We start from the raw sequence: 115343 nt of genomic DNA on the forward strand, positions 1-115343 counted from the left end.
CGACTTCGGTGCCGACTTCCTCCGGCAAGCCCCGGTGGGCACGCCCGCCATTGCCGGAATATTCACCTTCGGAGTTTTCCCGGACGATCACCCAGTCGAGGTCCCCCACCCCGACATCGCGCAAGGGAGATGTGACGCCCGGAATGATCTTGGTGGGCCGCACATTGGCATATTGATCGAACCCTTGGCAGATTGGCAGCCGCAATCCCCAAAGTGTGATGTGGTCGGGCACGTCCGGCGCACCAACGGCCCCGAAATAAATCGCATCGAACGGCTTCAACTGGTCAAGCCCGTCAGCTGGCATCATCTCGCCATGCTTCTTGTAACGGTCAGAGCCCCAGTCGAAAAAGGTCAGGTCAAAGCTCACATCTCCGGACCGCTGACCGAGCGCAGCGAGGACTTCCGATCCTGCTTCAATCACTTCCGGACCAATGCCATCCGCCGGGATGGCCGCAATCTGATAGCTGCGCATTGCAAATTCCTGCTTGTTCGGGCTGGCGGGAGAGCATGACCATCCCTGGCCACCGCTGTGTCGGCCCTAGACTTGCAATCTCCTGTCATTCCGGCAATGCTGGATAGATCATATAAAAAAATGATATAATCGAAGAGATCCATGGAACTTCGTCAACTGAAGTGTTTTATCGCTGTCGCAGATACGCTGCATTTCGGCCGCGCCGCGCAGAAACTCGATATCCTGCCCGCGTCACTGGGGCGGCAGATCAAATTGCTGGAGGACAGTCTCGGCAGCCGTTTGCTGACGCGCACGACACGGAGCGTTGCGCTGACCCAGGCCGGAAGCGACCTGCTGGAGGCGGCCCGCGACATCGTGGACCGCGCTGACCGCCTCGAAGCCGAATTCAGGGAAAGCCAGAGGGACAACGCGTCAGTTTTGCGCATTGGGGCAATTGACAGCGCGGCGGTCGGTCTTGTTCCCAGGTTGATCCCGCTCTTCAGGGAAGCGCATCCGGAGGTCGACATTCAGCTTCTTGAACAAAAGACAATCCGCTTGCTGCCAAGATTGCTGACGGGACGGCTCGATGTCGCGGTCGTCCGGCCACCCGAGGTTCTCGACCCTCGCCTTTTGCTGAAATCGTTGTTTTTCGAAACGGCGGTCGTTGCGGTTCCCGAGACCCACCCGCTTGCACAGAGGAACCGTATTTCGGTCGAAGACATGGCCGATGAACCGTTGATCATTCCGGACAAGGGGTCGCGGCCGCACAGCCACGACTTGACGATGAAACTGTTCCTGGAGGCAGGGTTGCCCGCCCGGGTCGCGCAGATTGCCGAGGAAAAACAGACCATCGTCAATCTGGTGAGCACGGGTGTCGGGATCGCCATCGTTCCCCGTTGGATCTCCAGACTTACCGTCAAAGGTGTGGTGTTCGTCTCGCTGGATCTGCCGGCTGGGCCAGCAAAAAACAAACTGGCCTTGTCTGTCGCCTGGGTTCGCGATACGCGGGACCCTTCACGTGACGCTTTTCTGCAGACGCTTGAACAGCATGTGGACCAGATTGCGACGACGGCATAGCTTTCTATTATTCCATTTTTTTATATAAACCTTCTGCGCTGTGCAGCGACAATATGCAGGTTTAGCCTGCATATCTGGTGAAGGGCCGGTGTTTGCTGTCCACAGGAGGATGTGGGCTCGGGCGACAGACCCTTTATGAAAAGTGGAGGAACTCATGAATTTCAGCATGATGACCGGCGTCTTTGTGATCGCCGGGTTGACCGCAACCGCAGCGGTCGCAGACACAGTTGACAAGACTGGCTGGCCGGACAGCTTTACCGTGGGAACGGGATCGCAGGGTGGAACCTATTTCGGATATGGCACAGGTTGGGCCAACATTGCCGGTGAAGAGCTTGGTGTGTCAGGCGCTGCCGAGGTCACCGGCGGACCGATGCAGAACATGGCGCTTGTGCATTCCGGCGACCTGCCATTTGGCATGACCACCATGGGTCCGGCGGCAGAATCGATTGCCGGTTCCAATCCCATTGCGCCAGGATTGCAGATGGACAAGGCCTGCGCCATGTTCCCGATGTACCAGACCCCGTTCTCGATCACGACCTTGAGTTCTTCAGGCATCACCTCCGTTGCTGACATTCCGGAAGGAGCGCGTATTGGCTTCGGTCCGGCAGGGTCGACATCCGACACCTATTTCCCGCGTATGATGGAAGAGCTCGGCGTCAAGTTCGAGCGCCGTAATGGTGGCTGGTCCGACCTGGGCAGCCAGTTGCAGGACGGCCTTCTGGACGTGATTGCGTTTGCCGCAGGCGTTCCGGTTCCGGCCGTCAGCCAGCTGGAAGTACAGACCGACATCAACATCATCGAATTCACGGAAGAAGAACAGGCCACGATCACGAAGGCGTTCCCAGTGGCGAATTTCGATATTGCAGCAGACAGCTACACGACGCTGGAAGCACCGGTGCGCTCCGTCTCCATGTGGAACTTCGCGATCGCCAATTGCGATCTGCCTGAAACCTTCGTGTATGGCGTCGTAAAGGCGGTCATGTCCGACAACGATCGCATGGTCGCCACCCACAAAGCCGCCCGTTCGACACTTCCGGAATTCTGGGACCGCAACCAGGTCATGAAGTGGCACCCAGGTGCAGCGCGCTGGTTCCAGGAAACCCAAGGCGCTGACATTCCTGCGGATATGATCTACGGCAATTGACCGCCTAGCGCACCCGCGCGCGGACGTCCTCGCGCGGGTGCCCGATCAAGTCCGCACCGCCTGGCCTTCAGGCAGTGACATCCCCCGACCAAACAGGACAGAGCCGTTCGGATCGGCCGCAGCAGGACCCCATGACAGACAAGACCGACCAGGCAGCCGAGAACGCCGGCAAAAAAGTTCTGGCTGACGGTGTGGATGAAGATCCAATCGAGAGCAATCGGCGTCTCTTCGACGGGCGCGCTTATCTCGTCATGGCAGGCTTGTCTGCAACCTATGCTGCCTTTCACATGGTTGCGCTCAATGGCGTATCCATTTCCGCATGGACCGGAATAACCATTCCGCTCCTGCCTCAGTTTCCGATGGAGACCTGGAACTTCCGCATCGCCCATATTGCCGGCGCTCTGGCTCTCGGCTTTCTGCTTTTTTCTGCACATATCTTTCATGCAACCGGTGCCCCGCATCGCAATACGCGGCTCGTCAGCATTTTAGCCCTGCTGCTCCTTGCCCCTGCACTCGTTTCAGGGGCTACGGTGATCGGTTTTGTTCATACCATCCATTCCGGCACCCTGCCTCAGATGGGCGGACTGACGACCTGGGCGGCATTTCCGGGCACCGAGATCTACGAAAACGAAGTGTGGTGGTTCGGTTTTCCGCTGCTCATCGCAACGTTCGGAGCGATCCTCACCGGTTGGCTAGAGCGCCGCGGACGCGAGCGCTTTGCCGCGTCCGATATCGTGCTCGCCGTCTGCGCTGTTGTTGTGGCAACCTATTTCATCGCGATCTATGACACGGCGGCCAGGAACTCCGTCGGCACCACATTCGTTCCAATCGGGGTCGCCTTCGCCGCGACGGCTGGATCTGCATTGATCCTGGAACTGACCCGCCGGGTCGCGGGCCTCGCCCTGGTCATTATCACGGCCGTGTTCCTGATCTACACTTTCACAGCCCATCTGCTTCCCGGCATTCTGGCGGTGCAAAGTGCCTACACCTGGCAGCGTTTCTTCGGACATGTCTATTCTGATGCCGGTATTCTGGGGCCAACCACAGCTGTATCGTCCACCTATATCATCCTCTTTATCATCTTCGCCGCCTTCTTGCAGGCCTCCAAGGTGGGCGACTATTTCGTGAATTTTGCCTTTGCCGCCGCAGGGCGCGCGCGGGGGGGACCGGCGAAAGTGGCGATTTTTGCATCCGGACTGATGGGCATGATCAACGGGACTTCCGCCGGAAACGTCGTCGCCACCGGCTCCCTCACCATTCCGCTGATGAAACGGGTCGGATACGAAAAGAAGACAGCTGGGGCCGTGGAAGCTGCCGCATCGACAGGCGGCCAGATCATGCCCCCGATCATGGGGGCCGGGGCCTTCATCATGGCCGAGATCACCGGCATTCCCTATCAGGACATCGCGATCGCCGCCATCATTCCTGCCGTACTCTATTTTGCCTCGATCTACTTCATGGTCGATTTCGAGGCGGCGAAGCTCGGCATGCGGGGCATGCGCGACGATGAACTGCCGAAGTTCCGGGAGATGGTGGCGCGGGTCTATCTCTTTGTGCCGATCGTCATTCTGATCGCTGCTCTTTTCATGGGCTATTCGGTAATCCGTGCGGGAACGCTTGCGACTGTCTCGGCCGCCGTAGTCTCCTGGTTCACTCCGCATCGCATGGGCCTGCGCTCAATCATCAAGGCGTTTGAACTGGCCGGTGTCATGTCGATCCAGATCATTGCGGTCTGCGCCTGTGCCGGTATCATCGTTGGCGTGATCAGCCTGACGGGTGTAGGCGCGCGGTTTTCCAGCCTGCTTCTCGACCTCGCTGCAGCCAGTCAGCTTCTCGCCTTGTTCTTCGCCATGTGTATCGCGATCCTGCTGGGCATGGGCATGCCGACAACCGCTGCCTATGCGGTCGCGGCCTCCGTGGTTGCGCCAGGCCTGGTGCAGCTTGGCATTCCAACGCTGACTGCACATTTCTTTGTTTTCTACTTCGCGGTCCTTTCAGCGATCACACCTCCGGTGGCGCTCGCAAGCTACGCGGCGGCCGGCATCTCTGGCGCAAATCCCATGGCAACCTCCGTCACCTCTTTCAAGTTCGGACTGGCCGCGTTCATTGTTCCGTTCATGTTTTTCTACAATTCGGCAATCCTCATGGACGGCACTGTCATAGACATCCTGCGCGCCGGCGGAACGGCAATCATTGGGGTGTTTCTGCTGAGTTCGGGTGTCCAGGGCTGGTTCCTCGGAAAAGTCGCCGCCTCATATCTGCGCCTGGGCCTCATCGCTTCTGCTCTCCTGATGATAGAAGGCGGTCTGTGGTCCGATCTGGCGGGCCTGTCCATTGCAGCCATGGTGTTTGCTGCGCAGCGCCTCGTCTCCCCAAAAACCCGGGAGAGCATTCCCGTGCGCGGTGCTGATTGAAATCAACCTCAGCCTCTGTGGTCTTTAACGACGGCCCGCGGGTTGCACACAGGAGTGCGGCGAACATTTTCCCCGCTCTCATGGCGCAATCAAACGCTCCAAAACCGCCAGTCCGCCCATTGACCGTCTGACCGCCCCCTCCAAAGCACCCGTCAAATCTCCGTGCGCATCCGGTAGCCGGGGGCGAAGATCAGGCGGACATGGGTGATCGGCTGGTTACCGGACCAGGTGATACGCTCCATGGCAAACAGGGCCGTGCCGGGCACCGCGTCCAGCTTTTCGCACAGGGCCTCATCCGCATTCAGGGCGAAGAAGGACAGGTCCCCGTGGCTGTAGGGCGCATTGTGCACCAGCCATTCATTGGCGCTGACATCCTGAAATCGCAATTTTTCCGCCTCCGGCGCTGCTTTCAGGTTGATATAGCGTTCTTCAAACGCGTAGGGCCGCTCATCGGCAAAATGCAGGGTCTTCAGAAACAGAACATCCTCGCCCAAAGACACCTGAAACGCTCCGTGTAGCATCGGCGGCAGGGGCTTCAGCTCCCGGGCCAGAATACTGTGCCGGTAGCTCCGTCCCAGGCTTTCCACTTCCTCGCGCAGGATCGGGATCGTCAGCGTGGCCCGCTGGGGCGGGTTGACGGCCACTCGTGTGCCCGCCTTGCGCTTGCGCACCACAAGCCCGCTCTCAGCCAAGTCCCGCAGCGCCCGGTTGACGGTGGTTCGGGCACAGCCGAATTCCGCTGCCAGATCGGCTTCATGAGGGATCAGTTCCCCCGGCTGCCAGATCCGCTCATGTATCCGCCGCAAAAGCACGGCGCGGATTCCGGTCCAGGAATTCGTGTCTGTCAGCGTCACGTCACCGTCCTACAGTCGGGCACGCAAGGAGGCCATCGTGGCCCGGTAGCGTGCGCGGATGAGATCGCCTTTTACATGGTTTCCGCCCCGCACAACATGCCGTCCCGCCGACCAGACCTCCTGCACCATGCGGTCGTCTCCGGCAAAGACAAAACTGTCAAGCAGATCATCCCCTGCCTTGCCCTCCAGATCGATGGCGGAAGCATCCAGTGCCACAAGATCTGCCAGGGCACCTTCGGCGATCCGTCCGGACGGACGGCCAAGAGCCTGCGCTCCGCCCGCCACCGCGCCATCAAACAGAACCCGGCCGGTTGATTTCTCCCGGGTCGCCACCGACGCCCGGCACCGGTCCCTGAGCCGCTGGGAATATTCCAGTGTGCGCAGCTCCTCCGGCAGGGAAATGCGGATGTTGGAATCCGAGCCGATTCCAAACCGGCCGCCGCTCTCCAGATAGCGGACCCCATCAAAAATACCGTCTCCGAGGCTTGATTCGGTGATCGGGCACAGCCCGGCCACCGCGCCGGTTGCCGCCAGGCCATGCGTTTCCTGCTCCGTCATCTGCGTGCAATGGATCAAGCACCAGTCTTCTGACACGCCATGGTGGTCCAGAAGCCATTCGACCGGGCGCAAGCCCTTGGCCGCCTGAACCTCCTCCACTTCGGCCACCTGCTCGGCCAGATGCATGTGCAACGGCCGCCCCCGGGCCAGCGCCACCGCCAGGGCCAGGCCATCTTCATCCACCGCACGCAAGGAATGGGGCGCCACCCCCAGCCTTGCATCGGCAGGCAGGGCCTTGAGCGCTTCCGCAGCCAGGGCATGCAGCGCTGCAAACCGGTCCGTGTCATTGCCAAACCGGATCTGCCCTTGCGCCAGCGGGCGCCGGTCGCAGCCGCCAAACTGATAGAAAACGGGAAGATGGGTCAGGCCAATACCGGTCTCGGACGCCGCCACCATGATCCGCTCTGACAGTTCAGCCAGGTTCTGATAAGGCACTCCGCCCGGCTGGTGGTGCAGGTAATGGAATTCCCCGACCGCCGCATATCCGGCTTCCAGCATTTCCATCTGCACAAAGGCAGCAATCGCCTCCACATCCTCCGGCCGCAAGACATCCAGAAACCGGAACATGATCTGGCGCCAGGTCCAGAAACTATCCCGGCCACCTGCCCCGCGCCGCTCGCTGAGCCCGGCCATGGCCCGCTGAAACGCATGGCTGTGCAGATTGGCCGGGGCGGGCAGCAAAATGCCGACGCGTTCATGCCCATCAAGCGGGCCGTCAACATCGACGGATGCGATGGTCCCGTTCCGGGACACCGTGATAGCGACATTGTCCGCCCACCCCTGCGGCAGCAAGGCCTTTTGAGCAAAAAGGCGTGTTTCAGCGTGCACCGGCATGCCTGATTTCCTTCGTTGACACATTAATATGTGCATGCATATTATCTTATACCGCGATCTATTCAAGCCGGAGATGGCTCTTGTCCCAACGCCTCCTGACCAATGCCTGTCTGGCCACATGCACCAGTTCAGACACGCCCTACGGTTTGATCGAGACCGGGGCACTGGTTATTGACAACGGCCGGATTGCCTGGGTTGGCCCGGCCATCAACCTGCCGCACGCCTTCCGCGCCCTTCCGGCACAAGACATGCACGGTCGGCTCATCACGCCCGGCCTAATTGACTGCCACACCCACGTTGTTTTTGGCGGCAATCGGGCGAAGGAATTTGAAATGCGGCTGGAAGGGGCAAGCTATGAGCAGGTCGCCCGGGCGGGCGGCGGCATTGTTGCCACCGTGAGGGCAACCCGCGCAGCCAGCGAAGACGCTCTGCTGGACCAGGCTTTGCCCCGGGTCGATGCCCTGCTGCGCGAAGGCGTGACCACGCTGGAAATCAAGTCCGGCTATGGCCTCGATCTCGAGACGGAGCTGCGCATGTTGCGCACCGCCCGCAAAATAGCCGCCCTCAGGCCGGTCACGGTCCGCACCACCTTTCTGGGGGCCCATGCGGTCCCGGAAGACTATCAGGGCCGACCGGATGCCTATCTGGACGAGGTCTGCCTGCCCGCGCTGGAAGCGGCCCATGCCGAAGGACTGGTGGATGCGGTGGACGGCTTTTGCGAAGGCATCGCTTTTTCACCTGAGCAGATGGCCCGGGTATTTGACGCGGCCCAAAAGCTTGGCCTGCCGGTAAAGCTTCACGCAGAACAATTGTCCAATCTGGGCGGCGCGGCCCTTGCTGCCCGCTATGGGGCCCTCTCGGCCGACCATCTGGAATATCTGGACGAAACAGGCGTGAAAGCGTTGAAAGACAGCGGCAGCGTTGCCGTGTTATTGCCCGGTGCGTTTTACACCTTGCGCGAGACCCAACAGCCGCCTCTGGACCTTCTTCGCGCCCATAACGTGCCCATTGCCCTGGCGACCGACTGCAATCCCGGCTCCTCGCCGCTCGCCTCTCTGCTTCTGACCATGAATATGGGCTGCACGCTGTTCCGCATGACCCCGGAAGAGGCGCTGACCGGTGTCACCTGCCATGCCGCAAGGGCCCTTGGCCTTGACGACCGCGGCACGCTGGAAGCCGGGAAACGCGCGGATCTCGCCATTTGGTCCGCCACTCATCCGGCAGAACTCAGCTACCGGATCGGTTTCAACGCCCTTGACACCCGCCTGTTTGGAGATTCCGCATGAGCCCGCTCACCCTTACCCCGGGCAGCGTAACCCTGGCGGATCTGGAGCGGATCTACCGGGATGCCCTACCCGTGCGCATCGACCGCAGCGCGGAAGCCGCCATTGTGGCAGCTGCCGAGCGGGTCGCTGCCGCCGCCCAGGGAACCATGGCCGTTTACGGGGTCAATACCGGCTTTGGCAAATTGGCCAGCCTCAAGATCGCCCCGGACGACACCGCCACCTTGCAGCGCAACCTGATCCTCTCCCATTGCTGCGGTGTTGGCGAACTCCTGGAGCGGACCACCACCCGGCTGATGATGGCGCTGAAACTTCTGTCTTTGGGGCGCGGAGCCTCCGGCGTGCGCTTTGAGGTGCTGCGCCTGATTGAAGACTGCCTTGACCGCGATGTGACCCCGGTCGTGCCCGCCAAGGGCTCCGTTGGCGCCTCCGGCGATCTGGCCCCGCTGGCCCATATGACCGCCGTCCTGATCGGCGAAGGCGAAGCGGTCGTCAACGGCACCCGCATGCCGGGGGGCGACGCCCTTGCAAAAGCCGGGCTGGAACCGGTCACGCTCGGCCCCAAGGAGGGGCTGGGGCTGATCAACGGCACCCAGTTCTCCACCGCCTGCGCCCTCACGGGCCTGTTCGACGCCTGGCGCCTGGGTGAAGCCACCCTTGTCACCGCCTCCCTGTCCACCGATGCCATCATGGGCTCGACCGCGCCGCTGCTGCCGGAAATTCACGCCCTGCGCGGGCATCGGGGCCAGATCGAGGTCGCCCGGGCCATGCGCACCCTCATGGAAGGCTCTGAGATCCGCGAAAGCCATCGGGTTGGAGACACCCGGGTGCAGGACCCCTATTGCATCCGCTGCCAGCCCCAGGTGGCCGGGGCCTGTGTCGACCTCTTGCGCATGGCGGCCACCACGCTGGAAATCGAGGCCAATGCGGCGACCGATAATCCGCTGGTGCTGAACGAAGCAGACCGGATCGTGTCGGGCGGCAATTTCCACGCCGAACCGGTGGCGTTTGCCGCCGACCAGATTGCCCTTGCGGTGGCGGAACTGGGGGCCATTGCCCAGCGGCGGGTGGCCCTGATGGTCGACCCGGCGCTGTCTTGCGACCTGCCGCCCTTTCTCGCCCGCGATCCCGGCCTCAATTCCGGCATGATGATTGCGGAAGTCACCACCGCCGCCCTGATGAGCGAAAACAAACATCTGGCCAATCCCTGTTCCACCGACAGCACGCCGACCAGCGCCAATCAGGAAGACCATGTCTCCATGGCGGCCCATGGCGCCCGGCGCCTGGCCCAAATGACCCGCAATCTGTCGCATATTCTGGGGGTTGAGCTGCTCTGCGCCGTGGAGGGGATTGAACACCGCAGACCGCTCAAGACAAGCCCGGCCCTGCAGAGCGTCATCACCCGGCTGCGCCAGGATGTACCGCCGCTGGATGCAGACCGGTATCTGGCCAACGATCTGGAGACGGCGGCCTGCCTGGTCCGCTCACGCGGGCTGGCTTCCGTCCTGTCCGACGCGCACCTGATCGATCTGGGAGCCCGCCATGCAGCCGGTTGAGGTCACCCGCGGCGATAGCCCCATCGTTCTCGGCCTGCCCCATTCGGGAACCTTCATTCCCGGCACAATCTGGCACCGGCTGAACGAAACGGGCCGCAAACGGGCGGACACCGACTGGCATGTGGACAGGCTCTATGAGGGCCTTCTGCCCGGCGTGACCCGGGTTGAGGCCACGTTCCACCGCTATGTGATCGATGCCAACCGGGACCCGGCCGGAACCAGCCTCTATCCCGGCCAGAACACCACCGGCCTTTGCCCGCTCACGGATTTTGACGGCGCGCCGATCTACCTTAACGGCTGCGAACCGGACAGCGGCGAGATCGAGGCCCGGCGCCGGTCCTGGCACGCGCCCTATCATGCAGCGCTGGAAGCAGAACTGAACCGGGTCAGGGACCTGCACGGCATCGCGGTTCTTTATGACTGTCATTCGATCCGCTCGCGCATCCCGTTTCTGTTTGACGGCCTCCTGCCCGATTTCAACACCGGCACCAACAATGGCACCACCTGCGCCCCGGAAATCGAGGCGGTCGTCTATGAAACCACACAGGCCGCAGAGGGCTACAGCGCCGTTCTCAACGGCCGTTTCAAGGGCGGCTGGACGACACGGCACTATGGCCGCCCGAAAGACGGCCTGCACGCCATCCAGATGGAACTGGCCCAAAAGACCCATCTGGCGGGTGAAGACGCGCCCTTTGCCTATGATGAGACAAAAGCCGGACTGCTGCGGCCCCACCTTGCGCAAATCCTGAAACGGCTGGACGCACTGGCCCCATCGCTTAGTCCGGTCCACACCCATAACGAAAACCAGTAACAGGAAACGCCCGATGACTGACCGCCGCCACAATGCCCGCGATGTCTATCCGCCGACCGGAGCGGAGCTGACCACCAAGTCCTGGCTGACCGAAGCACCCTTGCGCATGCTGATGAACAATCTGCACCCGGATGTGGCGGAAAACCCGCATGAGCTGGTGGTCTATGGCGGCATCGGCCGGGCGGCCCGCACCTGGGAGGATTTCGACCGGATCGTTGCCAGCCTGAAACAGCTCGAAGAAGACGAGACCCTGCTGGTTCAGTCCGGCAAACCGGTCGGGGTGTTCAAGACCCACAAGAACGCCCCACGTGTACTGATTGCCAATTCGAACCTGGTGCCGAACTGGGCCAACTGGGACCATTTCCACGACCTCGACAAGAAGGGACTGGCCATGTACGGCCAGATGACTGCAGGGTCCTGGATCTATATCGGCACCCAGGGCATCGTGCAGGGCACCTATGAAACCTTCATGGAAGCAGGCCGCCAGCATTATGGCGGCGACCTGAAGGGCCGCTGGATCCTGACCGGCGGCCTCGGCGGCATGGGCGGCGCCCAACCTCTGGCCGCCGTCATGGCAGGCGCCTGCTGCCTGGCGGTCGAGTGCGACGAAAAAAGCGCCGATTTCCGCCTGCGCACCCGCTATGTGGACGAAAAGACACACTCCCTCGACAAGGCCCTGGAGCTGATCGGCCAGTGGACCAAGGCTGGCGAGGCAAAATCCGTCGCCCTGATCGGCAATGCGGCCGATGTGTTTCCTGAACTGGTCAAGCGCGGCATCAAACCCGATATCGTCACCGACCAGACCTCCGCCCATGATCCCGTGAACGGCTATCTGCCCCAGGGCTGGACCGTCGCCGAATGGCGCTCAAAGGCCGAAACGGACCCGAAAGCCGTGGAACGGGCCGCCCGCGCGTCCATGAAAGTCCATGTGGCCGCCATGGTCGAGTTCTGGAACCAGGGGGTTCCGACCCTCGACTATGGCAACAACATCCGCCAGGTCGCGCTGGAGGAAGGGCTGGAAAACGCCTTCGCCTTCCCCGGATTCGTGCCCGCCTATATCCGCCCGCTGTTCTGCCGGGGCATCGGCCCGTTCCGCTGGTGTGCGCTCTCCGGCGACCCTGAGGACATTTACCGTACTGATGCCAAGGTCAAGGAACTGATCCCTGACGATCCGCACCTGCACAACTGGCTCGACATGGCCCGGGACCGGATTGCCTTTCAGGGCCTGCCCGCGCGCATTTGCTGGGTGGGTCTCGGCCAGCGCCACAGGCTGGGCCTTGCCTTCAATGAAATGGTGCGCAGAGGCGAACTCAAAGCGCCGGTCGTGATCGGGCGCGACCATCTGGACAGCGGCTCCGTTGCCTCCCCAAACCGGGAGACAGAGGCCATGCAGGACGGCTCGGACGCCGTCTCCGACTGGCCGCTTCTGAATGCCCTGCTCAACACCGCCTCCGGCGCGACCTGGGTGTCGCTGCACCATGGCGGCGGGGTCGGCATGGGCTTTTCGCAACATTCCGGCATGGTGATCTGCTGCGACGGCACGCAAGAGGCTGACGAACGGATCGGCCGTGTGCTTTGGAATGACCCGGCCACCGGCGTGATGCGCCATGCCGATGCCGGTTACCAGATCGCGCTGGACTGCGCGAAAGAACAGGGGCTCAACCTGCCGGCCATACTGGACCGATAAACACGGCAGGAGACCCTCTTAACCAGAACCGAAACGAGGGGACTGACATGAAAAGACGTGATTTCCTGAAAGCCGGGGCCACCGGATCGGCAGCCGTCGCCGCAACCGCCCTGGCCGCTCCGGCCATCGCACAGGACGTGCGCCAGTGGCGCATGGTCACCGCCTGGCCGAAAAACCTGCCCGGCCCCGGGGTGGCCGCCCAGATGCTGGCGGACCGCATCACCGCACTTTCCAACGGCCGCATTGAGGTCAAGCTCTTTGCCGCTGGCGAGATTGTGCCCGGCAATGGTGTCTTTGACGCGGTCGGCGAAGGCACCGCCGAACTCTACCATGCGGTTCCGGCCTATTGGGGCTCCAAATCCAAGGGCATCCTGTTGTTCGGCTCCCAGCCGTTCGGCCTGACGGCGCCCGAACAGACCGGCTGGATGAGCCAGGGCGGCGGCCAGGCGCTCTATGACGAGATCTATGCCCGCTTCAATCTGAAACCGTTTTTGTGCGGCAATTCCGGTCCGCAATGGGCCGGCTGGTTCCGCAACGAGATCAACAGCGTCGATGACCTGAAGGGCCTGAAATTCCGCTCCACTGGCCTCGCCTCGGAAATGTGCTCCAAGCTGGGCATGGCGGTCCAGGCCATGAGCGGCCCGGCCATGTTCCAGGCCTTGCAATCAGGAGCCCTCGATGCGGGCGAATTCATCGGCCCCTGGAGCGATAGCGCCCTTGGCTACTACCAGATCGCCAAGAACTATTATTGGCCCGGTGTCGGCGAACCGTCGTCAGCAGAAGAATGCGCCGTCAATCTGGAAGCCTATAACGGCCTGCCGGACGACCTGAAAGCCGCCGTCACCTATGCCTGCTCCAGTCTTTATGACGATGTCCTGAGCGAATACACCGCCAAACACGCCCAGGCTCTGACCCAGCTGGTCGAAGACCATGATGTCAAAGTCCGCAAGCTGCCGGATGAGGTGATCATTGCCATGGGCAATGCGGCCGGGGAGGTGATTGCCGAGCTGAAAGACAGCGATGACGAGCTGGTCCGGCGCATTACGGAAAGCTTCCTTGCCTACCGCAAGCTGATGCATGAATACATGCCATATGCTGACAACGGCCAGATGAACGCCCGGCTACTGGACTATCAGTACGGCTAAACTCCCCCGACGGCTCCGGGGTGGTCTCAAGACGGACCGGCCCCGGAGCCATTCTGTTGCCAAAAGCTGACACGGCCGTGGATCAGGCAGACGCAAGATAGACAGGCAGGACTCTCCCGATGGACCGGTTCGCGGGCGCGCTGGAGCGCGTCAATTCCCTAATAGGTGCCACCTTGTGCTGGGCGGCCCTGCTGATGCTGCTGCTGCAATTCGTGATCGTTCTGCTGCGCTATGTCTTCGGCTACAGCTTCATCTTTCTGGATGAGGGCGTGCTCTATTTCCATGCCAGCCTTTTCATGCTTGGTGCGGGTTACACCTTTCTCATGAACGGCCATGTGCGCGTTGATATTTTCTACGCCAAACTGACCGGCCGCCGCAAAGCCTGGATCGATCTCTTCGGCCATCTGTTTCTGCTCACGCCAGCCCTGCTGCTGCTGATCTGGTTTTCCTGGCCGACCGTGCGCGGCAGCTGGGCTATTCTGGAAGGGCCGATTTCCGTTGGCGGCATTCCGGCCTCGTTTCTCTTGAAATCCCTTATTCCCGCCTATTGCCTGCTGCTGCTGATCCAGGGTGCGGCGGCCTTTTTGCGCGACCTTGCCAGAGTGCGGAGCGCGGACACATGAGCCTGCCGCTTGATCTGATCATGTTCGCTGCCCTGATCGCCTTCATTTTGCTCGGCTATCCGGTGGCCTTCACCATTGCCGGTGTCGCCACCGGCTTTGCGCTTCTGGGCTGGGCGCTTGGGGAGTTCAACATCCAGCTCATGGGCGCCATGGGCCAGCGCTTTTTCGGCGTGCTGACCAATCCGGTTCTGACAGCCATTCCCCTGTTCGTGCTGATGGGGGTCATTCTGGAAAAGTCCCGGATTGCCGAAGAGCTTCTGGAGACGATGGGCCGCCTGTTCGGCAGGATGCATGGCGGCCTTGGGGTGTCTGTCATGCTGGTCGGCGCGCTTCTGGCCGCCTCCACCGGCATTGTCGGCGCAACGGTTGTTGCCATGGGCCTGATTGCCCTGCCGACCATGCTGCGCAATGGCTATGATCCGAAACTCGCCTCCGGCATGGTCTGCACCGCCGGAACCCTGGGCCAGATCATTCCCCCCTCCACATTGCTGATCATTCTGGCCGACGTCATGTCGAATGCCTTCCAGCAGGCCCAGTATGCGCAGGGCAAGTTCACCATCGAGACCATTTCCGTCGGCCAGACCTTCGCCGCTGCCATGGTGCCCGGTATTCTGCTTGTGGCCGTCTATTGCGCCTATATTCTGATCCGCGCCAAATGGCGGCCCGGTGATGCCCCGGCCATGAGCGGCCGTGTTGACCAGCCGTCCTTCCGGGAAATTGCGGCAGCCATCGTCCCCCCGGTGCTTCTGATCATCGCCGTTCTCGGCTCCATCCTTGGCGGCATTGCCTCCCCCAATGAGGCCGCCTCCGTGGGCGCCATCGGCGCCATTTTGCTGGCCGGGCGCCGGCTGGGGGTGCCGTCCCGGATGATTGTGGCTGCAACCCTCGCCCTGGTCACACTGGCCCTGGCCGCGACCTTGCTGCCGGTGCGCCTGCAGCGCTCCGACGTCACCCCGGGCGGCTATCTGCTCGCAGCGCTCTATGCGGCTCTGGCGCTGTTTGCCCTTGCCGTCGTACTGCACATTCTCTGGCGCGCCTTCCGGGACGGCCTGCTGAAAGCGTCTTTGCTGTCCACGCTCACCGTCACATCGATGATCTTCGCCACCATCTTGATGGCCAGTTTCTTTTCACTGGTCTTTGTTGGCCTGGGCGGAGAAGACCGGGTGCATGCGCTGCTGGACGGCATGCCCGGTGGACCCACCGGCGCGCTGCTGTTTGCCATGCTGTTTGTCTTCGTGCTCGGTTTCTTCCTCGACTTTGTCGAGATCTCGGTGATCCTGCTCCCCGTGCTGATCCCGCCGCTTCTGATCATGGGAATCGATCCCATCTGGCTGACGGTCCTGATCGCCATCAACCTGCAGACCTCGTTCCTGACGCCGCCCTTCGGCTTTTCCCTATTCTATCTGCGCGGCGCCGCGCCGAAGGAAATCACCACCGGCCAGATCTATCGCGGTGTTGTGCCTTTCATCCTGCTGCAGGGCGTGGCAGTCGCAATCCTCTGGGCACTGCCGGGCCTGGCCACCTGGCTGCCCCGCTGGCTCTACTGAGACAAGCAAGCCTCTGCCGCAGATCCGGTAGACGGAGCCACTGGCTTTGCATCTGGAAGTGCATGACGGCTAAGCATGCGCGCGTTCTCCCCTCGGGCTCTGCCGTCTCGCCTTGCTTGACAGCCCACCATCCCGACGGTCAGGCGGTATCCGTCAAGCTGGTCCCCCTCTGAAGCTGAAAACCGGGACAGCCGATCGATTTTCTTTCCGGCTCCCCCCGCAGGCCAATCGCTTTAAAAAATTTCAGACGCCCGGTACAATTCTTTTTGGATTCTTGTGCATTTTACGTTATTTTTTCCCGAAAGAGGGAGAAAATCCATTCATGGACAGTTTCTGGAGCGCGTTCAGCGGCGCTTTTGCGCTGGTTTTTGCGCTTGATCCGGATCTTATGGAGATCATCCGCCTGTCCCTGCGGGTCACCTTGACCGCAGTCGTGCTGGCCTGCCTGATCGGCCTGCCCCTCGGCGCTGCTGCAGGTGCGCTCACCTTTCCGGGCCGCACGGTTCTTGCCGTCACGCTCAATGCCCTGATGGGCCTGCCGCCGGTCGTGGTCGGGCTCGTGGTCTATCTGCTCCTGTCCGCGTCCGGACCGCTCGGGCCTTTGCGGCTTCTCTATACGCCCACCGCCATGATCATCGCACAAATGGTGCTGGTCACACCGATCATCGCCGCCCTGACGCGGCAGGTGATCGAGGATCTGAACCGGGAATATGCCGACCAGTTTGCCTCTCTTGGAGTTCACACCCTGGACCGCCTGTCCGCGCTGTTATGGGATGCCCGCTACAGCCTCTTGACCGTGGCCCTGGCCGGCTTCGGCCGGGCGGTCGCGGAAGTGGGCGCGGTGATCATTGTCGGCGGCAATATCAATCACGTGACCCGCGTCATGACCACGACCATTGCCCTTGAAACCTCCAAGGGCAATCTCCAGCTTGCGCTGGCTCTGGGCGTTATCCTGCTGCTGATCGCCTTTACGGTGAATGCCGCTGTCATGGCCCTGAGAGCCTCCGCCGTGAGGTCCGCCTATGCTTGAGGCATCCGGCCTGCACGACGGCCCCCCCAATCTCCCGGACACCGGATCAGCCGAAACGCTGCTCGAGGCACGCGGCCTGTCTTTTGAGGCAGGCGGTGACATGCTGTTGACCTCGGTCGACGCCCGTATCCGGCGCGGCAGCCGGACGCTGGTGATGGGGCCGAACGGGGCTGGCAAAAGCCTGCTCCTGCGCCTGCTGCACGGGCTCCTGACGCCAAAGACCGGAGACGTGCTCTGGCAAGGAGCGCCCCTGACGCGGGACGCCATGCGCGCCCAGGCCATGGTCTTTCAGCGCCCTGTCCTGCTGCGCCGCTCCGTTGCCGCCAACCTGTCCTTCGCCCTTTCGGTCAAGGGCCTGAAGGGACGCACACGGGCCCGCATGATCGAGGCGGCGCTTGCCAGCGCTGGGCTTTCCCATCTGGCCAGACGCCCGGCCCGGGTCCTGTCCGGCGGCGAACAGCAACGCCTTGCCGTGGTCCGCGCACTGGCCTGTGAGCCGGATCTTCTTTTTCTGGACGAGCCGACAGCCAATCTCGACCCGGCCTCAACAGCCGCCATTGAAAGCCTTATTCTGGACGCCAATGCCAGCGGGGTCACCATTGTTCTGATCACCCATGATGCCGGACAGGCCAGACGGCTCGGCGAGGATGTAATCTTTCTGCAGGACGGTCAGGTGGCTGAAACCGGCTCAGTTGACCAGGTTCTGACCAAACCCAAAAGCGAGCCTGTGCGCGCCTGGCGCGACGGCCGTCTTTATCTCGGTCCCAACACCCAATCCATCACAGATCATTCAGGGAGAAAAAAGTGATCCGGCGTTTATTCCTGGCGGGACTGGCCGCCTTGACCCTCACGGCGGCCGTAACCGGCGCCTCAGCAGCAGACGACAAGTTCATTGTTGTCCAGTCTACCACCTCCACCCAGAATTCCGGGTTGTTCGACGATCTCCTGCCGAAATTCACCCAGAAGACCGGCATTGAGGTCCACGTCGTGGCTGTCGGCACTGGCCAGGCGATCAAGAATGCGGCCAATGGCGACGGCGACGTGCTGTTTGTTCATGCCAAGCCGGCCGAGGAAAAATTCGTCGCCGAGGGACAGGGCGTTTCGCGGTCCGACGTGATGTATAATGACTTTGTCATTGTCGGCCCGCCCTCCGATCCGGCCGGCATTGCCGGATCCTCCGACGTTGTCGCAGCTCTGAAAAAGATTGCCGAAGCCAAGGCCCCCTTTGCCTCGCGCGGCGATGACAGCGGCACCAACAAGGCCGAACTGCGCCTTTGGAAGGCGGCGGATCTTGATGCAGCCCAAGCCTCCGGCGACTGGTACCGTGAAACCGGCTCGGGCATGGGCGCAACCTTGAACACCGGCACCGGCATGGGGGCCTATATCATGACCGACCGCGCCACCTGGATCGCCTTTGGCAACAAGGGGGATTACAAGATCGCGGTGCAGGGCGACCCGAAACTGTTCAATCAGTACGGCGTCATCCTGGTGAACCCCAAGGCGCATCCCCACGTGAAGGCCAAGCTAGGACAGACCTTCATTGACTGGCTGCTGTCCAAAGACGGCCAGCAGGCGATTGCCGACTACAAGGTCGACGGCCAGCAGCTGTTCTTCCCCAATGCCGACAAAGGCTCAAGCTGACGTCTGAGCCCTGGGCAAGCCCAAAATCGCATTACTCCGGCCGGGGGGATTATTCTCCCAGCCGGACCGAAGGGCTGCTGCGTTGTTCCGCGCTGGAAAAACCGGCATGTTCCAGGATCTGATGGGCGCCGAAAGAAATCACGGCAATGGCGGCAAAAGCGGCAAGCATCGCTTTCATCGTGGGTCTCCCTTGGTGTTTGGCGTGGCCTGCGCGCGCGTGGCCGCTTTCAGATAGTCGACCAGATCGCGCCGGTCCTGCGGCTTCACGATCCGCTGCATGGGCATTTTCGAGCCCGGAATATAATGATCCGGCCCGTCAAGGAACAACTGATCAATCGTCTCTTCGCTCCAGACAATATCAGATCCGGTCAAGGTTGTTGAATAGGGATAGCCCGGCACAGTGCCCGCGCGGCGGCCGAAAACCTCATAAAGGGTCGGCCCGGCCTTGCGCCCGCCATCAACGCCGAGCGCATGGCAAATGGAGCATTTGCGGGCAAATTGCCGCTCACCATTGGACATGTCTTCCGGCCGGCGCAAGAAACTCGGGGTCGATTGCGCCATCGGATCAAAGGAGCCAAGCCCGGCCACTGGCCAGGAATAGACAATCTCCTCAATGCCGCCCGCATGCAGCACCTCACCATCGCGGGAGAAGGCCAGTGCCCAGATAGGCCCCTTCAGAGCAGCCCGGAAGTCGGATTCGATCTCCCAGCTCAACGTGTTGAAGACGGTGATGAAACCATGGCCATCGCCGGTCGCAAGCCGAAGGCCATCCGGGCTCAGCGCCATTGCCAGGATCGGGCGGCGCTCCAGCGTAAACTCGTGGAGCCGTGCACCGGTCCGGGTGTCCACGATGCGGGTGACACCATCCTGTGAGCCATAGGCCAGCCAGCTGTCATTTCCGCCCGTAACCATAACGTTGATGCCGAACCCGTTGCGGTCCAGCACGCGCATTTCCGTACGCTTGTTCACGTCCCACAGCTTGATGGAGCCGTCAACAGAAGCGGAAAAAAGGTACTGGCCATCTTCAGAAAACGCAATCTTGTTGACCCCTGCCGTGTGGCCGCTCAGAAACTCCGGCGCACCGCCCGCAACCGGCCACAGGCCAATCCGCGCATCCCAGCTGGCGCTTGCGATCAAGCTGCGATCCGGTGACACGGCCAGCCCCATGACCTTCGCCGTGTGCCCTTCAAGGCGTGTCTGCCCGCCATCTTCAAGGTCCCACAGGATCAGGTCATTGTCGTCCCCGGCCGAGACGACCTGGCTGCCGGTGACAAACCGGACCACCTTGACCGCCGCCCCGTGCCCCTCAAGCCAGCGCGGAACTCCACCGGTCCAGATGCCAACCGAATTGTCGAAACTTGCCGTTGCCACAAGACCCTTGTCCGGTGAAACCGCGATATCCATCACCGGCCCGCCATGGCCTTTCAACGTTTCGAAATCGGCAGCGGACGCGCGAGCGGCACTGACAGACAGCAGCGTGGCGCTCATCAATGTGGCGGTCAGCACCGATGGCAACCGGCCGGCAAAAGCCTGCGCCCGCTGCAAAAGGCCGAGGCAGCCTCCGGATGCTCCTTTGAGGTTCGGTCTTTTGGGGTCCTGAAGCGCCATGCCGCCCTACTCGGCAGGAACCGCCTTGCCGCCGCTTGAGGTCTTGGCTGCGCGCCCGGCCTCCTCGACCTCCTCCACCCACAGGCCGTGGTGCTCCCGCGCCCATTGCAGTTCGACCTCACCGGAGCCCATTGCGTCATAGGCGCCTTCCATACCGACAGAGCCGATATAGATATGGGCGAGGATCATGGCGATCATCACAAAGGCCACGATGGAGTGCCAAAGCTGTGCATATTGCATCTCCTCGTGGGGCGCAAGCTGGGTCGGCAAGGGGCCAAGGCCCACAAGCTGAGGCAAGCCAAGGGCGTTCAGCTTTTCAAACGTGACCGCAAACATCGGGAATTCGAACGGGAACAGCAGCGAAAGACCGGACGCGGAAATGGAAGCACCGAGCGCAATCACGCCCCAGAATACCATTTTCTGCCCGAAATTGAATTTCTTTGCCGGCGGATGAACGCCCTTCTTCAGCAGGCCGCCCCCTACAGCGATCCATTTCAGGTCGGTCTTGTTCGGGATGTTGTGAACCACCCACATGACAAACACCATCACAAGGCCCAGCATGAACGCCCAGGCGACATTGTTATGCACCCATTTGGAAGCCAGAGCCATGGGGGCAAAAGCCTCCTTGCCAATAAGCGGGATCAGGGCAAAGCGGCCGAACAGGGTGATCAGGCCGGTCAGGGCCAGGAGCACGAAGCTGCCCGCCAGGATCCAGTGGCCGAAGCGCTCAATCGCCTTGAAGCGGGTGATGGTCTGGCCTGTCTTTTCGCCGTCAATGCGGATGCGCCCGCGCAGCAGGTAAAACAGCGCCAGAAAACCGATGGTTCCGGCAAGCAGATAGGCCCCATAAGTGGCCAGCGGCCCCTTGCGCCAGGCCAGCCAGCGCATGCCGCCATCCTGAATCAGAACCGTAGCTTCCCGGCCGCCGGACGAGACCCTTGTTTCCGCCGAGCCATAGCGCAGGGCACGCCAGAGTTCGGGATCGGACACACCGCCCAGGGTGCCAAGCTGCGACGACATGCCTGCCGCGTGCGAAGGGTCGCCGGTGGCATTGCGGCGGAAGCCGGAATCGACCGTTTCGCCGCGCTGGCGCCGCATGATGTCTTCCAGGGTCTGGGCCCCGCCGGTCGCAGCCCGGTCGGCCTGAGCCGCGCCGGTGTGGGCGTCCGGCGCCAGGTCCTGTGCCGGCTCCTGTGCAAATCCCGGAGCCAGAAACGCCAAAAGAAGGAGGACGGCGGCAGCCAAGCGTATCATGAGAGCACCCTTTACCAAATGTCACGAAAGACGAACGGGGCGGCCTCTGGACCAGTCACCTGGCCCGGGCCGCCCGGCTCTGCGCTTTTCAAAAACGAACATTGCCCGGCAGCAGGCCTAAGCCCGCTGCCGCACAGGCTGGCGTCAGCCGCCTTTCTGGCCGTAGGCAGAGCCCCAGCCCCAGGCACCGGAGCCAAATCCGCGGGCGACGACGCGCTCGCGGTAGATGGCCGAGACGACATCGCCGTCCCCAGCAAGCAGGGCCTTGGTGGAGCACATTTCCGCACAAAGCGGCAACTTGCCTTCCGCGATCCGGTTGGAGCCGTATTTCGCGCGCTCGGCCGTGGAATTGTTCTCTTCCGGACCGCCCGCACAGAAGGTGCATTTGTCCATCTTGCCGCGGGACCCGAAATTCCCGGCCTGCGGGAACTGCGGCGCGCCAAAGGGACAGGCGTAGAAGCAGTAGCCGCAGCCAATGCAAAGGTCCTTGGAGTGCAGAACCACGCCTTCTTCGGTCTGATAGAAACAATCGACCGGGCACACCGCCATACAGGGCGCGTCCGAACAATGCATGCAAGCCACGGAAATCGACCGTTCACCGGGCTTGCCATCATTGATGGTCACGACGCGGCGGCGGTTGATCCCCCAGGGCACTTCATTTTCGTTTTTACAAGCCGTCACGCAGGCATTGCATTCAATGCAGCGTTCGGCGTCACAAAGGAACTTTGATCTTGCCATTGTGTCTCCTCCTTACGCTGCAGAGATCTTGCAGAGCGTTGCTTTGGTCTCTTGCATCTGGGTCACTGAATCGTAGCCATAGGTCTGCGCGGTGTTACAGCTTTCACCAAGGACATAAGGGTCCGAGCCTTTCGGGTATTTGGACCTGAGATCGTCGCCCTGGTAATGGCCGCCGAAGTGGAACGGCATGAAGGCAACACCTTCCCCGACCCGTTCGGTCACCATCGCCATGACCTTGACCTTGCCGCCTTCCGGGCCTTCGACCCAGACCTGGGCCCCGTCGCGGACACCCAGATTGTTGGCATCCCGCGGATTGATCTCCACGAACATGTCCTGCTGCAATTCGGCCAGCCACGGGTTGGACCGGGTCTCGTCACCGCCGCCCTCATATTCCACCAGGCGCCCGGACGTCAGGACAATCGGATAGTCCTTGGAGAAGTCCTGCTTCTGGATGGAGGCATAGAGCGTCGGCAGGCGGTAGAATTTCCGGTCCTCATAGGTCGGATAATCTGCCACCAGATCCCGCCGGTTGGTGTAGAGGGGTTCGCGGTGCAGCGGCACCGGATCCGGGAAGGTCCACACAACCGCCCGCGCCTTGGCATTGCCGAAGGGCGCACAACCATGTTTGATTGCCACCCGCTGGATACCGCCGGACAGATCCGTCTTCCAGTTGGTCTTGGGACCGGCAACGGCTTCAATGGATGCCCGTTCCGCGTCAGTAAGATCCCCGTCCCAACCCAGATCCATCAGCATTTGCATGGTGAATTCCGGATAGCCGTCCTGAATTTCTGCACCGGGGTTGGACACCCCGTCGGCAAGGAGGTTCTCCCCGTCCCGCTCGACACCGAACCGGGCCCGGAAACACAGACCGCCTTCGGCGACCGGCCTGGACATGTCATAAAGGTTCGGGGTGCCGGGATGCTTCATCTCCGCAGTGCCCCAGCACGGCCACGGCATGCCGTAATATTCACCGTCATTCGGCCCGCCGACCGCCTGAAGAGTCGTCCGGTCGAACGTGTGCTGGTTGGCCATATGCGACTTGATCCGCTCCGGCGACTGCCCGGTATAGCCGATCGTCCACAGGCCCTTGTTGAACTCGCGGGTGATGCTTTCAATGTTCGGCGTTTCCGCATCATCCATGTCGATGTTGCGGAACAGCCGGTCGGCCCAGCCGAACTTGTTCGCAAACTTGGCCATGATCACATGATCCGGAAGGCTTTCGAACAAAGGCTCGACCACCTGATCGCGCCATTGCAGCGAGCGGTTGGACGCGGTCACAGACCCGTGGGTTTCGAATTGCGTGCAGGCCGGCAGCAGATAGACACCATCGGTGCGGTCATGAAGCACGGCGGAAACAGTCGGATAGGGATCGATCACGACCAGCATATCCAGCTTTTCCATTGCGGTTTTCATTTCCGTCATGCGGGTCTGCGAATTCGGCGCATGCCCCCACAGAACCATGGCCCGCACGGCATTCGGCTGATCCGTGTTGTCCGGATCTTCCAGAACCCCGTCGATCCAGCGGCTCACCGGGATACCGGTCAGGTTCATCAGGTTCTTGTCTTTGCCGTCCGCACCCTTGACCGTCGCGAACTGCCCCTTCAGCCAGTCGAGATCCTCGTCCCAGACGCGGGACCAGTGGCCCCAGGCGCCGGCGCTCAGGCCATAATAGCCCGGCAGGGTGTGGCTGAGAACGCCAAGGTCAGTCGCGCCCTGCACGTTGTCATGGCCGCGGAAAATGTTGGTGCCGCCGCCGGACGTGCCCATGTTGCCGAGGGCCAGCTGCAGCACACAATAGGCGCGGGTGTTGTTGTTGCCGTTGGTGTGCTGGGTGCCGCCCATGCACCAGATCACCGTGCCCGGCCGGTTGTTGGCCAGGGTCCGCGCCACGCGCTTCAGCTGGCTTTCCGGGGTGCCGGTGACACGCTCGACCTCGTCGGGCGTCCATTTGGCGACTTCTTCGCGGATCTGGTCCATGCCCCACACGCGGGTGCGGATGAACTCCTTGTCCTCCCAGCCATTTTCAAAAATGTGCCAGAGAATGCCCCAGACCAGGGCGACATCCGAGCCCGGACGGAAGCGCACATATTCATCCGCATGGGCGGCCGTGCGGGTGAAGCGCGGGTCACAGACAATGACCGGCGCGTTGTTCTGTTCCTTGGCGCGCAGCAGATGCAGCAGGGAGACCGGATGGGCCTCGGCCGGATTGCCGCCGATGATGAAGATCGCCTTGGAATTGTGGATGTCGTTGTAGCTGTTGGTCATGGCGCCGTAGCCCCATGTGTTGGCAACACCGGCCACCGTGGTCGAATGGCAGATCCGCGCCTGGTGGTCGACGTTGTTCGTCCCCCAATAGGCGGCGAATTTGCGGAACAGATAAGCCTGCTCGTTATTGTGCTTGGCCGATCCGAGCCAGTAGACGCTGTCCGGGCCGCTTTCCTCGCGGATCGACATCATCTTGTCACCGATCTCGTTGATGGCCTCGTCCCAGGTCATCTTGGTCCACTCGCCATTGACCTTTTTCATCGGGTACTTCAGGCGGCGTTCACCATGGGCGTGTTCGCGCACCGAAGCACCCTTGGCGCAATGGGCTCCCAAATTGAACGGGCTGTCCCATCCCGGTTCCTGACCGGTCCAGACCCCGTTCTTGACTTCGGCAATAACCGTGCAGCCTACGGAGCAATGGGTACAAACGGATTTGACGAGATTGACGGCTTCGTCGGCTGACTGGGCCTTGGCCTGGGTAACGGTTCCACCCGTGGCGGTGATTGCGGCCAGGCCACCTGCGGCAAGTCCGGAACCTTTCAGAAAGGTTCTGCGGTCTACCGATTTATGTGCAGCGTCTCGAAGGATACTTGCACCCTGGGGGCATCGCGCAACCCCATTGGTCTTTTTCCTAAGCATAGTTCCCTACCTTGCTTGTACCGGAATCGGTATGGCTGGGTTGGTTTTCAGCGGACCGGCCAGCGGGCGTCACGCAACCATAGGCCGGAAGTGAATGTCTGGGTCAGGGTCCGGTCAGAACCGGGCGCTGTCAAAATAGGCGCGCGTATGCGCGGTGTCCTGCATCCGTGTGGAAGCGGGATCAGCTTCCGCCGCCTCAGCAGGCGCCGAAACGGCAGTTGCCGCAACGGCCACGGGTGCCGAAAGGGCTGCCAGTTTCAGGAACTCCCGCCGTCCGGCCCCTGCATCAGGCGCCTTGTGATCGGGTTTTGTCATTGTTTCGGTCTCCTCTCCATAGAGCTGTTGCAGCGTATCGCCGCCAGTATTGTTGCGCGGCAGCCCGGGCCGCCGCAGCTTGGATCCTTGGGTCGATCTGGCACACCGCCGAAGGCATTTCAGTTCGCCAGCATACCGAAGGCTTCGGTCTCAATCTCAATGAACGCCCGCCCGAGCGCCCCAATGGCGCCGTAAAACACCGAGCTTTTCGTTCCGGCGAGATCCGAGAAAAAGTGAATGGCCCACGGCTCAACATGGGCTTGAAAGAACTGTTTCTGATCGGCCACGGAGGTGACCGTGCCGAACCGGCCGACAATCATGCCCCCCATCATTTCCATGAGAGACCCGATATGGTCTTCCGGCTCATGAGTGCCATCAGAGCGGCCAATGCCCCGCTTCGCCATATCGGCGCGCAGATTGGCCAGCGGCTTTTCATTGAGGAAACCTGTCAGATAGTGACTGGCATAGGGAAGAAGTTCACCACGCCCAAGGCCGATGAAAAGGGCGTTGTAATCGCGTTCCGCCGTTTCAGGGCTGGTGACTGAAGCCACTTTTGCCAGAACCCCCAGCGCCTGACCGAGAGGGGTATTATCCCCATCAAGGCCCGCAAGCTGTCCAAGAAGGGCGGCATCCGCCGGCCTGACCAGCAGCAGTCCCAAAAAGTCATAAAGTTCTGATCGGGCCCGGTCTTCCGGGTCGATAACATATTCCGTCATCACTGCGGACATCCGCGGTGTTCCTCCCTCAAGCGCGGGGATCAGTCTTACCCCTTGCCAGCGCGGCAGATATTAGATTTTGGTATCATTCATAGTCAATCCGCAAGCGCCGCCTCACATTTGGAGGCGTATTTTCTTCCATTTCTGCGACTATTTCGAGTCGTTCTGACAGGTTAACGTGCTTGACGGCAGGTTGCCCTATGTTTTTACCTTGCGTCAATTGATAATATGACACCTCAGTTTTGACAATTTCATTGTGCACTGCAGTATCTTCTTCAACGTGAAGGCTATCTTTCTCGGAAACTCCATCTTCAATTGCAACTTCAGCAGGCAAACCTTCCGGCACGACTTTCGTGTCTTCGAGCTCCGCAAACCGGTCGAACATGCCTTTTCCGACCTGGTAAACCGTTTGCAGATCGTCGATTACTGTCGCGGCATCAGTATAGTCTTCGCCATATTCCAGAAGACCATCCAGATTGGCAAGAACCGGGTTCACGCTCCATAGCCGGCGCAGGGCGCGGCGGCGGAGCCGCTCCGGCACGGCTTTGGAGAGAAAACCGGAAAAGTCATCCTCTCCGGTCAGGCTGTCCGGATCCGGCAGCCCCAGTTCGTCCAGAATTTCCGGGTCGGTTTTCTCTTCCAGACCAGCGCGGACCGACGCGGCTTCCGCCGCTGCGCGCTCGGCCTTCTCCGCGTCCTCGGCCTTTTGCACCGCAGCCTTGCGCCGGGACCAGAAATCACTTCCCCTTGTGCCGCTGCCACTCATTGCAATCTGTCCTTCGCTTTGCTGCCGGGGGCCCGGTAGACATCCGCCGTCTGCCGGATCCTTGCATCTCCGATCCCGTCTTCCTTCAGATCGATTCGAGTCTTGTCGCGCCGGCGCTTGATAAAGATTTCTTCCTCATGGTGTTGGTCGACAAAGTCCCGGATCCAGGCAATCAGGCCCGGTGGCATGGGCACTTTTTCCACCTGAACATCGCTGGCATCCGCATAATCCTGGCCCTCATAGGCTGACGCGGTCAGCAGCAGCACCTCCATGGGCACATCCCGCTCCGCTTCTTCAGCCGGGCGCATGACGACGTAAAGGGACGGAACCTTGTCGGACAGGGCGGTCAGATAGGCCTCCGTATCGGCCCGGTGCAGGTCAAGGCTCAAGGTCGCAGCGTGATATTCCACCGCTTCGCCTTCCTGACGCAGCATGATCCAGTCGGCCTCTCCAGCCCCGGGCAAAAGGGAAACGGGGCGCCAGCTCCATTTTTGCCATCGTGTCACCCCCGGCAAACGCCGGACGACAACGCCCACCGGCATGGTGCGTATGCGTTCGCTTGTCACTGCGCCTGTCCCCTCCCCTTGTTCCTTCAGCCTGCCTGTCTAGGGATGTATTTATGCTGTCGCAAGCACGATAAAATGCAAGCCCTAGCAGAAGTTGAACTTGACCTGAAAGCGCTTACGCCATTGTTATGGGCTGCGGACTGCTTTGAGCTTGAGCACAAAATCCTGCTCAGGCGGTCCCGGGGAGAGGACGCGAAAAACATGAAAGACAGCAAGATACTGCTGTGCGATTGCCGGAACAGCCAGGCAATCGATGCCCTTGAATTTGAAAACGCTACCGGACTTTCCTGTTCGAAAATCCACACGGATCTGTGCCGCAGCGAGGCCGCCGTGGCTGAAGAAGCGATTCGCTCCGGCTCCCTGGTCCTTGCCTGCGGTCAGGAGCAGGCGCTGTTTGAGGAAATCGCCGAAGAACTGGAAACTGACCCGCCACTGTTCCTGGACCTGCGCGACCGGGCCGGCTGGACGGACGACACGGCCCCCGCAACGCCCAAAATGGCCGCCCTTGCCGCAGACGCGCTTCTGCCCCAGCCGGGGGAGAAGGTTATGGATGTTACCTCCGACGGCACCTGCCTCATACTGGGCGATCCCGAGGATGCCTTGAGCGCCGCGGCCCATCTGTGTGAGCTTCTGAGCGTCACGGTCCTGCTTGCACCGGAGGCGGATCTCCCTCTGTCAGATGACCGGCGCTTTGACATTGTGCGCGGCCGGCTGAAATCTGCGACAGGTGCACTCGGGCAATTCCATCTCTCTTTCGACGCCCTTCAGGAACGCATTCCCGGCGGCAGGGGCGCGTTCAACTGGACCGAGCCGCGCAGCGGTGGCCGCACCCAATGCGCCATCGTCCTTGACCTGCGCCGGGGCGCTGCGCCACTTTTTCCAGCCTCCGGCAAGCGCGAAGGCTATTTGCGCGCCGATCCCGGATATGCGGACGCCCGGCTTTCCGTCCTGCTGGAAGCCTCCCAACTAACCGGCACGTTTGAAAAGCCTCTCTATGTCAAGCTGGACGCGCAGCTCTGCGCCCATTCCCGCGCCCGGAAAAGCGGCTGCAGCCGCTGCCTTGACCTGTGCCCAACCGGGGCCATCACTCCTGACGGCGACCATGTAGCCGTGGAGCCGATGATCTGCGCGGGCTGCGGCAGCTGCTCCGCCGTGTGCCCGTCCGGGGCGATCTCCTATGACGCCCCGCCAGTGGAACATATCTTCAAACGCCTCCAGACCCTCGCCTCCACATGGCGCAAGCTGGAGGCAAAACAGCCGCAGCTACTGGTGCATGACGCCAGCCATGGCCGCGACCTGATCCGCCTGAGTGCCCGCTATGGCAAGGGCTTGCCAACCGATGTGATTCCGTTAGAGGTCCAGTCGCTTGCCGGGTTCGGCCATGCAGAAATGCTGGCGGCCCTCGCCTGCGGCTTCCGCTCTGTCACCTTGTTGCTGTCGCCTGCAACCGAACGGGACGGTCTGCCGTTTCAGGCAGAACTTGCCAATGTCCTTGCCGGGTCTCAAAACGGGGAACGATCCCGCATCCGCCTGATCGAGCCGGTAGACCCGGACCAGCTGGACGAAGAGCTTTATGGCCCCTCGCCCGATCCGCAGGACGTGCAACCGATCCTGCCCCTTGGCTCACGCAGGCAGATTACCCGCCTTGCCGCCAAGGCTCTGAACAGCGTCGCCCCCCCTGAGCCGGTCGTCCTGCCCGCCGGGGCGCCCTATGGCGCCGTCACGCTTGATAAGGACAAATGCACGCTGTGCCTCTCCTGTGTATCTCTTTGCCCCTCCGGCGCCTTGAAGGAAAATCCGGACCAGCCGCAACTGCGCTTTCAGGAAGATGCCTGCCTGCAATGCGGCCTGTGCACCAATCTGTGCCCGGAAAGCGCCCTGAGCCTCGATCCGCGCTTCAACCTGGCGGACACGGCCCTGACACCGGTTGTCCTGAAAGAAGAAGAACCCTTCCACTGCATTGAATGCGGCAAAGCCTTCGGTGTGCGTTCCACCGTGGAGCGGATGACGGAAAAACTGGCCGGAAAACACTCCATGTTTCAGGACAACAAGGCCATAAAGCTGATCCAGATGTGTGACGACTGCCGGGTGAATGCAGTCTACCATTCAGAAAACAATCCCTTCGCCATGGGCGAGAGGCCACGCGTGCGCACCACTGACGACTATATCAGCAAGCGGCGGGACCATTGAGCCGGCAGCAGCCCTTTCACTGGTACTGGATCGGCGCGCCCAGATCCGCCGGCGCAATTTGCGAGACGAAAGCCAGGATGGCGTCCAGCTCGTCCAGGGTCATTTCGATCGGAACGATGGGCGATGGCCGGCTGACATCGAACGGCTCGGTCACCCCGTCAACCTGGGTGAAGGCCGGATGGGGGTTGAGGGCAAAAAACGCCTCGAATCGGTACCGCCAGTCGGAAAAGCCACGCATGACCGAGAAGGATGGCGACGAGCCGATGGTCGAAAACCGGGTCGCCTCATTGACCACATGGCAGCGGCCACAATGGAAGACCGCCAGCTTTTCCCCGGAGAGCACATCCCCTGGCAGCGCTTCTGAAACCGCCTGCCCCGGTCCGGCCTGTGCAGCTGCAAACAGCGCCCCGCCCTCCGGTTTGAAGCTCTCGATGGTCTTTCTGCCAACATCGCCAGTCAGCCATTCCCCGAAGCGGGCGACATCCTTGTTGCCCACGTCAAACACCTGGAAATACCAGTCCCGGCCGAGGCCCGAAAACACCGGAATGCCTTGCGAAGCACTTGAAAACCCGGCGGCAGCATCGTTATGTGCCGGAACGATTTCAATCCGGATGCCGGTTTTCAGAGAAAAGCGGGGCAGAAGATGTTTCAAGAGCCCGGAAGCAACCAGCTCCTCCGGTGCTCTTAGGGTGAACGGTCCGGCCGCAGCCTTTCCGGCCGGCAGCCAGACCCCCAGAACCAGTCCAAGCAGGACGGTCAGTTTCAAACGGCAGCACACGCGCTCCTCCCTCACGTTGCCGGCGGACGCCGTAAGGGTAGGGGGCAAATCCGGGAGCCGTCAATGCATGCCCCAGCACACAGGAGCCAAAAATGAGCGACACTTTTAACATGTCCATGCGCAAATTTCTGAAACAGGTCGGGGTCACATCCCAGCAGGCCATTGAAGACGCTGTCAGAAAAGCCGGTCCGGCGGAGGGAAAAACTTTCAAGGTGAAAGCCGTCATCACCATTGAGGACATCGGCCTGACCCATGAGGTCACAGGCGAAATCGAGGGGTAAGCCGGCCGTGTCCCTGACGCGCGAAACCGTTCTCAACATGCTGAACACACTTGAGGACCCGGCAACGGGAGAGACCCTGGCCGCTTCCGGCATGGTGCGGGCCCTCCAGGTGGCTGAGGGCAGCGTGCGCTTTGTCCTCGACATCGACCCTGCCCGTAAGGACGAGATGGAAGCCCTGAAGGCAAGGGCCGAAACGGCCCTTGCCGCCCTGGAGGGATGCCGGACCGTGCAGATTGTTCTGACGGCCCATTCCGAGACCCCGTCTTCTGGCGCCCCGGCCGCAGAACCGCCTGCAGGGAAGATGCCGCCTTCCGGGCCACAACCGATCAAGCCGCGCCCGGCGCCCCCGGGCACGTCCGGACCGCAGAAAGTGCCCGGCATCGCCCGTATACTGGCAATTGCCTCGGGCAAGGGTGGAGTCGGCAAGTCGACCGTCGCGGCCAATCTTGCTTGTGCCCTCGCCGCCGAAGGCCGGAAGGTCGGCCTGCTGGATGCGGATGTCTATGGCCCGTCCCAGCCGAAAATGCTGGGCGTTTCGGGACGGCCCACCTCGCCGGACGGCCAAATGATCCTGCCTTTGCGCAATCACGGCGTCACCATGATCTCCATCGGCCTGATGACCTCCGGCGATCAGGCAGTGGTCTGGCGCGGCCCCATGCTTATGGGCGCCCTGCAACAGATGATGAGCCAGGTCCAATGGGGTGCGCTGGATGTTCTGATCGTCGATCTGCCGCCGGGCACCGGCGATGTCCAGATGACCCTGTCCCAGAAATTCCTGGTCGACGGCGCGATCATTGTATCGACACCGCAGGATGTGGCCCTGCTGGATGCGCGCAAGGGCATCGACATGTTCAACCAGATGCAGGTGCCGATCCTGGGCATGATTGAAAACATGTCCACCCATATCTGCTCAAAATGCGGCCATGAGGAACATGTCTTCGGCCATGGCGGTGTTGCCGCCGAGGCCCGGAAACTGGGTGTACCCCTCCTCGCCGAAGTGCCACTGCATTTGAACATCCGCCTGGCAGGAGATGGCGGCACGCCGATCGCCGTTGCCGACCCCGATGCGCCGGAGGCAGCTGTTTTCAGAACACTTGCCAAAACCCTGGTGGCGGAGGACAAGGCATGAGTGAACTGCACTTGCCGCCCCTGTTTCAGGGCGAAACGCTGACCGGGCCTGCCGATCCGTTCGAGCGCGCAACAGCGCTGGCGGTGGCCGGAACCGACCCCGGCACGGTGGTGCACAACCTGTCCGGTGCAGTGCTTAAGGCCAGCATCATCTTTTCCCCTGAAGTGCAGCTGGAAGAGGCCATGACCATTCTGCCGGTCTGCGGTCTTGGCCTGCAGGCCGCCCTTGGCGCGCTCGCCCCGCCGGAAGTGGCGGTCCATCTGGACTGGACCGGCGGCATCCGCATCAATGGCGCCCACTGCGGGCGCATGCGCGTCAAGACGTCCACTGCCATCCCGGAAGCCGTGCCGGACTGGCTGGTCCTCGGGCTGGAACTGAACCGGACCAGTCCGGACAAGGACCCGGGGGCGCAAGCCGGAACAACCTGGCTATCTGAGGAAGGTTGCGTGGACATTACACCACAGGCCCTTGTGGAAGCCTGGGTGCGCCACAGTCTTTACTGGATCAACCGCTGGCTGGAAGATGGCCCGCGCGCCGTTCACGGAGACTGGCGCGGTCTGGTGCCCGCCCTTGGCGAAAAGATTGAAATCGACGGAAAAAGCGGCACCTTTGTTGGTGTCGACGACCAGTTCGGCATGTTGCTCCGGCAGGGTGAGGCGACCATCGTGATCCCCCTGTCGAGCCGCTTGGAAAGGTAAGCGCATGAAACTCGCCCGTGCCATTCATATGGATGACAGCGACCGCAACGTCTTTTTCGCTCCCGCCCGCACCGGGGAATGGTGCCTGTCGGGCGGTTTCGAGTTTTCCGACTGGACCGAAGCCGACCTTGTCGGCAAGGCACGGCAGGCATTCTCCAACGGTTGGCTGGGTCTGGAAACGTTCGGCCGCGTGACTTTTGTTGCCATCACGCCAATCGCGGAAACGGAATTCTCGGACCTCGTCGACCGGCTCGCCCAACATTTCGTCGACATCTACGGCGCTCCCTCTGTCGAGGCGGCACGTGGGGTTGCGGAAGACGAATTGCGTTACATGGCGGATCTGTGCTCCGAGCACGACGAAAACATGCTGCTTGCCGTCCACCGGGAACTGGCGGAGGAGGGTGTCAAGGAAAGCTACAGCGCCATCGAGGCCCCGGCAGCGGAACTGGATCTGGTGGCGATGCACGGGGATTTGACCTGATACCCATCTCAACGGAGAAAACCGTTCCGAGGACCCGCAACACTCAGCCCTTGTCCGGCACAGCGTTCAGATCCGGTTCCACACGGATGCCCAGGGCGATTTCCATCGATCCGATGCACATCTCGCTGGCAAAGGTCTCCATCACCTCGCGCACGAAGCCATCGAGACCGGTCTTGCCTGCCCGCAGCTCTGCACCGCAGTGATGCAGCCTCGCAGCAAAGGTCCCCAGAAGGTTGGCGAAGGCAGCGGCGATCAGATGGTTCTTCGTTGGAAAGTGGTGAAACAGCGCCACCCGGGACACACCGGCCTTGTCCAGGATCGGCTTGATCGACAGGTCCGAAAAGCGCTGCGCGATCAATTGCTCTGTGGCTGCTGCCTTGAGTTCGGCAACCGTCAGATCCCAGTTGCACCACCTGGGCCTGCGCGGCAGAGCCGCCATGGAAAAGTCAATTTCGCTCATGCAAAAACGGACAAACCAATCGGCCGGTTTGTCAAATGCATAAATTTCCCGTGTCTTTTCAATACGTTTACCTGAGAGAATGGCTGCCTCACCCACAGGACGCTGAGGGAAATCCGCCTCTTTCCGGGCAGCCCTGGTCCGCGTCTTGCCTTGCAGCAACCAGCCATCTAGGCTTTGCCGGGCCCTCTTCAAAGTGCTCCAGCCAGATCCCGGCGCCTCCTGTCTGAAAGGTCAAAACGTGTGACAATGTCCTCCCGAACGCCACCCCATCTGGTGACGCTCATTCTGCTGACCGCATTCTCGCCGCTGTCGCTGAACATGTTCCTGCCCTCGCTCGGGCACATGGCGCAGGAGTTTGAGACCGACTATGCCCTGATGAGCATTGCCGTGGCCGGGTATCTGGCGGTGACGGCGGCGATCCAGCTGATTGCCGGGCCGCTGGCTGACCGCTATGGCCGCCGCCCGGTCCTCCTGGTCACGCTCAGCCTGTTTTGCCTGGCTTCGGTGGTGTGTGCTATTGCACAGTCCATCTGGGTGTTTCTGGCATTCCGGATGCTTCAAGGCGGCATCACCGCAGGCTACACGCTGTCGCTCGCCATTGTCCGAGACATCCATCCGCCCAGAAAAGCCGCCGGTCTGATCGGCTATATCGGCATGTGCATGGCTGTCGCGCCCATGCTGGGTCCTGTCTTTGGCGGGCTTCTGGACACGGCGTTCGGCTGGCGGTCAAATTTCTATCTTTATGCGGCCTTCGGTTTGCTGCTGCTTGCGCTGTGCTGGTTTGACCTTGGCGAAACCAGACCGGAGCGCCAGGACGGCAAAGTCCCATCCGCCGCCTCCCTGCTGGAGCTCTTGAGAACCCCGCTCTTTTGTGCCTATGGACTGTGTTCCCTGTTCACGGTCGGCTCCTTCTATATCTTCCTGGCCGGAGCGCCGCTGGTGGCCACCCAAAGCTTCGGGGTCTCAACCGCAGAGCTTGGCCTTCTGATCGGCAGCATCACGGTCGGCTTTTCCGCCGGAGGCTTTATCTCCGGCCGGTTTTCCGCCCGCCTGTCCCTACCGGCCATGATGTTGATCGGGCGTGTGACGGCCTGCGCGGGCCTTGCCATCGGGCTGACCGTCTTTGCCGCCGTGACCCTGTCCCCAACGGTCTTTTTCACCAGCACGATCCTGGTTGGCCTTGGCAACGGGCTGACAGTGCCCGGCGCCAATGCGGGCGCCATGTCGGTCCGTCCCGATCTTGCAGGGACCGCGGCCGGGCTTGTAGGCGCCCTCGTGCTGGCTGGCGGTTCAGCCCTTACCAGCCTGACCGGCCTTGCCGTCGGCACCGGCGATCATCCTGCCACTGTCCTCGCCCTCATGCTGGCCAGCTCCCTCCTCGCCCTTCTTCTGGCCCTTGCAGCGCAGGTGCTGGAGCGGACCAACAGCACCCCCCTGCCAATGGAAAAAGAAGCCGGTTAGACATCCTGCCTGACTGCGGCAAGGCAGATTACCGCCTTGCCCCTTTTTTCTTTTTCCAGAACGGTTCGATATCGCCGGCCATGATGCAGCCGAACGGATCGATATAGTCCTCGATCTCGGCCAGACCGTATTTCTTGATCTGGGCGACGACCGCATCCGCCTTCTTGTAGCCGGACGGCAGTTCGGAGACGTCGATCTTCTGCTCGAAGAACCGGATGTCGAGACCTTCCGTCTCTTCCCTGAGCATTGCTTCCGGCGTCTTGCCGAGCGAGCGGCGCTTGTGCTCGGAACGCGAGAAGTTGCGGCCCGCACCGTGCGGCGAGAACCCGAGAGCATGACCGGCATCCTGGCCGCGCACGACAAGAACCGGCTCCGCCATGTTCAGCGGGATCAGGGTCAGGCCCGTCGCGTCGGACGCATACCCGTCCCAGGCAGGCGTTGCCCCCTTGCCGTGATAGAACAGGCCATCGCGTTCAAACACGAAGTTATGCTCGTTCCAGAAACGGTCCGAGTAGCTTGCTCCGCTCACCTCGACTGTCGCCTGATGCAGTGCGTTGTGGTTGGCCTTGGTCCACTTGCGGATCAGCTGCAGCGCGTCCCAATAGGCTTTTCCCTCCTCGCTCTCGGACGGGATCCAGGCATTCTGCTTCAGCGTTTTCGGCGACAGCTTTCTGCGGTATTTTTCCGCAACATTCATGCCGATCTTGTAAAGCAGCGCACCCGGTCCGCGCGATCCGTGATGGGTTACCATCGCGGTCTTGCCGGTTTTCCTGGAGACGCCGACAAACAGGAAATGGTTGCCGTCGCCCTGGGTCCCCAGATGTTCCTGCGCAGAACGCAGGATCTTCGGGTTGTTCAGGAACTGGTTCTCGCGGAACTGGTCGTAAAGGCTCATGGACATCGTGAAGCGCTTGCCGTTGGCCCGCCCGCCGCCACCGAAATGCGTCACCGAATGCGCCGCATCCAGAACCGCCTTCGGGTCAGCATCCTCGAACTCGGTCATCATCACCGAGCAGCAGATATCGGCGCTGTGCATTCCCGGGTGGATTGCACCGCGCGCCGCCACCACGCCGCCGACCGGAATGGTCCCGAGTGGACCGGCCGGACAGGCATCCGGCATGATCGCCCCCGCCTCAACGGTCGGCGTGCGCATCAGCTCCGTCATGTGATGCTTGACGGCCTTCAGGTTCGCCTCTTCGTCCTCCCCCTCCGCGTCCAGGTTGACGTGAAACGGCTTTGCTCCAGAGGCGGCCAGCGGCAGCACCGGGTCCGGCTTGTAGCTCTCCAGCATCTGGCGCACGGCTTCCAGCGACGTGCCTTCATCCAGCGCCGCCTGGCCGTCCCTCAGGGCCGCACCGAAGGCCTTGCCTTCTTCGTGGCCCCATGCGGTCAGCATCCCGCTCGTCAGTTTCACCGTTTCCGTTTCAATCGTCATCGTCTTCTTCCTTCACACTCGCCTGGCGGCAAACATCGGGCGCAGAACCTCTCCGCGAAAACCGCGGGCCGGAGTTGCACCGGCGACGCTCACTGTAGTCCTGCCGGCATCCGCCAGGCTACGCGGGGCAAGGTCTGACAAGATCTTCATTCCGCCACCGGATTGCTCCGGGCCAGACTTGAACTGGCACGGGAGGCGCGACCGCGCCTCCCCTCCCGACCGTGCCGGAAGGCGTCTACCTGTAATCCTGCCGGCATCCCCGATATCGCGGCGGAGCCGCAATCAAGTTTACCGTTTCAATTCCAAGATCCGGTCAGGGCGACAAGATGGATACAAACCACGTTTGTGTTCCGCGTCGCAAAACCTGCTAAACTACTCAGCTACGCTTCCACTTGTTGGAAACGGCGGGAGTCGAACCCGCGTACAATGTAGTTCTGCGGGCATTCGCCCTGACCGTATCTTTCGGGTGCGGCGGCAAGGAATGGCAAGACACTCATGGTCAAGAATGTAGTCCTGCCGGCATCCGCCGCGATTGATTTTCAATTCTTCTTCTCGTGTTTGAGCCGGTCCGTGTCCGGCTGAAAAGTCGGCCCGGTCAGGGCGACAAGGTGGGTGCAAAACACTCCTGCTCTATCCGTTGAGCTACGCTGCATCAATTGGTTGCAGCGGCGGGATTCGAACCCGCAACCTGGCGATTAAGAGTCGATGTAGTTCTGCAGGCATTCGCCCTGACCGGTTTAATTCCTTGTGGCGGCAAGTCGGTGATGAAATCCACCCCGTTGTCTTTCCTCGTTAGACGACATCGCGGTGTCGCGAAGGCGTGGCTCGACCCACGCATTTCCGGGGCTGACGGTGTAATTTCATCGGCATCCGCCAGATCTCTCGGCAAGCGCGGCAGGCGGTCGCCCGCCGCGCTTTCAAGTCTTAATCGAGATCGATGGCATCGATCTCCCCGACCCACTGGCCGACATTCATGGTGCCCTTGGCAAAGGCCGCAACCTGATCGAACACCGCATCGGAGAAGCCCCCGATGTTAAGGATATCCGGCCGCGACTTGGCCTGGGTCGAACCGTAAGGCGCGATATCGATGCACACCATCTTCGCGTCCGGGTTACGCCTTTTCAGCGTTTCCCATTCACGCATCACGCCGGTCTGATGGCCCGCCTGGATCCCGGCCCAGGACTGGTTATCCGAAACCAGAATGACCAGATCCGGGGCACGGCGCTTGGCGTTCAGCCACGCCAGAGGCGCTGCACAGTTCGTCCCGCCGCCCCACTGCTCGGTGAGCTTTCGGGCGTTGGTCATCACCGTGTCTCGCCCGGTCAGCTCGACCGGCCGCACCTTGACCTCGAACGGCAGAACCGTGGCCTCGCGATTTCGGCGCAGCACCGCCGCGGCGACAAGGGCAGCGACATCAACGCAGCGCGTTGCCGTCGTCGCCCCCTTTCGGTAACCGGTCACCGGCGAAGCCATGGAACCGGAGACGTCCGGGCACACAACCACCTGGCCCCTCAGGGCCGGGACATTGGCGACCGAGATCTCCATCGCGTCATGCATCGCCTCGCGGATCTCCGTCGGCATTTCGTCCGACAGGGCCTGAAAACCCGTCAGGAGCTGGTACGGAAAGGCACGCGCCTTCCTGATCCGCTTCGGATCCTTCAGGATATCCGCCACCAGACGCACGGCCGGTGTCTTCTCGAACCGCGCACCTTCGAAAACGCCATGGCGCAGGAAGGTGTTCAGGTTCATACGCACCATGTTCCATGTCCCGCGCTCCGCCAGTTTCGTCCAGTCTTCCCTGGAAAGGGGCAGATGTGTCAGCATCTGGAACGGGACATCCGGCAGCGCCTGTCCTTTCGGATTCTCCTTGAACGCCACATAGGCACGAACCAGTTCCGGCAGCTTTTCAACGTCACACGGCTTTCCGATCAGCCAGGCGAACAGGACGTCTCGCTCTGCATCGCGCGGCTTCGGGTGCACCATCTTGATGACGTCCGCCAGCGACGGATCGTTGCCGATCGACGCTTGCAGCAGCTGATATTCGGTTGCCGCGTTCAGCCATCCGCGAACGAGCGCCTTCGGCCGTGTTCCGAGCGACTTACGCCCGGTCTGCCCCGAACGCATGATCTGCACGAAGTTGCGCAGCATCCTGCCGTCGGTGACCACTTTCGGAAACGCCTTGGCAAGCAGAACCGCATCACGCGATGCCAGAACCGCCAGCAAGAGTGCCGGCAGATCCTTCATCCTGCCTTTCTGGCGGGCGTAGACTGCCGTCTTTGCCAGAAAAGTGTCCGGAACCTTTTCAGCAGCTTTCAAAACCGCCTCCAGTTCCAGCTCGGCAGACTGGTAGAACGTGTTGCCGATGGATCCGGTCGCCGCCAGCTGCGCCAGCTTGTGACGGTCCTCGTAGGTATAGGCCTTGCCACCCGCTAGGTCTCTGGCGTCGGCTTTGCCGGAAAAACGTCCACGCTGGGATGCAAACAGGTTTTTGTTCGCCATTTTCTCTCTCCACAAATCCGCGCCCTTGAAGGCGTTCGGGTTGATGTCTGTGTTGAGAAGGAGAATGCCTGCACCCGCCGGACCGCAAAACAAAAAAACAAAATCAAGATAAGTATATGTAATATATATGTTTTTTGCATTATTGACATTTCTGCGGGGAAAATATTTTATAGAAAAAAATAGCATCTTATAAATTTGGATAGACGCATTGAAAAAGAACATCGTCATCGGCTTTCTCGGCACCCAACTGGACGCGGGCAAGAAGCGCCGGTGGCGACCGTCGATTGCCGTGACCCAGCATGGCCGCTTTCCGGTTCACCGTCTCGAACTGCTCTACGACAGAGCCCATCATCACCTGGCTCAGAACGTGAAACGCGAAATCGAGGACGCCAGCCCAGCGACAGAAGTGCTGTTGCAACAGGTTGATCTCCGAGATCCCTGGGACTTTCAGGAAGTCTATGGCGCTCTCTTCGACTTCGCGCGCAACTATGGGTTCGACGAGGATCGCGAGGACTATTTCGTCCACCTGACGACGGGGACGCATGTCGCCCAGATTTGCTGGTTCCTCCTGACCGAGTCCCGCCACGTTCCGGCCAAGCTTGTACAGACCTCGCCGCCGCGCGGCGAGGACGGAGATCTCAGCGGCCAATACAACATCGTCGATCTCGACCTTTCCCGCTACGACGCCCTTCAGCAGCGCTTCGATCTCATCGCAGAGGAATACAACGCGCTGCTGAAGGCGGGCATCGAAACCCGGAACGCCGCCTTCAACAGCCTTATCGAGCGGATCGAGCTGGTCGCCACCAACACAGATGCCCCTCTTCTGCTGCTCGGCGATACGGGGACGGGAAAGAGCGAGCTGGCTGAACGCATTTACGAGCTGAAACTCCAGCGGCGCAGGGTCAAGGGCCGGCTAGTTCACGTGAATTGCGCCACCCTGAAGGGCGAGCGGGCCATGTCCAGCCTTTTCGGTCATCGACGCGGGTCGATGGGCACAGGCAGCCCGGATCGGCGAGGGCTGTTGCGCGAAGCGGATGGCGGCGTGCTGTTCCTGGACGAGATCAACGAACTCGGCCTCGACGAGCAGGCGATGATCCTGCACGCCGTCGAGACCGGACGCTTTCTGCCGGTCGGCTCCGACCACGAGATCACCAGCCGCTTCCAGCTGATCGCGGGCACCAACCACGACCTCGGGCAGCTCGTCTCGGAAGGACGGTTCCGGCCGGATCTCTATGCAAGGCTGAATCTCTGGACCTTCCGGCTGCCGTCACTCACCGAACGGCGCGAGGATATTGAACCCAATATCGAGTTTGAACTCGACAGGTCCGAAAAGCTCCTCGGCAACCGGGTCGGCTTCAACATTGACGCCAGGGCGCGCTATCTGGACTTCGCAGCATCCCCCGCCACCCTGTGGCCGGGCAATTTCCGGGATCTCGGCGCGTCCGTCCAGCGCTTGTGCACCCTTGCGCCGCGCGGCCGCATCACGCTCGCTCAGGTCGACCAGGAAATCGAGGCGCTGGAGCGTCAATGGGCCAGCGCGGCGTCCGATCCCGACGACACCTTGCTGCGGGACCTGCTGGGAGACAAAACCGATGCCCTTGACGCCTTTGACAAGGTACAACTGGCCTTTGTCATCCGCATGTGCCGGAAAAGCCCGTCTTTGAGCGCGGCCGGCAGAACTCTTTTTGCAGCTTCCCGCGCAACAAGAACCAGCCGCAACGATGCAGACCGCCTCAAGAAATATCTCGACCGGTTCGACTTGAGCTGGGCGGAGGTCACTGCGGACGTTTAGATCATCATTCGTAACCTGGCGCCGATGCTCACCGCCGGATCGCGGCTGCGTGATTTTGGCCCTCGCGCCCGTGAGAGAGATGTCAGAATTCAAGCCGTGAAGTTGAATGCACGTGATGAAATACCGTCCTACATCAGGAGGACACCATTCGTGTTCTCTGGAAGGGCTAGACGCATGACAGATCTTGCAACGGAAAACCGGCGGGCCACCGCCCTGCCCGCACGAACCTTCAACACGCTCGGGATGATGTTCATCTCAGGGTTCTTTGCCACCCTGGCATTTGATTTCTGGGGCCAGATCCTCAGCCCGGTGCTCGGCTTTGCCACGCTTTCTCCCCATGGGCTGGCACAAAGCCTGCTGGGCAGCCTGGGTTTGCCCAGCAATGCCTTTGCCGGCTATTTCGTTCATTTTTATGTGGTCGGACTGATCGGCTACCCGGTTGGCTGGCTGTTTATCTTCGCCCCCCTCTGGCAACGCGCCCTTGGCAGCTCATCCGGCCCGGTACACTGGCTGCTGCCCGCCGCCCTTTACGGGTTTGGCCTTTGGGTGTTTGCAATTGGCGGCATCACATCACTTGCCGGTCTGCCGTTCTTCCTGAACTTCACCGGCATCGTCTGGGCCGCCCTGATCGGCCATGTTCTTTATGGCATCGTTCTGGTCGCCCTTATGACACTCATCGTGCGAGCGCGCTCCACCGGCCCCTCCTGATGGGATAGACCGGACCAGTCCCAGCCGAAACAGCGCGCCGCCCCCACCACGGCGCGCAATCCGCCTCCTCAGCAGACAAAGCGGATCCGGTCGAATCGTGCAGACTTGCCGCACGCGGCTCTAATGGCCAAAGAAAGCCCTACTGGCAGCCGCCTTCGGCCCAGACCTTCAAAAGCTCCTTGAAGACGCCGCCAAAGGGATGATCTTTCGACAGCGCCCGGGTCTTGTCGGACACATAGGTCTGCGCCTGGGTACACAGGTTGGCCTGTTCCCAGTTGTGGCAGGACGCACAGGTCTTGTCTTTCCAGGCCGCCTCCGGCAAGCCTTCAATGGGCGGAAAGGCGGGGCTGGCAGTGATCAGGTCCGCAATGCTGCGTGTCGCCAGATCCGGCCCACCTGCCCCAAGCGGCTGGTTGAAGGCCACCACATCCGGCAGACCGGTTGCAGACGGGGCCTCTGGCTCAGCCAGCTCCTTCGGCGTGCCTTCGTACGAGGCTGCCGGGTCCGTGCGCCGCTCTTTCTGCTCCAGGGTTTGAAGCTCCAGCCGCGCCAATTCGGCAAAATGGCCATCCGGGTAAGCCTCAAGATAGTTCTGATAGGCGGCAACCGTGCCCGCCTGACGCGCGGCTTCAATCAGATCCCGCTCGGCTTTTTCCGGGTCCGCCGGCTCTGGCGCCGGGGCGGGCTCCTGTGGCGCAGCCTTTGCAGTTTCCTGCACTTCCGCAGAGACAAGGTCCCGCAGCAGCCTGCGCGCTTCGCCGGCGTAGACGCTGTCCGGATTGGCTCGCAGATACAGCATGACCTGGATCGGATCCTTGCTGAGCTTCACCGTTTCCCAAAGCTGGCGGGCCTGAATTTCCTGGGGCGACGGCAATACGGCAGACACGAATTCAAAATCCACCGTCAGGGACGAGGTGTCCCAGGGGGTCTGAAGGCCGTTTGTGGCCTGCAGCACATCCCGGCGCACTTGCTTGAACAGTGTCTCAATCGGCACGCCCGGCTCCGGCAGGCGGCGCGCCAATGCACCAGTAAAGGGGCTGTTGTTGTCGGCCCCGTCCACGGCCACTTCGCCCGGCGCCGTGGAATAGGCCAGAAACGTGCCCCGGGGCGCCTTCATTTCCGCAAGGCCATTGTCATTGAGATCCGGCAGCGTGGCAAAGGGATTGTCCCGGCAGGCATCCAGAATGACGATATTGGTCTGGTTGCTGGCAGAAAACATCTGCCGGAGGAGCGCCTGAGCAGGCACGCCGACCAAACTCAGATCAGCCGCGTCCTGAAGTTCAATGTCAACGGGCAGAAGAAAGTTCGCCCCGAAAGACTGGACCCCATGCCCGGCATAATAGAACAGGCCGGTCGCCTCATCATCGGCTTCGCGCAACTTGCGTCCGAAGTCGGAAATGGCCCGGATCAGCTCCCCCCGTGTCGTATTGGTCACCAGCATGACCTCAAACCCGACCGCTTCCAGGGAGGCTGCCATCAACTGCGCGTCATTGACCGGATTGTCCAGCGGCGTGACATGGGTATAGGCGCCATTGCCGACGACCAGCGCCAGACGGGCACCGTCTTCGTCACCGGTGGACTGCGCGTGCGCGTCCCGCTGCCCGGCCGCGACAGGCAGGATCAGCATCAAGAACCAGCAAAAAAGAGCCTTAGTTGACAACGATAAACTCGATACGGCGGTTGCGGCGTTTGCCGTCAGGTGTGTCATTGGAAGCGACGGGACGGCTTTCGCCATAACCGACACTTGTCATTCTCGTGTTAGGTACGCTCTTTGCGTTAAGATAGTTTACAACGGCCGCCGCGCGGCGCTCCGACAGGCGCTGATTGGCATCGGTGCTGCCGTCGCTGTCCGTATGGCCACCGACTTCAATCTTCAGGCCCGGACAGCGCATGATGATGTCCACAAGGCTGTCAAGCAGCGGTGCGCTGCGCGGATCCAGCGCCGTGCTGCCGCTGGCAAAATAGATATTGTCCGTTCGTGACAGGATTTCGAACCGGCCCTTGCAGGCGGCCTCATCCAGGTTGCCTTCCGGCTCCAGGGCTGTTGCCGCCGCACCGGTCTCTTGCACCGGTTCTGCCTTGGCCACCTGCTGCCCGTCCACATTTTTGGAGAACAGAAAGTCGAATGTGACCGTGGCAGAAGGCACGATTGCGACACTGGCGGCCTCTTCCAGCTTCTTCACCCCGCCATCCAGATTGAAATCGGCAGCTGCCACGGAGACCGGCGCCGTGGAAGACACCGCCACCATGGCCTCATCTATCATCGTGACCGCCACTTCGGTTTCAAGGCTCCTGGTGACCCCGTGCAATTGCAGGTCAAAGGTCAACGGCATGACTTTTCTGCGCCGCGTGGGCAGATCCGCAAAAACCGCCGGGTCCAGGCGGGTTGTGATCACCGCCTCGGGAAATTCAAAGGTTTCGAAAAAGAGGAACCGCATGCGCACATTGCGCAAGTCGATCTTGGTATCGACGCTGTCGAGAAAGATGCGGACTTCCGCTTCTCCCGAAGCGTCAATCTGGCCGTTGAACTGAACAAAGCCACTTGATTCGACAATTGTGAGGTTCTTGACCGACTGGAACCGCAAGGTGGAGGCATCCGGCTGCAGCGTCCACCCGGGCGAAAAGACCGTGTCCTGAGCGGCCGAAACCTGCGGCATTGCCAAGACGCACATGAAACACAGGATAGAAAAAAGAACCCGCGCAACCGTCATCCTGCCACCCCTCCCTAGGGTCAAATTTCAATCAATCCAGATTTAGTTCCCTGAGGGCGCGAGTGTTACAGCGTTCGAATGTTATTGCAATATTGCGCTCACGCCGCCTCAACGGCGTGAGCCTTGCCGCCCGCGCAAAAACGGGAAGGCGACTGAACAAGATCGCTGGCCTGTCTCTGGCGGTCAGAGCGTGCCGCTCTGGGCCTTGTCAAAGATTTCCAGAGCCCCGTCCCTGGTCAATTCAACCGGATTGCCTCCGGCCGTCGGATCGACAATGGCCATTTCGGCGATGAGGTCCCGCTTGGCATCATCCACGTTCAGGCCGGACAGCGTGTGCGGCACGTCCAGGTCCTGCCGCAGCTTCAAGACCGTGTCGAGCACACCCTGATAACCGCCGGAAATCCCCAGGAACCCGGCCAGGCGTTCGAATTTCTGTTCAATCGCCGGTTTGTTGAATTGCAGCACATAGGGCATGAAGACCGCGTTGGTCATCCCATGGTGGGTATCATACAGCGCGCCCACCGGGTGGGACAGGGAATGAATAGCCCCGAGCCCTTTCTGGAAGGCGACCGCGCCCATGGCGGCCGCACTCATAAGGTGGCCCCGGGCTTCCAGATCTGCACCATCAGCGGCCACTTTGGGCAGGTTCTCCAGAACCAGCCGGATGCCCTCCAGCGCGATCCCTTCCGACATGGGATGGTACATCGGCGCCGAATAGGCTTCCAGGCAATGGGCGAGCGCGTCCATGCCCGTGCCGATGGTGATGAACCGGGGCATGCCGACGGTCAGTTCCGGATCGCAGATCACGGTTTCCGGCAGCATCTTGGGATGGAAGATCACTTTCTTGGTATGCGTCGCCTCATTGGTGACCACACCGGCCCGGCCGACTTCAGAGCCGGTTCCAGCGGTCGTCGGAACGGCCACAATCGGGGCAATTCCGGCCGGATCGGCCCGGGTCCACCAGTCACCAATATCCTCAAAATCCCAGATCGGCCGGGTCTGGCCGGACATGAAGGCAATCAGCTTGCCCGCATCAAGGCCGGAGCCGCCGCCAAAGGCGATGACACCGTCATGGCCGCCAGCCTGATAGGCAGCAACACCTGCGGTGATGTTGCTGTCGACCGGGTTGGGTTTGACATCGCAAAAAACCGCCGCCGACAGGCCCGCAGCCTGAAGGCTGGCAATGGCATTGGCGACCATCGGCAGACCGGCCAGACCGGGATCGGTCACCAGCAGCGGGTTTTTCATGCCAGACGCCTTCACGGCATCGGGCAGCTCCTTGATACGCCCGGCACCGAAACGGACGGCAGTCGGGTAGGACCAATTGACGGATGGAAGTGCGCTCATGGGTGTCTCGTGTTTTATCAGATCATGTCATCTTCAAAAGGCAAGCAAACGGACATCAGGTCAGCCGCATGCCGTTCTGTTTGGCTCCGCTGCACGCGCCGTCTTAAGCTCAAGCGCCTGCAGGGGGGTATCGTCTGTCAGTCCAGTTCGGTCCGGGACGCCCTCTTGGCGCCACAGGGCACCGGATCCTTTCAAAGACCCACGCCCCTTGCGACCTTACCCGGCTGATCTCAATGCTCCAGGCGGAAGTGGAAGGATTTCGGGCGGGTCAGGTTGTGGAAGCCGATTTCCGACAGCGCCGCCCCCTTGCCCGTGTCCTTCACGCCGGTCCAGACCAGCGCCGGGTCCAGATAATCGCACCGGTTCATGAACACCGTGCCGGTCTCGATCCGGTCGCCGATCCGGGCAGCCGCTTCCACATCTTCCGACCAGATGGAGGCAGTCAGACCATAGGGGCTGTCATTCATGAATTGCAGGGCTTCCTCGTCATCGCGAACCTTCATGATGCCGACCACAGGACCAAAGCTCTCTTCGCGCATCACCGACATCTGGTGATTGACTTCGGTGAGCACCTGCGGCGCCAGATAGGGGGTGCCCTCCTTGTTTTCGGCAAAGGTGGCCATATCGATATGGGCCTTGGCCCCCTTGCGCAGGGCTTCGTCTGTCTGCTCACGGATCCAGGTGGCAAAGCGCGCCTGGGCCATCGGGCCGAGGGTCGTTGTCTCATCCAGCGGATTGCCGAGCGTGTACTGCTTGGTCAGATCAACAAAACCGTCGACAAACCGGTCGAACAGGCTTTCATGCACATAGACCCGTTCAATGCCGCAACAGCACTGGCCGGAATTGAAGAAGGCGCCATCCACCAGATTGCCGATTGCATAGTCCAGATCCGCATCGGCGCGCACATAGGCCGGGTCCTTGCCGCCCAGCTCCAGCCCGAGCGTTGCGAAGGTTCCGGCCAGCGCCTTTTCAATGGCCCGGCCGCCACCCACGGAGCCGGTGAAATTGACATGATCGATCAGGCCGGACCCGAGCAGCTTTTCGGTGCCCCCATGGGTCAGAACGATGTTCTGGAACACACCGGAGGGCAGCCCGGCGCTTTCAAAAGCTCTGGCCAGGCGCTCGCCCACCAGCAGCGTCTGGGCCGCATGTTTGAGCAGGATCACGTTGCCGGCCATCAGCGCCGGCATGATCGTGTTGACCGCGGTCATGAAAGGATAGTTCCAGGGCGCGATCACCATGACGATGCCAAGCGGCACCCGGCGCAGATAACGCTTGAAGCCCGGTTTGTCGGTGCGCTCGATATCGGCCAGCGCCTCTTCGGCAATGGCGGCGCAATATTCGGTGCGCTCCACAGTGCCCCCCAACTCACCGCCATAGCGGACCGGACGGCCCATCTGCCAGGCAAGTTCCGGCACAACTTCGTCATTCATGGCCTTCAGCGCCTCCAGCGCTTTCAGGCAATAGGCGACCCGCTCGGCAATGGGCGTTGCCGCCCAGCCCGCCTGGGCCTGCCGCGCCGCCGACACGGCCTTGCCAGCCGCCACCTCATCGAGCGCGGGCCGTTCGGCATGAACCGAGCCGTCAATAGGGGAGATAAGTTTGATGACGTCAGACATGGGCTTGCCTCACAATTCCTCTTGGCGAGGGTTCTGTTAAACTATGGTTCCTCAACTCACCCCTCATCCCGAGGAAGCGCACGAGCGCTGTCTCGCAGGATGGGCCGCATAATCCGTTCACGTGACCCATCCCTCGAGACGGGACCAATGGCCGTCCGCAGGATGAGGAAGCGGTTGAAGCAACCGGAATTGGTGTGTGGACCACCAGAGGGGCACCCTTCACTTGGCGCCTCTGCAGGATTGATCCGTTTCAGGCTGTCAGGGTCCTCAATACCGGGTCCCTGAACAGCAAAGGTCCTAGGCCCGTTCAAATCCCCGGGCGATTTCATAGTCGGTCACCGCCCGGTCGAATTCCTCGATCTCCCATTCCGCCGCGCGGGCATAGTGGTCGATCACCGTGTCGGAAAACGCCTCGCGCAGCAGTCTGGACGTGCGCATGGTCTCGTGGGCGTCGCGCAGCGTATGCGGAATTTCCTTTGCCTTGCGGCTTTCATACACATCGCCGGTGGCAGGCGGGTCAAGCGGCAGCTTGTCTTCCAGTCCCTTGATGCCCGCAGCAATCAGGACGGCCAGAGCCAGATAGGGATTCAGATCGGAGCCGCCGATCCGGCACTCGACCCGCAGCGCCTTTGTGCCCTCCCCGCACAGGCGGAACCCGGCCGTGCGATTGTCGACCGACCAGACGGTCTTGGTCGGGGCGAAGGACCCCTTCTGGAACCGCTTGTAGCTGTTGATATAGGGCGCCAGGAAATAGGTGTAGTCGGGTGCGTATTTGATCATGCCAGCCAGATAGTGCCGCATGGTGTCCGACATGCCGTATTCAGCGTTTGAGTCGCAAAAGACGTTGTTGCCGTCCTGATCAAACAGGGAATGATGGACATGGGCAGACGAGCCGACCTTGTCGCTGCGCCACTTGGCCAGGAAGGACACCGCCCGCCCCCTGGCCCAGGCAATCTCCTTGACCGCATGTTTGGCGATGGTGTGGTATTCGGCCGTGTCCATCGCGGGCGCATATTTGATGTTCAGTTCTTCCTGGCCGGTTTCCGCTTCGCCCTTGGTGTTTTCCACCGGAATGCCGGCCCCGAAGAGACCATTGCGCACCGGGCGCAGAATATCCTCTTCCTTGGTGGTCTGCAGGATGTGGTAATCCTCGTTATAGGCGGAGATCGGCTCCAGATCGCGGAAGCCTTCCTTGCGGATCGCGTCGAAACTCTTTTCAAACAGGAAAAATTCCAGTTCGGTCGCCATGATCGGCGTCAGGCCCATTGCCGCCAGCCGGGCCACCTGGGCCTTCAGCATCGCCCGCGGCGAATGGGGCACTTCCTTGTGGGTGTGATGGTCCAGAACATCGCACAGCACCAGAGCGGTGCCCTCCAGCCACGGCACTTTGCGCAGGCTCATGAGGTCCGGCTTCATCACATAGTCGCCATAACCGCCCGACCAGCTGGTCGCCGCATAGCCCTCGACCGTATACATTTCCAGGTCGGTGGCCAGCAGATAGTTGCAGCAATGGGTTTCATCATAGGCGGTGTCGACAAAGTGCTGGGCGTGGAACCGCTTGCCCATCAGCCGCCCTTGCATGTCGACGATACAGGCAAGCACAGTATCGATCTCGCCGGAGGCGACGAGGGTTTTGAGGGCATCAAAGGTCAGGTTCCCAGACATGGTGTGTCTTCCGCAGGTCTAATTCTTGTGAGGGGCAATCGGCAAAAAGGGCTCCGGGAAGAGATCTCTCCCCGAAGCCCATCAGTCAGGTCTTAGCCGAAGTTGTAAGGAGGTCCGGCCTGGTTGATAACCTCATTATAGTCTTCGAAGATCGAGATGATCTTGGCCTGCAATTCGCCTTCGGACGCAATCTCTTTCCAGAAGTCCTTGGCAGCGTTTTCCACTTCCGCCCATTCAGCGGCCGGAACCGTGCGCAGCTGCAGCTTGTCGCCCCGGGCCCGAAGACGTGCTTCCCCGCCCCAGTACCACTGGTTCCGGTAGGTGTGGCTGGCCTCGGTCGCCGCCAGAACAAGCTGCTTCAGGTGGTCGGGAAGATCCGCCCAGCGTTTCTGGTTGACGAACCAGGAGCCGATCCAGGCCCCGGAGATGTTGTTGGTCAGGAAGTAGTCGGTCACGTCCGCCCAGCCGACTGTGTAATCTTCGGTAATACCGGACCAGGCCATGCCGTCCAATTCGCCGGTCTGTACAGCCACTTCCGCATCCTCGTAAGGAATGGAAACCGGCACAACGCCGAATTTGGACAGGAACCGGCCGGCAGTCGGGAAGGTGTAGAGCTTCAGGCCTTCCAGGTCGGCAACAGACTTGATTTCCTTCTTGGTGTTGAAGTTGCACGGGTCCTGCCCGGCAGAGGAAATCCAGGCAACGCCGACTTTCTCATATTCGGAGCGCCAGATATCGGCGAGGCCATACTGGTTGAAGAGAACCGGAACATCCAGAATATGCTTGGTGGCAAACGGGAAATAGCCACCGAACTGGCGCAGCGGGGTCGGCGAAGCCATGGAATCATCGTCTGAATGCACCGCATCGATGGTGCCGCGCTGCAAAGCCTGGAACAATTCGCCCGTCGGCACGATCTGATCGGCATAGTAGAGCTCGATCTGCAGCTCACCATTGGAGGCATTGTTGACGTAGTCCACCATGGGCTTCGTCACATGCTCGCCAAGGGCGCCGCCGGCATAGGTCTGCAGGCGCCACTTGATCGGCTCCTGGGCCAGAACGGCCGGTGCGGCCAGCGTGGTGGCACCAGCGGCAGCGGCCGTGCCCAAACCGGCTTTTTTCAGAAAATCACGTCTATTGGTCATCATAGTTCCCCTATGTCAGTGTACGGTCCATGCGGCAGGCCCGTTGTCCGGTTCTGTGTCCTGCCGCGTGTCTGTGACTGTGTCTGTTTCCTCCAGACTTTTCATTATTGTCCCGGCTCCCACCCCATCTGCGGCTGCTATTTGGCATAAACCAGATTGGGCAGCCAGAGGGCGATTTCCGGGAAAACCATCACGATTGCCAGTGCCAGGATCATCACCATGACAAACGGCAGGATCGAGCCGTAAATGTCGCGCATGGAAATGTCCTTGGGCGCCATGGCGCGCATCAGGAACAGGTTGTAGCCGAAGGGCGGTGTCATATAGGCGATCTGGGTGGTGATCGTATACAGAACGCCGTACCAGATCAGGATATCGCCGCGCGGCATGCCCAGATCCAGCGATCCGACCAGCGGAACATAAAGCGGAGCGACAATCACCAGCATGGCTGTGTCGTCCAGAAAGGTGCCCATCACCAGGAAGGACAGCTGCATCAGGATCAGGATCATCCAGGGCGACAGGCCGAGCTGCTCGGTGAAAAGGCTTTCAATCGCCTTCACTGCGCCAAGACCGTCAAAGACGGCACCAAAGCCAAGGGCTGCGAGAATGATCCACATGAACATGCAGGAAATGCCGAGCGTGTTCTTCAGGCACAGGATCAGAATGTCCAGGGTCAGGCGGCGGCGCAAAATAGAGGCGATCAAGGCTGTCAGCGCGCCAACGGCCGAGGCCTCCACAAGGCTGGTCTTGCCCATCACGAAGGGCACCATCATGGTCGCAAAGATGATCACCGGCAAAAGACCGGCCAGCAGCAAGCGGTACTTCTCCGCCTTCGGCACGTCCCGCTCGTCTTCCGGCAGGGCCGGGCCGAGCGACGGCTGCAACCGGCAGCGGATGGCAATATAGACAATGAACAGGGTTGCCATCATCAGTCCGGGAACCGCTCCGGCAAGCCAGAGCTGGCCAACCGGCGCCCGGGCGATCATGGCATAGAGCACCAGCACCACAGAGGGCGGCACCAGAATGCCAAGTGAGGAACCGGCCTGGATCACCCCTGTGACCATGCGCTTGTCGTATTTGCGTTTCAAAAGCTCCGGCAGGGCAATGGTGGCGCCGATGGCCATTCCGGCAACCGACAGACCATTCATGGCCGAGATCAGCACCATGAGCAGGATCGTGCCGATGGCCAGCCCGCCATTGATGGGCCCCATCCAGACATGGAACATCTTGTAAAGATCATCGGCGATCTTGGTTTCCGACAGGATGTAACCCATGAAGATAAACATCGGCAGGGTCAGAAGCGGATACCATTTCATCAACTTCATGGCCGCCGAAAACGGAATATCGCCGCCGCCGGTGCCCCACAGCGCCAGGGAGGCGATCGCGGCGATCGCGCCAATGGCGCCGAAGACCCGCTGCCCCGTCAGCAGCATCAGCATCATCGACGAGAACATGAGAAGAGCGATCATCTCATAGGACATCAGATCGTCTCTCCCTTGATCCGGGCGATATCTTTCAGGAACTCGGCAAAGACCTGCAGCAGCATCAGGAAAAATCCAATGATCATGATCAGTTTGACCGGCCACAGATAGGGCCGCCAGCTGGTGGGGCTGCGCTCAATGAAGCCCATCTTTTCCCGAGCAGCCTCCGGACCGCCGGTCACGAACGCGACAATCAGATCCTTGTAGAAAGTGAAAGGCTCCTGCTGGAAATGGCCCAGCGAATAGGCAAAGGAATTGAGCGCCCCATAAAGCAGGACCCCCAGATAGAAGATCAGCAGCAACACCGTGAAGGCGTCGAACCAGGCCTTCTTCTTCACGCTCCACTCCGCATAAAACAAATCCATGCGCACATTGGAGCCAAGCTGGATGGAATAGGGCCCACCCAGAACGTAGTAGGCAACCATAGCAAATTGGGCCGTTTCCAGGGTCCACATGGACGGACTGAAGAACGTCTTGGAGATGGATGACCACAGCAGAATGCCTGCCATGACAAAGAGGCTCCACATGACGGCCTTGCCAAGCCGGCGGTTGAAGCTGTCGATGGCCCGGACATAGATACGCGCGGCCTTAAGCATTGCGCTCTCCTTTGACCGCAGCTTCCAGAAGCGGCGCCAGCAGCCCGGCCCAGCGGGCTTCCTCTGCCACCGTCGTCAGCTCGTCATTGCGGATTTCAATCATCAGACAGGGCAGGTCCCGGTTCTCTCCGTGGCGGCGGATCGTATAGTAGACACCGTCGGAGGGGGAATAGGGCTCATTGTCGCCAACCGTCAGGCCGTCCGTTTCCTGCAGCGCTTTGAGAACCGGCTCGGCCAGCCGGCGGTCCCGGTCATAGATCAGACCGATCTCCCAGGGCCGGCTGCGGCCCTTATAGACCGGTGTGAAGGAATGGACCGAGACAAGCGCCGTCGGCAGCCCACGGCTCAAACGCTCTTCCAGCACCGCATCAATGGCTGCATGAAACGGCCGGTGCACCAAGTCGAGACGGGCCGTGCGTTCACAGTCCGTAAGTTCCCGGTTGCCCGAAATCTCCGTCAGCTCGCTCATGCTTGGGATCAGGTCGGGCCGGTCCTCTTCCCGGTTGCAGTCAATCACAAGGCGCGACACCTTGGTATAGACAAGTGGGGCGTCCAGCGTTTCCGCCAGCCCGCGCGCCACACCAAGCGCGCCGGGATCCCACGAGATATGTGCCGCCTTGTCCGCCTGCGACACACCCAGGCTGTGATCATATGGGGCCGGAAAGAAGTTCGAGGCATGGTCGCAGACAAACACGAAACCGCCGCGTCCTGCGGCGTTCTCAACCGCAACGGTGTCCATCCTGCCACCTGTTTGAAGGCTTGCGCCCATTCCCCGATCCCCTTGCTATTTCAGCTTGGCTGCCTGTAATGTTTGTTACAGATTTTTTGTAGCAGCCGATATCTGTAATATTTGATACGCAGATTGAGACCGCTGTCAAATAAAAAGGCATTGCCAGAAACACCGATAGGCCAGCCATGGAACGCCCGCTTCTGGAAGACATCCGCGACCGTCTGGACGAGTTCACCGCTACGGAAAAAAAGGCGGCCCATGCACTGATGGCGAATTACCCCATGCAGGGCCTTGGGACAGTTGCCCAATTTGCCGAAGCAGCCGGTGTCAGCTCACCGACGATCCTGCGCTTCATCAGCCGCCTGGGCATTCCCGGCTTTGCCGAGTTCCAGAAGAAGCTGCGCAGCGAGCTGGAAAGCCAGCTGAACTCGCCGCTGGCCCGCAGCGCGGCCATGGCGGAGGAAACCAGCGGCGATCCCCATGTGAGCCAGCTTCTGGATAATCTGCGCGAAACATTCGAGCATCTGCCCAAGGGCGAACTGGACGGACTGGCGAAGCTTCTGGCTGACGAAAAGAAGACGGTCCATCTGATCGGCGGCCGCTTCACCGACGGCTTGGCACGCTATATGGCCGCCCACCTGCGCATCGTGCGCTCCGGCGTCAACCATGTGGCCGGGCAACAGGGCAACTGGATCGACCAGCTTCTGGGCATGGGGCCGAAGGATGTGGTGCTCATTTTCGATATCCGCCGCTACCAGACCGAGATCATCCAGTTTGCCGAAGGCGCCGCCAAACAGGGCGCTACCGTGGCCCTGATCACGGACAGCTGGATGTCCCCGGTCGGCCGGATCGCCAGTTTTGTCCTGCCTGCCCGGGTTGCCGTGCCCTCCCCCTGGGATTCTTCGCTTGCGCTGATGGCCATCGCCGAACTCCTGATTGCCGGGGTCACACGCGCCAATCCGGACCGGGCGCAGGCCCGCATGCGCTCACTGGAGGCCCTGCGCAACAAGGTCGATCCATCCAGTGACAGCCGGACTGTGGAACTGGATATTTAAGGGTTAAACTCGATCAAGCCTCCGGACCTGGTGGCTTTCCAGGCGTTTCGTGATATGATCACACATGAAATCAAGGACTTAAATCGCATCACGTTCAGCCGGTTTCAAACTGCTTTCTCTGTTGCGTTGACTTCTGTGATGTCAGGCCACGACAGGCAAATCCGGAGAAACATGACGTCATCTATAGGTTAGAGCCTCGTGCACTAAGTTTGCATCATTTGATGCTGGAAAGCAGATCCTTCGGCAAGGCGCTTCGCGCAGCGCGATGCGGCGTATAGGGCAAGCGACGCAACGCTGCCGATGGGCTGCTTTCCAGCACCCGAGGAGCCGGTCTGCTTTGCCCGCTGACATCGTTGGATCGCACTTGTGGTGGGAAACACCAAGGCGCGCGATCCGCCTCCTCAGCAGACAAAGCAGATCCGGTCAAATGGTGCAGACTGATCGCACGAAGCTCTAGCCTCACGAAGCGACTCATTTAACATGCGCCCTTGACAGGGACAGGGACGGGCCTGTTTGGAGCTGAACGTCCGGCTTTCCTGAAAGCGTCCTTTCACGCCAATGTATCTTGGGGGACAGCGCGGCATGTCACACAGCACGGAACAGTCGAATCACCGGGTGTTCAGACCGGTCATCCGCTCCACACCAAGAGCGTTTATCCTGAGTGGGCAAAGTTTATTGGTTCAGGAAAAACAGCATCCTGCCAAAGGCCGCTACTATACGCTGCCCGGCGGCAAACAGGAGCCCGGCGAGAGCCTGGAAGACACACTCAAACGGGAGTGCAGGGAAGAGATCGGTGCGGAGGTCTCTGTTGGCCCACTGCTTCATGTTGCTGAAATCTATCGCGAAAAACCTCAGAGCGAGGACTGGCAGCATCAGCTGGATCTGGTCTTTGCCTGTTCGGTGCCCGACAGCTATGCCCCCACACTGGGGCCTCAACCCGACCCCCATCAGACCGGCACCGTATGGATCGGCACGGAAAACGCTCAACAGCTGCGTCCCGCCTATGTCACAAAACTGTTTTCACTTGGCTGTAGGCGGGTCCTCGAAGTCTATCTCGGATCATGCAATGACTAGTTTGCCAAAATCCATCCGGGAAAACCTCCACTTTCTGTGCGCTGAAATCGACGGACAGATGCTGCAGCTGGAGGCTTTCTTCCAGGAGCCGACAACGGTCCGTGCCCGGCGAATCATGGACAGGGCAGGCTATGCGCATAATCTGAAGACGCGTATTCACGGCGCCTGCCTGCGTCAGCTGGCCTCCACAAGGAAGAACAACCGCAAGCACCTGACGTTGCGCAGCCTGGAATTTATCGCAACGGATCTGCAGCGGCTGGCCAATCAGGCCCGCCAGTCCCTGCGCCATGTGGAACGCATCGACACATTTGGGACCCTGTTGCCTGAGCGCTATCCCGCCCTGGTCCGCTCCGTGCGCAAAGGTGTTGGCAAGATCGAGACGGCGTTCTTCGGCAATGACAGCGAAGAAGCCATCGAAATCGGCGAGTTGCAGAAAAAGATCGAGGCCGACTACCGCAAGCTGTTCAAGGCCTACACCAAGGAAATGCGCAACGCGGCGCTTCAACCCTCCGACATCGCCAACAGCCTGCTTGTGGCTAGCGAATTCCAGCGCATGGGCGATTGCCTGAAATCGATCAGCGAAGCGCTGATTTCCGCCAATATCGGCCAACCCGTCAATCTGGAGCGCTATTTCGCCCTGCAAAGCCTGATGTCGGAGCTGGACGGCGCAGGCGGTGATCTCAAGGTGGAGACAATCGCCGAAACCCGGTCGGGCAGCTCGATCTCCGCAATCAAGGACAAGAAGACCCAAGCGGTCGCCGCCGTCTTCAAAGACGGGGAGAAAAGCAAGGTCAAGGAAGAACGCGAGGGCGTGGAAAGCTGGCATGCGATCTATCCCGGGCTGGCGCCGAAAATCCTCTCATATGAAAAGCGCAACCAATCGGCTGCGCTGCTCATTGAGCATCTTCCCGGCCTGACATTTGAACATATCGTACTGAACGAATCCGAAGAACTGTGCGGCAAGGCCCTCACGTGTCTTTCCGGCACGCTGAAGGATGTCTGGAAACAGACCAAGACCAAAAAGCCGGCCGAGCTTGGCAGCATGCAGCAACTGGCCAAACGGCTTGGCGAAGTGCGCCGGGTGCATCCGGAGTTCAAGGACACGGCCATCCGGTTTTCCGGCGAAAAGCTGCCGTCCCTCGATGCCCTGATCGGACGGGCGTCCGAGCGCGAAGCAGCAGTGTCAGCACCTTTCTCGGTCTATATTCACGGCGATTTCAACGTCGACAACATCATCTATGACCCAGGCGAAAACCGGGTTCATTTCATCGACCTTCACCGCTCCCGCTATATGGATTATGTGCAGGATGTTTCGGTGTTCATGGTCTCCAACTACCGGCTGCAGGTGCTGGACCGGGAGACCCGGCACCGCATCATGCTGGTGTCCCAGGCTTTTTACAAATCCGCCAAGGCCTTTGCGCGCAAACAGGAGGATGCCACATTCGAATACCGGCTGGCCCTCGGACTTGCCCGCTCCTTTGCCACCTCCACCCGTTTCATTTTCGACAAACTGCACGCCCGGCGAATGTGGCTGCGGGCCCGTTACCTGATCGAACGGGCCGTCGCCTGCCCGCCCGGACACGAGGCCGCTTTCCGTCTGCACATGAAGGAGATCTTCGTTGACTGACCTGAAAATCGGCGTCATTGGCATTCCCGGCAAATGGTCCACCGAAGTTCTTGCCGACGCGTTGGAAAGCCGCACCGGCTTCCGCTGCGTGGTCGACATGGCCGACGCGGCCCTGCACCTAGACCGGCGCACCCTTATGGCAGGCGGCCAGGACCTGTTCGCGCTGGATGGGCTGGTGGTGAAGAAAATCAGCCAGGAATACAGCCCGGCAACGCTGGACCGGCTGGAACTGCTGCGGGTGGCTGAAGGGGCGGGCGTCCGGGTGTTTTCCAGAACTGCGTCCATTCTCGGCCTCGTCAACCGGCTCAGCTGCACCGTGACCCTTGCCAATGCGGGCATTCCCATGCCGGCCACCTGTGTCACGGAGCATGAAGGGGAAGCGCTTGCCGCCGTCAAACGGTTTGGCGGCGCCGTCTTCAAACCCCTGTTCTCGACCAAGGCCCGGGGCATGACGCTGATGGATGCGGAAATGGGCGACGCTCTCTTAAAGGAGAAGATTGCCGCGTTCAAGGCGGACAATCCGGTGATGTATCTGCAGAAGAAGGTCAACCTGTCCGGCCGGGATCTGGGCATGGTGTTTCTGGGCGGCAAGTATCTTGGCACCTATGCCCGGGTGGCCCAGACCGACAGCTGGAACACCACCATCCTGCATGGGGGCAAATATGAGCCATTCGCGCCGGATCAGGATCTGATCGATCTGGCCACCCGGGCGCAAGCCCCGTTTCAGCTGGATTTCACCACGGTTGATGTCGGCCTGACTGATGACGGGCCGATTGTCTTTGAAGTGTCCGCGTTTGGCGGGTTCAAGGGCGCCCTGGAGGGGGCCTCCATCGATGCAGCCAGCCTTTACGCGGACCATGTGATTGCGGGGGTCAGCACATGAGCGGAATAGACGTTCAGGACATTGCCGATGCTCTGGCACCGGTCAGGGCCACCAGAGCCTCCGATCCGGTCTGTCTGGCCGTCGGCGGCTACATTCTGGAAATCCGCTGCACGTCGGACAAGCTTCTGGCCGAATTGCTGCGCTATTTCCAACATGTGATCACCGAACCGGCACGGCCCGACATGACCGTCTATGCGCTGGGGCCGGCCGAACTCCCCTTTACGGTCGACTATCGGGACTGGGCCCGAGAGCCGGGCAAGACAGGACGCAAGGACGCGATCTGCGATCTCGCTCATGGACGCCTGGTTCTCAAAGTCCGCACAGGAATGCAGTTCCTGCAGTCCCCTGACTGGACCATCGCCTTCGGCCCGTCGGAAGACTATCCGAACCAGGTCATCAATTTCGTCAACACCCAGATCCTGAACCGGTTTCAGCGGGATGGCTGGGTGGCCTGCCACGCTGCCGCCGTACGGACGCCGGACAAGGGCCTCGCGATTTCCGGCCTGTCGGGCGGTGGCAAATCCACCACCATGCTGCGCCTGATGGAACTGGCTGGAACCCAATATGTGACCAATGACCGCCTGCTGGTGCGCAAGGGCCTCGACGGGACCGACGCGCTTGGCATTCCCAAACTGCCGCGCATCAATCCGGGCACGATCGTCACCAATGCCCGCCTTGCCGGTCTTCTGGATGAAGAACGGGAAGAGGAACTGCGCAACATGGAGCCGGATGACCTCTGGCACCTGGAAGAGAAATACGACCTCTTCATTGAGGACATTTATGGTCCCGGCCGCATTTCCCATGACGCGCAGCTCACTGATTTCTGGGTGCTGAACTGGTCCCGGGACAGTCTTGCCCCCACACAGTTGACCGCCGTTTCCCTGAGCGGGCGCCCCGACCTTCTCGCCGCGATCATGAAAAGCCCCGGCCCATTCTTCCAGACCCCTGACGGCACTTTCTGGACGGACAGCTCACCGCTGGATGAGGCCGCGTATCTTTCAGCCCTTGACGGCATCAAGGTCTGGGAAGTGACCGGACAGATCGATTTCGATGCCCTTTTCGATGCGGGCGCAAGCCTTCTGGGAGCGGCTTGACCGATGACGGGGCCCATGACGGACCGCTTCGCTATCCTGCTGCGCCATGGAGCGTACCGGCAAAAGCCGGACACCCCGAGCGCGCTGCAGCCTTATGGGCTGACCGAGGCCGGCCGCCATCAGGCCGAAAGCGCCGGGCGGGAGCTGGCGGATCTTGCCAAGGCCCATGGCTGGCAACTCTCCGCTGAGATTATCTGCTCCCGGCAGCTCAGGGCTTGGGAAACCGCCACCCTGGTGGCAAGGACCCTTGGGGAGGCCACCGGAACAGCGTTTCAGGTGAGCGAAGACGAAACCCTGGCGGAACGCAGCGTTGGCGCAATGGCCAATCTGAGCCTGCAGGACATTGTCCAGATCCTCGACGACGACCCGCGTTATCCGCCGCCGCCGGGCAACTGGAAATCCGACAGCCATTACAGGCTGCCCGTTCAGGGGGCGGAAAGCCTGATGGAGGCAGGCGAACGAGTGGCATCCCTTCTTGACAAGAACCTGTCCGCCCTCCCGGACGGCGCGGCAAGCGGCGCAACGGCCCAGATCTTTGTGGGCCATGGTGCGTCCCTGCGCCATGCGGCCCACCATCTCGGAGTGCTCGCCTTTGACGACATTGCCCGACTGAGCATGCACCACGCCCGGCCCGTGGTGCTGAAACGCAGCCCTGGCCCCATCTGGCACCACCATGCCGGCGCGTGGAAAGACCGCCGCCCGCTGGACCCCGCCCTCGACTGACGAAGACGGATGGAAACACCCATGACCCAAAGGCCCCTGACCCCTTTCCTCCCTCCCATTGCCCCCGGTGTGGCAGACGGGCTCGGCATTCCCGAAAGCCTGGTCCCCTGGCCACTGAAGGCAGAGGCCGGGCGAACGGCCTCAGACGGAGTGCCCGCGCCGGATCTGCTGTCCAGCCTGGCCCGGGTCAACGCGCTTGGCCCCTGGGACTGGCCGGACAAACCGGTCATCTTCATTTCCGACCTTCATGCGGATGCCGAAAGCCTGCTCCGCTCCCTTGTGGCGGCACGGGCGATCATGCGTACCGGGCCGGAACTGGACACCTTCGCGCTGACCGCCTTTGGCAGACGCTGCCAGATCATCATTGGCGGCGATTGCCTGGACAAGGGCCCCAGCAACCTGGATCTGCTCGACTGTGTCGCAGCACTCATGAAACAGGGAGCGGACACGGTGCTTCTGGCCGGGAACCATGACCTGCGCCTTTTTCTCGGCCTGGAATCCCTTACCGTGAAACGCAGCTCCCTCAACGCTCATATGTTCGTGCGCATGGGCAAGAAGGTCATGCCGCTCCTGCGTGAGGTCTTTGACCGGCATGTGGGCCGGGACGCGGATCTGAGTGCCCTGCCGGATGAGAACGCCTGTCTTGCCCTGATGGTACCCGGCAAAAAATGGACAAAGGAGTTTCCCAAGGCCGCAGAGCGCTACCTAAACGAGGCAGCCGTCCGCAAGGAAATGAAGCGGCTGAAGAAAAAGACAGCGGGCTTTGCAGAGCATGCCCGGGAGGTTGGCCTCACGATCCGCGAACTCTATGCGGCCGCCCTTGCCTGCAGGACCCTCTTCATCGAGCCCGGCGGCCGCTATGCCTGGTTTTTCCAGAGCATGAAGGCCGTGCACCAGAGCGGCTCCCTGCTGTTTGTCCATGCCGGCATTGACGACAGCATGGCCGGGCAGATCTCCGCCAAGGGCATTGCCAATGTGAACCGGCGCTTTCGGAAGGAAAGCCGCGAGGACCCGTTTGTGTTCTATTCCGGCACCATGGCCAATCTGGTGCGCACAAAATACCGGGACGTCGATCATCCCCTGACGGACCGGGGCGTGGAAGAGCTGCATCTGGCCGGGATCAAGATGCTGGTTCAGGGCCATGTGAACCGCCATGCAGGCCAGGAACTGACAGCAAAACAAGGGCTTTTGCATTTGGAAGCGGATGTTACTCTTGACCGGCACTCCAGGAGATCGGAAGGTCTGGACGGCATCGGAACGGGAGCAACGATCATTCATCCGGACGGCAACATCATCGGCATCAGCCGGGACTACCCCCATGCCAAGCTGTTCAACCCGGCAGAGATCCTGAACCAGCACGGGCTGACACGATGATGGAACGCAAGGGCCGGTTCCGGCATCAATCCATGCAGGACAAAAAATCGATCCAGAAAATGCTGGATGCGGTCAAGCGCGGCATCGCCAAGGGCGAGCTGCAATTCGGCGATGACACGGGCGAGATCACCCTGGAACCCAACGGGCTCATGAACCTGCGTGTGACAGCCACGATGGAAGACGGCCAGTCCCGCCTGGACCTGCGCATCACCTGGACCAATGACAGCCAGGACAAAAAAGACAGCGGCAAGCTCAAGGTCAAATAGGCAGGCACAACACGCACGCTGCCCGCACCCGGCCTCAAGGCGGAGCGCATCTTGTACGGGTCTTCGCAGCCAGCTGTTACCGCAGCGGGCGTTGTCCGAAGGAATTGATCGTCTGCAGCCGTTCCAGATTGACGATGGTCGACAGCATGATCCGGTCCTGGCTCCAGTCCGCCGGTTTCTGGATCGACAGGGCCGCCACAAACACCAGGGCGGTCATGGGCAGCACGGCAAGGCCGACCAGGCTCCAATGGGGCCGCAACCGGTCCGTTTCCAGAAGCGCCTCCAGACGCCGGCGCAACTTGTGCGCAGGCGAGCGCCGCAGCAGCCGGTCCTGCACTTCCAGAAGCGCCACGGCGGCCATAGAGCCGGCTCGCTCCGGGACAAGCTGGTTCTGGCGCCGCCTCAGGCCCGCCTGTGCCGCATGCAGCAGGCACAGGCAATAGGCGCGCAGATCCACCTGAACGTCTTCAGTCACCTTCTGGTCACAGGCCAGCTCCCGCAGGCGCTCAACTTCCGACTTCCAGAAGAAGAAGAACGGATTCCAGAAAAAGAATGGGCGCAGCAGTTCCAGCCCGATCTCCCAGGTCACATCCCCCTGACGCACATGCTGAAATTCGTGTTTCAGCACCAGCTTCAAGTCCTCCGGGCGGCCCAGCAGGTCGGATGGGATCACCACATAGTGGCGGACAAGTCCGCGCGCGGAAAACGGCACAAGCGCCCGGTCGGACAGCAGCAGATGCAGCCGTCCGGCCCGGTGCCAGGCATGACAGCTGGACAGAACCCGGCACAAACGCCGGAAACTGATGGAAAACCGGAGTGCAAAGAACGCAAAGCCCACCGCCAGAAACAGGGCAATAGCCTGCCCGGCGCCCGGCGCAAAGCCCACAATCTGGTCTGTCAGGCGGCTGCGCACGCCGAGCATAGCCTGGAAGTCTTCCGCAGGAAGAGCGATGCCACCGCGCAAATATTGCGAAACGGCATAGTCGGCCAGATTGACCGACAGGGCAGCCGGCGCAATCTGCGCCGCCTGCAGGAACTGACAGAGCGCCACGGCGGCCGGTGACAGAACCACAATGGCAAACAGCCCGTTCAAAAGACCGAGCTGATAGGTAAAGGCGAGCCGTCTCCCGAAGCGCGCCAGACCCAGTTTTGCGGTCAGCCATACCAGGGCCGCGATGGCCAGGGTAATATTCAGGTCGAGATAGATTTCAAAAATCGGGTCAAGTAGCGTCATCTGTCCTCCTCCTGTCCAGCAACGCTCTCATTTCGTCCAGATCGGCCTCTGACAATTGGTATTCATCGACAAGCCGGGCCACGAGGGATGCAGGCGTGCCATCGAACAATTTGTCAGACAGATTTCTCAAAGACCGGGACTGGTACGTATCCTTGGTCAGCCGGGGGCTATAGATGAATGTTTTGCCTTCCTTGCGGCTGTCCACGAAGCCTTTTTCATCCAGAATCCGCATGATGGTGGCGCAGGACGTGTAGGCAAGCTGTCTGTCCTGGGGCAGCGCGGCAAGAATATCCCGTACGGAGCCTTCGCCAAGCTTCCAGAGTTCGGTCATGAACTCCAGTTCGACTTCCGTCAGAAACTCGTTGCTTTTACGCTTTCTCATTACAGCCCTGTGCCGCTTGCAGTTTGGATGTGGCAAGAGCCCTCACCGGTTTTTTCAAACGGATCAAACCAGTGCGCGCCCTTCAGTCTATTCATGCATGACCGTTTTGAAATTACCAGCGACTTTCCGTTTCCTGCAGCGCCTGACGGATCGCCATCACTTGTGAAAACACCGGCGGCTTGACAGTCAGGAAGACATCCCCGCGCATCCTGTCAGACTTTCCAGAAGCAGAAGGTGCCCCAGCCGATGCTGAGCGCCAGGGGCCACCAAAGCGGATTGCCCACCAGCCCCAGCCAGGCCAGAAAGATATAGGCGGTGCCAAGCAGCGTGATGAACAGCCGGTCCCCCCGTGTTGTGGTCAACCCCAGGACCCCGCGGCGAGCGGCCCCGCCCGGATAGCAAATTTCCAGAAACGTAAGCAGACCGATTGCAGAAAAGATTCCGGCAAACAAAAGTGCCGTCGGCAAGGTCCAGGCCATCCATCCCAGCATCACACCCTCCCCAGGGCAAAGCCCTTAGCAATATAATTACGGACAAAATAGATGACGATGGCCCCGGGAATGATGGTCAAGGTCCCGGCGGCCGCCAGTAGCCCGAGTTCATAGCCCGCGGAGGACGCGGTCCGGGTCATGACGGCGGCAATGGGTTTGGCTTCGACAGCGGTCAGCGTCTTGGCAAGAAGAAGTTCCACCCAGGAGAACATGAAGCAGAAGAAGGCCGCGACTCCGACGCCGGACTTGATCGCGGGCAGGAAGATGGTCATGAAGAAGCGCGGGAAGGAATAGCCGTCCACATAGGCGGTCTCGTCCAGTTCCTTGGGCACGCCCGACATGAAACCTTCCAGGATCCACACCGCCAGCGGAACGTTGAAGAGGCAATGAGCCAGAGCGACGGCGATATGGGTATCGAACAGGCCCACCGCCGAATAGAGCTGGAAGAACGGCAGCGCAAAGACGGCAGCCGGGGCCATCCGGTTGGTCAAAAGCCAAAAGAAAAGATGCTTGTCGCCCACAAAGGTGTAGCGGGAGAAGGCATAGGCTGCTGGCAGCGCCACCAGAACGGAGATCACCGTGTTCAAGGTCACATAGAAGATGGAGTTGATATAACCCCAATACCAGGTCGGGTCGGTGAAGATCTCGATATAGTTGGCCAGGGTCCAGGTCTGCGGAGACAGGGAGAACCCGGCCAGGATCTCGTTGGTGGTCTTGAAACTCATCGCGACGAGCCAGTAGATCGGCAGCATCAGGAAGAGAATATAGAGCGCGGGAACCAGGCTTTTCAGTCGCATGACGGTTCTCCTCAGGACTTGTTATCGTTTTTCGTCATCAGCGTGTAGAACAGCCAGGAGGCCAGAAGCGTGATGGCGAAATAGATGAGTGACATGGCAGCTGCCGGGCCGAGGTCGAACTGACCGAGAGCAATTTTCACCAGATCGATGGACAGCAATGTGGTGGAATTGCCCGGTCCGCCACCGGTCAGAACGAACGGCTCGGTATAGATGTTGAAGCTGTCCATGAAGCGCAGCAGAATGGCGATGGTCAGCACCGTTTTCATTTTCGGCAGCTGAATGAAGCGGAAGATGGCCCAGTTGGACGCTCCGTCAATTTCCGCCGCCTGATAATAGGCATTGGGAATGGACACCAGCCCAGCATAGGCCAGAAGCACCACCAGCGACGTCCAGTGCCAGACATCCATGACAATGATCGTCACCCAGGCAGCCACCGGATCCTGGGTCATGTCATAGGAAATGCCCAGCGTATGGTTCATGAAATAGCCAAGCAGGCCGATATCCGGCAGGGTGAAGATGTTCCACATGGCACCGACCACGTTCCACGGGATCAGCATCGGCAGGGCCATGGTCACCAGGCAGAAGGGCACGAACGGCCCCTTGCGCGGCATGGCCAGCGCGATGGCGATGCCGAGCGGCACCTCGATGATCAGGATCAGGAAGGTGAACAGGAACTGGCGCCCCAGCGCATTGTGAAAGCGTTCGGACCGCAGCACCTGCTCGAACCAGTCGAGTCCCTGCCAGAAAAACAGGTTGTCGCCAAAGGTTTCCTGAACGGAGTAATTCACCACGGTCATCATCGGGATGAGCGCGTTGAAGGCGACCAGAAGAAGCACTGGTGTGACGAACAGCCAGGCGCGTTGATTTTGGGTTTTCACTGAACGCCCTCCCCTGGCGTTGTGGCCAACCAGCCGTCTTTGTAGAGCCGGGTCTGGGATGGCTTGAAGGCCAGATGCACTGCATCGCCCTGATTGGGTGCCTCCCCTTCCAGGATCGCGTGGATGCGGTTGTCCCCTGCCATGGCCTCAACAACCTTGTGCCGGCCGACATCGGCGACCTTGCGCACCCTTGCCTCCAGACCTGTACCATCCGCCGACACGGTGACGAATTCCGGCCGGATGCCGATTTCCGGCAAGCCGGTACTGCCGGGCTGGACCGGTCCTTCCAGGAGGACCTGGCTGCCGGCAAAAAATGCGCTGTGCCCGCGGACCTCACAGGGCAGCACATTCATGCCCGGCGAGCCGATGAAATGGCCGACAAACGTATGGGCGGGCCGCTCAAACAGATCAATCGGCGTGCCGATCTGGACGATCTCGCCGTCCTGCATCACCACCACCTGATCCGCAAAGGTCAGCGCCTCGGTCTGGTCGTGAGTCACATAGATCATGGTGGCCTTGACCCGCTGGTGCAGCTCTTTCAGCTTGGAGCGCAGTTTCCATTTCAGATGCGGATCAATCACCGTCAGCGGCTCATCGAACATGACAACATTCACGTCCTGGCGCACCAGGCCCCGGCCCATGGAGATCTTCTGCTTGTTGTCAGGCGACAGGTTCGACGCACGCGTGGTCAGCATCTCGGTGACTTCCAGCATCTCGGCAATGGCGGTCACCCGCTCCTTGACCGTTGCCTCGTCCCGGCCCCGATTCCGCAAGGGAAAAGCGAGATTGTCATAGACCGTCATCGTGTCGTAAATGACCGGGAACTGGAACACCTGTGCAATGTTGCGCCAGGCGGGCGGCAGCGCCGTCACTTCCTCACCGTCAAACAGAATGCTGCCCTCAGAGGGCACCAGCAACCCGGAAATGATGTTGAGCAAGGTGGATTTGCCGCAGCCGGACGGGCCGAGCAGCGCATAGGCGCCGCCATCTTCCCAGGTCAGGTCGATTTGCTTCAGCGCGTAGTCTGCCGCCCCCCGGGGATCGGGACGATAGCTGTGACGCAAGCCGGACAGGGTGATTTGAGCCATGACAGTCTTCCTCAGGCAGCCAGTTCGCCGTCAGGCGCAAAAAAGAAACAATGGCTCGGGTCCAGATAGAAGGAATGGACTTCACCAACGGAATAGGGATGCACACCGGCCGACAAAGACACCCAGGACTGGCCGTCCATGTCGAAATGGGCGCTGCTTTCCGAGCCGCTCAGCTCGGTCACCTGAACATGCCCGTCCAAGCGCACGCTATGGGCCGGGGTTTCCACCGGCATGACGTGGTTGGGCCGGATGGCCAGCGTATAGGGGCCATCGGACAGACCTGCCGCCGCCCCTTGCGCGTTCCAGCTGACGGTATCGCCCAAATGAACCTTACCGCCTTGAAGCCGCACGGCAGCGGTGTTGATGGGCGGATTTGAAAACACTTTGGCCGCCTCCAGATCTTTCGGCTGGCGGTAGATCTCCGCTGTCGGACCGAACTGGACCACGTGACCGCCACTCATCAGCGCGGTCTGGCCGCCCAACAGCAGGGCTTCTTCGGGCTCTGAAGTCGCATAGACCACCACCGCACCGCGCCCGGCGAACAGGTCCGGCAGCTGGTCGCGCAGCTCCTCGCGCAGCTTGTAGTCAAGATTGGCCAGCGGCTCGTCGAGGAACACCGCATCGCTTTCCTTCACGATCGCCCGGGCCAGTGCCGTGCGCTGCTGCTGACCGCCGGACAGTTCATGGGGCTTGCGGCCGAGATACGGCTTCAGCTTCATCAGCGCGGCGGCTTCTTCGACCCGGCCCTCGATTTCCGACCTGGCCACGCCGGCAACTTTTAGCGGCGAGGCAATATTGTCGAACACCGACATATGCGGGTAGTTGACAAAAAACTGGTGCACCAGGCTGATGTTGCGCTTTTGCGCCGAAAGCTTCGAGACATCCTTGCCGTTCAACAGGATCTGTCCGGAGGCCAGGCTGTCGAGGCCAGCCATCAGCTTGATCAGCGAAGTCTTGCCCGCACCTGTTTCTCCAAGCAGAACGTTGAAGTGGCCGGGGTGCAGCGTCAGGCTGGTGGGCTTGACATGGGTGATGCCCTGCACGCGCTTGCTGACGTTATTCAGTTGAAGAGACATGGGTTTTAACAGCCCTTTGGCACACCACCAGAGTCTGTCGCGATCCGCCGGATCCGCTCCAAAGACTCTAATCTTTTGTTTTCACGTGCTTCTTCGCCTATTAACCGGAATCTCGCTCAGGAAAGCGGCCTGAAAGACAGATAGCCGGTTTGAAGGCCCTGCCAGGCCGGGGAAAGCCCCCGGCCCGGTTTCGGATCTGGTGTTGCCAGCCTCAGTTCTGGGACCAGCGGGCCACGAGATCGTCGTAGTTCACGGTCTCACCCTGCGGCTTCTCATTGGCCAGCTTGGCCTTCGGCGCGCCCGGCTTGGACAGCCACACTTCCGGATCCTGCGGCTCGTTGAGACGCGGTCCGCAGCCGCCATAGACATTTGCCCGTTCATCAGCCTGCTGCATACGGGCCATGACAATGTCCATTTCCTCGGCCAGACGGTCCATGGCTTCCTGCGGGGTGAAGGCCCCGGAGTTCACGTCACCGATCTGCTGCCACCAGATCTGGGCCAGCTTCGGATAATCCGGCACGTTGACACCGGTCGGAGACCAGGCCACCCGGTCGGGCGAGCGGTAGAATTCGACCAGACCACCAAGTTTCGGTGCCCGCTCGCTGAAGGACTCATGATTGACGGTGCTGTCCCGGATAAAGGTCAGACCCACATGGCTCTTCTTGGTATCGACGGTTTTGGAGACAACGAACTGGGCATACAGCCAGGCTGCCTTCGCCCGGTCTTCCGGAGTAGACTTCAGGATCGTCCAGGAGCCCACATCCTGGTACCCGACCTTCTGGCCCTCTTCCCAGTAGGGACCATGAGGGCTCGGTGCCATCCGCCAAAGCGGAGTGCCCTCATCATCCACGGTGTTGTTGCCTTCCGACTTCGGCTTCACCATATCGGCGGTGAAAGCGGTGTACCAGAAGATCTGCTGGGCGACATTGCCCTGGCTGAGCGCTGGCAGGGACTGGTAGAAGTCAAAGCTGGCCGCACCCGGAGGCGCATAGTTGCGCAGCCATTCGTCCCATTTGCGGATCGCATAGACAGCCGCCGGACCATTGGCCGCCCCGCCGCGGGAGACGGATGCGCCCACCGGGTTGCAGGTGCCTTTCTCCATACGGATGCCCCACTCGTCGACCGGAACGCCGTTCGGCTCACCCTTGTCGCCGGCACCGGCCATAGACAGCCAGGCATCGGTCATGCGCCAGCCGAGATCCGGTGCGCGCTTGCCGTAATCCATGTGCCCGTAGATCGTGACGCCGTCAACTTCCTTCACATCGTTGCTGAAGAACTCGGCAATGTCCTCATAGGCGGACCAGTTGACCGGCACACCGAGATCATAGCCGTATTTGTCCTTGAAGGCCTTCTTCAGGTCTTCCCGGTCGAACCAGTCCTTGCGGAACCAGTAAAGGTTGGCAAATTGCTGGTCGGGAAGCTGGTAGAGATCTCCGTCCGGACCGGTGGTGAACTGGGTGCCCATAAAGTCATCCAGATCCAGGCCCGGATTGGTCACATCCTTGCCGTTGCCTGCCATCCAGTCAGTTAGGTTATAGGCCAGCTGCAGGCGGGAATGGGTGCCGATCAGGTCACTGTCATTGACATAGGCATCATAGAGATTGCGCCCGGTCTGCATTTGGGTCTGAACGGCCTGAACGACCTCTCCTTCGCCGAGGATCTGATGGTTCACCTTGATGCCGGTGATTTCCTCAAACGCCTTGGCCAGAACTTCCGACTCGTAGGAATGGGTCGGAATACCTTCCGACAGCACATTGATTTCCATGCCGTTGAACGGTTCAGCCGCCTTGATGAACCACTGCATCTCGGCAAGCTGTTCATCCTTACTCAGGACAGAGGGCTGAAATTCCTGGTCGATCCACTTTTTCGCCGCTGCTTCGTCGGCAAAAGCAGATCCTGCTCCCGCAAGTACAGCACCGGCTGCAACTGCGGAGAGTAGATACTTACGCATCTGTTTCTCCTCCCATGAGAATATCTAGGCCATTTTAACGGGCCGCGTTTACTTGGACACAGCCCTGCCACGAAGTCAAACTAATTTTTTAGTAGATAGATCAGGGTGTCAAAATGAAAAGTAAGTTATTGATTTTTATAAATTTATGAAACCAAAGCCGTTCATTCACCAGCGCAAAATACCTGCCATGAACGCCCTCCAATATATTTAGTGTGGCACAAATTTGACAATATCCCTAGCGCGAAATTCAGTTTCGGTTCTTTCAAATCGTTTTAATTTTTTTACCGATATGGTTTCGTTTGCAGTGCAAAACGAAAATATTGCACCTGCAAATACGCCCCGGCCTTCCGGGCAAATCGCGTTTGAGTGGATTGCCTCCCGCAGGCTGACCTCAAAACCTAAAACGCAAAAGACAAATCAGCTTGAATCCGGATGAATGCAGCACGCTCCAGAAACAAAATGCCCCGCGCGAACCGCGCGGGGCAGCCGAGAACCGGGTCCGGCATCGCTCACATCAAACAGCCAGATCAACCGGCAAGAACCGCCTACATCTTGCACTCGGCCGCATAGGCATCAGCATGCTCTGTCAGCGCCGTGCCGATGATCTTGTTGGTGTAGACATCACCTTCCTTGATCACCTCACGCACATAAATATCCTGCACCGGATGGTGGTTCGGGCCGAATTTGAACGCCCCCCGGGTCGATGGGAAATCCGCCGCTTCCAGCGCAGCACGGAAGGCATCGTCATCTTTAACATCCGCCTTGGCCATGGCCGACAAGAGCAGATTGGCCGTGTCATAGCCCTGGGAAGCGTAGAGCGACGGCAGCCGGCCATATTCTTTCTGGAACGCCGCCACGAAGGCCTTGTTCGCCGGATTGTCCAGGTCCTTGTTCCACTGGCTGGTGTTTTTCACACCCAGCGCCGCATCCCCAACCGCCTGCAGGATGCCCTGGTCAAAGGAGAAGGCTGGCCCGACCACCGGCAGATCAATGCCGCTATCCGCATATTGCTTCAGAAAGGAGATCCCCATGCCGCCCGGCAGGAAAAAGAACACGCTGTCCGCATCCGAGGCCCGGATCTGCGCCAACTCAGCGGCATAATCGGTCTGCCCCAGCTTGGTGTAGATCTCGCCTGCCAGGGCGCCGTCATAGGTGCGTTTGTAGCCGGTCAGAGCGTCCTTGCCAGCCGGGTAGTTGGGCGCCAGAAGGAAGCTTTTCTTGAAGCCCGCCTCCTTGGCATAGGCCCCGGCGGCCTCGTGCAGGTTGTCATTTTGCCATGCCACATTGAAATAGTTCGGATGGCAGCCTTTGCCTGCCAGCGCGGACGGGCCTGCATTCGGCGACAGATAGAATTTGCCCTGGGCGGTCACCGACGGCACCACGGCCATGGCCAGGTTCGACCAGATGATTCCGGTCAGCACATCCACCTTTTCCGACTGGATCATCTTGTCAGCCAGCTGCACGGCAATATCGGGCTTGCGCTGGTCATCTTCCACGATGACCTCAAGTTCCTTGTTTCCAGCCTGTTTCACTGCCAGCAGAAAACCGTCACGCACATCGATCCCGAGCCCGGCGCCACCGCCGGACAGCGTCGTGATCATTCCCACCTTCAAAGGTTCGGCCAGAGCCGCGCCGGACAGCAAGGCAAGCACACCTGCTGTTGCAGCAAGTCTGTTCAACATTGAAAATTCCCCTCTTCAAAACGAACCGGAGCCTTTCTGACGAAGACTTCCGCCGATTACCTTAGCGGCACTGGCTGAGTTGGGAAACCGTCAATTGAAGAGAAAGGCCGGTGCAGTTTCAAGGGAGTAATACCAACCGCAACGAACAGGAACCCATCTGACGGCACGTTCCGGTTTGCCGGCAAGACGTGTTACGCCGGACGGCCTGTTTGGCCGGTCAAGCAGCACAACGCCGTCCGGCGGGCCGGTACGAGCCACCAGAGGCCGCTCTAAAGCTCGGTCCTGACATGCCAGAGTTCGGGAAACAGCTCCACCTCCAGCATGCGCTTGAGATAGGAAACCCCGCCCGTGCCGCCGGTGCCGCGCTTGAAGCCGATCACCCGCTCCACCGTGGTCACGTGATTGAAGCGCCAGCGCCGGAAATAATCCTCCAGATCGACCAGTTTTTCGCCGACCTCGTAAAGGGCCCAGTAGCGGCCAGGCTCCTGGTAGACAGTCTGCCAAAGCTCCCGGATTTCCGGCACATCCGTATGCGGCGCCGACGCCGGAGCGGCTGTCACGCCGTCTGGCACGGGCAGTCCCTGACGGCGGGCAAAGGCGAGCACCACCTGATAGAGGCTCAAGGTGTTCAGCTCCTTGTCCAGCATGGCCGCGCTCTGCGCATCATGTTCATGCGGTCTGGTCATGGCCAGATTGCGGTTGCCAAGCGCATATTCGATCAGGCGGTATTGCAGCGACTGAAAGCCAGAGGACTGGCCCAGCGCATCGCGGAACTGTGTATAGTCGCTTGGCGTCATAGTGCGCAGAACATCCCACGCGGAATTGAGCTGTTCCATGATGCGGCTGACCCGGGCCAGAAGCTTCATCGCTTCGGGCATATGATCCTGCTGGATCGACGTTCTGGCGCCATCCAGCTCATGCAGCATCAGCTTCATCCAAAGCTCTGATGTCTGATGCTGAATAATGAACAGCAGCTCGTCAGGTGCCTCCGACAAGGTGTTTTGCGCACTCAAAATCTGCGGCAGGCCAAGATAGTCGCCATAAGACATCTTGTCCGCAAAGGCCATTTGCGCCCCTTCATCAGCCGGATTATAGGCACCACCCGCATTAGACTTGCTGCTCATGTCCGCTCAACCTCTCTCTGGAATCTTCCGGCCCGAGGACCGCATCCTATCCTATACAGCGGCAGAGAAGGAGTTGAACAGATTGAATTTCAGCTACTTATGATCGCAGATCCACGCCAGCGCGCTCCGCAGGGCTTCAACAGGCAATTCAGTTCGGCCAATCAGTTAATTGACGCAGCATTCAAAATAGCTTCTGCAGAAAAATCGTAGTTGCTGCGGCCTGTCAGTGTTTTGCTAAAGCTGCGGTAGTCAAGCTTGCTCCAGTCCCCGTCCCCGAGCCGGTCCAGATAGAGCGCAACATTGTCAGGCGTGATCGGCTGCATCTTGAAGCGCACATTCACATAGATTTCGCTGTCATAAGGCCGGAAAAAATGATCACGCAGCAGCACAATGGCCCAGGCCCCGGCAAAGAAATGCCCGCCATGAGACATGGTCATCTCACCGCGCTTCACGGCGTCCATCCCCCGCTTTGACCAATTGAGACCGGCAAAGAAAATATCCTTTCCCACAGCAAGACCCATTTCGGCCGCTGCCCGGCTCGCGCCAAGGGCAACCGCGTCGCTCGCCGCCCAGACCGCATCGACCTTCCGCTTTTTGAGAATCGCGCGGGTGCGCGCATAGGCCACCTGTTCGCTCCAGTTCACGGGGATCGAATGCATCAGGGTCACGTCCGGACTGTCAGCAACGGCCCGCTGCATGCCCGTCGACCGGAACAGGCCGGCCGGCGTTTGCGTGTCGCCGGTCAGAGCCAAGAGGTGAATATCCGCCCCTTCGGGGTGCAGAAGCCGCTCCTGCTTAAAAAGAGACATCGCCATTTCATAACCGGCGGTCTCATTGTCAGGATCGATTGCAGCGATGATCCGGCGCAGATCCACCTTCCGCCTGTCCAGAATGACCCTCTGTTTCGGGCTCAGTTTGTTGAGCAGAAACAGAACCTTGCTCGGCGTACCCTCCAGTTGCTGGAGAAGCCTTGCCCCGACTTCATACTCATTCACCAGAATAAAATAGTCGGGAGGATTGCCCTGCTTCAGCCGCTGCGACAGTAGGGTTTCCATGCCGTAGGTCCGGCGATCAGCATTCAGAATTTCCAGATCCACGTTCAGATCGTCCGCAGCTGCAGCCATTGTGGCAGAGACATCGCCCCAAAAGCCGCTGGTGCCCCCCGGATTGATGAACGTCACCCGAAAGTCACCAGCTTGGGCCATGCTGGCGCAGCTCCAGGCAATCCAGAAGATGAGAAAACGAACGAACATGTCCTACCTTGTGACCAGCATCAGTGTCTTATTCAGAGGCCTAGCGCCCGGCTCGGCCGACGTTCAAATATTTGACATTTCCAAGACACAGCAAACACCTTAAATACAGATTTACACAGGAATGACATTTCTCTCTTTTTTGCATAACAATATGAGAAATAGACAAATTTTTTATAGAGAAAGAAAAAATAAGATCTATCTTTCTCCAAGTTAAAGACAGGGACTGACGGCCCCCTTGCCTGGCCTGACTGCCCTGCAAAAATGCCCATTGCCTAGAGAATGACGTGGTGCGCACGCCCTATTTGTGGAACCTTGAGCGAACCGTTATCCGCATTCAGGGACCCGGAATGTCCATCAGAGCAAGCATTTACCACCTGACCCACTACCGCTATGACCGGCCGGTGACCTTGAGCCCGCAGATCATCCGGCTGCGCCCCGCCCCCCATAGCCGCACACGGGTGCTGTCCCATTCGCTCAAAGTGTCCCCGGGCAACCACTTCGTCAATCACCAGCAGGACCCTTACGGCAACTGGCTGGCCCGGTTCGTTTTTCCCGAGCCCGTGCGCGAGTTCAAGATCGAGGTCGACCTGGCTGCGGACATGACGGTCTACAATCCGTTTGACTTCTTCGTTGAGGAAAGCGCCGAGGAATGGCCGTTCGACTATCCGCAAGAGCTGCGCGAGGATCTGAAGATCTACAAACGCACCGAGCCCCTGGGGCCCCGGCTGAAGGCGTTTCTGGCCTCCATTCCGAAAGAGCCGCAGCGCACGGTCGACTTCATCGTTGCGCTGAATGCGCTCGTGTCCAAGGAAGTCGGCTATGTCATCCGCATGGAACCCGGGGTCCAGACCCCGGAAGAAACCTTTGACCGGGGCACCGGCTCGTGCCGGGATTCCAGCTGGCTCCTGGTGCAAACCCTCCGTCATCTCGGCTTTGCCTCCCGGTTCGTTTCCGGCTACCTGATCCAGTTGAAACCGGATCTGGAGGCGCTGGACGGCCCCTCCGGCACCGACCATGATTTCACCGATCTGCATGCCTGGGCGGAAGTCTATCTGCCCGGCGCCGGATGGATCGGCCTTGATCCAACATCAGGCCTGCTGACCGGCGAAAGCCATATCCCGCTGGCCGCCACCCCCCACTATACAAATGCGGCTCCGATTGCCGGGCTGGCCAGCGATGCCAAGGTTGATTTCTCCTTCGACATGAAAGTGGCCCGAATCGCCGAGCATCCGCGCATCACCAAGCCGTTTTCCGACGAGGCCTGGACGGCGCTGAACGATCTGGGGGAAGAGGTTGACCGGATTCTAGCCCAGGAAGATGTCCGCCTGACCATGGGCGGCGAACCCACATTTGTGTCGATTGACGATTTTGAATCGGCCGAGTGGAACACGGATGCGGTCGGACCGGTCAAGCGCGAACGGGCCGACACGCTCATCCGCCGCTTGCGCGACCGGTTCGCCCCCGGTGGTTTCCTGCACTATGGGCAGGGTAAATGGTATCCGGGAGAAACCCTGCCCCGCTGGACTTTCTCGCTCTTTTGGCGCCGCGATGAGAAGCCGATCTGGCGCAACCCATCGCTGATTGCCCAAGAGGGCGCCAAAACACAGGCAGATCCGGCCAGCGCCGAGGCCCTGCTGCACCAGATTGCCGGCCGGCTCGATCTTGATCCAGACTATGTGGTTCCAGCCTATGAGGACCCGGCGGTGTGGCTGGTGCGCGAGGCGAACCTCCCGGACAACGTCACCCCGCAAAATTCCGAACTGGAAGATGCCGAAGCGCGGCATCGGATTGCCCGTGTCTTCGACCGGGGCCTCAGCACCCCGGCGGGTTACGTGCTGCCCGTGCAGCGCTGGCAGTCAAAATCATCCGGGCACCGCTGGCGCTCGGAACGCTGGAAGCTGCGCCGCGATGCCCTCTTTCTTGTTCCCGGCGACAGCCCGGCCGGCTACCGGCTGCCGCTGGAGTCCCTGCCCCATGTGCCCCCGGCCCAGTATCCCTACACCAATGTGGCCGACCCGACGGTACCGCGCGATCCGCTGCCCGAGTTTCCTCTGGAGCCAAACGCGAGCCGCAGGCAGGACATTGCCCGGTTCACGGCGGGCACCCCGCAACAGGACCGGCAGGAACAGTCAACGTCCAATGCCGAATTGGACGGCGCCTCCGTGCGCACCGCGCTCTCCGTGGAGCCCCGAGACGGGCGTTTGTGCGTGTTCATGCCCCCGGTGGAGCGTCTGGAAGATTATCTGGAATTGATCGCCGTTGCCGAAGCTGCGGCCGAAGATCTGGAACTGCCCGTTCACATTGAAGGCTATCCGCCGCCGCCCGACCCGCGCATGAATGTCATCCGGGTCGCGCCAGACCCTGGCGTGATCGAAGTGAATATTCACCCGGCCGCGAGCTGGAAGGACTGCACAGCGATTACCGAAGGCGTTTATGAAGACGCGCGCCAGTCCCGGCTCGGGGCGGACAAGTTCATGATTGATGGCAAACACACAGGCACCGGCGGCGGCAACCATGTGGTGGTGGGCGGTGCCACACCGCTCGACAGCCCCTTCCTGCGGCGGCCGGATCTCCTGCGCAGCCTGATCCTGCACTGGCAGCGGCACCCGAGCCTCTCCTACCTGTTTTCCGGACTCTTCATCGGCCCGACCTCCCAGGCTCCCCGCGTCGATGAGGCCCGCCACGACGGGCTTTATGAACTGGAAGTCGCGCTCTCCCAGATCCACCGGCCCGGGGAAGCGCCCGCGCCGTTCCCCTGGCTGGTAGACCGGTTGCTGCGCAATCTTCTGGTGGACGTGACCGGCAACACCCACCGGGCGGAGATCTGCATCGACAAGCTCTATTCTCCGGACGGCCCGACCGGACGCCTGGGACTGGTTGAATTCAGGGGCTTTGAAATGCCGCCGGACCCGCGCATGAGCCTTGCCCAGCAGCTGCTCCTGCGCGCCCTGATCGCCCGGTTATGGCAGCATCCACTCTCCGGCAACCTGACCCGCTGGGGCACCGCGCTCCATGACCGGTTCATGCTGCCCCATTTTGTCTGGACCGATTTCCTGGACGTTCTTCAAGACCTTAATCAGCATGGGTTTCCCATGCGCCGGGACTGGTTCGAGGCCCAGGCCGAGTTCCGCTTTCCCTTTTGCGGCGAGATCGAGGTGGAGGGCGTGCATCTGGAACTGAGGCAGGCCCTGGAGCCCTGGCATGTTCTGGGCGAGACCGGCGCCATTGGCGGCACGGTGCGCTATACGGACAGTTCCACCGAACGCCTTCAGGTCAAACTCACCACGGCCGATCCGGACCGCTACACCGTCACCTGCAACCGCCGTCCGCTGCCGCTCAAGCCGACGGAGACAAACGGCACTTCGGTGGCCGGTGTGCGCTACAAGGCCTGGCAACCGGCCATGGCCCTGCATCCGGTGCATCCCATTGACGCGCCTCTAACCTTCGATATTTTCGACCGGTGGAGCGGACATGCCCTGGGCGGCTGCGTCTATCACGTCGCCCATCCGGGCGGGCGCAGTTACGACACCTTCCCGGTCAATGGCAACGAGGCAGAGGCCAGGCGCCTGGCCCGGTTTGAGCCCCACGGGCACACGCCCGGTCTCTACGCCCCGCCGCCTGAACATCCTCATCCGGAGTTTCCGTTGACCTTGGACCTCAGACGGCCCCACAATATATAGAGGAACCGGCGGAGAGGCAGGCCGGGTTGGGATGTATGTGAATGCGTTTGAATGAAACGTCGGAAACCGGTGACACAGGCTATGAGCTACTGAAGGCCTACCGGCCCTTTCCGGGCGTCTCCGATGAGCTGCTGGCCCCGGACGGGACCGTCCGGCCCGTCTGGAAACCTTTTCTCGACCACCTGTCCGCCCTGAGCGAAGAGGATATCAACAGCCGCTTTGCCCGGGGTAACCAGTATCTCAATGATGCCGGGGTCTATTTCCGCCAATATGGCCAGGATGACACCCCCGAACGGGAATGGCCGCTAAGTCATATCCCGGTCATTATCAGCGAACAGGACTGGCAGGTCATCGCCGACGGCCTCATCCAGCGTGCCGAGCTTCTGGAACAGGTGACCCGCGATCTTTACGGCGCCAACACGCTGGTGGCCGGCGGTCATCTGCCCGCCAGCCTGATTGCCCAGAGCCCGGAATGGCAGCGCCCGCTGGTCGGCATCTCTCCGGCTTCCGGCCATTTCCTGCATTTCCTCGCCTTTGAAATCGGCCGGGGCCCGGACGGCACCTGGTGGGTGCTGTCCGACCGCAGCCAGGCGCCCTCCGGCGCGGGCTTTGCCCTGGAAAACCGGGTCGCCACGGGCCGGGTGTTCAACGAGTTTTTTGCCAAGGCCAATGTGCACCGGCTGGCCGGATTCTTCCGCCGCTTCCGCGACCATCTCCTGGACCTGCGCGGCGAGCCGGACAGCCGGGTGTCGATCCTGACCCCGGGCCCCTTGAACGACACCTATTTCGAACATGCCTATATCGCCCGCTATCTCGGTTTCATGCTGCTGGAAGGAGAGGACCTGACCGTTGAAAACGGCCGGTTGATGGTGCGCACGGTTGCAGGGCTCAAACCGGTCAGCGTGCTGTGGCGCCGTCTGGATTCCGCCTGGACAGATCCGGTGGAACTCAACGAAATCTCCCAGATCGGCACGCCCGGCATGGTCGAGGCGGTGCGCCAGAGCTCCGTCACCATGATCAATGCCCTTGGCTCCGGCATTCTGGAAACCAGGGCTTTGCTCGCCTTTCTGCCCAAAATGTGCGAGCACCTTTTGGGCGAAAGCCTGAAACTGCCCAATGTGGCCACCTGGTGGTGCGGAGACGCCGCGAACCGGGCTTATGTGAAAGACCATGCTGAGTCCATGATGTTCAGCCCGGCCCTGTCCACGGCGCTGCCTTTCACCTCCTCGAAAACCGATTTTCTCGGCCGGGAATCGGACAAGTTCCGCAAAGGGGTTCTGGAAAGCTGGATCGAAACGGAACAGGGCCAGCTTGTCGCACAGGAAGCCGTTACCCTGTCCACTACCCCGGCCTATAGCGGCGGGCAGCTGGTGCCCCGTCCCATGAGCCTACGCGTCTTTCTGGCCCGTACCCAGAAAGGCTGGGAAGTCATGTCCGGCGGCTTCGCCCGGATCGGCGAGGCGGATAGTGCCAGCGCCATCGCCATGCAGTCTGGCGGCTCAGCGGCCGATGTCTGGATCGTTGGCGGCCACCAGCCTGCCCGCGACACGCTGCTGCACCAGATTGAATCCCCGTTTTTCAAATCCCAGTCCGGTGCCCTGCCATCACGGGCCGCCGACAATCTCTTCTGGCTTGGCCGCTATGTGGAACGGGCTGAAGGGGCAGTCCGGCTGCTGCGGGCCTATCACGCCCGGCTGATGGAAACCGTTGATCCCGACGCCCCGCTGGTGGCAGGAACGGCGGAGCATCTGGAGGCGATCGGCGTCGCCCCGGACGCACCGGTGCCCGAGGGGCTTCTTGCCATTTTGCAATCGGCCGTCTACAGCGCCAGCAAGGTGCGGGACCGGTTTTCGGTCGATGGATGGCTGGCGCTGAACGACCTGAACCAGAGTGCGGTCAACGCCAAACGGGACAAATTGACAAGTGTGGATGTTCCTGCCGCCATGGGCCTTCTTCTACGCAAGATCACCGGCTTCTCAGGCCTTGTGCATGAAAACATGTACCGGTTCACGGGCTGGCGGTTCCTCAGCATCGGCCGGGCTCTGGAACGGGCCCATCGCATGGCAGATCTTCTGGCCGTCTTCACCGGTCCAGATGCCCCGGACGGGGCGCTGGAACTGCTTTTGGAAGTGGGTGACAGCGCCATGTCCATGAGCCGGCGCTATGCGGTGTCCCTCAGCCATGCAACGGTGCTCGATCTTCTGGCGATGGACCCGAAGAACCCGCGCTCCGTCATGTATCAGCTGACGGAGATGAAGGAGCATATCGACGAGTTGCCCAAAACCGCCGACCAGGGTTATCTGTCGGATCTGGCCCGCTCGGTGCTGCAGATCCATACGCGGCTGGCGGTTGCCACCCCTGAAACCCTGACCCCGGAGGTATTGGAAGAGCTGCGGGACCAGATTGGCTTTTTGTCGGTGGAGCTGTCAGATGCCTATATCCGCTAGCACCGTTCGTTTAAAAGCAGAGACGGGAAAACGCTCTGACCTGGTGTCTTCACTCAGCTGCGGACACATACCTGGGAACGTCATCTCCCGGACAAGCGCCGGGACAGGTCTTTTGGGGACCGGACCAGCCGTTGTGAGGATGCCGTGCTCTATGATCTGAGTCTTGAGATCAGCTACGACTATGCCAGCCCGGCCAATTCGGGCCGCCATGCGCTGCGGCTGATGCCCGCCTCCCTTCCCGGGGCCCAGCGTCTGATTTCATCCAGCATCAAACTGTCGCCGCGGCCTTCTGAGCGACGGGACCGGACCGATTTTTTCGGCAACGCTGTGACAGATGTGGTCTACCGCACCTCCCACAGCGACCTTGTGTTTGAACTCTCGGCCCGGGTGGAGCGGACCGCTACATCGGAAGAACTAGATATCTCACCGCCGTTGAGAGCCCTGCCCCGGGAGCTGGCCGCCCTGCAAACATTGGCCGCAGACGAGCCGGTGCATTTTCTGGCCGCCTCTCCGCGCCTGCCGCTGTCCCCTGCCTTTGCGGTCTATGCCCAGGAGCATCTGGCCCCGGAGATGAGCGCGGTTGCGGCCGTTGAAGCCGTCGGCAAGGCGCTGCATGTGGATCTGGAATTCGATGCGGAGGCCACCACCGTGGACACCCCCGCCCTGGAGGCCTTCGAGCGCCGGCACGGGGTCTGCCAGGATTTTTCCCACATCATGATTGCCTGCCTGAGGAGCATCGGCATTCCGGCGGGCTATGTCAGCGGCTTTTTAAGAACGCTGCCGCCGGACGGCCAGCCCCGTCTGGAAGGGGCTGATGCCATGCATGCCTGGGTCCGCGCCTGGTGCGGTGTGGAAGTGGGCTGGATTGAATATGACCCGACCAATGCGCTCCGGGTCGGCCAGGATCACATCGTCGTGGCCCGTGGCCGGGATTATGGCGACGCGGCCCCGGTCAAGGGCGTCCTGCGCACCGCCGGGGAACAGACCACCGGCCACAAGGTCGATGTCATTCCGCTTTAGGACCGCTTTGGGTATTGTTCAGGACCGGACCGCCTGATCCTGCGCATCAAAGAAATGCAACCGGCTTTCGTCAAACTGCAGGCCGATCCGGGCGCCTTCCTCGACAGTCTCGCTGCCGCTAATGCGCACCAGGATCGTTTCCAGACCATCCAGCGCCACGTAAAGGAACGTGTCAGCCCCCAGATATTCGGCAACCTCCACCGTCCCGCTGCAATGGCCCGCACCGTCAGCAACCAGGCTCATATGCTCGGGCCGGATGCCAATCTTGACCGGCTGCTGCGGCTGACCTGCGTGCAGATAGGGGCCGCCGCCATGGCCCTGCAGCGAAAACCGCTCCCCCTCGATGGAACAGGGCAGCACGTTCATTTTCGGCGACCCGATGAATTGCGCCACGAACAGATTGTCCGGCCGCTCGTAAAGATCCCGCGGCGAGCCAACCTGCTCGATCCGCCCGGCCTGCAAAACCACGATCTTGTCGGCCAGGGTCATGGCTTCGACCTGATCATGGGTCACATAGATCATGGTGGTGCCCAGGCTCTTGTGCAGCCGGGCCACCTCAAAGCGCATTTCCACCCGCAGCGCCGCATCAAGGTTCGACAAGGGCTCGTCAAACAGGAACGCGCTGGGTTCGCGCACAATGGCCCGGCCAATGGCCACCCGCTGGCGCTGACCGCCCGACAAGGCCTTTGGCCGCCGGTCCAGATAGGCATCCAGCTTGAGCACATCGGCCGCCGCCGTCACCTTGCGGTCGATCTCCGCCTTGGGCATCCCGGCAGTTTTCAGGCCGAAGCCCACATTCTCGCGCACGGACATATGCGGATAAAGCGCATAGGACTGAAACACCATGGACAGGCCCCGGCCCGACGGCGGCAGCGCCGTCACATCCTTGCCGTCTATGTCGATCGTGCCCCGGCTGGTTTCCTCCAATCCGGAAATAAGCCTCAGCAAGGTCGACTTTCCACAGCCGGAGGGACCGACAAAGATGACGAATTCCCCGTCCGCGATCTCCAGATCAATGCCCTTGATCACCTGCAGATCGCCGAACCATTTCTCGACACCGTTGAGCTGAATAGCGCCCATGTTCTTTTCTCTCCGGTCGTTAAGCAGCTTGTTCGATACGCGTTGGCGACGCCCAGGTCAGCCAGATTGCAGCGGTCCAGGAGAAGGTGCCCCCGCCCGCGCCCATGCCCGTTTCCGGGCTGAAATATTCCGCAAATCCGCTCGCGCTGATCAGAGCAGCCGTATCGGCGCGCAGCTTTTCCGCGCGCGTCCCGTCGCCCGCCTCCGCAAAGCCCCGGGCGATCATATAATTGATCATCGCCCAGACCGGCCCGCGCCAGTATCTGAGCGGCTCGTAGCTGCGATGGTCCGGATCATAGGACGGCATCAGATAGCGGACCCTTGCCGAGATCCGATCGAAATGCGCCTGAAGCGCGCTCAGGACCGTCTCGTCGGCAAGGCCCGCATAAAGCGCCAGGAAAGATGCGCTGGACAGGCCGTCCGTGCGTTTGCCAGTTCTGCGATCAAAGGCAACATGGGCTTTCAGATCCTCATGCCACAGGCGCTGTGATCCGGTTTCCAGACGGGCCACCCAGTCTGAGATCTCCGCGCTTTCCACGTCCTTGCCAAGCCTGTCCGCCAGCGCTTTCAGGTCCCGGCAAGCCCGCAGGAAAATGAAGGTCACCCCCGGATCCGCCACAAAGAAGGGGCAAGTACTGGCCACTTCAGCCGGGTCCCAGCCCACCTTCCGGCAGGCGGCCATGATGCTCAAATACCGGTCGTAATCTTCCTTGTGGGGCCGCATGGCCGGGTCCACATGGGAAGTGTCCTTGCGCTCATAAGGCGCGATATCGCGTATCTCGACGGCCCGCAGGGCTTCGTCCCAGTCAGGCAGGTTATCCCGCCCAGATTCCCATGGGTGAATGACTGCCAGAACGCCCTCCCCTTGAGGGTCCCGGTAGGCCAGGAACCAGCGGTGCCAGGCCATCAGCTTTTCAAACAAAGCCTCCGCCCGGCCAAGGGCGGCACCTGCGGGGTCCTGCTCTACCAGATCGCGGATCACGGTTGCGGCCACCGGCGGCTGGGAATGACCGGAGCTGGGCAGCGGCCCGCCATCCGTGCCCCAGACAGACGGGCCGGGGAAATAGCTTGGATCATCCTTGCGGAACAGGATATGCGGCACCATGCCATCGCGCCACTGGCCCTCGAACAGCATCTCGATCTCGCGCCAGGCCCGGTCTGGATCAAAGGTCGCAAATCCGAGCGCAACAAAGACCGAATCCCAGTTCCACTGATAGGGATAGAGCCCCTTGGTCGGCACCGTGTAGCCGCCCTGATCATTTTCGATCAGGATCGATTTTGCTTTCATGTCCAGGTCTGTGTAGCTCACAGATTTCTCCTTGGGCCTTTGCGGCCTCTTCCAAAAAAGATCGGGTCCTGAAGCGTTGCCTTCGCAACCAAATGCCGGAAACGCTCCAACTGGATGTGTCGCTGCACGTCCGGCACAAACCGGCACGCGTGCCGGGTGCCGCGCTAGCCTTTCACGCTGCCGGCCGTCAGCCCCTGTACCAGGAAGCGTTCGAACCAGAGGAAAATGACAAGAACGGGCACGGTCGCAATGACCGCGCCCGCCATGAGATGCTGACGGGGCACCTCGGAGGAATTCAGGGACACAACCCCGCGCGACAGGGTGAAAATGTCCGGATCGTCCAGGAACATGAAGGCGAACAGGAACTCGTTCCAGGCGATCATGAAGACATAGAGAGAAACGGAGGCAAGCGCGGGCAATGACAACGGCAAGGTGATTTTCAGGATCACCCCTACCCGGGAAAGCCCGTCCATCAGACCGGCTTCTTCCAGCTCTGACGGCAGCCCCCGGAAATAGCCCTGCAGCATGTAGAGCGCGACCGGAATGGTCGTGGCCGGATAGACGATCAGAAGCCCGGTCAAGGTGTTGCGCAGACCCAGCTGGGAGAAGACCGCATAAAGCGGGATCACCAGAACGATGGCCGGCACCATGTAGATCAGCAGCACCGAGCGGGCCAGCAGCGCCTGACCGGGAAAGCGCAGCCTGGAGACCGCATAGGCACCGGGCACGGAGAAAAGCAGGGTCAGCACCACGGTGGCGACGGAGACAAACGCGGAGACCAGAAGATAGCGGCCGAAATTGAACTGGGTGAACAGCTCCACATAGGAGCGGAACAGGCCGCTCACCCCTTGAGACAGGTCGATGGACAGATCCAGTGGATTCGCCAGAAGCGCCTGCTGGCTCTTAAGCGAGGTCATCACCATCACATAGAATGGCAGGGCCACGATGATGGAAAAGACGATGAACCCGATCCCCTTGGCAATGCGGATATAGACCACCTCCCGCTCATACCGGCTCATGGTGCCGAGCCGGGCGCCCGCCAGACACTGGTGATTGGCATAGGTGATCCCGGCAACAAGGGTGATCAGGGCCAGCCCCTGCCAGACCGGCACAACGCTGAGGGACAGCGAAAAAGGCGCGGCGAACGACCCGGCCATGAGGACCAGAAATACGACTGCTGCCGCCGTCCCCCAAACGGATAGGCCTGCGGCCGCCGAGCTACTGCGCCAGACCAGCACAAGGGCACCGGCGAGACCGGCAAGACCGGCAGCGGTCACCTGCGGCAAGGCCACCTCTCCCGTGATCAAGGTGAGCGTAACGGCGGTCACCACGCATCCGGTCGCCCCCCAGATAAAACCGGTGACGGCGGCCAGAAGCACGCTGCCCGGTTTGAGACCAGCCTGGCTCATAGGCCTTCCTCCTTGGGTGAAAAGCGGATGAAGAGGGTGGCGAAAGTGACCAGCACGACAAAGACCACCACCGCGACAGCCGCGCCAGCGCCCAGATTCGACAGGGCAAACCCCTGCTCATAGACATCAACAGTGAGTGTGCGCGTGCCTGCATTGCCCCCGGTCAGAAGGAAAATGTCGTCGAACTTGTTGAAGGTCCAGATGAAGCGGAGCAGGAACAGAACCGACAGGATGCCCATCAGCTGGGGCAGCGACAGATACCAGAATTGCTGCAACGGCGTTGCGCCGTCCATTTCCGCCGCCTCGTACATGTCCGTGTTGATCGACTGCATGCGCGCCAGAATGAACAGGAAGGACAGGGGGAAATACCGCCACGCTTCAAAGGCGATCACCGTTGTCAGTGCCAGCGGGAACTCCAGCTCCAGCCCGAAAAGCGAAAAGGGAATGGACCGCTGGCCAAAGAAATTCACCGGATCGGACACCACGCCCATCTTGGTCAAGAGCGCATTGACCGTTCCGGAAAAGGGATCGAACAGCACCACCCAGGTGAAGGCGACCGCAATCACCGGGGAGACATAGGGAAACAGAAACAGACCACGCAGAACACCGCGCCCGGCAAAACTGGTGTGCAGCAACTGGGCGGCAAACAGGCCCAGGACCAGCGCCCCGCCGGTGCCGAAGATCGTATAATAGAACGTGACCCGAAGAACCGACCAGAATTCCTCTGCGCTGAAGATCCGCTGGAAGTTTTCAAGGGTGAAGTCGAAGCTGGTCAGAATGTTGTCCGCGTCCCCGCTCACCACCGGCGTGCTCGCCCGCTCCGGACGGCTGGCTGCCAGAAAGGCCGCGTCCACGGTGCCGGCCAGTTTCAGCCGTTCCCGCCATCCCGGCGCGACGGTGCCGATCCGGCAGGTCAGTGCCCGCCCGTCCAGAGCGCAAGGAGCCGGCAGGGCTGTGACCGCAAAGCCTTCCGGGATCTCATCCTGCAGGACCACATCGCGGATCTCTGCGTCCCTTGAAGAGTTGCGCAGCCGGTATTCCAGCTCCGCGCTGTCTCCCGGCGCAGCCGGACGGCCACGCAGGCGTTCATTGACGAGCACGGTCGGCGGACGCAAATCCGCCAGCTGCACCGGTTTCACGCTGATCCAGAAATTGGCCAGCAGCGGACCGGCCACAATCATCAGGATGATGGCAAAGGTCGGCGCCAGCATCAGATAGGCCAGCCACATCTCCCGGCGCTGCATGGGGCCAACGCCTTTGGGCGGCCCTTGATTGTCGCGCTGATCGGTTTGTGCACTCATGAATCTTGCTCTGGATCCCGTTCCGGGTTGTTCTTTGGGTGTTGATTGGTCTGATCGATGGGGCCGGCACCTGCCCGGCTCCGGCGCAGGCACACAGCCGGTCCGGAGAACAGTCCCCGCCCACGCGCCCCGTGGGCCCAGCAGAAAGGGAAAAGAGCCGGTGCACACCACCTCTTCCGGCGTCATAGCCAGCCCTTTGGCGTAAAACCGGCACCGCTCTGACAGAGCGGTACCGGCAGCCGAGTCTTACTGGATCTTGGCCAGTTCCTCATTGAGCTTGGCAACGGTGGCCGCCGCATCGCGCTCGTCATCGATATATTCGCGCACAAGGCGGTTGATGACCTGGCTGTTGATGATCTTGGACGCAAGCGAAAGCTGGCCTTCTTTCACCCCCCAGCGGCTGGCCGTGTCGAGACCGGCCACAATGGTCTTGATCGTTTCAAGATCATAAAGATCGGTCAGCGGCGCCTTTCGGTCGACCCCGACCGGCAGTTTCGACCAGCCTTCCACAAACGCAGACGGGTTATCAGCCGTGCCCCGGCGGATCGGGAACTTGCCCTCCGGCGCAATCGACAGGGTCGCCAGATAGCCCTCATCCATGGAGAACTCGACAAACTGCATCGCTGCCTCTGTGTCGGCGTCATTGGTGATGCCGAAATACCGGATATCCCCCCAGGCTGCGCCATCGGGGTTGGAGGGTCCGCGCAAGGTCGTCACGATGCCGGTCTTGGAGGCCAGTTCCCTGGACGCCGGGTCGTCATTGATGGTCGGGGGCGCACTGTCGCGCAGTCCGGCCAGCTCATCCAGAATGAAGGGTGACCATATGATCATGGCCGCTTTGCCAGCAAAATAAAGTTCCCGCGACTGTTTCCAGAATAGGTCTCCCGGAGGCGATGCCTTGGCGATGGCCTTGTAGAAGTCGAGCGCCTCGATGGTTTTCTTCTCGTCCAGCGGCTTGAAGCCCTTGCCATCCACCGGGGTTACCCCGTTGGCCAGCAGCACATGCTCCAGAACCTGGCTCATGAAATTCTCGTCGATCTTTGTCGCGGCCACAAACCCGAACATCTCCGGAGGATTGTGCAGCTTTTCGACGGCGGCCAGAATGTTCTCATAGCTGTCGGGCGCGGCCAGGCCGTTTTCCTCAAACAGGTCCTTGCGGTAGATAACCATCTGGGTCCAGCCATCCACCGGCACGGAGGCATATTCGCCCTCAAAGGATGCCATGTTGACGGCACCGGGCGCGAAGGTTTCAACGCCAAGGGTCTCAATCACTTCGCTCGCTGCTTCTGTGTCCAGAATACCGGCCTCGGCCCAGGGCAGCGCATATTGCAGCGTGTGATAGATGACATCCGGCAGATCCCCGGCGGCAAAGGCGGCCGTTGCCCGCGTGCCGAGATCGGACTCCGACACCGGAATGACCTCAACCTCAATGCCGGTCTTCTCCTTGAAGGCCGCAGCCATCTCTTCCTGCTTGGCCAGCCGCTCGGGCTGTTCTTCCGTGGTCCAGAACCGAAGGGTTTCGGCCTGCGCTGCGCTCAAGCCAAGGGCGACCAGCCCCGCAAGGCCTGCGGCCAGGAATTTCGTCCTCCCAAACATTCTCAGTCTCCTTCTTTTAAGAAAGCGGCTGTTGGTTCAGCCGGTCCCGGAGCACCTGTGCGAGTGCATCCGGTGTCATGGAAGGCGCGCCATCGGAGGCGCGCCGGATCAGTTTTGCTTTTGCAAGCGCCTGAAGGTTCTGGGGCGGTTTGCCGTTCAGAACATCCACCAGCATGCGGGCAACCCGCCCGCCCGCTTCCTGCGCGCTTTGTGAAAAGGTCGTTAGCGGTGGATCAAGATATTCACCCACCGGCAGGCCGTCATAGCCGATCACCGTCACATCCGATCCGGCCCTGAGACCGAATTTGCGGCAGAATTGAACAGCCCCGATGGCCAGGGAATCGGTGGCGCATAACAGGGCGGTCGGCGGCACGGGCTGCGACAGCAGGTCCTGTGCGCCTGCCAAACCGCCCGCTTCGCTGAGGACCTGAAGGCTCTCAAGGTCCGGGTCCGGTGCGACCCCGAGCGCGGCCAGCCCCTGGCGGTAACCGTCCCGGCGCTGGCGGGCAAAATTGAGCTCCAGCGGACCGCCCAGAAACCCGATCCGCGCATGTCCGAGGCTGTAAAGATGGCGGACCCCGTCCGCAAAGGCCGTTTCATTGTCAATGTCGAACCAGGCGTAGCTGGCTGGCTCACCGGTGCGGCCATGGGCGACAAAGGGGAAATTATGGTCGCGCAGATAGGCAATGCGCGGATCATCCACTTCCGTGCGCGTGACGATAAAGCCGTCAACCTTGCGCCGCGCGATCAGCCGTTTGAGGGTCGCAATCATGTGATCACGCGAATGGGCCGTGGTCACCAGAAGATCGAGCCCCAGTTCGTCCAGCGCCCGGGCAATGCCATCGATGAACTCGGCCAGAAACGGATCCGCGCCGTTGCCATGACCCACCGGGATCACGATGCCAAGTGTGTCCTGGCGCCCCCGCTTCAAGTTGCGCGCAGTTGCCGACGGCTGGTAGCCGAGATCCTGCACCGCCTTCAAAATGCGCTTGCGGGTCCCTTCGGAAATGTCGGTGTAGTTGTTGAGGACGCGCGACACCGTTCCCTTGGCCACGCCCACATGGCGTGCCACGTCGTCAATGGTCACGGACCCTCTTGCGCGCGACATGCATCCTCCCGATGGGCCTCAAGCCCGGTTCCGGGCCTGCTCCCGATGGGACACGGGGCGGCCTCTGATTAATTTTAAGTGTTCCAAAACCGGTTTCGGAAGTCAACAAAATCGGTTTTGTAAACGAAAAAACTTTTTTCGCAGTGCGGCAACCCTCTGAATTCGCGGCAAAACATATCTGGAAACCGTTTCGGGACCCCAAGCTGTAAGCGCGCTTTTCAAGCACCCCGCCCCCGGATCTCCGTTTCGCCGCATCCTGCACGACGAAGCGGTCGACTCTGGTAAAGTGTCTGAAACTCAGCCAGGAGTTCCATACCGTCCCGGCCCTCAGCCGGGACCCTACTGGCCTATCTGGACAAAACCCGTCGCTCTGTATCGGCGGCAGTAGCCCCGGCTCAGGGCCGGGACGGCGCGGGGGCATTCTTGCTCGCACGGCCTCTTTCCAAAGCCTGAGCCGTTCGCCCCCTTTGTCCTGAAGAAGGCCGCAAACCTGTCTCGAAGGATAGGCCGCTTATTCTGAACGTGCCGCCCATCTTTCGAGACGGACCTGACGATCCTCCTCAAGATGAGGCAAAGGGGGAGATCCACTCCCCAGCCAAGCCTACCATGCCGCCCCGGCCCTGAGCCGGGACCCTTCTACCCATCTGAACAAGACCCCGCACTCTGTTGCAGCGGCAGGGGTCCCGGCTCAAGGCCCGGACGGCGCGGGGGTATACGTGCTCGCAGAGCCGCGTTCCAACGCCAGCCATGAAACAAAAGAGACCAACTCTCCCCTGCCCGCATCACGCGAGCGACACCAGCGCCTCACACAGCGGAATGGGATCATAGAAAGGCGCCGAGTCTTTGCTCACCAGATCCAGCCTTAAGACCGTGATCCCCCGGGCGCTGATCTCAGCGGTCGCGCCTTCCGGCACACTTGCATCGACTATGACAAAATTGAGCAGCCGGTGAACCGGACAATCGGCTCCGGCGTCCCGGTGCAGATAGGTCAACAGCGTGTGGACCTTGTCGGCCAGCGTGAGGCCGCCCGCTTCCGGGTCCTCTCCGAGGCTCGGCACATAGATTTTCGGCACCGTGCGGGCCGCAACGGACCGTCCCACGCCCTCGGGGAGAAGATTGGCCATCAGGCTGGTGTAAAAGCTGCCCGGGGCATAGCAGACCAGATCGGCAGACTGGATCAGCGAGCGGTTGCGCTCCGGAAAGCGGGAGGTCGCCGGGTCTTTCACCTTCAGGCCGTGATTCAAAAAGAAATCCTTGATCGGCGAGCGCAGCGCCGGATGTTCCTTGCCGGTCAGAAGATGCTGGCCGATCACTACCTCGCCATTGGCAAGCTCCGCCCCCAGATGGAGATTGTCGTCGGTCACCGCCCGCACGGTGCCCTGCACCCCCACGAGCTTGGACACCAGGAAGATGATCGGCTCCAACTGCTGGTTCTGGTTGAGATAGCCCCCAGCCAGAATGAGATTGCCGATGCTTGCCCCGCGCAGATCAAACCCCTTTGGGCAGGCCGCCCGGAACATGCCGAGCTGGTTCTGGATCAGAATGCGCATCGGCTGGTCGATAGGCTCCACCAGCGCATGGGTGCCGGCAATCATCGCATCCAGTTCTCCGCCCAGATCCTCTGGCCGCGCGGATTTGGCAAAGCGGTGCGTGAACAGGCGGAACACATCCGGATGGCCCAGCACCGTCTCATCGGCCAGCGCCATCAGACGGCTGCGCAGATCACCGATGGCAGGCATGTTGAAGGCCAGGCGCAGGCCTTGGGAACTGCCGCCGGAATCAAACGGTGTCACCAGATGGATGGAATTATGGGTGTAGCGTTTAAGACATTGCGACACCCCGTTGAGCGCCGAACCGCCACTGAAAAACAACAGACGCGGCCCCAGCTTGGGGTTGGATTGAAACCGCTCGATCCGGAACGGGTCGGGCATGCGCACCGCGCGTGTGATCGTGACTTCGGACATTGCCTCTTCCGCTAGACCTTTTCAAGCTGCACCGGCGTCCCCCGGTCTGGCTGTGATGCCGCCGGAGCCTTTCCTTTAGCACCACTCTTCTGACAATCGTCTCTCCCGCATGCGGACGCAAAACCGGAAACCACTTTTGCTGGAAGTGCTCTATGAAATCCATATGGCACGGAAATCATTTACATTTGTCAATGTCGGTCCTGTGACGACCTGATCCCCGATCCGCTCAAAAAACGTATGGGCGTCATTCTTTTCCAGCGCAGCCGCAGCCGGGATGCCTGCCGCCTGCGCCTTTTCAAGGGTGTCCGGCCCGATCCTGGCACCGGCCACTTCAGCGGCCCCATCCACGCCGTCCGTATCGCAGGCGATGGCGTGAATGCCCGCCGCGCCGTTCAGGGCCAGCGCCAGGGCAAGCGCATATTCCGCATTCGGCCCGCCAACGCCCGAACCGGTGCGGGTCACGGTCAGCTCGCCGCCGGAAAGCAACACCAGGGGGCGGTCCTTGCCCTTCCTGCTGGTCTGCCGGGCAAGGGCAAGCGCCGCATGCTCGCGGGCCACGTCCCGCGCCTCGCCTTCCAGCGCATCACCGAGGATCTCCACGTCACAGCCCGCCGCCCCGGCCCGCGCCCCTGCCGCCTCCAACGACTGGGACGGGGCCGCAAAAATCGTATTGGTCACCCGGGACAACCTTGCGTCATCAGGCGGCAACACCGCGGTCGGTCCCGCAAGAACCGCCGACACGGAGGCCGGCACGCTGAGACCCCAGCGCTCCAGGATCGCGGCAGCCTCTGACGCTGTGCTGCGGTCGCCCACCGTCGGCCCGGAGCCAATCTCCGCCGGATCGTCCCCCGGCACATCGGACAGAAGCAGCGCCAGCATGGAAGCCGGGGCGCAGGCCGCAGCCAGTTGGCCGCCCTTGACGGCGCTCAGGTGTTTGCGGACCAAATTCATCTGTCCAATGGGCGCTCCAGACGCCAAAAGGCTCTGATTGACCGCCTGTTTTTCCGCCAGGGTGATGGCCCCGGCCGGAGCCGTCAGCAGTGCCGATGCCCCCCCCGAAATCAGCGCCAGCACAAAGTCGCCGTCCCCCAGTCCCTCCAGCAGGGCCAGCATCCGGCGCGTTGCCTGCAATCCTGCCTCATCCGGCACCGGATGGGCCGCTTCGACAATCTCAATCCCCACACAAGGGCGCCCATAGCCATAGCGGGTGATAACCAGTCCCTCGCACGGGCCCCAGGCCGCCTCCACCGCCTCCGCCATGCGGGCCGAGGCCTTGCCTGCCCCGATCACCACACAGCGGCCAGCCGGTTTTTCCGGCAGAAAGGCCGACAGGCTCTGCATCGGGTCCGCGACCTCCACTGCCTTTGAAAACAGGTGGGACAGGAGGTCGGCCGGCTGCATGGTCATCTGGGTCTCACTTCTTCCGTTTGGACAGGTTTGATCTGTTTGAGCCGGGTTCGGCAGACTTTTCAAGCCTCAATCGAACACCTTGCGGTCGCGAGGTGCCTGAAACAGGGCCGGTGCGTCTCAAAATCCCTTTGCAAAACCAGCCCGTGCCCTTGCGATCTGCCGCCCGCCACCACATGTCTTTTGCTGTCCAAAAGGAATGCCCCCATTGGAGACCGGCGATGAACGCTGCCCTTCCCGCTTTTGACGGCGCCATCCGCAACCCGAACGACCCGGGCCACCTGATGGTGATCAAGCCGGTTCCGCGCCGCATCCGCGTCCTGGCTGGCGGAACGCTTCTGGCAGACAGCCGGACCGCGCTCCGGGTCCTGGAAATCGGAAAATCCGTCTATGACCCGGTGTTCTATCTGCCTGAGGCAGATTGCCTCGGCAGTCTGACCCCTCTCGACAGAACCACCTTTTGTCCGATCAAGGGCACTGCAGGGTATCTTGCGTTTGAAGGCCGGGAAATCGGCTGGGTCTACCGCGAGCCTGTTCCCGCAAGCCGCCTTCTCAGGGATCATGTGGCGTTCTGGCCCGAAAAGACCGCCGTGACCGAAGGGGATTGACGTTTGGGCCGGACTCAGCCCTTGCCCACATCTTCCACATAGACAAGGGCCCGGCCCTGGCAGATCACCGTTCCGTCTGCGGCAACACACCGGGTTTCCAGATCGGCCAGATGTTTTTCCGGCCGCAGCCGGGTGATGGTCACCGTGGCGCTCAGCTCTTGCCCGACCGGCGCAGGCGCCAGAAACTCCAGGCTTTGCTTTAAGTAATTCGTGCCCCGGCCAGGCAGCTCCACCCCCAGAAGATAGGAGAACAGGCCGCCTATCAACGGCCCCGGAACGGTCGCAGGAATGGCCTCAGGATTGCCGGACAAACGGGCGAAGTCGCACATATCCTGATCCGTATAGCTGCGGGTGAGGCCCGCTGTTTGCCCTAGTTCCAGCGTCATGCGGCCTCTCCAAGATCACAGACCCCCGACAGGGTCACCGCGCCGTCTTGCGTGCGCGTCACCTCGATGATGATCCGGCCCGGCAGGTCCGCAGCTTCTTTGAACGAAAGGGTCAGTTCCTCTTGCGCATAGGCGGGATTGGGAAACATCAGGCTTTGCAGCGTGTGTGTCCGGCCCGGATACAGCGCCATGAGATGGCCAAAGACCCGCGTATAAAGCAGCATGCCGTGGGAGACGGTGCGCCCGAACCGGGTGCGGGCGGAAAACTCTGGATCCACATGGATCGGATTGTCATCCCCTGAAAGGCGCGCAAAAGCATCAAAATCCGCCTGGGCAGGTGTCCAGGTGAAAGTAGCCCCGCACGGGGCGTCAGCGGCGGCGGTCATGGTCTAAGCGGTCTCCGGTTGAAAAGCGGTGTCAGGCAAAGCCTCAAACGTGTCCTTCAGAATGTTCTTGCGGACCTTGCCAGCGGCGGTGCGCGGCATGTCTTCCACAATGGTGAACCTTTTCGGGATCTTGTAGGGCGCAAGCTGGCTGCGGCACCAGCCGCCAAGTGTGCTCGTGTCCAGGTTCTCGCCCCGGCGCAGGATCACAAAGGCCACTCCGGACTCGCCCCATTTGGCATCTGCAACGCCGACCACGGCCGCTTCCTGAACCGCCGGATGGCTGACCAGAACCTTTTCCACTTCCGCCGGATAGACGTTCTCGCCGCCGGAAATATACATGTCCTTGATCCGGTCGATGATGAAAAAATACCCGTCCTCATCGCGCCGCGCGACATCGCCGGATGTCAGCCAGCCATCCGTCGTGAACGCGGCGTCCGTTGCCTCCCGGTTGTCCATATAGCCGGGTGTGATGTTGGGGCCGCGGAACTGAACCTCGCCTTCCCCCGCCCCAGCAACAACAGCGCCCTCGCGATCAACCAGCCGCACATCGGTCAGGATTTGCGCTTTGCCGACAGAGCCAATCTTTGCGTCCGCATGAGCCTTGTCCATCAGGAACACCGTCGGGCCGGTCTCTGTCATGCCCATGCCATTACAGATGGTGACACCCCGCGTTTGAAAAGCCCTCAGGAGATGCTCGGGCACCGGCGCCCCACCGCAGCCAAGCGACTTCACGGCGCTGAAATCGATGCTGGCGATCCGCGGCGACGTTTCCAGGGCCTGATAGATGGCAGGCACACCAAAGAAAGCCGTCACATCGCCCTGATCCATCAGGGAGAGCACCGTTTCCGGATCGAATTTGCGCAAAACCGCTGACTGGCCGCCATTGAGAAAAATCGGCAAGGTCGGAAGGTTGATTCCAGCCGTGTGAAAGAGCGGCAGAAAATTGACACCTTTTTCCCCGATACTGAGCCCGGTGGCCTGACAATAATTGATCATATTGGCATAGGCCATTGCGCCCGTCTGGATCACCGCCTTGGGCAATCCGGTCGTGCCGGAGGTGAACAGGAGATACCAAGGGTCCTGCGCCCTGATCCGGCCGCCGCCAACCGGCCCGTAACCGGCCTCTGCCAGAAGAGGATCCAGAAGGCTGGCGGAACCGTCCCCCGCTCCAATTGGCAACACCTCCAAACCAGCCCTTGAAGCAAGCGCACGCGCAGGTGCGGCAAAAGCCTCATCGGCAAACAGAAGCCTCGCCTTTGAAGCCTCCAGAACCGGCTGCAACTCGGCCACCGGCTGACGCCAGTTGAGCGGCACCAGCAGGATGCCGGTCTTCTGAGCAGCAAACAGAGCGACAAAAAAATCAGGGTGATTGTGGCACAGAACCGCCACCCGGCAGCCCCGTTCAAGGCCCCGGCTCAGGAGAATGCGGCCAAGCCTTGAGGCCCGGTCATTGATCTCGGCGAAAGTGAAAGACCGGCCGCTGCCGTGATCCAGAAAGGCGATGGCCTCCGGCGTCAGCTCCGCCCGTTTTGCAGCCATATCCGTCAAAAACTCCATGTGTCCTCCCAGCACCTGGTCTTCCTTGGCCGCGAACGCCTCAGGCCCTTTTTTGTGTGAAAACCTTCATCCCGGCCAGCGTCTGCGGCAGGGTGATCAGCTCCAGAAACCGGGCCTTTTCCTGGTCCAGCCGCGTGCGGACCTCGGCGATGCGGTGCGCATCCCAAACCCCAGATCGCGTAGCCCGGTGCGTAAGCGCAGACTGGGCCGAGATCAGCCCGGTCCATCGGTCCATCTGCGCCTCCAGTTCAGAGCGCGGACAAATGGCACTGGCCAGTCCCAGATCAAGCGCTTCGTGCGCTGAAATCCGCGTGTTCAGATACTGGATTTCAAGCGCCTTTGCGGTTCCCACCCGGTCCGGCAAAAGTGCGGTCCATCCGCCGTCGGGCCCGAAACCGACCGTGCCATAATAGGGCTGCACAAAGGCCGTCTCGCTCATGGCCACCATGTCGGCCGCCAGCATAAGCCCGGTAGAACCACCGGTGACCGGACCGTTGACCGCCCCCAGCACTGGTACCGGAAACGACAACAGCCGCAGGATCACATCGTGAAGCGCATCAACCAGCTGGTCCGCATAGGCGTGAAGGGCCGCCAGCGAGCCGGACTTGTCCAGAAACCCGGAAATATCGCCGCCGGTTGAAAAGCTTGCGCCGCGTCCCGAAAGCACAAGGACGGATGGTCCCGCCTCTTCAGCCGCGTCAAGCGCCGCCGTCAAACCGGACAACAGGTCTGGCACAAGCGCATTGTGGCGTTCCAGACGGTTTAGCCAGATCCAGAAAGCGCCGTTGCGGCGCTCCGTCTCGACAAGACCGCGCAGGCTCTTCACGGTTTGAGCCCGTTTTCGATCAGGTCATAGGCGCTGTCCAAAAGATCGGGGATCGATGTTTTGGTTTCAAACACCACCAGCTGCTCACCCAGCGCCCGGGCAATGCCCATCAGCGCCCAGGCCCGGATATCCGCCTCGCCAGCAGAAATCTGGCCGGCGCTCTCAGCCACCCGCAAGCCTTTGCGGTAACCCTTGGCAAAGGCTGTGTAATATTCCCGGTAAGCGTGCGGATCGACAAAGAGGGCCTCCTGGACAATCCGGTAGAGGTCCGGATGCGCCTGAACGAATTCCAGAAAGGCCCGCAAACCGGCCTTTTCCGCATCCAGCCTGTCCTTGAGGCCGGATGTCGCCTCGGCAATGGAATGACGCACCAACCGTCCCATTTCCAGAACCAGTTCGGAAAAAACATCTTCCTTCGTTTTGAAATAGATGTAGAACGTTCCCTGCGCGACACCGGCTTCGCTGGTGATCTGTCCAATGGAGGCATCATTGTAGCCATTGGCCCCGATCACACGCTCGGCAGCCCCAAGAATCGCCTTTTTGGTCGCTTCACCTCGTGCCGTTTTCGGCTGGTTGGAAACTACCTTGGGCGGCATGTCTGCATCTTTGGCCGGTTTGGTCACCTTAAGCCCCTGAATTTTGAAACATGAACGAGTATTCATGTTTACATTGCGAAAGCAATACCTATCTTTAACGAAATAGAATCATTCTAAAATCGTCGCTTCACATCTGCAGAAGGATCTGACGGACCATATGGGCGAAACCGGACAATTGGCACGGGCCGCCAACTCTATGACTTTTAGACGCATCCGGCGTGTTTGACCTTGATCAAGGCAGCCCGTCTGATTATGCAGTTTTGAATAAGTTAAAGGTACCTGCTAATCTGGCAGTTTGAAGGCAGTGGACCTGACACAAGACGTCGCGAGGACGCGAACTCGGACGGTGAGGAAACAGAGGCGCCGGTTTCATGGAACCGGTGACAAAGAGGACCGGCAGAATGGACGTGAATGCGTATCTTGAGGAGCGCCTGAGCACCCTTCACGAAAATGGGAATTACCGGGTTTTTGCTGATCTTGAGCGCATGTCCGGAAACTTTCCACGCGCCGTCCGCTACCGGGAAGACGGGTCCACGCAGGACGTCACCGTTTGGTGTTCCAATGACTATCTGGGCATGGGCCAGCACGAAAAGGTCGTCGGCGCCATGCAGGACGTGATCGCAAGATGCGGCGCCGGGGCCGGCGGCACACGCAACATTTCCGGCACCAACCACTATCATGTGCTGCTGGAGCGGGAACTGGCGGATCTGCACGCCAAGGAAGCCGCCCTGATCTTCACCTCCGGCTATGTGTCCAACTGGGCCGCCCTGGGCACTCTTGCCTCGCAAGTGCCTGGCATGATCGTTTATTCCGACAGCCTGAACCATGCGTCCATGATCGAAGGCATCCGCCACGCGCGCTGCGAGAAGCGGATCTTCAAGCACAATGACTATGAGGATCTCGAACGCCAGATGGCCGCGGACGATCCCGCCGCGCCCAAACTGGTCGCCTTTGAAAGCGTCTATTCCATGGATGGCGACATTGCCCCCATTGAGAAGATCTGCGACGTGGCCGACAAATTCGGCGCCCTCACCTATCTGGATGAAGTGCATGCGGTCGGCATGTATGGCCCGCGTGGCGGCGGCGTTGCCGAACGCGACGGCCTGATGGACCGCCTCAGCATCATTGAAGGCACGCTCGGCAAGGCCTTTGGTGTCATGGGCGGCTATATCACCGGCAGCCGCACGATCATCGATTTCGTGCGTTCCTTCGCCTCAGGCTTTATCTTCACAACCGCCCTGCCGCCCGCCCTGGCCGCTGGCGCGACCGCGTCGATCCGGCATCTGAAGGACAGCCCGTTCGAGCGCAAGGCCCACAAGGACAAGGTTGCCCAGCTGCGCGCGGCGCTGGACAAGCGCGGTATTCCCCACATGGAAAACCCGAGCCATATCGTTCCGGTCATGGTGGGCGATGCCAAAAAATGCAAATGGATCTCCGACATCCTGCTGGAGACCTATGGCATCTATGTGCAGCCAATCAATTACCCGACCGTGCCGGTCGGCACCGAGCGCCTGCGTTTCACGCCAACCCCGCTCCACACGGCCGCCGATATCGAGCATCTGGCCAATTCGATCAATGATCTATGGTCCCAATGCGCCCTGGCCCGCGCCGTCGCCTGATCAGGCTCTGACCAAACAGCAGATACGGCCTCAAAGCGGTCCGTCCGGGCGCTCCCGTGCGTGTGCAGGCAGGTCTTCGCTTATTCGGCCCTTCCGGCTTCCATGCACTTCGCTGTCCCGGCCAACGCGCCGGGACCTTAAAAAAGCGCTGGTTACAAAACAGGTCCCACATCAGGTCCAGGACGGCGCGGAATATGCGGCGCACCGTCTTCTCAAATCCCCCCACACACTCGCTCATCTTGAGGAAGGCCGGAGGCACATCTCGAAAGAGCGAGCAGACACACCGGACAGGCGGCAAATCCTTCGCGACTGCGCTTACATCTCTCCTCAGGATGAGGTCGAGTGTTCTAAAGCGTACGCCCGGATGAAACTGGCATGGCAAAACATGGCCTCCCCCCAGCAGCTCGTGCCAGCGCCTGCCAGACGTGCCCGCGTGTCAGGCAAGGTGCCCAAATTCTGGCCTCACGGCGTGTGGTCTGCTTTTCCTTCCCGCCCACCGCCCTAGCTACCCTGCGGTGCCACTGGCTTGAGGAGCGGACATGATGCGGAATGCCTTTGTTGCCCTTATCTGGTGCCTCGTTGCGCTATGTCCCGCCAGGGCCGAAGAGCTCGACCTGGAACTTGTGCTGCTTGCAGATGCCACCGGCTCAATTGACGAGGCCGAAATCCGGTTTCAGCGGCGCGGATACGCCGAGGCGATTACGGACCCATCTGTGCTGAACGCGATTTTGGGCAACGCCTATGGCAAGATCGCCGTAACCTATGTGGAATGGGCGGACAGCAGCTCCCAGGACGTGGTGGTCGATTGGAGCGTCATTGACAGCAAACCGTCGGCAGAAGCGTTTGCCGCCCGGCTGATGGAGGCCCCGCGCCGGGCCTATGGTCGCAACGCGATTGGCGCCGCCCTGCTGAAAGGCAAGGAGCTGATCGAAACCAATCAATATCAGGGCTTGCGCCGGGTGATTGATTTGTCCGCCGACAGCGCCAACAACTGGAACGGACCGCCGATCCGCACAGCCCGGGACGCGGTTGTCTCAGCTGGCATTGTCATCAACGGCCTTGCGGTCCTGTGCCGCCACTGTTCAGGCCGTCCGGTCTCCTATGATCTGGAGCAGCGCTTTTATGACGAGATCATCGGCGGCCCGGCCGCCTTTGTGGTGACCGCCGACAGCGCCCGCACCTTTGCCGAAGCAGTGCGCAAAAAACTGGTTCTGGAAATCGCCTCCCGCCCCGAACAGGCAGAAGAAATCCTGCAGGACCTCGCGCAGCTGGCCACTGACTGAGATCCTGCAGCCAGAAACCCGTCTCGTCCCATGTCTGGCCGGATTGCCGGGCGCTCTCTGTCGCGCTGGCCGACCATCTGGGAGCCCGCATGGGACTCTCCTCCGCTTTTGACTTGAGTTTCCGTTAAGGAATCTGCTTCTGTATCATCGCACCCATTGAGAAAGTTCCGCATTTGGCGGCCAGCGCATAAGACCGCCCAGGCCCGGCCGAAATGCCTCCACCAGGCGGGAAGGATACATCCGGGCATGAGCGCTTTCCTTCTGGACCTTGGCCGCTACTATCTGATCGCTGGCGGCGTTGTCGCCGTGGCGTTTCTCGCCGTCGGCATCGACCGGGTGGAGCCGTCCGCACGGGGCTCCTACGCGTTCCGGCCACTTCTCATTCCGGGCATCTGCCTGCTCTGGCCGCTGGTGATCTACCGCTGGATTCAACTGGAACTCACCGGGGAGGACCACCCATGAAACGGGCCCACCGCACCGCCCATGCGCGCCTCTGGACCGTGCTCGGCCTCCTGCTGCCGCTGGCCTTTTTCACTTTGCTCGCGCTGCGCCAGACACCGCCTGCAGACCGGCCTGCCATCCTGATCCAAGCCCCGGAACAGGGCCAGGAGGGCGCCCGATGAGCGTTCAATACACGCCGGTCCTGTGGAACCGGAACAAGATTTTTTATGACGCGGTGCTGCTGTTGGCCGCCGCACTTTATCTTTACGTCTATATCCGCCTTGCCCCCGGATTTGCGGAGGTGACAAAGCCGCTTGACGGGGCGATCCTGCGCATGCGCGCCTTTGGCAGCTGCGCCTTCCTGATGCTGACCGTTATCTTGTGCATTGGCCCGCTCGCCCGGCTGGACCGCAGGTTTCTGCCCCTGCTCTACAACCGGCGCCATTTCGGCGTGATGACGGCCTGTATCGCCGCCGTCCATGCCAATTATGTTCTCGGCTGGTACTTCAACTTTTCCCCGACGGACAAATACACCGCGCTCTTGTCCTCCAATACCAGCTACGGCCAAGTGCTCGGGTTTCCGTTTGAAACCTTCGGTATCGCCGCACTCCTGATCCTGTTTGTGCTGGCGGCCATCAGCCATGATTTCTGGCTGAGTTTTCTCGGCGCCCCGCTCTGGAAGGCGCTGCATATGTCGATCTATGCAGGCTATGTGTTTGTGGTCCTTCATGTGGCGCTCGGTGCCTTGCAGGGCCCCGCCGATCCGGTCTTCACCGCACTTGTCAGCGCCAGTGTTGTCCTTGTCTGCGGCCTGCATTTTACCACCGGCCGCCTGGAAGCACAGCGTGAACGCGGCGGGGTTACCGCCCGGGCTTCCCTGGAAAACCAGGGCTGGCTGGTCGCTGGCGAGGTGGACGAGATTGACGAGGACTGCGCCAAGGTCGTGACCCTGGCAGAGGACGAGCGGGTCGCCATTTTCAAATATGACGGCAAGCTGTCGGCCATCACCAATGCCTGCGCCCACCAGAACGGACCACTGGGAGAGGGCAAGGTCCTGTGGGGCTGCATAACCTGCCCCTGGCATGGCTATCAGTACAATCTGGCCGATGGCTGCGCACCGGCGCCCTTCACTGAAAAAATCGCCACCTACCGGTTGAAACTTGTCGGCAGAACTATTCTGCTGGATCCCAAAGCCTTGCCTCCAGGCACCCATGTGGACCCTGTCGTGATCGGAGATGCCGCATGAGCTGGAAACAAACCAGGGCTGCTCCCTTTTATGTCGGCTATCTGAATGCGGTGCCTCGACAGCTCGCTGTCTTTCTGCTCGTTTTTGCCGTCTGCTTTGCCGGGGGGATGGGCCTTGCCGCCCTGTTCCTGTCCGCGTCAGCTGGCGATCCGGGCAATGGCGGCTTCCAATGGGGCAACCGGTTCGATCAGGCCGGTCTTCTGGAGCTGCAGCCCTATCCTGTTTTCCGGGTGCCGGGCGAGGGCAGCACGCCGCCACGCACCTATATGCTTGCAGGGCAAGGCAAGCGCGGTGTCTTTGGCCAAGCGGAAACCCACGGCTCCAATCCTGTGATGCTGCGCGGTATTCCGGTCAACCGGGGCGATCTGACCATGCTGCAGGTGGGCAAGGTCACCGCCCTTGACGAGGCAGTGCCCAATCGTCTTGACGGTTTCACCCCCGCCCCGCCCGTGCCTCTGGGCCGCTGGAAGCTGACCGGGGAAATCTGCGACGGCAAATGTTATGCAGGCGCCATGCGCCCCGGCCGCGGCCTTGCCCACAAAGCGTGCGCGGATCTGTGCCTGACCGGCGGTGTCCCGCCTGTTTTTGTCTCCACAGGACCCGTGGCGGGCAGAAACTTCTTTCTGATGGCCGACCAGCATGGCAAGCTTCTGGGCGAGGAGATCAAGCCCCTGCTGGCACTCTATATCGAGCTTGAAGGGGACGTGGAACGGCTGGACGATCTGCTGGTTTTCAAAGCAGATCTCACAACCGCGAGGGCTCTGAAATGAGCGGACAGCCCGCCCCGAATCCCGCAGGCAAACCCGTTTGGCTAACGATTGCAACGTCCCTCGTGCTGTCCGGTGCCCTCACCGCCGCTGCCTATTACACTTGGACCCTGACCAATCGGGAGCTGCGGCAATGGGACCTGACCAAAGGCACCTTGCTGACGGATGTCAGGTTCTTTGCAGGCTTCCTGGCGGTGTTTGCCGTTCTGACGGTGATGGACAAACTCCATCACTGGATACGATCAAAATTCGACTCATGAGAGTAAAAACGTATACCATCCCCTAAGGTTGCTTAAGTATCTGGGAGGATGAAATGCCTTTTTTAGCTGGAGAGCACGTCACCATTAGGGGCAATCTATACGGGCAGGTAGTACGAAGAACGGGAACCGACTATGTCATCCGGATGGGCGGATCCAACCTGACTTTCACGGCACCCGAGGCCGACCTGACACCGATCATGTCAGACCGCAAAGTGATCGCAGCAGCCTACCCTCCCCCCCAGTTTCTCTCCGGTGCGATCACTCTACCAACCCTCGCCTATCCCTTCAGCAACGAAAAAGGCTTCGAAAGCGACGCCTTCTGGGACAACTTGCGGCGCGGCGGCATTGCCGATGGTGCGGTGATCGGCGTTTCGGGTTCGGTCTTCGACATTGCCAGCGGCAATCTGGACGCCTGCAAACAGATCATTTCGGTCGATATCAACTCCGCCACCGTCGAAGCGATCAACGCGTTGCGCAAACTGCTGAACGCGTTGCGCGGCGCAGGCGACATTTTCGAACTGAAGCGCGACTGGAGAACAGGAGAAGTCCGCGCCCGAAACAAAATCTCGAAAGCCGATTTTCTAAAAAGATGCACAGCGATTTTCCGAAGTCACCATGAAACGGTTGCGGAGGAACTCCGAAACTTTGTGGAGTTCAGCGGATCTGCGACTGCCTCCGGGAAAGTTCTCAAACAGGTCGAGGAACTGGAAAAAGTCTGTAGCGGGAAGCTGAACTATTCCTGCTGGTTCAAAGACGAGCGGGTGATTGAGCATATTTCGACCCTGCTTGGGACCGGCCATGTGTCGATCCTGTGCGGCGACATGATCACGCCGGAAATGCTGGCAGCGATCAAAAAGACCCTCCTGTTCCCGGTCTCCATCTTCAACATGTCGAATGCCATTGACTATATCACCGATGCTTCGGCGCTCGAACGCCTTTTTGAAGACCTGCCCGCAGCAGCGGGAGCAAAAGTTGTCACCTCCTCTCAAAACGAGGGTCTGTCGGCATTGGCCGGGAGCTTCATGGATCCGAGAGTCCATGCATGGGAGGACTTCCTGAACTTGACCAAGACGCGCGACTTTAGAACAAGCATAGGGCGATTGGCCGAAGGGATAGGCAACTGAAATCAAGTGAGATTGGTCTTAAAGCAAAGTCAGCATCAGTTCGTTGAACCGGGCCGTTTCCTCCAGATGCGGTGCATGGCCGGATTGCTCGAACAGGTGCAGGGTCAAGTCGGGCACATGGTCTGTGTGCCACTTGGCAACGCCCGCACCATAAAGCTGGCTTCTGAGGCCCGCCACCAGATGCAGCGGCACAGGAAAGCTTTGCAAGAGCGGCCGGAAATCCTGCGCTGTCAGCGACGCCCACATCGGGCGGAGCAGCCCAGGATCAGCCTTAGCAATCTCGTCACGGGCAAAAGCGAAGAGGCCCGGGTCCACCGGCAGGTCATAGGCGAACAGGCGCCGGGCGATCAGGGCCGGCAGTTTGGGCCAGTCTGCCACGATAGCCTCCAGAAAGACCTGATTGAGCGGGTCATTCAGGCCATTCAGCGTGCCGTTCTGCCAATCCTGTGTGTTTAGAACTTTCGGGGTCATATCAAGAACAACAACCTTGGACACCCGCTCCACCCCGTGGCGCTCAACAAGCGAGTAGGCGACCAGCGCGCCCATGGACCAGCCGCACAAGATGGCATTGCGCAGGCCGCGCGCTTCAAGCGCGCCCTGAACCGCATCCGCCGCCGCCTCAATGGTCAGCGGCACATTTCCCCCCGTCCGGCCATGGCCGGGCAGGTCCGGCACCAGGCAGCGTGCGCGGCCGCGCAAGGCGCCGAGTTGGTGCCGGAAGAACACACCGGGGCAGGACCAGCCATGCAGGAAGACCAGCGGCCTGCCCTGGCCTTCGTCCAGAAGATGCAAACCCGCTCCGCTCACGCGCGCCCCGCCCGCAGCCGCCCGACAATGCCGGACGGAAAGAAATAGACCGAAAGGATGAACAGCACCCCAAGCCAGAGCAGCCAGCGTTCCGGTGCGACCAGGCTGGAGACCAGTGGCACCGCGCTTGTCGCCTCCGAAGCGATGGCCATCAGGTTTTGCAGATAGGTCTGAGCCAGAATGAACAAGGTCGCCCCGAGCACCGCGCCATAAAGCGTGCCCATGCCTCCGATCACCACCATCAGCAGAATGTCGACCATGATTTCCATGGACAAGGTGGTTGCCGGTCCCGTGTAGCGCAGCCAGATGGCCAGCAATGATCCGGCCAGCGCCGCCATGACGGCGGACAGGACCGTTGCGGTGGTGCGATACCACACGACCCGGTACCCGATGGCTTCCGCCCGGAAGGCATTGTCACGAACGGCTTTCAAGGTCCGCCCGAAGGGGGAATTGACGATGCGCAGCATGGTCAGGAAAAGGCAGGCCGACACAAAAAACACCAGATAGTAGAGCAGCAGCTTGCCGTTGATCCGCACCCCGAACACCTTTTCCTGCACCAGTTTGAAGGCCGGGGTCAATTCCCGGGGCAGCCTGTAATTGAGCCCGTCCTCCCCGCCGGTCAACCAGGACATTTGCGAAACCAGAACCGCGAAGGCGCTGGCCACGGCCAGCGTGACCATGGCAAAGAAGATCGCCTTCACCCTCAAGGAAAACAGGCCGATGGCAAGGGCGAACACGGCCGCAACCACAGCTCCGGCCAAAGTGCCCCAGATCATGGGCCAATAGCCTGGCCCCGAGGTGCCAAGCGCAAGAGCGGTGCCATAGGCACCGATGCCGAAAAACATGGTATGGGCGAAAGAGACGATGCCTGAATAGCCCAGGAGCAGATCATAGCTCGCCACCAGCACGATGAAGATACAGATGCGGGCGGCCGTTTCCAGGGACTTGGTGCCCGGAAACAGGAACGGAGCAAAGGCGAGGGACACCAGAACGGCCAGAAGCAGAACAGTCAGGAGACCGCTGCGCGGCTTGTCACCGGACAAAAGCGTGGACAGCATGGCAGGCTCCTCTATTTGGCTTTGACGACCGGGTAAAGGCCTTGCGGCCGCCACATGAGCACTGCCACCATCAGCGCGATGGTTGAAACCAAAGCCACTTTGGGCGCCAGAAAGGCGGTGTAGTTGGCCAGCAGCCCCACCAGCAGCGCGCCGATGAAACACCCCTCGACCGAGCCGAGGCCGCCGATAATGACCACGATGAACACAAGCACCATAATCTCAGAACCCATATGGGCCGTGATTGTTTCCTGATAGAGGCCCCACATGACCCCGCCAAGCCCGGCCAGGGCGGAGCCGGTCATGAACACGATCAGAAACAGCCGGCGCACCCGATAGCCAAGCGCCTCGACCATTTCGCCATTCTCGACACCGGCGCGCACCAAAAGGCCTATCTTGGTGTGTTTGAGAACGTGGCGCATGGCCAGAAACAGTGCGAGCCCGACCGCGACCGCGACCAGCCGGTATTTTTCAATCGCCGCTTCGCCGAACACAAAGGCCCCCTGAAAGGCTTCCGGCCGCGACAGGTGCAATTCGTCCGGGCCCCAGACCACATGGATCATCTGCTGGGCCACGATCAGCCCGCCCATGGTCACCAGGATCTGCTTCAGATGCTCGCCATAAACCGGCGTAACAATGACCCGCTCAAAGGCAAAGCCAAGCAGGGCGGTGATGGCCATGGCCGCCAGGATTGCGGCCAGCACCGCAGCCAGGTTGAGCAGCACACTGGGCGAAGCCGTCCAGCCCGCCAGCCAGGCCAGAACCGTGAAGCCGACAAAGGCGCCGACGGTGACAAAGGCGCCATGACCGAAATTGATCACATCCATCAGGCCGAAAACCACCGTCAGCCCCGACGCCATGATGAAAATCATCATGCCCATGGCCAGACCGGCCACGGTCAGCGTCAGCCAGCTGGACGGATTGCCGATAGCCATCAATCCGGCCAGCGCCAAAAGCGGCACCAGCGCCACCGGCAGCTTTTGAAAGAACAGCTCGCGAAGCGGCACCTTTTCGATACGCGGCTTGATTGCGGTCCCACTCATTGATGCGCCTCCAGGCTCAGCCCCATCAGCTTTTCCTGCAAGGCCGCATCCCCGGCCAGGGCCTGCATGGGCCCGGCATGCACAATGCGGCCATCATCCATCACCGCCACCGTGTCCCCGATTGACGAGGCCATCGCGAAATTCTGTTCCACCAGCAAAATGGTCGTGTCCGTTTCCTTCAACTCGCGCAAGGCATCGGTCATGGCTCTGATGATCGCCGGTGCAAGTCCCTTGGTTGGTTCGTCAATCAGGATCAGGCGGCGCGGCTCGACAATCGCCCGGGCCACAGACAGCATCTGTTTCTGCCCGCCGGACAGCGTTCCCGCAGAAGCGTCCCAGAAACTGCCGATAGGCGGAAACAGCTCCTTGATCCAGGCAAGCCGCTTGCCGTCAAACGCCCCGCCCGTGGCGGCAAGGGTCATGTTTTCGGCCACGCTCAGATCGGTGAAGATGCCCATATCTTCCGGGACATAGGCAATGCCGCGCCGGGAAATCGCAGGCGTGTCCAGCCGGCTGATCAGGTGATCGTCAAATCGGATCTCGCCGTCCGAGGCCGTCCAGAGCCCCATGATGGTGCGCAGCGTCGTGGTTTTGCCCGCGCCGTTGCGGCCCAGCAGAACTGTCACACCGCCCTCCGGCACCTCAAGATCCACCCCTTGCAGGATGTGATAGGGGCCGATGCGCGTATGAACACCAGACAGGCTCAGCAACGCGTCCCCCATCAGGCCACCTCCGGCGTTTTACCCAGATAAGCTTCCTGCACAACGGGCAGCGCGATCACCTCCGCCGGGTTTCCGTCGGCGACCAGCGCCCCATTGTGCAGGACAATGATCCGGTCGGCGAGCGAGCGGATCACGTCCATCTTGTGCTCCACCAGCAGGATGGTCCGGTCCATGTCCGCCTTCAAGATCTTGATCAGATCCAGAATGACCGGCAGCTCATCGACACTCATGCCGGCGGTCGGTTCGTCAAACATCAGCACCTGGGGCCCGAGGGCAATCAGAAGCGCGACTTCCAGCTTGCGCTGGTCCCCGTGGGGCAAGGCCGCGACCGTCTGCCCGGCCTGATCGATCAGACGCACTTCGGCCAGAACATGATCCGCGCGTTCAATCAATTCCACGTGGCTTTCGGCGATGGAAAACAGATCAAAGCCCTTGCGCGCCCGGGACTGCACCACGAGGCGCACATTTTCCCGCACGCTCAGGCTTGGAAAGAGATTGGTCAATTGGAACGCCCGGCCGATGCCCCTGTCCGCGCGTTCGGGCACGGGCATCCGGGTGATGTCCTCCCCATTCAGCCGGACCGTGCCGCCGGTTGCCCGCAACTGGCCGGAAATCAGATTGAAATAGGTGGTCTTGCCCGCGCCGTTCGGGCCGACAATCGCGGTCAGTGTGCCACGCTCAAAGCCGCAGGACACATGATCGACCGCCACGTGGCCGCCGAAGCGGATGGTCAGATCCGAGGTTTCCAGAACTGGGTGTTCTTCAGCCATGTTGAAAAATCCTGAAACGGGCCGTCGGCACAAGGATCATGGCCCGGCTGACCCAAAGGGTCCAGCCGGGTCTGCCTTGGCAGGATGGGGCCAGGGTGCAGTTTTGCAGAAAACGGCCGCCGGTGTGCCGTTTATTTGGTGCGCACCGGAATGGACATGTCCTCGATCTTCAACTCGCGCACGAGTTCGGGAATGCCCCATTCCACATCAGGATCGACCCGGATTTTGAAGTGATACATGGATTGCAGCGCCTGATGATCTTCAGCGCGGAACACCATCTTGCCCTTGGGTGTTTCGAACTCCATTCCTTCCATAGCGGCAATCAGGTCTTCGGTCTCCGTCGACTTGGCCTTGCGGATGGCCTCAACGGCCGCCATGCCCGCGGTCATGCCGCCCGCAGTGAAAAAGTCCGGCGGTGTGCCGAAGCGCTTTTCGTGTTCCGTGACCAGCCAGTCATTCACTGGGTTCTTGGGGATGTCGTAGTAATAGTATGTCGCCCCTTCCATGCCCGGCAGCTCCTTGTAGGCCTTCATGGCCGCCAAGATGTTACCGCCAGTTGCGATCTCGACACCGAATCGCTCCGGCTCCATGGCCTTGATCTTGCTGATCGGATTGCCACCCCCGGCCCAGATCACAAACAGGAACTTGCGGCCGGGAGCGTCTTTGAGCGCATCAAAGATCCGCTGCGCATTGGCGGTGAAGTCCTTGGTGTCGGTCGGGGCATATTCCTCAAACACCAGTTTGGCGCCAGTGCCTTCAAGAGCCTCCTTGAAAGCAGAAACCCCGTCCCGGCCAAAGGCATAGTCCTGAGCCAGCGTGGCGATGGACACGCCGTCCTGGCCAAGGGCCACCGCATTGGCAATCGCGTCCTGGGACGAGTTGCGCGCGGTGCGGAAGATATAGCGGTTCCAGTTCTCGCCCGTGATGGAATCGGCCACGGCCGGTTCCACAATCAGAAGCTTTTCGTATTCCTCGGCCACCGGCAGCATGGCCAGCGCAACGCCGGATGATACCGGGCCTATGGCGATATCGACTTCATCATCGCCATAGGCTTCGGCCAGCGCCGCCTTGCCGATATCCGGCTTCAGCTGGGTGTCCTTTTCGATCACCACGATCTTGCGGCCGTCAATTTCCATCGTGCCGTCCGTCGCATATTCCAGCCCCATCATCAGGCCGGTATGGGACTGTTTGGCATAGGCCTCAAAAGGCCCGGTCTTGCCGTAGACATGGGCGATCTTGATATCTTCGGCTGCCGCGCCGGCAAAACTTGCGGCCGCCAGAGCAAGGCCCGCCGCCAACGGCACGGCCCAGCTTGAAAAGCGTTTGGTCATCTTAAACTCCTCCCAATGGATCTCCGCTGGCAGAGAGGCAGACTGTTTCCGCCTTTGCCCGAGCTGCTCCGGAGACCGGTCAATATATGAAATCTGAATCAGTATTCATGTCAAGGTGAGCAACCTGTTTTCCCAACAGGCCACGGGCCGGCCCGAGGTAGCTCTCGCCCCACGCCGTGTCTGACACAAAACCGATACCCCCTTACGCGTCCTGAGTACCGACCCACTATGTCACATGTTTCCATGGAAGACAGATGACTGATTTCGAACGGGCTTTCGGCGCCCTCAAACATCTGCCCTAACCAGATCACCAGCAGCCTTGCCTCGGCTGCGGCTGCGCCTCCGCCAGCGCTGTCCCCGGCCCGATCCGGGACCAGTTCAGAACGATCGTCAGAAGACCCCGGCGCAAGGCCGGGGCGGCAAAGCGCAAAGAAACCTTGAAAGCCGACCTCCGCAACATCTTCATGCTGAGGACGCGCGCAAGCTCTGTCTCGACGGGGGGGAGGGGCTTCGATCAGCGCCTGGCCGCCCTCCTCATGATGAAGAAAACGGGACAGTGAAAAGTTCAGCGCAAGCGTTGTTCGGTGTCCGCATCAAAAAGAAGGGCTGACGGCGGATCGAAGGAGAGTGCGACCTTGCCCGCGTTGACCGGGGCCTCCTCGCCCTTGGTCTCCACAATGACGCGCTCACCCGTCGGGCAGATGAGATAGGAATAGGCGACCCCGCCCAGCTGTTCGCAAAGGTCCACTTCAGCCCCGTCTTCGCTTTCTGAAATGCTCAGATGCTGCGGCCGGAGGCCAACCAGAACTTTTTGGCCCTCTCCCGGCAGAGCCACATTGACCGGCACGCAAAGACCGCCAAAGGCGGGCACGGTGACCGTCCCCGGTCCGGCAATCCCTTCGACAAAATTCATGCTCGGCGAACCGATAAAGCCCGCCACGAATTTGTTGTCCGGATCGGAGTAAAGCTGCATCGGCGTGCCGACCTGCTCGATCCGGCCAGCCCTCAGAACCACGATCTTGTCCGCCAGCGTCATCGCCTCAACCTGATCATGGGTCACATAGATCATGGTCGCGCCGATATCCTTGTGGAGCCGGGCAATTTCAACACGCATGTCGACCCGCAATTCCGCGTCGAGGTTCGACAGGGGTTCGTCAAACAAAAACACGTCCGGCCCGCGCACAATCGCCCGGCCGATGGCCACCCGCTGGCGCTGCCCCCCAGACAGGGCCTTTGGCTTGCGCTTCAGATAGGGGTCCAGCTTCAGGATCCGGCTGGCCTCGGCAACCTTGCCAGCAATCTCCGCCTTCGGATGGCCGGTCATCTTCAGCCCGAAGCCCATATTCTCCTCAACCGTCATATGCGGGTAGAGTGCATAGGTCTGAAACACCATGGCCACGCCGCGCTCTGAAGGATCAAGCCGGGTCACATCACGCCCGCCAATCTGGATGGTGCCGGAGGAGGTTTCTTCCAGCCCCGCGATCATGCGAAGCAGCGTCGACTTTCCGCAGCCCGACGGCCCAACAAAGACGCAGAATTCCCCATGGCCAATCTCAAGGTCGACCCCGTGAATGACCTGAAGGTCCGCATATTTTTTGACGGCTTTGCTCAGCGTGACGCCAGACATTTTTCTTCTTCTCCCTAGGATTTTTTCAGGCAGGGAACTGCCATGTCTCGACAGCAGCAGCAATTTCAGCCGCTGTCTTGAGAACCTGGGGCCTTAGGCCAGACAGCTCGTTCAACCCCTTGCGGGCCGTGGATGTGGTCACGGACAGCGCGCCGAGCGGCCGCCCTTTGGCGGACAGGATCGGTGCTGCGATGCAGATGATGCCGGGCTCATGCTCTTCCCGGTCATAGGCCACCCCGTCCTTCCGGATCTCTTCCAGTTCCGCCCGGAGTTCAGCCTCATTCGTCAGCGTGGCTGGAGTGTATTGATAAAAAGACTGTTTCAGGAGGGCTTCGTCCAGGTCCTCCGGTTCCAGATGCGCAAGCAGCGCCTTGCCGACGCCTGTGCAATAGCCCGGCCCGATCTTGCCCGCCTGGGAATACATATCGATCGGATTGACCGCGTTGCGCTTGTCGACATAAAGCACCTGTGCGCCATCGAGCTGCGCCAGGTGAACCGTTTCGCCGACGGCTTCCGACAACCCCCCGACAAAGGGCCGGGCAATCGGGGCAATGGAACTCTGGCGCCAGGCCGCATGGGCCAGACGCACCAGACGGAGGCCAAGAGAATAGGTCTGGAGATGCTCGTCATAGGCCAGCATGCCTTGACTCACCAGCGTCTGCAGCAGGCGGTAGAGCGTGGCCTTGGGATGCGCACTGCCGGACAGAAGCTCGGTAAAGCGCACGGGCCGCCCCATGGCCGCCACCCGGTCCAGCACCTCCAGTGCCTTGCCGACGGTTCCGTCACCGCTTGCCTGTTTGTTCATCCTGTCCTCCAGCAGCCTGTTTCTTTGCGCGAGCCTGTTGACAACCTACCCCTATCGCCTCAGAGTATCAATATACAAAACTAAGTTTCACATAATGGTACCTATAGGGAGGACACCATGCGTTCCATGCTGAAGACGTCCGCAGCCGCCTTCACCCTTCTGGCCGCGAGCCTTGGCAGCGCATCTGCCGACGGCCTGAGCGGGGATCTGAAGATCTTCCTCGACACATCCAACCCGGCCCCCCGGGCCACGATGGAAAGGCTTGTGGAGGAATTCCAGGCCAAGAACCCGGATCTGAACATCGAGACAACGGTGATCGACCGGGAAGCCTACAAGACCCAGATCCGCAACTTCCTGACTGCCAACGCGCCGGATGTAGCCACCTGGTATGCGGCCAACCGTATGCGCCCTTATGTGGAAGCCGGACTGTTTGAAGATGTCTCCGACCTGTGGCAGGACCCGGAGATTGCCGAGAACCTCGCCTCCACCAAAGGCGCCCTGACCATTGACGGCAAGCAGTGGGGCGTTCCCTACACCTACTATCAGTGGGGCGTTTACTACCGGAAAGACATTTTCGACGAGCTTGGCCTCAAGGAACCCACCACCTGGGAAGAGGAAAAGGCCAACTGCCAGAAGATCCTCGATGCGGGCAAGAAGTGCTACACCATCGGCACCAAGTTCCTCTGGACCGCAGGCGGCTGGTTCGACTATCTGAACATGCGCACCAACGGCTTCGGCTTCCATATGGACCTGCTGACCGGCAAGGCCTCCTGGCAGTCCGACGAAGTTCGCAAGACCTTCGCCAACTGGCGGGAGCTGATCGACATGGGCGCCTTCATCGACAATCACCAGACCTATAGCTGGCAAGAGGCCCTGCCCTTCATGGTCAAGGGGGATGCGGCAGCCTATCTGATGGGCAACTTTGCGGTCGCCCCGCTGCGGGACGCTGGCCTGAGCGACGACCAGCTCGATTTCTATCAGTTCGTGGAAATTACACCTGGCATTGAGAAGGCCGAAGACGCACCGACGGATACGTTCCACATTCCGGCCAATGCCCAGAACAAGGAAGCTGCCCGTGCCTTCCTGAAATTTGCCGTATCCCCGGACGCCCAGACCTGGATGAATGACGGCAAACATCTCGGCCAGCTGCCGGTCAACGCCAAGTCCTCGGTGGATGACGACAAGTTCCTGGTCCAGGGCTTTGAAATGCTGTCCCAGAATTCCCCGGGCGGTGTCGCCCAGTTCTTCGACCGCGACGCCCCGGCTGAAATGGCCAAGGTCGCCATGGAAGGCCTGCAGGAATTCATGGTCAAGCCGGACAATCTGGACAAGATCCTGGCCCGTCTTGACCGCGCCCGCGAGCGGATCTACCGCTAAGGCGCTCACGCCAAGTCCGGCAGGGGGCGCCATGCCCTCTGCCGTCTGTTATTCGTTCTGCCGCCGACACGAAGTCTTTTCCAATGGCCACAGCGTTCTCTCCCGCCGCCCGCCAGAGCTCCTGGTGGCACAAGAACCAGCAGCAGATAACCCCCTGGCTGTTCCTGGCCCCGGGCATTCTGTTCTTCCTCTTTTATGTGATCTTTCCGATCTTCCAGTCCTTCAACCTGTCCCTCTACGAATGGGACGGCCTGGGCAAGGCAGAATATGTCGGGCTCTACAATTATGAGGAACTTTACTGGGACGACGCCTTTTACACCTCCCTGAAGAACAACGTCATCTGGCTGGTGCTCTATCTTCTGGCGATTCCGGCGGGACTGTTCCTCGCCCTTTTCCTGAACCAGACGGTCACCGGCATCAGGCTCTACAAATCGCTCTTCTTCTTCCCCTTCGTGATTTCCCAGGTCGTGGTCGGCCTTGTCTTCACCTGGTTCTACGATCCCACATTCGGCATCTTGAATGTGCTGCTCGGCTCTGTCGGCCTGCCCCCGGTCAATGTGCTGGGGGATGAAAACTGGGTCACGGTCGGCATCATCGCCGCCGGACTCTGGCCCCAGACCGCCTATTGCATGATCCTCTACCTGACCGGCCTGAATGCGGTCGACCCGGAGCAGATCGAGGCTGGCCGCCTCGACGGGGCCAAGGGCTGGAAAATGCTCTGGTACATCATCGTGCCCCAGTTGCGGCCCGCCACGTTCATTGCCTTTGTGGTCACCATTATCGGCGCCCTGCGCTCATTCGACCTGATTTCAGTGATGACCAATGGCGGCCCCTTCGGCGCCAGCCGGGTGCTCAGCTTCTACATGTTCGAGGTGGCCCTGTCCGAATATGGCTTCCGCATGGGCTACGGCGCCGCCATCGCCGTGGTGCTGTTCCTGATCATGCTGGCCTTCATCGCCTATTTCCTGTGGTCCATGTACAAAGAAGAAAAGGCGCGCTGACATGTTCCCGGCTCCGATTGAACGCGCGCCCCGTGCCTGGCAGATCACCTATCAGACCCTTCTGCCGCTGGCGCTGATCCTGTGGCTGCTGCCGCTGATCGCGGTGGCCATCTTCTCCATCAAGCCGGATGCGGATTTCGCCAACGGCAACTACTGGGGCTGGCCGTCCAGCTTTGAAGGCGGCACCAATTACTGGCTGGTCTTCACCGCCTCCGATATGCCGCGTTATCTGCTGAACTCCGTTCTGATCACGGTGCCGACCGTGATCGGTGCGGTGGCCCTGTCCTGCATGACCGGATTTGCTCTCGGCATTTACAAGTTCCGGGCCAATATCTGGATCTTCTTCATGTTCGTGGCCGGCAATTTCGTGCCGTTTCAAATCCTGATGGTCCCTGTGCGCGACCTCACCCTGCAGCTCGGCCTCTACAACACCATCACCGGTCTGGTCCTGTTCCATATCGCTTTCCAGACCGGGTTCTGTACCTTGTTCATGCGCAACTTCATCCGCGCCCTGCCCTTTGAGCTGATCGAGGCGGCCCGGGTCGAGGGTGTCTCGGAATGGCGGATCTTCTGGTATGTGGTCCTGCCTCTGATGAAACCGGCCATCGCCGCCCTCGCGGTCCTGATCTTCACCTTCATCTGGAACGACTATTTCTGGGCCGTGGTGCTCACCCAGGGCGTAGAGAGCCAGCCGGTAACGGCAGGCATCACCTCCTTCAACGCCCAGTACCGGGCCGCCTATCACCTGATGAGCGCCGGCTCCATCGTTGCCGCCCTTCCGCCCGTTGCCATGTTCTTCCTGATGCAGCGCCATTTCATTGCCGGGCTAACCCTGGGAGCCGTCAAATGATCCGCACCTGGCATCTGCGCGCGCCCCATCAAAGCCTTGTGCTGGCCAGTTTTGACGACCGCTTGCCTGAAGCCGTTTACTGGGGACCGGCCCTGCCCCAAGGCGAGCTGCTCGAGCCCCTCGCCCTCGCCTCCCGTCCGGATGTGGCCGCCGGGATGATCGACCGAAATGCAGATCTGAGCCTGTGCCCGGAAGCTTCCCAGACCTTTCCCGGCCAGACGGGGCTGACCCTGCGCGGCCCCTCCGGCAACGTGCTGGCGCCCAGTTTCCGATTTCATGGCGAGAATGCTCCGGAGAACGCTTCTGAGAGTGCCCTGTGCCTGACCTTTTCTGATGCCGCGCTAGGGCTTAGCCTGACGTTCGATCTGGCGCTCGACCCGGCAAGCGGATTGCTCAAACTTCAGACACTACTGGACAGCTCCGAGGATCTGACCACCGACTGGCTGGCCGCCCCGGTCCTGCCCGCAGCCCCCCATCTGGGCGAGATGATCGAATTTTCCGGCCACTGGTGCTCGGAGTTCCAGACCCGCCGCCTGCCTTTTGCGCCCGGCGCCCGGACCCGCGACAACCGGACCGGCCGCACGGACCACGCCCACTTCCCGGGGCTGATTGTCTGCGCCCCCGGCACGTCCAACACCGCTGGAGAGGCCTATGCCTTCCACTATGGCTGGTCCGGCGGCCACAAGATGGTGGCCGAAGAACTGGCGGATGGCCGCCGCCAGGTGCAATTCGGCCATGCGTCTGCGAGCCTTGCGCCGGGGCGCCGTTTCCGCACCGCTCCGCTTTACGCCACCTATTCGGCTGAGGGGCTGAATGGCGCGGCGGTCCGCTTCCAGCGGCATCTGCGCGCACAGACCGCCACGGGTGCCCGCGCGCCCCGGCCCGTGCATTATAATTGCTGGGAAGCGGTCTATTTCGATCACAAGCTGGAAGAACTCAAATCCATAGCGTCCCGTGCGGCGGACCTGGGGGCCGAGCGGTTTGTGCTGGATGATGGCTGGTTCGGCCGCCGGGACGATGACACATCCTCCCTGGGCGACTGGGTTCTGGACACCAGAAAATACCCGGACGGGCTGACCCCGCTCATCGACCATGTCACAGCGCTCGGCCTGGAATTCGGCCTCTGGTTCGAACCGGAAATGATCAACGAGGACAGCGACCTCTACCGGGCTCATCCGGACTGGGTGCTGGGGCCTGCGGACCAGATCCGGGGCCGTCAGCAACTGGTGCTGAACATGGCGCGGCCGGACGTGCGCGATTACCTATATGAGCGCATCGCCGCCCTTCTTGGCGCCAACAGGATCGGCTATATCAAATGGGATCACAACCGGGTCCTGCCAGTGGTTGACGCGGCCCAGACCGAAGGGGTCTATGACCTTCTGGACCGGCTGCGGGCTGCCTTTCCCGGCGTTGAAATCGAGAGCTGCTCATCGGGGGGCGGACGCATCGATTCCGGCATTCTGGAACGGACCCAGCGGGTCTGGCTGTCGGACAGCAATGACGCGCTGGAGCGCCAGCGCATCCAGCATGATGCGGCCCTGTTCCTGCCCGCCTGCGTGACCGGCTCCCATGTGGGCCCCCGCCGGTGCCACACATCAGGCCGGGTGCTCGATATGAGCTTGCGGGCCTGGACGGCCGCCCAGCGGCATATGGGCTTTGAGATGGACCCGCGCGAACTGACGGATCAGGAAGCGGCGCTCCTGCGCAGCGTCACCGGCTGGTGGCGCGCTAACCGGGACTGGCTGATGGCGGCCGATATCCTGCGCCTCGACAGTGCCGATC

Annotated in this window: 102 protein-coding genes (1 of these 102 running past the window's edge); 45 read left to right on the forward strand and 57 right to left on the reverse strand. The window is 60.9% G+C overall.

Going from position 1 to position 115343, the window contains the following annotated elements; all coding sequences use genetic code 11:
* Window positions 1-472: isocitrate/isopropylmalate family dehydrogenase (locus ACXAIC_RS12880; RefSeq protein ID WP_475179226.1), on the reverse strand; the 472-nt coding region annotated here is incomplete at its 3' end.
* A gap of 141 nt (window positions 473-613) precedes the next feature.
* On the opposite strand from ACXAIC_RS12880, the gene ACXAIC_RS12885 reads away from it, so the two are divergent.
* The 3 genes from ACXAIC_RS12885 (at window position 614) to ACXAIC_RS12895 (ending at window position 5086) form a co-directional block, all read left to right on the forward strand.
* A complete protein-coding gene (locus tag ACXAIC_RS12885) occupies window positions 614-1528 on the forward strand; it encodes a LysR family transcriptional regulator (RefSeq protein ID WP_475179230.1) in 915 nt (304 codons plus the stop codon).
* A 154-nt stretch (window positions 1529-1682) separates the two neighbouring features.
* Complete coding sequence (locus ACXAIC_RS12890) at window positions 1683-2672, forward strand: TAXI family TRAP transporter solute-binding subunit (protein ID WP_475179233.1); 990 nt, start codon at window positions 1683-1685, stop codon at window positions 2670-2672.
* Between the two features lie 131 nt (window positions 2673-2803).
* On the forward strand, window positions 2804-5086 hold the full coding sequence (locus ACXAIC_RS12895; protein WP_475179237.1) for a TRAP transporter permease: 2283 nt from the start codon (window positions 2804-2806) through the stop codon (window positions 5084-5086).
* A 152-nt stretch (window positions 5087-5238) separates the two neighbouring features.
* On the opposite strand, the gene ACXAIC_RS12900 is transcribed toward ACXAIC_RS12895, so the two are convergent.
* Together ACXAIC_RS12900 and ACXAIC_RS12905 are read right to left on the reverse strand one after the other, a co-directional pair.
* Complete coding sequence (locus tag ACXAIC_RS12900) at window positions 5239-5940, reverse strand: GntR family transcriptional regulator (protein WP_475179240.1); 702 nt, start codon at window positions 5938-5940, stop codon at window positions 5239-5241.
* Window positions 5941-5949: 9 nt separating this feature from the next.
* Window positions 5950-7332 carry a formimidoylglutamate deiminase gene (locus tag ACXAIC_RS12905; protein ID WP_475179245.1) on the reverse strand — a complete coding sequence of 461 codons (1383 nt, stop codon included), beginning with the start codon at window positions 7330-7332 and terminating at the stop codon, window positions 5950-5952.
* An 80-nt stretch (window positions 7333-7412) separates the two neighbouring features.
* Here ACXAIC_RS12905 and hutI point away from each other — a divergent pair, with 80 nt between their 5' ends.
* The 10 genes from hutI to ACXAIC_RS12955 all read left to right on the forward strand — a co-directional run bounded on the left by hutI (window position 7413) and on the right by ACXAIC_RS12955 (window position 18655).
* Window positions 7413-8618, forward strand: coding sequence for an imidazolonepropionase (gene hutI, locus ACXAIC_RS12910; RefSeq protein ID WP_475179249.1), 1206 nt, complete (start codon window positions 7413-7415; stop codon window positions 8616-8618).
* Entirely contained in the window at window positions 8615-10171 is a 1557-nt protein-coding gene (hutH, locus tag ACXAIC_RS12915) for a histidine ammonia-lyase (protein ID WP_475179254.1), read from the forward strand. The genes hutI and hutH overlap by 4 nt, the downstream gene beginning before the upstream one ends.
* Complete coding sequence (gene hutG / locus ACXAIC_RS12920) at window positions 10158-10982, forward strand: N-formylglutamate deformylase (RefSeq protein ID WP_475179257.1); 825 nt, start codon at window positions 10158-10160, stop codon at window positions 10980-10982. Before hutH ends, hutG begins: the two co-directional genes overlap by 14 nt.
* Before the next feature lie 13 nt (window positions 10983-10995).
* The gene (hutU, locus tag ACXAIC_RS12925; protein WP_475179260.1) at window positions 10996-12669 is read left to right on the forward strand and encodes a urocanate hydratase; all 1674 of its coding nucleotides are present in this window, start codon (window positions 10996-10998) and stop codon (window positions 12667-12669) included.
* 47 nt (window positions 12670-12716) lie between these two features.
* Window positions 12717-13814 carry a TRAP transporter substrate-binding protein gene (locus ACXAIC_RS12930; protein ID WP_475179267.1) on the forward strand — a complete coding sequence of 366 codons (1098 nt, stop codon included), beginning with the start codon at window positions 12717-12719 and terminating at the stop codon, window positions 13812-13814.
* A 119-nt stretch (window positions 13815-13933) separates the two neighbouring features.
* Window positions 13934-14437, forward strand: a complete 504-nt coding sequence (locus ACXAIC_RS12935) for a TRAP transporter small permease subunit (RefSeq protein WP_475179273.1) — start codon at window positions 13934-13936, stop codon at window positions 14435-14437.
* Window positions 14434-15984: a TRAP transporter large permease gene (locus ACXAIC_RS12940; protein ID WP_475179278.1), complete on the forward strand. Its 1551-nt coding sequence runs from the start codon at window positions 14434-14436 to the stop codon at window positions 15982-15984. The genes ACXAIC_RS12935 and ACXAIC_RS12940 overlap by 4 nt, the downstream gene beginning before the upstream one ends.
* Window positions 15985-16306: 322 nt before the next feature.
* On the forward strand, window positions 16307-17014 hold the full coding sequence (locus ACXAIC_RS12945; RefSeq protein ID WP_475179284.1) for an ABC transporter permease: 708 nt from the start codon (window positions 16307-16309) through the stop codon (window positions 17012-17014).
* A complete protein-coding gene (locus ACXAIC_RS12950; protein WP_475179288.1) occupies window positions 17007-17822 on the forward strand; it encodes an ATP-binding cassette domain-containing protein in 816 nt (271 codons plus the stop codon). The genes ACXAIC_RS12945 and ACXAIC_RS12950 overlap by 8 nt, the downstream gene beginning before the upstream one ends.
* The gene (locus ACXAIC_RS12955; protein ID WP_475179292.1) at window positions 17819-18655 is read left to right on the forward strand and encodes an ABC transporter substrate-binding protein; all 837 of its coding nucleotides are present in this window, start codon (window positions 17819-17821) and stop codon (window positions 18653-18655) included. The genes ACXAIC_RS12950 and ACXAIC_RS12955 overlap by 4 nt, the downstream gene beginning before the upstream one ends.
* 49 nt (window positions 18656-18704) lie before the next feature.
* On the opposite strand, the gene ACXAIC_RS12960 is transcribed toward ACXAIC_RS12955, so the two are convergent.
* The 9 genes from ACXAIC_RS12960 to ACXAIC_RS13000 form a co-directional block, all read right to left on the reverse strand.
* Complete coding sequence (locus ACXAIC_RS12960; protein WP_475179295.1) at window positions 18705-18833, reverse strand: hypothetical protein; 129 nt, start codon at window positions 18831-18833, stop codon at window positions 18705-18707.
* The gene (locus ACXAIC_RS12965) at window positions 18830-20263 is read right to left on the reverse strand and encodes a c-type cytochrome (protein ID WP_475179299.1); all 1434 of its coding nucleotides are present in this window, start codon (window positions 20261-20263) and stop codon (window positions 18830-18832) included. Before ACXAIC_RS12965 ends, ACXAIC_RS12960 begins: the two co-directional genes overlap by 4 nt.
* 6 nt (window positions 20264-20269) lie before the next feature.
* Window positions 20270-21517, reverse strand: a complete 1248-nt coding sequence (locus ACXAIC_RS12970) for a formate dehydrogenase subunit gamma (protein ID WP_475179303.1) — start codon at window positions 21515-21517, stop codon at window positions 20270-20272.
* 144 nt (window positions 21518-21661) lie between these two features.
* A complete protein-coding gene (fdh3B, locus tag ACXAIC_RS12975; protein WP_475179306.1) occupies window positions 21662-22255 on the reverse strand; it encodes a formate dehydrogenase FDH3 subunit beta in 594 nt (197 codons plus the stop codon).
* Window positions 22256-22267: 12 nt separating this feature from the next.
* Window positions 22268-25159: a formate dehydrogenase subunit alpha gene (locus ACXAIC_RS12980; protein ID WP_475179310.1), complete on the reverse strand. Its 2892-nt coding sequence runs from the start codon at window positions 25157-25159 to the stop codon at window positions 22268-22270.
* A 114-nt stretch (window positions 25160-25273) separates the two neighbouring features.
* Entirely contained in the window at window positions 25274-25474 is a 201-nt protein-coding gene (locus ACXAIC_RS12985) for a twin-arginine translocation pathway signal protein (RefSeq protein WP_475179316.1), read from the reverse strand.
* 119 nt (window positions 25475-25593) lie between these two features.
* Complete coding sequence (locus ACXAIC_RS12990; protein WP_475179320.1) at window positions 25594-26202, reverse strand: TorD/DmsD family molecular chaperone; 609 nt, start codon at window positions 26200-26202, stop codon at window positions 25594-25596.
* A 73-nt stretch (window positions 26203-26275) separates the two neighbouring features.
* Complete coding sequence (locus ACXAIC_RS12995; protein WP_475179325.1) at window positions 26276-26956, reverse strand: DUF3306 domain-containing protein; 681 nt, start codon at window positions 26954-26956, stop codon at window positions 26276-26278.
* Window positions 26953-27522, reverse strand: coding sequence for a DUF3305 domain-containing protein (locus ACXAIC_RS13000; RefSeq protein WP_475179330.1), 570 nt, complete (start codon window positions 27520-27522; stop codon window positions 26953-26955). Before ACXAIC_RS13000 ends, ACXAIC_RS12995 begins: the two co-directional genes overlap by 4 nt.
* A 201-nt stretch (window positions 27523-27723) precedes the next feature.
* Between ACXAIC_RS13000 and ACXAIC_RS13005 the strand changes: the two genes are divergently transcribed.
* Entirely contained in the window at window positions 27724-29712 is a 1989-nt protein-coding gene (locus tag ACXAIC_RS13005) for a 4Fe-4S binding protein (protein ID WP_475179335.1), read from the forward strand.
* A gap of 16 nt (window positions 29713-29728) precedes the next feature.
* Here ACXAIC_RS13005 and ACXAIC_RS13010 read toward each other — a convergent pair whose 3' ends face one another.
* Window positions 29729-30490 carry a hypothetical protein gene (locus ACXAIC_RS13010; protein WP_475179340.1) on the reverse strand — a complete coding sequence of 254 codons (762 nt, stop codon included), beginning with the start codon at window positions 30488-30490 and terminating at the stop codon, window positions 29729-29731.
* Window positions 30491-30582: 92 nt separating this feature from the next.
* Here ACXAIC_RS13010 and ACXAIC_RS13015 point away from each other — a divergent pair, with 92 nt between their 5' ends.
* The 4 genes from ACXAIC_RS13015 to ACXAIC_RS13030 are packed head-to-tail and all read left to right on the forward strand — an operon-like array spanning window position 30583 to window position 33079.
* Window positions 30583-30771, forward strand: a complete 189-nt coding sequence (locus ACXAIC_RS13015) for a DUF6494 family protein (RefSeq protein WP_475179344.1) — start codon at window positions 30583-30585, stop codon at window positions 30769-30771.
* A 7-nt stretch (window positions 30772-30778) separates the two neighbouring features.
* A complete protein-coding gene (locus ACXAIC_RS13020) occupies window positions 30779-31900 on the forward strand; it encodes an Mrp/NBP35 family ATP-binding protein (protein ID WP_475179347.1) in 1122 nt (373 codons plus the stop codon).
* Window positions 31897-32598: a biotin/lipoate--protein ligase family protein gene (locus ACXAIC_RS13025; protein ID WP_475179353.1), complete on the forward strand. Its 702-nt coding sequence runs from the start codon at window positions 31897-31899 to the stop codon at window positions 32596-32598. Before ACXAIC_RS13020 ends, ACXAIC_RS13025 begins: the two co-directional genes overlap by 4 nt.
* 4 nt (window positions 32599-32602) lie before the next feature.
* Entirely contained in the window at window positions 32603-33079 is a 477-nt protein-coding gene (locus tag ACXAIC_RS13030) for a DUF6505 family protein (RefSeq protein ID WP_475179357.1), read from the forward strand.
* A 43-nt stretch (window positions 33080-33122) separates the two neighbouring features.
* Here ACXAIC_RS13030 and ACXAIC_RS13035 read toward each other — a convergent pair whose 3' ends face one another.
* Window positions 33123-33539 carry a TetR/AcrR family transcriptional regulator gene (locus ACXAIC_RS13035; protein WP_475179361.1) on the reverse strand — a complete coding sequence of 139 codons (417 nt, stop codon included), beginning with the start codon at window positions 33537-33539 and terminating at the stop codon, window positions 33123-33125.
* 246 nt (window positions 33540-33785) lie between these two features.
* Between ACXAIC_RS13035 and ACXAIC_RS13040 the strand changes: the two genes are divergently transcribed.
* On the forward strand, window positions 33786-35000 hold the full coding sequence (locus ACXAIC_RS13040) for a multidrug effflux MFS transporter (RefSeq protein WP_475179364.1): 1215 nt from the start codon (window positions 33786-33788) through the stop codon (window positions 34998-35000).
* Window positions 35001-35028: 28 nt separating this feature from the next.
* On the opposite strand, the gene ACXAIC_RS13045 is transcribed toward ACXAIC_RS13040, so the two are convergent.
* Both ACXAIC_RS13045 and ACXAIC_RS13050 read right to left on the reverse strand, forming a co-directional pair.
* On the reverse strand, window positions 35029-36435 hold the full coding sequence (locus ACXAIC_RS13045; RefSeq protein ID WP_475179370.1) for an RtcB family protein: 1407 nt from the start codon (window positions 36433-36435) through the stop codon (window positions 35029-35031).
* A gap of 924 nt (window positions 36436-37359) precedes the next feature.
* On the reverse strand, window positions 37360-38934 hold the full coding sequence (locus ACXAIC_RS13050) for an RNA-binding protein (protein ID WP_475179374.1): 1575 nt from the start codon (window positions 38932-38934) through the stop codon (window positions 37360-37362).
* A gap of 208 nt (window positions 38935-39142) precedes the next feature.
* On the opposite strand from ACXAIC_RS13050, the gene rtcR reads away from it, so the two are divergent.
* Together rtcR and ACXAIC_RS13060 are read left to right on the forward strand one after the other, a co-directional pair.
* On the forward strand, window positions 39143-40726 hold the full coding sequence (gene rtcR, locus ACXAIC_RS13055; protein WP_475179378.1) for an RNA repair transcriptional activator RtcR: 1584 nt from the start codon (window positions 39143-39145) through the stop codon (window positions 40724-40726).
* Between the two features lie 174 nt (window positions 40727-40900).
* Window positions 40901-41434: a hypothetical protein gene (locus tag ACXAIC_RS13060; RefSeq protein WP_475179381.1), complete on the forward strand. Its 534-nt coding sequence runs from the start codon at window positions 40901-40903 to the stop codon at window positions 41432-41434.
* 139 nt (window positions 41435-41573) lie between these two features.
* Here the strand turns inward: ACXAIC_RS13060 and ACXAIC_RS13065 are convergent, their stop codons facing one another.
* The 9 genes from ACXAIC_RS13065 to ACXAIC_RS13105 form a co-directional block, all read right to left on the reverse strand.
* Window positions 41574-43061, reverse strand: a complete 1488-nt coding sequence (locus ACXAIC_RS13065) for a caspase family protein (RefSeq protein ID WP_475179385.1) — start codon at window positions 43059-43061, stop codon at window positions 41574-41576.
* A gap of 22 nt (window positions 43062-43083) precedes the next feature.
* Window positions 43084-44091, reverse strand: coding sequence for an OmpA family protein (locus ACXAIC_RS13070; protein WP_475179391.1), 1008 nt, complete (start codon window positions 44089-44091; stop codon window positions 43084-43086).
* A gap of 237 nt (window positions 44092-44328) precedes the next feature.
* Window positions 44329-45492, reverse strand: coding sequence for an iron-containing alcohol dehydrogenase (locus tag ACXAIC_RS13075; RefSeq protein ID WP_475179398.1), 1164 nt, complete (start codon window positions 45490-45492; stop codon window positions 44329-44331).
* Between the two features lie 230 nt (window positions 45493-45722).
* Complete coding sequence (locus tag ACXAIC_RS13080; protein ID WP_475179403.1) at window positions 45723-47111, reverse strand: aldehyde dehydrogenase family protein; 1389 nt, start codon at window positions 47109-47111, stop codon at window positions 45723-45725.
* A 297-nt stretch (window positions 47112-47408) separates the two neighbouring features.
* A complete protein-coding gene (locus ACXAIC_RS13085; RefSeq protein ID WP_475179406.1) occupies window positions 47409-48776 on the reverse strand; it encodes a glutamine synthetase family protein in 1368 nt (455 codons plus the stop codon).
* 92 nt (window positions 48777-48868) lie between these two features.
* Window positions 48869-49918 carry a TRAP transporter substrate-binding protein gene (locus ACXAIC_RS13090; RefSeq protein WP_475179410.1) on the reverse strand — a complete coding sequence of 350 codons (1050 nt, stop codon included), beginning with the start codon at window positions 49916-49918 and terminating at the stop codon, window positions 48869-48871.
* A gap of 137 nt (window positions 49919-50055) precedes the next feature.
* A complete protein-coding gene (locus ACXAIC_RS13095) occupies window positions 50056-51396 on the reverse strand; it encodes a TRAP transporter large permease (RefSeq protein WP_475179413.1) in 1341 nt (446 codons plus the stop codon).
* Complete coding sequence (locus tag ACXAIC_RS13100) at window positions 51396-51992, reverse strand: TRAP transporter small permease subunit (protein ID WP_475179416.1); 597 nt, start codon at window positions 51990-51992, stop codon at window positions 51396-51398. The genes ACXAIC_RS13095 and ACXAIC_RS13100 overlap by 1 nt, the downstream gene beginning before the upstream one ends.
* On the reverse strand, window positions 51985-52761 hold the full coding sequence (locus ACXAIC_RS13105) for an N-formylglutamate amidohydrolase (protein ID WP_475179421.1): 777 nt from the start codon (window positions 52759-52761) through the stop codon (window positions 51985-51987). Before ACXAIC_RS13105 ends, ACXAIC_RS13100 begins: the two co-directional genes overlap by 8 nt.
* Window positions 52762-52907: 146 nt before the next feature.
* Here ACXAIC_RS13105 and ACXAIC_RS13110 point away from each other — a divergent pair, with 146 nt between their 5' ends.
* The 8 genes from ACXAIC_RS13110 to ACXAIC_RS13145 all read left to right on the forward strand — a co-directional run bounded on the left by ACXAIC_RS13110 (window position 52908) and on the right by ACXAIC_RS13145 (window position 60818).
* Window positions 52908-53777, forward strand: coding sequence for a MurR/RpiR family transcriptional regulator (locus ACXAIC_RS13110; RefSeq protein ID WP_475179426.1), 870 nt, complete (start codon window positions 52908-52910; stop codon window positions 53775-53777).
* A 582-nt stretch (window positions 53778-54359) separates the two neighbouring features.
* On the forward strand, window positions 54360-54851 hold the full coding sequence (locus ACXAIC_RS13115) for an NUDIX domain-containing protein (protein ID WP_475179431.1): 492 nt from the start codon (window positions 54360-54362) through the stop codon (window positions 54849-54851).
* Window positions 54844-56478: a PhoU domain-containing protein gene (locus ACXAIC_RS13120; protein WP_475179434.1), complete on the forward strand. Its 1635-nt coding sequence runs from the start codon at window positions 54844-54846 to the stop codon at window positions 56476-56478. The genes ACXAIC_RS13115 and ACXAIC_RS13120 overlap by 8 nt, the downstream gene beginning before the upstream one ends.
* Window positions 56471-57361 (forward strand): GAK system ATP-grasp enzyme, encoded by an 891-nt coding sequence (locus tag ACXAIC_RS13125; RefSeq protein WP_475179440.1) that lies wholly within the window; start codon window positions 56471-56473, stop codon window positions 57359-57361. The genes ACXAIC_RS13120 and ACXAIC_RS13125 overlap by 8 nt, the downstream gene beginning before the upstream one ends.
* Window positions 57358-58455, forward strand: a complete 1098-nt coding sequence (locus ACXAIC_RS13130; protein WP_475179444.1) for an HprK-related kinase B — start codon at window positions 57358-57360, stop codon at window positions 58453-58455. Before ACXAIC_RS13125 ends, ACXAIC_RS13130 begins: the two co-directional genes overlap by 4 nt.
* A gap of 15 nt (window positions 58456-58470) precedes the next feature.
* Window positions 58471-59178: a histidine phosphatase family protein gene (locus tag ACXAIC_RS13135; protein ID WP_475179448.1), complete on the forward strand. Its 708-nt coding sequence runs from the start codon at window positions 58471-58473 to the stop codon at window positions 59176-59178.
* A 21-nt stretch (window positions 59179-59199) separates the two neighbouring features.
* Window positions 59200-60552: a metallophosphoesterase family protein gene (locus tag ACXAIC_RS13140; protein WP_475179452.1), complete on the forward strand. Its 1353-nt coding sequence runs from the start codon at window positions 59200-59202 to the stop codon at window positions 60550-60552.
* Window positions 60549-60818, forward strand: a complete 270-nt coding sequence (locus ACXAIC_RS13145) for an amphi-Trp domain-containing protein (RefSeq protein WP_475179458.1) — start codon at window positions 60549-60551, stop codon at window positions 60816-60818. The genes ACXAIC_RS13140 and ACXAIC_RS13145 overlap by 4 nt, the downstream gene beginning before the upstream one ends.
* Window positions 60819-60894: 76 nt before the next feature.
* Here ACXAIC_RS13145 and ACXAIC_RS13150 read toward each other — a convergent pair whose 3' ends face one another.
* The 11 genes from ACXAIC_RS13150 to ACXAIC_RS13200 form a co-directional block, all read right to left on the reverse strand.
* Window positions 60895-62052: a M56 family metallopeptidase gene (locus ACXAIC_RS13150; protein ID WP_475179466.1), complete on the reverse strand. Its 1158-nt coding sequence runs from the start codon at window positions 62050-62052 to the stop codon at window positions 60895-60897.
* The gene (locus ACXAIC_RS13155) at window positions 62039-62434 is read right to left on the reverse strand and encodes a BlaI/MecI/CopY family transcriptional regulator (RefSeq protein ID WP_475179472.1); all 396 of its coding nucleotides are present in this window, start codon (window positions 62432-62434) and stop codon (window positions 62039-62041) included. Before ACXAIC_RS13155 ends, ACXAIC_RS13150 begins: the two co-directional genes overlap by 14 nt.
* A gap of 212 nt (window positions 62435-62646) precedes the next feature.
* A complete protein-coding gene (locus ACXAIC_RS13160; protein ID WP_475179478.1) occupies window positions 62647-62925 on the reverse strand; it encodes a DUF2160 domain-containing protein in 279 nt (92 codons plus the stop codon).
* Complete coding sequence (locus tag ACXAIC_RS13165; RefSeq protein WP_475179484.1) at window positions 62925-63722, reverse strand: carbohydrate ABC transporter permease; 798 nt, start codon at window positions 63720-63722, stop codon at window positions 62925-62927. The genes ACXAIC_RS13160 and ACXAIC_RS13165 overlap by 1 nt, the downstream gene beginning before the upstream one ends.
* 11 nt (window positions 63723-63733) lie before the next feature.
* The gene (locus tag ACXAIC_RS13170; protein ID WP_475179490.1) at window positions 63734-64600 is read right to left on the reverse strand and encodes a carbohydrate ABC transporter permease; all 867 of its coding nucleotides are present in this window, start codon (window positions 64598-64600) and stop codon (window positions 63734-63736) included.
* The gene (locus ACXAIC_RS13175; RefSeq protein ID WP_475179498.1) at window positions 64597-65688 is read right to left on the reverse strand and encodes an ABC transporter ATP-binding protein; all 1092 of its coding nucleotides are present in this window, start codon (window positions 65686-65688) and stop codon (window positions 64597-64599) included. Before ACXAIC_RS13175 ends, ACXAIC_RS13170 begins: the two co-directional genes overlap by 4 nt.
* A gap of 11 nt (window positions 65689-65699) precedes the next feature.
* Entirely contained in the window at window positions 65700-66764 is a 1065-nt protein-coding gene (locus ACXAIC_RS13180; protein WP_475179506.1) for an ABC transporter ATP-binding protein, read from the reverse strand.
* 211 nt (window positions 66765-66975) lie between these two features.
* Complete coding sequence (locus ACXAIC_RS13185; RefSeq protein ID WP_475179513.1) at window positions 66976-68715, reverse strand: ABC transporter substrate-binding protein; 1740 nt, start codon at window positions 68713-68715, stop codon at window positions 66976-66978.
* Window positions 68716-69260: 545 nt separating this feature from the next.
* Window positions 69261-70397, reverse strand: coding sequence for an ABC transporter substrate-binding protein (locus ACXAIC_RS13190; RefSeq protein ID WP_475179519.1), 1137 nt, complete (start codon window positions 70395-70397; stop codon window positions 69261-69263).
* 269 nt (window positions 70398-70666) lie between these two features.
* Window positions 70667-71521, reverse strand: a complete 855-nt coding sequence (locus ACXAIC_RS13195) for a tryptophan 2,3-dioxygenase (protein WP_475179525.1) — start codon at window positions 71519-71521, stop codon at window positions 70667-70669.
* Between the two features lie 161 nt (window positions 71522-71682).
* A complete protein-coding gene (locus ACXAIC_RS13200; RefSeq protein ID WP_475179532.1) occupies window positions 71683-72774 on the reverse strand; it encodes an ABC transporter substrate-binding protein in 1092 nt (363 codons plus the stop codon).
* 347 nt (window positions 72775-73121) lie between these two features.
* Here ACXAIC_RS13200 and ACXAIC_RS13205 point away from each other — a divergent pair, with 347 nt between their 5' ends.
* From ACXAIC_RS13205 to ACXAIC_RS13215, 3 genes are all read left to right on the forward strand, one after another.
* Window positions 73122-76454: a transglutaminase family protein gene (locus ACXAIC_RS13205; RefSeq protein WP_475179536.1), complete on the forward strand. Its 3333-nt coding sequence runs from the start codon at window positions 73122-73124 to the stop codon at window positions 76452-76454.
* Window positions 76455-76495: 41 nt separating this feature from the next.
* A complete protein-coding gene (locus ACXAIC_RS13210) occupies window positions 76496-78901 on the forward strand; it encodes a circularly permuted type 2 ATP-grasp protein (RefSeq protein ID WP_475179543.1) in 2406 nt (801 codons plus the stop codon).
* Window positions 78902-79045: 144 nt separating this feature from the next.
* Window positions 79046-79921, forward strand: coding sequence for a transglutaminase family protein (locus tag ACXAIC_RS13215; protein ID WP_475179548.1), 876 nt, complete (start codon window positions 79046-79048; stop codon window positions 79919-79921).
* 18 nt (window positions 79922-79939) lie between these two features.
* Here the strand turns inward: ACXAIC_RS13215 and ACXAIC_RS13220 are convergent, their stop codons facing one another.
* The 8 genes from ACXAIC_RS13220 to ACXAIC_RS13255 form a co-directional block, all read right to left on the reverse strand.
* Window positions 79940-81001, reverse strand: coding sequence for an ABC transporter ATP-binding protein (locus ACXAIC_RS13220; RefSeq protein WP_475179555.1), 1062 nt, complete (start codon window positions 80999-81001; stop codon window positions 79940-79942).
* A gap of 19 nt (window positions 81002-81020) precedes the next feature.
* Window positions 81021-82310 (reverse strand): MGH1-like glycoside hydrolase domain-containing protein, encoded by a 1290-nt coding sequence (locus tag ACXAIC_RS13225; RefSeq protein WP_475179558.1) that lies wholly within the window; start codon window positions 82308-82310, stop codon window positions 81021-81023.
* 143 nt (window positions 82311-82453) lie between these two features.
* A complete protein-coding gene (locus ACXAIC_RS13230) occupies window positions 82454-83698 on the reverse strand; it encodes a carbohydrate ABC transporter permease (protein WP_475179562.1) in 1245 nt (414 codons plus the stop codon).
* Window positions 83695-84999 (reverse strand): ABC transporter permease subunit, encoded by a 1305-nt coding sequence (locus tag ACXAIC_RS13235; protein ID WP_475179564.1) that lies wholly within the window; start codon window positions 84997-84999, stop codon window positions 83695-83697. The genes ACXAIC_RS13230 and ACXAIC_RS13235 overlap by 4 nt, the downstream gene beginning before the upstream one ends.
* Before the next feature lie 246 nt (window positions 85000-85245).
* Window positions 85246-86595, reverse strand: a complete 1350-nt coding sequence (locus tag ACXAIC_RS13240; RefSeq protein WP_475179567.1) for an ABC transporter substrate-binding protein — start codon at window positions 86593-86595, stop codon at window positions 85246-85248.
* Window positions 86596-86611: 16 nt separating this feature from the next.
* Window positions 86612-87703, reverse strand: coding sequence for a LacI family DNA-binding transcriptional regulator (locus ACXAIC_RS13245; protein WP_475179570.1), 1092 nt, complete (start codon window positions 87701-87703; stop codon window positions 86612-86614).
* A 782-nt stretch (window positions 87704-88485) separates the two neighbouring features.
* Window positions 88486-89667: a GAK system CofD-like protein gene (locus ACXAIC_RS13250; protein WP_475179574.1), complete on the reverse strand. Its 1182-nt coding sequence runs from the start codon at window positions 89665-89667 to the stop codon at window positions 88486-88488.
* A gap of 150 nt (window positions 89668-89817) precedes the next feature.
* Window positions 89818-91074, reverse strand: coding sequence for a glycerate kinase type-2 family protein (locus ACXAIC_RS13255; RefSeq protein ID WP_475179577.1), 1257 nt, complete (start codon window positions 91072-91074; stop codon window positions 89818-89820).
* A gap of 221 nt (window positions 91075-91295) precedes the next feature.
* On the opposite strand from ACXAIC_RS13255, the gene ACXAIC_RS13260 reads away from it, so the two are divergent.
* A complete protein-coding gene (locus tag ACXAIC_RS13260; protein ID WP_475179582.1) occupies window positions 91296-91682 on the forward strand; it encodes a DUF427 domain-containing protein in 387 nt (128 codons plus the stop codon).
* Between the two features lie 14 nt (window positions 91683-91696).
* On the opposite strand, the gene ACXAIC_RS13265 is transcribed toward ACXAIC_RS13260, so the two are convergent.
* Genes ACXAIC_RS13265 through ACXAIC_RS13285 form a run of 5 tightly spaced genes read right to left on the reverse strand, consistent with a single transcriptional unit; the run spans window position 91697 to window position 95460 of the window.
* Window positions 91697-92068, reverse strand: coding sequence for a hotdog family protein (locus tag ACXAIC_RS13265; protein ID WP_475179585.1), 372 nt, complete (start codon window positions 92066-92068; stop codon window positions 91697-91699).
* Window positions 92065-92454 (reverse strand): MaoC/PaaZ C-terminal domain-containing protein, encoded by a 390-nt coding sequence (locus ACXAIC_RS13270; RefSeq protein WP_475179588.1) that lies wholly within the window; start codon window positions 92452-92454, stop codon window positions 92065-92067. Before ACXAIC_RS13270 ends, ACXAIC_RS13265 begins: the two co-directional genes overlap by 4 nt.
* 3 nt (window positions 92455-92457) lie before the next feature.
* Complete coding sequence (locus tag ACXAIC_RS13275; RefSeq protein WP_475179592.1) at window positions 92458-94011, reverse strand: AMP-binding protein; 1554 nt, start codon at window positions 94009-94011, stop codon at window positions 92458-92460.
* A gap of 40 nt (window positions 94012-94051) precedes the next feature.
* Entirely contained in the window at window positions 94052-94837 is a 786-nt protein-coding gene (locus ACXAIC_RS13280; protein ID WP_475179596.1) for an enoyl-CoA hydratase/isomerase family protein, read from the reverse strand.
* Window positions 94834-95460, reverse strand: coding sequence for a TetR/AcrR family transcriptional regulator (locus tag ACXAIC_RS13285; protein ID WP_475179599.1), 627 nt, complete (start codon window positions 95458-95460; stop codon window positions 94834-94836). The genes ACXAIC_RS13280 and ACXAIC_RS13285 overlap by 4 nt, the downstream gene beginning before the upstream one ends.
* A gap of 374 nt (window positions 95461-95834) precedes the next feature.
* Between ACXAIC_RS13285 and hemA the strand changes: the two genes are divergently transcribed.
* The 8 genes from hemA to ACXAIC_RS13325 all read left to right on the forward strand — a co-directional run bounded on the left by hemA (window position 95835) and on the right by ACXAIC_RS13325 (window position 102173).
* Entirely contained in the window at window positions 95835-97052 is a 1218-nt protein-coding gene (hemA, locus tag ACXAIC_RS13290; RefSeq protein WP_475179605.1) for a 5-aminolevulinate synthase, read from the forward strand.
* Between the two features lie 539 nt (window positions 97053-97591).
* Window positions 97592-98335, forward strand: a complete 744-nt coding sequence (locus ACXAIC_RS13295; RefSeq protein ID WP_475179613.1) for a DUF1194 domain-containing protein — start codon at window positions 97592-97594, stop codon at window positions 98333-98335.
* A gap of 246 nt (window positions 98336-98581) precedes the next feature.
* Window positions 98582-98797, forward strand: coding sequence for a hypothetical protein (locus tag ACXAIC_RS13300; protein ID WP_475179618.1), 216 nt, complete (start codon window positions 98582-98584; stop codon window positions 98795-98797).
* Window positions 98794-98958 carry a hypothetical protein gene (locus ACXAIC_RS13305; RefSeq protein ID WP_475179623.1) on the forward strand — a complete coding sequence of 55 codons (165 nt, stop codon included), beginning with the start codon at window positions 98794-98796 and terminating at the stop codon, window positions 98956-98958. Before ACXAIC_RS13300 ends, ACXAIC_RS13305 begins: the two co-directional genes overlap by 4 nt.
* A complete protein-coding gene (locus tag ACXAIC_RS13310; protein WP_475179628.1) occupies window positions 98955-100022 on the forward strand; it encodes a Rieske 2Fe-2S domain-containing protein in 1068 nt (355 codons plus the stop codon). Before ACXAIC_RS13305 ends, ACXAIC_RS13310 begins: the two co-directional genes overlap by 4 nt.
* Window positions 100019-100792 carry a hypothetical protein gene (locus tag ACXAIC_RS13315; protein ID WP_475179631.1) on the forward strand — a complete coding sequence of 258 codons (774 nt, stop codon included), beginning with the start codon at window positions 100019-100021 and terminating at the stop codon, window positions 100790-100792. The genes ACXAIC_RS13310 and ACXAIC_RS13315 overlap by 4 nt, the downstream gene beginning before the upstream one ends.
* Window positions 100789-101049, forward strand: a complete 261-nt coding sequence (locus ACXAIC_RS13320) for a hypothetical protein (protein ID WP_475179635.1) — start codon at window positions 100789-100791, stop codon at window positions 101047-101049. The genes ACXAIC_RS13315 and ACXAIC_RS13320 overlap by 4 nt, the downstream gene beginning before the upstream one ends.
* Before the next feature lie 53 nt (window positions 101050-101102).
* Window positions 101103-102173, forward strand: coding sequence for an LIC_10091 family protein (locus ACXAIC_RS13325; protein WP_475179638.1), 1071 nt, complete (start codon window positions 101103-101105; stop codon window positions 102171-102173).
* 18 nt (window positions 102174-102191) lie between these two features.
* Here the strand turns inward: ACXAIC_RS13325 and ACXAIC_RS13330 are convergent, their stop codons facing one another.
* From ACXAIC_RS13330 to ACXAIC_RS13365, 8 genes are all read right to left on the reverse strand, one after another.
* Window positions 102192-102980 (reverse strand): alpha/beta fold hydrolase, encoded by a 789-nt coding sequence (locus ACXAIC_RS13330; protein ID WP_475179643.1) that lies wholly within the window; start codon window positions 102978-102980, stop codon window positions 102192-102194.
* On the reverse strand, window positions 102977-104038 hold the full coding sequence (locus ACXAIC_RS13335) for a branched-chain amino acid ABC transporter permease (RefSeq protein WP_475179649.1): 1062 nt from the start codon (window positions 104036-104038) through the stop codon (window positions 102977-102979). The genes ACXAIC_RS13330 and ACXAIC_RS13335 overlap by 4 nt, the downstream gene beginning before the upstream one ends.
* An 11-nt stretch (window positions 104039-104049) precedes the next feature.
* Window positions 104050-105078: a branched-chain amino acid ABC transporter permease gene (locus tag ACXAIC_RS13340; RefSeq protein ID WP_475179654.1), complete on the reverse strand. Its 1029-nt coding sequence runs from the start codon at window positions 105076-105078 to the stop codon at window positions 104050-104052.
* Window positions 105075-105800, reverse strand: a complete 726-nt coding sequence (locus ACXAIC_RS13345; protein ID WP_475179658.1) for an ABC transporter ATP-binding protein — start codon at window positions 105798-105800, stop codon at window positions 105075-105077. The genes ACXAIC_RS13340 and ACXAIC_RS13345 overlap by 4 nt, the downstream gene beginning before the upstream one ends.
* Window positions 105800-106570, reverse strand: coding sequence for an ABC transporter ATP-binding protein (locus ACXAIC_RS13350; protein WP_475179662.1), 771 nt, complete (start codon window positions 106568-106570; stop codon window positions 105800-105802). The genes ACXAIC_RS13345 and ACXAIC_RS13350 overlap by 1 nt, the downstream gene beginning before the upstream one ends.
* A 131-nt stretch (window positions 106571-106701) precedes the next feature.
* Complete coding sequence (locus ACXAIC_RS13355; protein ID WP_475179665.1) at window positions 106702-107901, reverse strand: substrate-binding domain-containing protein; 1200 nt, start codon at window positions 107899-107901, stop codon at window positions 106702-106704.
* Between the two features lie 565 nt (window positions 107902-108466).
* Window positions 108467-109528, reverse strand: a complete 1062-nt coding sequence (locus tag ACXAIC_RS13360; protein WP_475179668.1) for an ABC transporter ATP-binding protein — start codon at window positions 109526-109528, stop codon at window positions 108467-108469.
* A gap of 25 nt (window positions 109529-109553) precedes the next feature.
* The gene (locus tag ACXAIC_RS13365; RefSeq protein WP_475179671.1) at window positions 109554-110333 is read right to left on the reverse strand and encodes an IclR family transcriptional regulator; all 780 of its coding nucleotides are present in this window, start codon (window positions 110331-110333) and stop codon (window positions 109554-109556) included.
* A gap of 117 nt (window positions 110334-110450) precedes the next feature.
* Between ACXAIC_RS13365 and ACXAIC_RS13370 the strand changes: the two genes are divergently transcribed.
* The 4 genes from ACXAIC_RS13370 to ACXAIC_RS13385 all read left to right on the forward strand — a co-directional run.
* Window positions 110451-111710 (forward strand): ABC transporter substrate-binding protein, encoded by a 1260-nt coding sequence (locus tag ACXAIC_RS13370; protein ID WP_475179674.1) that lies wholly within the window; start codon window positions 110451-110453, stop codon window positions 111708-111710.
* Window positions 111711-111793: 83 nt separating this feature from the next.
* Window positions 111794-112711, forward strand: coding sequence for a carbohydrate ABC transporter permease (locus ACXAIC_RS13375; protein WP_475179677.1), 918 nt, complete (start codon window positions 111794-111796; stop codon window positions 112709-112711).
* Window position 112712: 1 nt separating this feature from the next.
* Window positions 112713-113561, forward strand: coding sequence for a carbohydrate ABC transporter permease (locus tag ACXAIC_RS13380; protein WP_475179680.1), 849 nt, complete (start codon window positions 112713-112715; stop codon window positions 113559-113561).
* Window positions 113558-115343, forward strand: partial view of an alpha-galactosidase gene (locus ACXAIC_RS13385; protein ID WP_475179682.1) — the 5' portion only. Its footprint extends 302 nt past the window's final position; 1786 of the gene's 2088 nt are visible here — the first part of the coding sequence; the start codon lies at window positions 113558-113560; its stop codon lies beyond the right edge, outside the window. The genes ACXAIC_RS13380 and ACXAIC_RS13385 overlap by 4 nt, the downstream gene beginning before the upstream one ends.

The organism is Roseibium sp. AWQ4_254 (assembly GCF_056161025.1).

What these genes read in the sequence shown, in the direction of transcription:
- ACXAIC_RS13240 (WP_475179567.1), bottom strand. Translation starts at nt 86,595, where the DNA reads ATGTTTGGGAGGACGAAATTCCTGGCCGCAGGCCTTGCGGGGCTGGTC.
- ACXAIC_RS13380 (WP_475179680.1), top strand. Translation starts at nt 112,713, where the DNA reads ATGTTCCCGGCTCCGATTGAACGCGCGCCCCGTGCCTGGCAGATCACC.
- ACXAIC_RS13365 (WP_475179671.1), bottom strand. Translation starts at nt 110,333, where the DNA reads ATGAACAAACAGGCAAGCGGTGACGGAACCGTCGGCAAGGCACTGGAG.
- ACXAIC_RS13265 (WP_475179585.1), bottom strand. Translation starts at nt 92,068, where the DNA reads ATGACGCTGGAACTAGGGCAAACAGCGGGCCTCACCCGCAGCTATACG.
- ACXAIC_RS13140 (WP_475179452.1), top strand. Translation starts at nt 59,200, where the DNA reads ATGACCCAAAGGCCCCTGACCCCTTTCCTCCCTCCCATTGCCCCCGGT.
- ACXAIC_RS13195 (WP_475179525.1), bottom strand. Translation starts at nt 71,521, where the DNA reads ATGAGCAGCAAGTCTAATGCGGGTGGTGCCTATAATCCGGCTGATGAA.
- ACXAIC_RS13105 (WP_475179421.1), bottom strand. Translation starts at nt 52,761, where the DNA reads ATGGGCGCAAGCCTTCAAACAGGTGGCAGGATGGACACCGTTGCGGTT.
- ACXAIC_RS13095 (WP_475179413.1), bottom strand. Translation starts at nt 51,396, where the DNA reads ATGTCCTATGAGATGATCGCTCTTCTCATGTTCTCGTCGATGATGCTG.
- ACXAIC_RS13325 (WP_475179638.1), top strand. Translation starts at nt 101,103, where the DNA reads ATGCCTTTTTTAGCTGGAGAGCACGTCACCATTAGGGGCAATCTATAC.
- ACXAIC_RS13025 (WP_475179353.1), top strand. Translation starts at nt 31,897, where the DNA reads ATGAGTGAACTGCACTTGCCGCCCCTGTTTCAGGGCGAAACGCTGACC.
- ACXAIC_RS13190 (WP_475179519.1), bottom strand. Translation starts at nt 70,397, where the DNA reads ATGTTGAACAGACTTGCTGCAACAGCAGGTGTGCTTGCCTTGCTGTCC.
- ACXAIC_RS13115 (WP_475179431.1), top strand. Translation starts at nt 54,360, where the DNA reads ATGTCACACAGCACGGAACAGTCGAATCACCGGGTGTTCAGACCGGTC.
- ACXAIC_RS12960 (WP_475179295.1), bottom strand. Translation starts at nt 18,833, where the DNA reads ATGAAAGCGATGCTTGCCGCTTTTGCCGCCATTGCCGTGATTTCTTTC.
- ACXAIC_RS13335 (WP_475179649.1), bottom strand. Translation starts at nt 104,038, where the DNA reads ATGCTGTCCACGCTTTTGTCCGGTGACAAGCCGCGCAGCGGTCTCCTG.
- ACXAIC_RS12890 (WP_475179233.1), top strand. Translation starts at nt 1,683, where the DNA reads ATGAATTTCAGCATGATGACCGGCGTCTTTGTGATCGCCGGGTTGACC.
- ACXAIC_RS13205 (WP_475179536.1), top strand. Translation starts at nt 73,122, where the DNA reads ATGTCCATCAGAGCAAGCATTTACCACCTGACCCACTACCGCTATGAC.
- ACXAIC_RS12930 (WP_475179267.1), top strand. Translation starts at nt 12,717, where the DNA reads ATGAAAAGACGTGATTTCCTGAAAGCCGGGGCCACCGGATCGGCAGCC.
- ACXAIC_RS13375 (WP_475179677.1), top strand. Translation starts at nt 111,794, where the DNA reads ATGGCCACAGCGTTCTCTCCCGCCGCCCGCCAGAGCTCCTGGTGGCAC.
- ACXAIC_RS13150 (WP_475179466.1), bottom strand. Translation starts at nt 62,052, where the DNA reads ATGACGCTACTTGACCCGATTTTTGAAATCTATCTCGACCTGAATATT.
- ACXAIC_RS13270 (WP_475179588.1), bottom strand. Translation starts at nt 92,454, where the DNA reads ATGACCGCCGCCGCTGACGCCCCGTGCGGGGCTACTTTCACCTGGACA.
- ACXAIC_RS13185 (WP_475179513.1), bottom strand. Translation starts at nt 68,715, where the DNA reads ATGCGTAAGTATCTACTCTCCGCAGTTGCAGCCGGTGCTGTACTTGCG.
- ACXAIC_RS12895 (WP_475179237.1), top strand. Translation starts at nt 2,804, where the DNA reads ATGACAGACAAGACCGACCAGGCAGCCGAGAACGCCGGCAAAAAAGTT.
- ACXAIC_RS13130 (WP_475179444.1), top strand. Translation starts at nt 57,358, where the DNA reads ATGAGCGGAATAGACGTTCAGGACATTGCCGATGCTCTGGCACCGGTC.
- ACXAIC_RS12905 (WP_475179245.1), bottom strand. Translation starts at nt 7,332, where the DNA reads ATGCCGGTGCACGCTGAAACACGCCTTTTTGCTCAAAAGGCCTTGCTG.
- ACXAIC_RS13155 (WP_475179472.1), bottom strand. Translation starts at nt 62,434, where the DNA reads ATGAGAAAGCGTAAAAGCAACGAGTTTCTGACGGAAGTCGAACTGGAG.
- ACXAIC_RS13315 (WP_475179631.1), top strand. Translation starts at nt 100,019, where the DNA reads ATGAGCTGGAAACAAACCAGGGCTGCTCCCTTTTATGTCGGCTATCTG.
- ACXAIC_RS13210 (WP_475179543.1), top strand. Translation starts at nt 76,496, where the DNA reads ATGCGTTTGAATGAAACGTCGGAAACCGGTGACACAGGCTATGAGCTA.
- ACXAIC_RS13360 (WP_475179668.1), bottom strand. Translation starts at nt 109,528, where the DNA reads ATGTCTGGCGTCACGCTGAGCAAAGCCGTCAAAAAATATGCGGACCTT.
- ACXAIC_RS13075 (WP_475179398.1), bottom strand. Translation starts at nt 45,492, where the DNA reads ATGAGCGCACTTCCATCCGTCAATTGGTCCTACCCGACTGCCGTCCGT.
- ACXAIC_RS12940 (WP_475179278.1), top strand. Translation starts at nt 14,434, where the DNA reads ATGAGCCTGCCGCTTGATCTGATCATGTTCGCTGCCCTGATCGCCTTC.
- ACXAIC_RS13370 (WP_475179674.1), top strand. Translation starts at nt 110,451, where the DNA reads ATGCGTTCCATGCTGAAGACGTCCGCAGCCGCCTTCACCCTTCTGGCC.
- ACXAIC_RS12970 (WP_475179303.1), bottom strand. Translation starts at nt 21,517, where the DNA reads ATGATACGCTTGGCTGCCGCCGTCCTCCTTCTTTTGGCGTTTCTGGCT.
- hemA (WP_475179605.1), top strand. Translation starts at nt 95,835, where the DNA reads ATGGACGTGAATGCGTATCTTGAGGAGCGCCTGAGCACCCTTCACGAA.
- ACXAIC_RS13110 (WP_475179426.1), top strand. Translation starts at nt 52,908, where the DNA reads ATGGAACGCCCGCTTCTGGAAGACATCCGCGACCGTCTGGACGAGTTC.
- ACXAIC_RS13120 (WP_475179434.1), top strand. Translation starts at nt 54,844, where the DNA reads ATGACTAGTTTGCCAAAATCCATCCGGGAAAACCTCCACTTTCTGTGC.
- ACXAIC_RS13230 (WP_475179562.1), bottom strand. Translation starts at nt 83,698, where the DNA reads ATGAGCCAGGCTGGTCTCAAACCGGGCAGCGTGCTTCTGGCCGCCGTC.
- ACXAIC_RS13040 (WP_475179364.1), top strand. Translation starts at nt 33,786, where the DNA reads ATGTCCTCCCGAACGCCACCCCATCTGGTGACGCTCATTCTGCTGACC.
- ACXAIC_RS13160 (WP_475179478.1), bottom strand. Translation starts at nt 62,925, where the DNA reads ATGCTGGGATGGATGGCCTGGACCTTGCCGACGGCACTTTTGTTTGCC.
- hutG (WP_475179257.1), top strand. Translation starts at nt 10,158, where the DNA reads ATGCAGCCGGTTGAGGTCACCCGCGGCGATAGCCCCATCGTTCTCGGC.
- ACXAIC_RS13070 (WP_475179391.1), bottom strand. Translation starts at nt 44,091, where the DNA reads ATGCCGCAGGTTTCGGCCGCTCAGGACACGGTCTTTTCGCCCGGGTGG.
- ACXAIC_RS12935 (WP_475179273.1), top strand. Translation starts at nt 13,934, where the DNA reads ATGGACCGGTTCGCGGGCGCGCTGGAGCGCGTCAATTCCCTAATAGGT.
- ACXAIC_RS13060 (WP_475179381.1), top strand. Translation starts at nt 40,901, where the DNA reads ATGACAGATCTTGCAACGGAAAACCGGCGGGCCACCGCCCTGCCCGCA.
- ACXAIC_RS12980 (WP_475179310.1), bottom strand. Translation starts at nt 25,159, where the DNA reads ATGCTTAGGAAAAAGACCAATGGGGTTGCGCGATGCCCCCAGGGTGCA.
- hutH (WP_475179254.1), top strand. Translation starts at nt 8,615, where the DNA reads ATGAGCCCGCTCACCCTTACCCCGGGCAGCGTAACCCTGGCGGATCTG.
- ACXAIC_RS13305 (WP_475179623.1), top strand. Translation starts at nt 98,794, where the DNA reads ATGAAACGGGCCCACCGCACCGCCCATGCGCGCCTCTGGACCGTGCTC.
- ACXAIC_RS13015 (WP_475179344.1), top strand. Translation starts at nt 30,583, where the DNA reads ATGAGCGACACTTTTAACATGTCCATGCGCAAATTTCTGAAACAGGTC.
- ACXAIC_RS13090 (WP_475179410.1), bottom strand. Translation starts at nt 49,918, where the DNA reads ATGACCAATAGACGTGATTTTCTGAAAAAAGCCGGTTTGGGCACGGCC.
- ACXAIC_RS12945 (WP_475179284.1), top strand. Translation starts at nt 16,307, where the DNA reads ATGGACAGTTTCTGGAGCGCGTTCAGCGGCGCTTTTGCGCTGGTTTTT.
- ACXAIC_RS13255 (WP_475179577.1), bottom strand. Translation starts at nt 91,074, where the DNA reads ATGACCATGCAGCCGGCCGACCTCCTGTCCCACCTGTTTTCAAAGGCA.
- ACXAIC_RS13260 (WP_475179582.1), top strand. Translation starts at nt 91,296, where the DNA reads ATGAACGCTGCCCTTCCCGCTTTTGACGGCGCCATCCGCAACCCGAAC.
- ACXAIC_RS13145 (WP_475179458.1), top strand. Translation starts at nt 60,549, where the DNA reads ATGATGGAACGCAAGGGCCGGTTCCGGCATCAATCCATGCAGGACAAA.
- ACXAIC_RS12950 (WP_475179288.1), top strand. Translation starts at nt 17,007, where the DNA reads ATGCTTGAGGCATCCGGCCTGCACGACGGCCCCCCCAATCTCCCGGAC.
- ACXAIC_RS13065 (WP_475179385.1), bottom strand. Translation starts at nt 43,061, where the DNA reads ATGCTGATCCTGCCTGTCGCGGCCGGGCAGCGGGACGCGCACGCGCAG.
- ACXAIC_RS13250 (WP_475179574.1), bottom strand. Translation starts at nt 89,667, where the DNA reads ATGTCCGAAGTCACGATCACACGCGCGGTGCGCATGCCCGACCCGTTC.
- ACXAIC_RS13295 (WP_475179613.1), top strand. Translation starts at nt 97,592, where the DNA reads ATGATGCGGAATGCCTTTGTTGCCCTTATCTGGTGCCTCGTTGCGCTA.
- ACXAIC_RS13035 (WP_475179361.1), bottom strand. Translation starts at nt 33,539, where the DNA reads ATGAGCGAAATTGACTTTTCCATGGCGGCTCTGCCGCGCAGGCCCAGG.
- ACXAIC_RS12985 (WP_475179316.1), bottom strand. Translation starts at nt 25,474, where the DNA reads ATGACAAAACCCGATCACAAGGCGCCTGATGCAGGGGCCGGACGGCGG.
- ACXAIC_RS13085 (WP_475179406.1), bottom strand. Translation starts at nt 48,776, where the DNA reads ATGTCTGGGAACCTGACCTTTGATGCCCTCAAAACCCTCGTCGCCTCC.
- ACXAIC_RS13355 (WP_475179665.1), bottom strand. Translation starts at nt 107,901, where the DNA reads ATGACCAAACGCTTTTCAAGCTGGGCCGTGCCGTTGGCGGCGGGCCTT.
- ACXAIC_RS13320 (WP_475179635.1), top strand. Translation starts at nt 100,789, where the DNA reads ATGAGCGGACAGCCCGCCCCGAATCCCGCAGGCAAACCCGTTTGGCTA.
- fdh3B (WP_475179306.1), bottom strand. Translation starts at nt 22,255, where the DNA reads ATGGCAAGATCAAAGTTCCTTTGTGACGCCGAACGCTGCATTGAATGC.
- ACXAIC_RS12965 (WP_475179299.1), bottom strand. Translation starts at nt 20,263, where the DNA reads ATGGCGCTTCAGGACCCCAAAAGACCGAACCTCAAAGGAGCATCCGGA.
- hutU (WP_475179260.1), top strand. Translation starts at nt 10,996, where the DNA reads ATGACTGACCGCCGCCACAATGCCCGCGATGTCTATCCGCCGACCGGA.
- ACXAIC_RS12885 (WP_475179230.1), top strand. Translation starts at nt 614, where the DNA reads ATGGAACTTCGTCAACTGAAGTGTTTTATCGCTGTCGCAGATACGCTG.
- ACXAIC_RS13165 (WP_475179484.1), bottom strand. Translation starts at nt 63,722, where the DNA reads ATGCGACTGAAAAGCCTGGTTCCCGCGCTCTATATTCTCTTCCTGATG.
- ACXAIC_RS13245 (WP_475179570.1), bottom strand. Translation starts at nt 87,703, where the DNA reads ATGTCGCGCGCAAGAGGGTCCGTGACCATTGACGACGTGGCACGCCAT.
- ACXAIC_RS13310 (WP_475179628.1), top strand. Translation starts at nt 98,955, where the DNA reads ATGAGCGTTCAATACACGCCGGTCCTGTGGAACCGGAACAAGATTTTT.
- ACXAIC_RS13345 (WP_475179658.1), bottom strand. Translation starts at nt 105,800, where the DNA reads ATGGGGGACGCGTTGCTGAGCCTGTCTGGTGTTCATACGCGCATCGGC.
- ACXAIC_RS13180 (WP_475179506.1), bottom strand. Translation starts at nt 66,764, where the DNA reads ATGTCTCTTCAACTGAATAACGTCAGCAAGCGCGTGCAGGGCATCACC.
- ACXAIC_RS13080 (WP_475179403.1), bottom strand. Translation starts at nt 47,111, where the DNA reads ATGTCTGACGTCATCAAACTTATCTCCCCTATTGACGGCTCGGTTCAT.
- ACXAIC_RS13300 (WP_475179618.1), top strand. Translation starts at nt 98,582, where the DNA reads ATGAGCGCTTTCCTTCTGGACCTTGGCCGCTACTATCTGATCGCTGGC.
- ACXAIC_RS13350 (WP_475179662.1), bottom strand. Translation starts at nt 106,570, where the DNA reads ATGGCTGAAGAACACCCAGTTCTGGAAACCTCGGATCTGACCATCCGC.
- ACXAIC_RS13135 (WP_475179448.1), top strand. Translation starts at nt 58,471, where the DNA reads ATGACGGACCGCTTCGCTATCCTGCTGCGCCATGGAGCGTACCGGCAA.
- ACXAIC_RS13100 (WP_475179416.1), bottom strand. Translation starts at nt 51,992, where the DNA reads ATGCTTAAGGCCGCGCGTATCTATGTCCGGGCCATCGACAGCTTCAAC.
- ACXAIC_RS13175 (WP_475179498.1), bottom strand. Translation starts at nt 65,688, where the DNA reads ATGGCTCAAATCACCCTGTCCGGCTTGCGTCACAGCTATCGTCCCGAT.
- ACXAIC_RS13275 (WP_475179592.1), bottom strand. Translation starts at nt 94,011, where the DNA reads ATGGAGTTTTTGACGGATATGGCTGCAAAACGGGCGGAGCTGACGCCG.
- ACXAIC_RS13220 (WP_475179555.1), bottom strand. Translation starts at nt 81,001, where the DNA reads ATGGGCGCTATTCAGCTCAACGGTGTCGAGAAATGGTTCGGCGATCTG.
- ACXAIC_RS13235 (WP_475179564.1), bottom strand. Translation starts at nt 84,999, where the DNA reads ATGAGTGCACAAACCGATCAGCGCGACAATCAAGGGCCGCCCAAAGGC.
- ACXAIC_RS13005 (WP_475179335.1), top strand. Translation starts at nt 27,724, where the DNA reads ATGAAAGACAGCAAGATACTGCTGTGCGATTGCCGGAACAGCCAGGCA.
- ACXAIC_RS13050 (WP_475179374.1), bottom strand. Translation starts at nt 38,934, where the DNA reads ATGGCGAACAAAAACCTGTTTGCATCCCAGCGTGGACGTTTTTCCGGC.
- ACXAIC_RS13045 (WP_475179370.1), bottom strand. Translation starts at nt 36,435, where the DNA reads ATGACGATTGAAACGGAAACGGTGAAACTGACGAGCGGGATGCTGACC.
- ACXAIC_RS13200 (WP_475179532.1), bottom strand. Translation starts at nt 72,774, where the DNA reads ATGTTCGTTCGTTTTCTCATCTTCTGGATTGCCTGGAGCTGCGCCAGC.
- ACXAIC_RS13340 (WP_475179654.1), bottom strand. Translation starts at nt 105,078, where the DNA reads ATGAGTGGGACCGCAATCAAGCCGCGTATCGAAAAGGTGCCGCTTCGC.
- ACXAIC_RS12995 (WP_475179325.1), bottom strand. Translation starts at nt 26,956, where the DNA reads ATGAGTGGCAGCGGCACAAGGGGAAGTGATTTCTGGTCCCGGCGCAAG.
- ACXAIC_RS13030 (WP_475179357.1), top strand. Translation starts at nt 32,603, where the DNA reads ATGAAACTCGCCCGTGCCATTCATATGGATGACAGCGACCGCAACGTC.
- ACXAIC_RS12990 (WP_475179320.1), bottom strand. Translation starts at nt 26,202, where the DNA reads ATGTCCGCAGTGATGACGGAATATGTTATCGACCCGGAAGACCGGGCC.